The organism is Sphingopyxis sp. C-1 (assembly GCF_001047015.1).
GTDB lineage: Bacteria > Pseudomonadota > Alphaproteobacteria > Sphingomonadales > Sphingomonadaceae > Sphingopyxis.
In genome coordinates this window covers 1,277,950-1,391,129 of record NZ_BBRO01000001.1, presented here as the reverse complement: position 1 = coordinate 1,391,129, position 113,180 = coordinate 1,277,950, and the positions used below count along the sequence as shown (strand labels likewise).

General features: G+C 64.1%; 111 protein-coding genes, 2 tRNA genes and 1 pseudogene (2 of these 114 only partly in view). 51 read left to right on the top strand and 63 right to left on the bottom strand.

Features of this window, described 5'->3' with window-relative positions; translation table 11 throughout:
- Positions 1-896: the 5' portion of a subclass B3 metallo-beta-lactamase gene (gene bla / locus SC1_RS06365; RefSeq protein ID WP_062179070.1), read on the bottom strand. 22 nt of this gene lie to the left of the window's left edge; the window shows 896 of its 918 coding nt (coding positions 1-896); its start codon is at positions 894-896; its stop codon lies off the left edge, out of view.
- A 150-nt stretch (positions 897-1,046) separates the two neighbouring features.
- Between bla and SC1_RS06360 the strand changes: the two genes are divergently transcribed.
- Together SC1_RS06360 and SC1_RS06355 are read left to right on the top strand one after the other, a co-directional pair.
- Positions 1,047-1,919: a LysR family transcriptional regulator gene (locus tag SC1_RS06360; RefSeq protein WP_062179068.1), complete on the top strand. Its 873-nt coding sequence runs from the start codon at positions 1,047-1,049 to the stop codon at positions 1,917-1,919.
- 149 nt (positions 1,920-2,068) lie between these two features.
- A complete protein-coding gene (locus tag SC1_RS06355) occupies positions 2,069-2,524 on the top strand; it encodes a nuclear transport factor 2 family protein (protein ID WP_062179065.1) in 456 nt (151 codons plus the stop codon).
- A gap of 172 nt (positions 2,525-2,696) precedes the next feature.
- Here the strand turns inward: SC1_RS06355 and SC1_RS06350 are convergent, their stop codons facing one another.
- From SC1_RS06350 to serB, 3 genes are read right to left on the bottom strand one after another with little or no spacing between them, the layout of a single operon-like run.
- Complete coding sequence (locus SC1_RS06350) at positions 2,697-3,047, bottom strand: DUF2200 domain-containing protein (protein WP_062179062.1); 351 nt, start codon at positions 3,045-3,047, stop codon at positions 2,697-2,699.
- Between the two features lie 43 nt (positions 3,048-3,090).
- The gene (locus SC1_RS06345; RefSeq protein WP_062183701.1) at positions 3,091-3,426 is read right to left on the bottom strand and encodes a low molecular weight protein tyrosine phosphatase family protein; all 336 of its coding nucleotides are present in this window, start codon (positions 3,424-3,426) and stop codon (positions 3,091-3,093) included.
- 11 nt (positions 3,427-3,437) lie between these two features.
- Positions 3,438-4,322 (bottom strand): phosphoserine phosphatase SerB, encoded by an 885-nt coding sequence (gene serB, locus SC1_RS06340; protein WP_062179060.1) that lies wholly within the window; start codon positions 4,320-4,322, stop codon positions 3,438-3,440.
- Between serB and miaA the strand changes: the two genes are divergently transcribed.
- The 8 genes from miaA (at position 4,321) to SC1_RS06300 (ending at position 12,674) form a co-directional block, all read left to right on the top strand.
- On the top strand, positions 4,321-5,295 hold the full coding sequence (gene miaA, locus SC1_RS06335) for a tRNA (adenosine(37)-N6)-dimethylallyltransferase MiaA (protein ID WP_062179057.1): 975 nt from the start codon (positions 4,321-4,323) through the stop codon (positions 5,293-5,295). The genes serB and miaA overlap by 2 nt on opposite strands.
- A gap of 74 nt (positions 5,296-5,369) precedes the next feature.
- Complete coding sequence (ilvB, locus tag SC1_RS06330; RefSeq protein WP_062179054.1) at positions 5,370-7,124, top strand: biosynthetic-type acetolactate synthase large subunit; 1,755 nt, start codon at positions 5,370-5,372, stop codon at positions 7,122-7,124.
- A 4-nt stretch (positions 7,125-7,128) separates the two neighbouring features.
- A complete protein-coding gene (gene ilvN, locus SC1_RS06325) occupies positions 7,129-7,647 on the top strand; it encodes an acetolactate synthase small subunit (RefSeq protein WP_062179052.1) in 519 nt (172 codons plus the stop codon).
- A 126-nt stretch (positions 7,648-7,773) separates the two neighbouring features.
- Positions 7,774-8,808, top strand: coding sequence for a ketol-acid reductoisomerase (gene ilvC / locus SC1_RS06320; RefSeq protein ID WP_062179049.1), 1,035 nt, complete (start codon positions 7,774-7,776; stop codon positions 8,806-8,808).
- A 40-nt stretch (positions 8,809-8,848) separates the two neighbouring features.
- A complete protein-coding gene (locus SC1_RS06315; protein WP_062179046.1) occupies positions 8,849-9,460 on the top strand; it encodes a DUF6151 family protein in 612 nt (203 codons plus the stop codon).
- Between the two features lie 114 nt (positions 9,461-9,574).
- Positions 9,575-10,711 carry an 8-amino-7-oxononanoate synthase gene (locus SC1_RS06310; protein WP_152682310.1) on the top strand — a complete coding sequence of 379 codons (1,137 nt, stop codon included), beginning with the start codon at positions 9,575-9,577 and terminating at the stop codon, positions 10,709-10,711.
- Complete coding sequence (gene bioD, locus SC1_RS06305; protein WP_062179040.1) at positions 10,708-11,316, top strand: dethiobiotin synthase; 609 nt, start codon at positions 10,708-10,710, stop codon at positions 11,314-11,316. The genes SC1_RS06310 and bioD overlap by 4 nt, the downstream gene beginning before the upstream one ends.
- Positions 11,317-11,420: 104 nt before the next feature.
- The gene (locus SC1_RS06300) at positions 11,421-12,674 is read left to right on the top strand and encodes an adenosylmethionine--8-amino-7-oxononanoate transaminase (RefSeq protein WP_062179037.1); all 1,254 of its coding nucleotides are present in this window, start codon (positions 11,421-11,423) and stop codon (positions 12,672-12,674) included.
- 164 nt (positions 12,675-12,838) lie between these two features.
- On the opposite strand, the gene SC1_RS06295 is transcribed toward SC1_RS06300, so the two are convergent.
- On the bottom strand, positions 12,839-13,639 hold the full coding sequence (locus tag SC1_RS06295) for a transporter (protein WP_062179034.1): 801 nt from the start codon (positions 13,637-13,639) through the stop codon (positions 12,839-12,841).
- 116 nt (positions 13,640-13,755) lie between these two features.
- Between SC1_RS06295 and mtgA the strand changes: the two genes are divergently transcribed.
- Complete coding sequence (gene mtgA / locus SC1_RS06290) at positions 13,756-14,436, top strand: monofunctional biosynthetic peptidoglycan transglycosylase (protein ID WP_062179031.1); 681 nt, start codon at positions 13,756-13,758, stop codon at positions 14,434-14,436.
- Positions 14,437-15,008: 572 nt separating this feature from the next.
- Here mtgA and SC1_RS06285 read toward each other — a convergent pair.
- The 7 genes from SC1_RS06285 to SC1_RS22105 form a co-directional block, all read right to left on the bottom strand.
- Positions 15,009-15,545, bottom strand: a complete 537-nt coding sequence (locus SC1_RS06285; RefSeq protein WP_062183700.1) for a J domain-containing protein — start codon at positions 15,543-15,545, stop codon at positions 15,009-15,011.
- Between the two features lie 225 nt (positions 15,546-15,770).
- Entirely contained in the window at positions 15,771-16,556 is a 786-nt protein-coding gene (locus tag SC1_RS06280; protein ID WP_062183698.1) for a polyphosphate kinase 2 family protein, read from the bottom strand.
- Between the two features lie 83 nt (positions 16,557-16,639).
- The gene (locus SC1_RS06275) at positions 16,640-17,578 is read right to left on the bottom strand and encodes a hypothetical protein (protein WP_062179028.1); all 939 of its coding nucleotides are present in this window, start codon (positions 17,576-17,578) and stop codon (positions 16,640-16,642) included.
- Between the two features lie 66 nt (positions 17,579-17,644).
- Positions 17,645-18,517, bottom strand: coding sequence for an alpha/beta fold hydrolase (locus SC1_RS06270; RefSeq protein WP_062179026.1), 873 nt, complete (start codon positions 18,515-18,517; stop codon positions 17,645-17,647).
- A gap of 3 nt (positions 18,518-18,520) precedes the next feature.
- Positions 18,521-20,311, bottom strand: coding sequence for an aspartate--tRNA ligase (aspS, locus tag SC1_RS06265; RefSeq protein WP_062179023.1), 1,791 nt, complete (start codon positions 20,309-20,311; stop codon positions 18,521-18,523).
- 105 nt (positions 20,312-20,416) lie between these two features.
- Complete coding sequence (locus SC1_RS06260) at positions 20,417-21,928, bottom strand: FAD-binding protein (RefSeq protein WP_062179020.1); 1,512 nt, start codon at positions 21,926-21,928, stop codon at positions 20,417-20,419.
- The gene (locus SC1_RS22105; RefSeq protein WP_062179017.1) at positions 21,928-22,257 is read right to left on the bottom strand and encodes a hypothetical protein; all 330 of its coding nucleotides are present in this window, start codon (positions 22,255-22,257) and stop codon (positions 21,928-21,930) included. The genes SC1_RS06260 and SC1_RS22105 overlap by 1 nt, the downstream gene beginning before the upstream one ends.
- Positions 22,258-22,366: 109 nt before the next feature.
- Here SC1_RS22105 and rnd point away from each other — a divergent pair, with 109 nt between their 5' ends.
- A complete protein-coding gene (gene rnd, locus SC1_RS06250; protein WP_062179014.1) occupies positions 22,367-23,554 on the top strand; it encodes a ribonuclease D in 1,188 nt (395 codons plus the stop codon).
- On the opposite strand, the gene SC1_RS06245 is transcribed toward rnd, so the two are convergent.
- The 4 genes from SC1_RS06245 to SC1_RS06230 are packed head-to-tail and all read right to left on the bottom strand — an operon-like array spanning position 23,551 to position 29,135.
- A complete protein-coding gene (locus SC1_RS06245) occupies positions 23,551-25,062 on the bottom strand; it encodes a Ppx/GppA family phosphatase (RefSeq protein ID WP_193749117.1) in 1,512 nt (503 codons plus the stop codon). The two genes, rnd and SC1_RS06245, sit on opposite strands and share 4 nt — an antisense overlap.
- Complete coding sequence (locus SC1_RS06240; RefSeq protein WP_062179008.1) at positions 25,046-27,220, bottom strand: RNA degradosome polyphosphate kinase; 2,175 nt, start codon at positions 27,218-27,220, stop codon at positions 25,046-25,048. The genes SC1_RS06245 and SC1_RS06240 overlap by 17 nt, the downstream gene beginning before the upstream one ends.
- Complete coding sequence (locus SC1_RS06235; protein ID WP_062179005.1) at positions 27,211-27,864, bottom strand: chromosomal replication initiator DnaA; 654 nt, start codon at positions 27,862-27,864, stop codon at positions 27,211-27,213. The genes SC1_RS06240 and SC1_RS06235 overlap by 10 nt, the downstream gene beginning before the upstream one ends.
- On the bottom strand, positions 27,864-29,135 hold the full coding sequence (locus tag SC1_RS06230) for a hypothetical protein (RefSeq protein WP_062179002.1): 1,272 nt from the start codon (positions 29,133-29,135) through the stop codon (positions 27,864-27,866). The genes SC1_RS06235 and SC1_RS06230 overlap by 1 nt, the downstream gene beginning before the upstream one ends.
- An 85-nt stretch (positions 29,136-29,220) precedes the next feature.
- Here SC1_RS06230 and purM point away from each other — a divergent pair, with 85 nt between their 5' ends.
- The 3 genes from purM (at position 29,221) to SC1_RS06215 (ending at position 32,221) form a co-directional block, all read left to right on the top strand.
- Complete coding sequence (gene purM, locus SC1_RS06225; protein ID WP_062178999.1) at positions 29,221-30,327, top strand: phosphoribosylformylglycinamidine cyclo-ligase; 1,107 nt, start codon at positions 29,221-29,223, stop codon at positions 30,325-30,327.
- A gap of 112 nt (positions 30,328-30,439) precedes the next feature.
- On the top strand, positions 30,440-31,390 hold the full coding sequence (purN, locus tag SC1_RS06220) for a phosphoribosylglycinamide formyltransferase (RefSeq protein ID WP_062178997.1): 951 nt from the start codon (positions 30,440-30,442) through the stop codon (positions 31,388-31,390).
- Positions 31,391-31,408: 18 nt separating this feature from the next.
- The gene (locus SC1_RS06215; protein ID WP_062178994.1) at positions 31,409-32,221 is read left to right on the top strand and encodes a hypothetical protein; all 813 of its coding nucleotides are present in this window, start codon (positions 31,409-31,411) and stop codon (positions 32,219-32,221) included.
- Between the two features lie 70 nt (positions 32,222-32,291).
- Here the strand turns inward: SC1_RS06215 and ndk are convergent, their stop codons facing one another.
- The 3 genes from ndk to SC1_RS06200 form a co-directional block, all read right to left on the bottom strand.
- Positions 32,292-32,714, bottom strand: coding sequence for a nucleoside-diphosphate kinase (gene ndk / locus SC1_RS06210; RefSeq protein WP_062178991.1), 423 nt, complete (start codon positions 32,712-32,714; stop codon positions 32,292-32,294).
- Between the two features lie 87 nt (positions 32,715-32,801).
- Complete coding sequence (locus tag SC1_RS06205; protein ID WP_062178988.1) at positions 32,802-33,251, bottom strand: DNA polymerase III subunit chi; 450 nt, start codon at positions 33,249-33,251, stop codon at positions 32,802-32,804.
- A gap of 34 nt (positions 33,252-33,285) precedes the next feature.
- On the bottom strand, positions 33,286-34,731 hold the full coding sequence (locus SC1_RS06200; protein ID WP_062178984.1) for a leucyl aminopeptidase: 1,446 nt from the start codon (positions 34,729-34,731) through the stop codon (positions 33,286-33,288).
- A gap of 132 nt (positions 34,732-34,863) precedes the next feature.
- Here SC1_RS06200 and SC1_RS06195 point away from each other — a divergent pair, with 132 nt between their 5' ends.
- On the top strand, positions 34,864-37,167 hold the full coding sequence (locus SC1_RS06195; RefSeq protein ID WP_062178981.1) for an LPS-assembly protein LptD: 2,304 nt from the start codon (positions 34,864-34,866) through the stop codon (positions 37,165-37,167).
- Positions 37,168-37,523: 356 nt separating this feature from the next.
- Here SC1_RS06195 and SC1_RS06190 read toward each other — a convergent pair whose 3' ends face one another.
- Positions 37,524-39,635, bottom strand: a complete 2,112-nt coding sequence (locus SC1_RS06190; RefSeq protein WP_062178979.1) for a TonB-dependent siderophore receptor — start codon at positions 39,633-39,635, stop codon at positions 37,524-37,526.
- 305 nt (positions 39,636-39,940) lie between these two features.
- Here SC1_RS06190 and leuA point away from each other — a divergent pair, with 305 nt between their 5' ends.
- The 3 genes from leuA (at position 39,941) to SC1_RS06170 (ending at position 43,395) form a co-directional block, all read left to right on the top strand.
- A complete protein-coding gene (gene leuA, locus SC1_RS06180; RefSeq protein WP_062178973.1) occupies positions 39,941-41,605 on the top strand; it encodes a 2-isopropylmalate synthase in 1,665 nt (554 codons plus the stop codon).
- Between the two features lie 469 nt (positions 41,606-42,074).
- Entirely contained in the window at positions 42,075-42,374 is a 300-nt protein-coding gene (locus SC1_RS06175) for a helix-turn-helix domain-containing protein (protein ID WP_238586593.1), read from the top strand.
- Positions 42,355-43,395 carry a reverse transcriptase family protein gene (locus tag SC1_RS06170; RefSeq protein WP_062178967.1) on the top strand — a complete coding sequence of 347 codons (1,041 nt, stop codon included), beginning with the start codon at positions 42,355-42,357 and terminating at the stop codon, positions 43,393-43,395. The genes SC1_RS06175 and SC1_RS06170 overlap by 20 nt, the downstream gene beginning before the upstream one ends.
- Here the strand turns inward: SC1_RS06170 and SC1_RS21800 are convergent.
- The gene (locus tag SC1_RS21800) at positions 43,326-43,883 is read right to left on the bottom strand and encodes an N-carbamoyl-L-amino acid amidohydrolase (RefSeq protein WP_152682309.1); all 558 of its coding nucleotides are present in this window, start codon (positions 43,881-43,883) and stop codon (positions 43,326-43,328) included. The two genes, SC1_RS06170 and SC1_RS21800, sit on opposite strands and share 70 nt — an antisense overlap.
- A gap of 118 nt (positions 43,884-44,001) precedes the next feature.
- On the opposite strand from SC1_RS21800, the gene SC1_RS06165 reads away from it, so the two are divergent.
- The 8 genes from SC1_RS06165 (at position 44,002) to SC1_RS06135 (ending at position 47,312) form a co-directional block, all read left to right on the top strand.
- Positions 44,002-44,988: a hypothetical protein gene (locus SC1_RS06165; protein WP_062178965.1), complete on the top strand. Its 987-nt coding sequence runs from the start codon at positions 44,002-44,004 to the stop codon at positions 44,986-44,988.
- Between the two features lie 317 nt (positions 44,989-45,305).
- Positions 45,306-45,611 carry a hypothetical protein gene (locus SC1_RS06160; protein ID WP_062178963.1) on the top strand — a complete coding sequence of 102 codons (306 nt, stop codon included), beginning with the start codon at positions 45,306-45,308 and terminating at the stop codon, positions 45,609-45,611.
- On the top strand, positions 45,608-45,826 hold the full coding sequence (locus SC1_RS06155) for a hypothetical protein (RefSeq protein ID WP_062178960.1): 219 nt from the start codon (positions 45,608-45,610) through the stop codon (positions 45,824-45,826). Before SC1_RS06160 ends, SC1_RS06155 begins: the two co-directional genes overlap by 4 nt.
- Positions 45,827-46,129: 303 nt before the next feature.
- Positions 46,130-46,336 (top strand): cold-shock protein, encoded by a 207-nt coding sequence (locus SC1_RS06150; RefSeq protein WP_062178958.1) that lies wholly within the window; start codon positions 46,130-46,132, stop codon positions 46,334-46,336.
- A gap of 3 nt (positions 46,337-46,339) precedes the next feature.
- Entirely contained in the window at positions 46,340-46,597 is a 258-nt protein-coding gene (infA, locus tag SC1_RS06145; RefSeq protein ID WP_062178955.1) for a translation initiation factor IF-1, read from the top strand.
- 71 nt (positions 46,598-46,668) lie between these two features.
- A complete protein-coding gene (locus tag SC1_RS22100) occupies positions 46,669-46,821 on the top strand; it encodes a hypothetical protein (protein ID WP_193749116.1) in 153 nt (50 codons plus the stop codon).
- A 22-nt stretch (positions 46,822-46,843) separates the two neighbouring features.
- Positions 46,844-47,065 (top strand): hypothetical protein, encoded by a 222-nt coding sequence (locus tag SC1_RS06140; protein WP_062183695.1) that lies wholly within the window; start codon positions 46,844-46,846, stop codon positions 47,063-47,065.
- 58 nt (positions 47,066-47,123) lie between these two features.
- On the top strand, positions 47,124-47,312 hold the full coding sequence (locus tag SC1_RS06135) for a hypothetical protein (protein WP_062178953.1): 189 nt from the start codon (positions 47,124-47,126) through the stop codon (positions 47,310-47,312).
- Between the two features lie 13 nt (positions 47,313-47,325).
- Here SC1_RS06135 and SC1_RS06130 read toward each other — a convergent pair whose 3' ends face one another.
- Complete coding sequence (locus tag SC1_RS06130) at positions 47,326-48,231, bottom strand: AraC family transcriptional regulator (protein WP_062183692.1); 906 nt, start codon at positions 48,229-48,231, stop codon at positions 47,326-47,328.
- Positions 48,232-48,407: 176 nt separating this feature from the next.
- Here SC1_RS06130 and SC1_RS06125 point away from each other — a divergent pair, with 176 nt between their 5' ends.
- On the top strand, positions 48,408-49,370 hold the full coding sequence (locus tag SC1_RS06125; RefSeq protein ID WP_062178950.1) for an SDR family NAD(P)-dependent oxidoreductase: 963 nt from the start codon (positions 48,408-48,410) through the stop codon (positions 49,368-49,370).
- 35 nt (positions 49,371-49,405) lie between these two features.
- On the opposite strand, the gene SC1_RS06120 is transcribed toward SC1_RS06125, so the two are convergent.
- The 5 genes and pseudogenes from SC1_RS06120 to SC1_RS06100 all read right to left on the bottom strand — a co-directional run bounded on the left by SC1_RS06120 (position 49,406) and on the right by SC1_RS06100 (position 54,153).
- The gene (locus SC1_RS06120; protein ID WP_083435704.1) at positions 49,406-50,479 is read right to left on the bottom strand and encodes a choice-of-anchor A family protein; all 1,074 of its coding nucleotides are present in this window, start codon (positions 50,477-50,479) and stop codon (positions 49,406-49,408) included.
- A 153-nt stretch (positions 50,480-50,632) separates the two neighbouring features.
- Entirely contained in the window at positions 50,633-51,304 is a 672-nt protein-coding gene (locus SC1_RS06115; RefSeq protein WP_062178935.1) for a DUF6445 family protein, read from the bottom strand.
- A complete protein-coding gene (locus SC1_RS06110) occupies positions 51,301-52,563 on the bottom strand; it encodes an RNA polymerase sigma factor (RefSeq protein ID WP_062183686.1) in 1,263 nt (420 codons plus the stop codon). The genes SC1_RS06115 and SC1_RS06110 overlap by 4 nt, the downstream gene beginning before the upstream one ends.
- A 135-nt stretch (positions 52,564-52,698) precedes the next feature.
- Positions 52,699-53,049 (bottom strand): annotated as a pseudogene (locus SC1_RS06105) (YciI family protein); the annotation flags it as partial.
- Between the two features lie 90 nt (positions 53,050-53,139).
- A complete protein-coding gene (locus SC1_RS06100) occupies positions 53,140-54,153 on the bottom strand; it encodes a GlxA family transcriptional regulator (protein WP_062183684.1) in 1,014 nt (337 codons plus the stop codon).
- A gap of 126 nt (positions 54,154-54,279) precedes the next feature.
- Between SC1_RS06100 and SC1_RS06095 the strand changes: the two genes are divergently transcribed.
- Together SC1_RS06095 and SC1_RS06090 are read left to right on the top strand one after the other, a co-directional pair.
- The gene (locus tag SC1_RS06095) at positions 54,280-55,107 is read left to right on the top strand and encodes an alpha/beta fold hydrolase (RefSeq protein ID WP_062178929.1); all 828 of its coding nucleotides are present in this window, start codon (positions 54,280-54,282) and stop codon (positions 55,105-55,107) included.
- A 56-nt stretch (positions 55,108-55,163) separates the two neighbouring features.
- Positions 55,164-55,658 (top strand): hypothetical protein, encoded by a 495-nt coding sequence (locus SC1_RS06090; RefSeq protein WP_062178925.1) that lies wholly within the window; start codon positions 55,164-55,166, stop codon positions 55,656-55,658.
- Positions 55,659-55,708: 50 nt separating this feature from the next.
- On the opposite strand, the gene SC1_RS06085 is transcribed toward SC1_RS06090, so the two are convergent.
- Entirely contained in the window at positions 55,709-56,449 is a 741-nt protein-coding gene (locus tag SC1_RS06085) for a CPBP family intramembrane glutamic endopeptidase (protein WP_202966784.1), read from the bottom strand.
- Positions 56,450-57,015: 566 nt separating this feature from the next.
- Positions 57,016-57,714 (bottom strand): AraC family transcriptional regulator, encoded by a 699-nt coding sequence (locus SC1_RS06080; protein ID WP_062178917.1) that lies wholly within the window; start codon positions 57,712-57,714, stop codon positions 57,016-57,018.
- 155 nt (positions 57,715-57,869) lie between these two features.
- Here SC1_RS06080 and SC1_RS06075 point away from each other — a divergent pair, with 155 nt between their 5' ends.
- The gene (locus SC1_RS06075; RefSeq protein ID WP_062178914.1) at positions 57,870-58,286 is read left to right on the top strand and encodes a VOC family protein; all 417 of its coding nucleotides are present in this window, start codon (positions 57,870-57,872) and stop codon (positions 58,284-58,286) included.
- 65 nt (positions 58,287-58,351) lie between these two features.
- Entirely contained in the window at positions 58,352-59,323 is a 972-nt protein-coding gene (locus SC1_RS06070; protein ID WP_062178911.1) for a nitronate monooxygenase family protein, read from the top strand.
- Positions 59,324-59,538: 215 nt separating this feature from the next.
- Here the strand turns inward: SC1_RS06070 and SC1_RS06065 are convergent, their stop codons facing one another.
- The 11 genes from SC1_RS06065 to SC1_RS06015 all read right to left on the bottom strand — a co-directional run bounded on the left by SC1_RS06065 (position 59,539) and on the right by SC1_RS06015 (position 68,543).
- Positions 59,539-61,500: a potassium transporter Kup gene (locus tag SC1_RS06065; protein ID WP_062178909.1), complete on the bottom strand. Its 1,962-nt coding sequence runs from the start codon at positions 61,498-61,500 to the stop codon at positions 59,539-59,541.
- 39 nt (positions 61,501-61,539) lie between these two features.
- Positions 61,540-62,211 (bottom strand): cytochrome c biogenesis factor, encoded by a 672-nt coding sequence (locus SC1_RS06060; RefSeq protein ID WP_062178907.1) that lies wholly within the window; start codon positions 62,209-62,211, stop codon positions 61,540-61,542.
- Positions 62,208-62,642: a cytochrome c-type biogenesis protein gene (locus SC1_RS06055; protein ID WP_062178904.1), complete on the bottom strand. Its 435-nt coding sequence runs from the start codon at positions 62,640-62,642 to the stop codon at positions 62,208-62,210. The genes SC1_RS06060 and SC1_RS06055 overlap by 4 nt, the downstream gene beginning before the upstream one ends.
- Positions 62,639-63,169, bottom strand: coding sequence for a DsbE family thiol:disulfide interchange protein (locus tag SC1_RS06050; RefSeq protein WP_083435703.1), 531 nt, complete (start codon positions 63,167-63,169; stop codon positions 62,639-62,641). Before SC1_RS06050 ends, SC1_RS06055 begins: the two co-directional genes overlap by 4 nt.
- Positions 63,166-65,133: a heme lyase CcmF/NrfE family subunit gene (locus SC1_RS06045; RefSeq protein ID WP_062178901.1), complete on the bottom strand. Its 1,968-nt coding sequence runs from the start codon at positions 65,131-65,133 to the stop codon at positions 63,166-63,168. Before SC1_RS06045 ends, SC1_RS06050 begins: the two co-directional genes overlap by 4 nt.
- On the bottom strand, positions 65,130-65,567 hold the full coding sequence (ccmE, locus tag SC1_RS06040; protein WP_062178898.1) for a cytochrome c maturation protein CcmE: 438 nt from the start codon (positions 65,565-65,567) through the stop codon (positions 65,130-65,132). Before ccmE ends, SC1_RS06045 begins: the two co-directional genes overlap by 4 nt.
- Positions 65,564-65,749 carry a hypothetical protein gene (locus SC1_RS06035; protein WP_062178895.1) on the bottom strand — a complete coding sequence of 62 codons (186 nt, stop codon included), beginning with the start codon at positions 65,747-65,749 and terminating at the stop codon, positions 65,564-65,566. Before SC1_RS06035 ends, ccmE begins: the two co-directional genes overlap by 4 nt.
- A gap of 3 nt (positions 65,750-65,752) precedes the next feature.
- Positions 65,753-66,487: a heme ABC transporter permease CcmC gene (ccmC, locus tag SC1_RS06030; protein ID WP_062178892.1), complete on the bottom strand. Its 735-nt coding sequence runs from the start codon at positions 66,485-66,487 to the stop codon at positions 65,753-65,755.
- 322 nt (positions 66,488-66,809) lie between these two features.
- Positions 66,810-67,163, bottom strand: coding sequence for a YbaN family protein (locus SC1_RS06025; protein WP_062178889.1), 354 nt, complete (start codon positions 67,161-67,163; stop codon positions 66,810-66,812).
- A gap of 138 nt (positions 67,164-67,301) precedes the next feature.
- Entirely contained in the window at positions 67,302-68,354 is a 1,053-nt protein-coding gene (locus tag SC1_RS06020) for a Glu/Leu/Phe/Val dehydrogenase (protein ID WP_062178886.1), read from the bottom strand.
- Between the two features lie 112 nt (positions 68,355-68,466).
- A tRNA-His gene (locus SC1_RS06015) sits at positions 68,467-68,543 on the bottom strand.
- Positions 68,544-68,657: 114 nt separating this feature from the next.
- On the opposite strand from SC1_RS06015, the gene SC1_RS06010 reads away from it, so the two are divergent.
- On the top strand, positions 68,658-69,338 hold the full coding sequence (locus SC1_RS06010) for a 2OG-Fe(II) oxygenase (protein WP_238586592.1): 681 nt from the start codon (positions 68,658-68,660) through the stop codon (positions 69,336-69,338).
- Positions 69,339-69,446: 108 nt separating this feature from the next.
- On the opposite strand, the gene SC1_RS06005 is transcribed toward SC1_RS06010, so the two are convergent.
- Positions 69,447-70,193 (bottom strand): SIMPL domain-containing protein, encoded by a 747-nt coding sequence (locus tag SC1_RS06005; RefSeq protein ID WP_062178884.1) that lies wholly within the window; start codon positions 70,191-70,193, stop codon positions 69,447-69,449.
- A 134-nt stretch (positions 70,194-70,327) separates the two neighbouring features.
- Here SC1_RS06005 and SC1_RS06000 point away from each other — a divergent pair, with 134 nt between their 5' ends.
- On the top strand, positions 70,328-72,103 hold the full coding sequence (locus SC1_RS06000) for an ABC-F family ATP-binding cassette domain-containing protein (protein WP_062183675.1): 1,776 nt from the start codon (positions 70,328-70,330) through the stop codon (positions 72,101-72,103).
- A 220-nt stretch (positions 72,104-72,323) separates the two neighbouring features.
- Here the strand turns inward: SC1_RS06000 and SC1_RS05995 are convergent, their stop codons facing one another.
- On the bottom strand, positions 72,324-72,806 hold the full coding sequence (locus SC1_RS05995) for a DUF6456 domain-containing protein (protein WP_152682308.1): 483 nt from the start codon (positions 72,804-72,806) through the stop codon (positions 72,324-72,326).
- An 87-nt stretch (positions 72,807-72,893) separates the two neighbouring features.
- Between SC1_RS05995 and SC1_RS05990 the strand changes: the two genes are divergently transcribed.
- The gene (locus tag SC1_RS05990) at positions 72,894-73,454 is read left to right on the top strand and encodes a helix-turn-helix domain-containing protein (RefSeq protein WP_062183669.1); all 561 of its coding nucleotides are present in this window, start codon (positions 72,894-72,896) and stop codon (positions 73,452-73,454) included.
- Positions 73,455-73,559: 105 nt separating this feature from the next.
- Positions 73,560-74,729 carry a glycosyltransferase gene (locus SC1_RS05985; protein WP_062178881.1) on the top strand — a complete coding sequence of 390 codons (1,170 nt, stop codon included), beginning with the start codon at positions 73,560-73,562 and terminating at the stop codon, positions 74,727-74,729.
- 66 nt (positions 74,730-74,795) lie between these two features.
- Here SC1_RS05985 and secF read toward each other — a convergent pair whose 3' ends face one another.
- Genes secF through yajC form a run of 3 tightly spaced genes read right to left on the bottom strand, consistent with a single transcriptional unit; the run spans position 74,796 to position 77,787 of the window.
- Positions 74,796-75,776, bottom strand: coding sequence for a protein translocase subunit SecF (gene secF / locus SC1_RS05980; protein ID WP_062178878.1), 981 nt, complete (start codon positions 75,774-75,776; stop codon positions 74,796-74,798).
- A 12-nt stretch (positions 75,777-75,788) separates the two neighbouring features.
- Positions 75,789-77,402 carry a protein translocase subunit SecD gene (secD, locus tag SC1_RS05975; RefSeq protein WP_062178876.1) on the bottom strand — a complete coding sequence of 538 codons (1,614 nt, stop codon included), beginning with the start codon at positions 77,400-77,402 and terminating at the stop codon, positions 75,789-75,791.
- A gap of 55 nt (positions 77,403-77,457) precedes the next feature.
- Positions 77,458-77,787: a preprotein translocase subunit YajC gene (yajC, locus tag SC1_RS05970; protein WP_052182143.1), complete on the bottom strand. Its 330-nt coding sequence runs from the start codon at positions 77,785-77,787 to the stop codon at positions 77,458-77,460.
- A 259-nt stretch (positions 77,788-78,046) separates the two neighbouring features.
- On the opposite strand from yajC, the gene SC1_RS05965 reads away from it, so the two are divergent.
- From SC1_RS05965 to SC1_RS05950, 4 genes are all read left to right on the top strand, one after another.
- Positions 78,047-78,123 (top strand) — tRNA-Pro (locus tag SC1_RS05965).
- A gap of 117 nt (positions 78,124-78,240) precedes the next feature.
- The gene (locus SC1_RS05960) at positions 78,241-78,984 is read left to right on the top strand and encodes a sulfite exporter TauE/SafE family protein (protein ID WP_152682307.1); all 744 of its coding nucleotides are present in this window, start codon (positions 78,241-78,243) and stop codon (positions 78,982-78,984) included.
- Positions 78,985-79,011: 27 nt separating this feature from the next.
- Entirely contained in the window at positions 79,012-80,067 is a 1,056-nt protein-coding gene (locus tag SC1_RS05955; RefSeq protein ID WP_062178870.1) for a proline racemase family protein, read from the top strand.
- A gap of 78 nt (positions 80,068-80,145) precedes the next feature.
- Entirely contained in the window at positions 80,146-80,919 is a 774-nt protein-coding gene (locus SC1_RS05950; protein WP_062178867.1) for a TSUP family transporter, read from the top strand.
- Here the strand turns inward: SC1_RS05950 and SC1_RS05945 are convergent.
- Together SC1_RS05945 and SC1_RS05940 are read right to left on the bottom strand one after the other, a co-directional pair.
- Positions 80,916-81,242: an EF-hand domain-containing protein gene (locus SC1_RS05945; RefSeq protein ID WP_062178864.1), complete on the bottom strand. Its 327-nt coding sequence runs from the start codon at positions 81,240-81,242 to the stop codon at positions 80,916-80,918. The genes SC1_RS05950 and SC1_RS05945 overlap by 4 nt on opposite strands.
- Before the next feature lie 97 nt (positions 81,243-81,339).
- The gene (locus tag SC1_RS05940; RefSeq protein ID WP_062178861.1) at positions 81,340-82,317 is read right to left on the bottom strand and encodes an NADPH:quinone oxidoreductase family protein; all 978 of its coding nucleotides are present in this window, start codon (positions 82,315-82,317) and stop codon (positions 81,340-81,342) included.
- Positions 82,318-82,390: 73 nt separating this feature from the next.
- Here SC1_RS05940 and SC1_RS05935 point away from each other — a divergent pair, with 73 nt between their 5' ends.
- Positions 82,391-82,960 carry a glycoside hydrolase family 108 protein gene (locus SC1_RS05935; RefSeq protein ID WP_062183664.1) on the top strand — a complete coding sequence of 190 codons (570 nt, stop codon included), beginning with the start codon at positions 82,391-82,393 and terminating at the stop codon, positions 82,958-82,960.
- A gap of 61 nt (positions 82,961-83,021) precedes the next feature.
- Positions 83,022-83,435, top strand: coding sequence for a holin family protein (locus tag SC1_RS05930; RefSeq protein ID WP_062178858.1), 414 nt, complete (start codon positions 83,022-83,024; stop codon positions 83,433-83,435).
- Positions 83,436-83,712: 277 nt separating this feature from the next.
- Here SC1_RS05930 and SC1_RS05925 read toward each other — a convergent pair whose 3' ends face one another.
- The 13 genes from SC1_RS05925 to dapA all read right to left on the bottom strand — a co-directional run bounded on the left by SC1_RS05925 (position 83,713) and on the right by dapA (position 98,163).
- Positions 83,713-84,186 carry an SRPBCC family protein gene (locus tag SC1_RS05925; RefSeq protein ID WP_062178855.1) on the bottom strand — a complete coding sequence of 158 codons (474 nt, stop codon included), beginning with the start codon at positions 84,184-84,186 and terminating at the stop codon, positions 83,713-83,715.
- Positions 84,183-86,840, bottom strand: coding sequence for an alanine--tRNA ligase (gene alaS / locus SC1_RS05920; protein WP_062178852.1), 2,658 nt, complete (start codon positions 86,838-86,840; stop codon positions 84,183-84,185). Before alaS ends, SC1_RS05925 begins: the two co-directional genes overlap by 4 nt.
- A gap of 63 nt (positions 86,841-86,903) precedes the next feature.
- Positions 86,904-87,644 carry a hypothetical protein gene (locus tag SC1_RS05915; RefSeq protein ID WP_062178849.1) on the bottom strand — a complete coding sequence of 247 codons (741 nt, stop codon included), beginning with the start codon at positions 87,642-87,644 and terminating at the stop codon, positions 86,904-86,906.
- Between the two features lie 128 nt (positions 87,645-87,772).
- Positions 87,773-88,366, bottom strand: a complete 594-nt coding sequence (locus tag SC1_RS05910) for a hypothetical protein (RefSeq protein WP_062178846.1) — start codon at positions 88,364-88,366, stop codon at positions 87,773-87,775.
- A complete protein-coding gene (locus SC1_RS05905; RefSeq protein WP_062178843.1) occupies positions 88,356-88,982 on the bottom strand; it encodes a glutathione S-transferase family protein in 627 nt (208 codons plus the stop codon). The genes SC1_RS05910 and SC1_RS05905 overlap by 11 nt, the downstream gene beginning before the upstream one ends.
- Before the next feature lie 18 nt (positions 88,983-89,000).
- Positions 89,001-89,846, bottom strand: a complete 846-nt coding sequence (speB, locus tag SC1_RS05900; RefSeq protein ID WP_238586591.1) for an agmatinase — start codon at positions 89,844-89,846, stop codon at positions 89,001-89,003.
- Between the two features lie 152 nt (positions 89,847-89,998).
- Positions 89,999-91,078, bottom strand: a complete 1,080-nt coding sequence (gene recA, locus SC1_RS05895) for a recombinase RecA (RefSeq protein WP_062178841.1) — start codon at positions 91,076-91,078, stop codon at positions 89,999-90,001.
- Positions 91,079-91,199: 121 nt separating this feature from the next.
- Positions 91,200-91,553 carry a response regulator gene (locus tag SC1_RS05890; protein WP_062178838.1) on the bottom strand — a complete coding sequence of 118 codons (354 nt, stop codon included), beginning with the start codon at positions 91,551-91,553 and terminating at the stop codon, positions 91,200-91,202.
- Complete coding sequence (locus SC1_RS05885; protein WP_062178835.1) at positions 91,543-93,927, bottom strand: response regulator; 2,385 nt, start codon at positions 93,925-93,927, stop codon at positions 91,543-91,545. Before SC1_RS05885 ends, SC1_RS05890 begins: the two co-directional genes overlap by 11 nt.
- A gap of 89 nt (positions 93,928-94,016) precedes the next feature.
- The gene (locus tag SC1_RS05880) at positions 94,017-96,071 is read right to left on the bottom strand and encodes a M13 family metallopeptidase (protein ID WP_062178832.1); all 2,055 of its coding nucleotides are present in this window, start codon (positions 96,069-96,071) and stop codon (positions 94,017-94,019) included.
- A 96-nt stretch (positions 96,072-96,167) separates the two neighbouring features.
- Complete coding sequence (locus SC1_RS05875; RefSeq protein ID WP_152682306.1) at positions 96,168-96,797, bottom strand: DUF2062 domain-containing protein; 630 nt, start codon at positions 96,795-96,797, stop codon at positions 96,168-96,170.
- Positions 96,794-97,279, bottom strand: a complete 486-nt coding sequence (gene smpB, locus SC1_RS05870) for an SsrA-binding protein SmpB (RefSeq protein ID WP_062178829.1) — start codon at positions 97,277-97,279, stop codon at positions 96,794-96,796. The genes SC1_RS05875 and smpB overlap by 4 nt, the downstream gene beginning before the upstream one ends.
- A gap of 8 nt (positions 97,280-97,287) precedes the next feature.
- Positions 97,288-98,163: a 4-hydroxy-tetrahydrodipicolinate synthase gene (dapA, locus tag SC1_RS05865; protein ID WP_062178826.1), complete on the bottom strand. Its 876-nt coding sequence runs from the start codon at positions 98,161-98,163 to the stop codon at positions 97,288-97,290.
- Between the two features lie 100 nt (positions 98,164-98,263).
- Here dapA and SC1_RS05860 point away from each other — a divergent pair, with 100 nt between their 5' ends.
- The 5 genes from SC1_RS05860 to rsmA all read left to right on the top strand — a co-directional run bounded on the left by SC1_RS05860 (position 98,264) and on the right by rsmA (position 104,500).
- Complete coding sequence (locus tag SC1_RS05860) at positions 98,264-100,294, top strand: lytic transglycosylase domain-containing protein (RefSeq protein WP_062178823.1); 2,031 nt, start codon at positions 98,264-98,266, stop codon at positions 100,292-100,294.
- 6 nt (positions 100,295-100,300) lie between these two features.
- The gene (greB, locus tag SC1_RS05855; protein WP_062178820.1) at positions 100,301-100,789 is read left to right on the top strand and encodes a transcription elongation factor GreB; all 489 of its coding nucleotides are present in this window, start codon (positions 100,301-100,303) and stop codon (positions 100,787-100,789) included.
- Between the two features lie 515 nt (positions 100,790-101,304).
- Entirely contained in the window at positions 101,305-102,645 is a 1,341-nt protein-coding gene (locus tag SC1_RS05850) for a peptidylprolyl isomerase (protein ID WP_062178817.1), read from the top strand.
- On the top strand, positions 102,645-103,664 hold the full coding sequence (pdxA, locus tag SC1_RS05845; protein ID WP_062178814.1) for a 4-hydroxythreonine-4-phosphate dehydrogenase PdxA: 1,020 nt from the start codon (positions 102,645-102,647) through the stop codon (positions 103,662-103,664). The genes SC1_RS05850 and pdxA overlap by 1 nt, the downstream gene beginning before the upstream one ends.
- Positions 103,665-103,684: 20 nt before the next feature.
- A complete protein-coding gene (gene rsmA, locus SC1_RS05840; RefSeq protein WP_062183656.1) occupies positions 103,685-104,500 on the top strand; it encodes a 16S rRNA (adenine(1518)-N(6)/adenine(1519)-N(6))-dimethyltransferase RsmA in 816 nt (271 codons plus the stop codon).
- 609 nt (positions 104,501-105,109) lie between these two features.
- Here the strand turns inward: rsmA and SC1_RS05835 are convergent.
- From SC1_RS05835 to guaB, 3 genes are all read right to left on the bottom strand, one after another.
- Positions 105,110-105,661 carry a tetratricopeptide repeat protein gene (locus SC1_RS05835; RefSeq protein ID WP_238586588.1) on the bottom strand — a complete coding sequence of 184 codons (552 nt, stop codon included), beginning with the start codon at positions 105,659-105,661 and terminating at the stop codon, positions 105,110-105,112.
- 11 nt (positions 105,662-105,672) lie between these two features.
- Positions 105,673-106,863: an RsmB/NOP family class I SAM-dependent RNA methyltransferase gene (locus tag SC1_RS05830; protein WP_062178812.1), complete on the bottom strand. Its 1,191-nt coding sequence runs from the start codon at positions 106,861-106,863 to the stop codon at positions 105,673-105,675.
- A 111-nt stretch (positions 106,864-106,974) separates the two neighbouring features.
- The gene (guaB, locus tag SC1_RS05825) at positions 106,975-108,432 is read right to left on the bottom strand and encodes an IMP dehydrogenase (RefSeq protein WP_062178809.1); all 1,458 of its coding nucleotides are present in this window, start codon (positions 108,430-108,432) and stop codon (positions 106,975-106,977) included.
- Between the two features lie 259 nt (positions 108,433-108,691).
- Here guaB and SC1_RS05820 point away from each other — a divergent pair, with 259 nt between their 5' ends.
- From SC1_RS05820 to SC1_RS05805, 4 genes are all read left to right on the top strand, one after another.
- Complete coding sequence (locus SC1_RS05820) at positions 108,692-110,056, top strand: MFS transporter (RefSeq protein ID WP_238586587.1); 1,365 nt, start codon at positions 108,692-108,694, stop codon at positions 110,054-110,056.
- Positions 110,057-110,078: 22 nt separating this feature from the next.
- Complete coding sequence (locus tag SC1_RS05815; protein ID WP_062178806.1) at positions 110,079-111,161, top strand: ABC transporter ATP-binding protein; 1,083 nt, start codon at positions 110,079-110,081, stop codon at positions 111,159-111,161.
- Positions 111,162-111,278: 117 nt separating this feature from the next.
- Positions 111,279-112,298 carry a LacI family DNA-binding transcriptional regulator gene (locus SC1_RS05810; RefSeq protein ID WP_062178803.1) on the top strand — a complete coding sequence of 340 codons (1,020 nt, stop codon included), beginning with the start codon at positions 111,279-111,281 and terminating at the stop codon, positions 112,296-112,298.
- Between the two features lie 37 nt (positions 112,299-112,335).
- Positions 112,336-113,180, top strand: partial view of an extracellular solute-binding protein gene (locus SC1_RS05805; protein WP_238586586.1) — the 5' portion only. It continues 403 nt past the right edge of the window; the window shows 845 of its 1,248 coding nt (coding positions 1-845); the start codon lies at positions 112,336-112,338; its stop codon lies off the right edge, out of view.

Genomic DNA, 113,180 nt, shown 5'->3' with positions numbered 1-113,180 from the left:
TCGGCGAGCCGCTTTGCCAGCAACTTGCGTGAGCGGTCGGCGTAGGTGCGACATGCGCCCGGCTGGTCATTGTACCGCCCCGGCCCTGCATTGTCGGGGTGCGCCGAAATCAATATGTCGCACGCCGTCGCATCCATCTTGCGATAGCTTTCCTCGAACCCCGCGACGATCGGCGCGCTCGCGGCCGCCGTATAGCGATAGCCATCGGCCGACACCGGATTGAGGCTCGATGCGAAGACAATTGTCTTGCAAGACCTACCCTCGCATGCCTGCCAGCGCCAGCTCATGCTGCCCATCGTGTGCCCCGGCGTCGCGACCGCGGCAATCGCGGTCTTGCCAAGCTTCAACACCTCGCCATCACCGATCACGCGCAGCCGCGTCACCGCGGGCCAACTCCCGCCATAGGCCAGCTGCGGGTCGTCCTTCGCATGTCTCCCGGAGCGCAGCCCTTGGGCGCCGCGCGCGCTCGCGACCACCGTCGCGCCGGTATCGCGCGCAAGCGCGGCGAGCCCGCCAGCATGGTCGAAATGCGGCTCGGTGCTCAGAATAAATTTGATGTCTTTAGGGTCGAAACCGAGCTTGCGGACATTGGCGAGTATCCCAGGCGCGCCCTGTGGCAGCGCCCCGTCGATCAGCACCAATCCGTCGCCCGTATCGATCAGCGCAACGCTCATCCCCCCGAATCCGACAAGGTAGCTCGTCCCGAAAATCTTCTCCGGATCGGCCGGCGCCAGCCATTCCTTGGCCCGCTCGACCGCCATCGGCCGCGTCAGCGGGTCATCCGTCTCCGGCGCCACTCCGCCCGCGGCCATTTGCGCATTCGCCTCGTCAACCAGCGGCAGCGGCACATGATTCACCCCGGCCAGCCAGACGGCGATTGTCATCATTGCGATCATTTTCGTCTCCCTTCCCCACCGGGATGCCGCGACACGGCGGCGCTCACAAAGCATCATTTCTCGACAAAGCCATGAGAATTTCTCATATATTTCGTCGTCCCGAATTTGATCCGGGGTGACCGGGCCAGAGAGGTAATAGAAGCAAGACCCATGGACCGCGCCCAGCTCCCCTTGAACGCCCTTCGCGCCTTCGAGGCCGCGGCCCGCCACCTCAATTTCACCCGCGCCGCGATCGAACTCTGCGTCAGCCAAGGCGCGGTCAGTCATCAAGTGGCTCAGCTCGAGCGCCGCCTCGGCACCCGCCTTTTCCACCGCCTGCCGCGCGGGCTCGCGCTCACTGACGAGGGGCATGCGCTTGTCCCTGTCGTCGCCGAGGCATTCGACCGCGTCGCCGCGACGCTCGATCAATATGCCGACGGCCGCTTCCGCGAGGCGCTCAAGGTCGGCGTCGTCGGTACGTTCGCCACCGGCTGGCTGCTCCCGCGCCTCGGCGCCTTCGCACGCGCGCATCCGACGATCGACCTGCGCATCTCGACCAACAACAACCGCGTCGACCTCGCAGGCGAAGCGCTCGACTATGCGATCCGCTTCGGCGACGGAGCCTGGCACGGCACCCACGCCGAGCCCTTGCTCGCCGCGCCCATGGCGCCGATCTGCGCCCCCACGATCGCCGCGCGCCTCAAAAGCCCTGCCGACCTGGTTCACGAACATCTGCTCCGCTCGTATCGCGCCGACGAATGGGCGCTATGGTTCGCCGCCGCAGGCGTCCCCGTCCCTGTGCTCCGCGGCCCCGTCTTCGACAGTTCGGCGCTGATGGCCACCGCCGCCGCCGCAGGCCAAGGCGTCGCGCTCGCACCCCCCGCGATGTTCACGCGCGAGCTCGCCGCAGAGTTGCTCGTCCAGCCTTTCGCGGTCACGATCGACGCCGGCCGCTATTGGCTCACCCGCCTGATGTCACGCCCCGAAAGCGACGCGATGCTGCGCTTTCGGCGCTGGCTGAGCGAAGAGATAGAGACTCCATAAACCACTGATAATAAATCAGAAGAACCCTAAGCTTCGTCATCCCGGACTTGATCCAGGATCCATTCTTCACGGACAGTGTTGACATTGTAAACATAAATCCCATCTGAGCGCTCCCAATGTTAACGATGTAAACACGGAAGGAGTTCAGCATGTATCACGCCATCGTCCGCCATCAGGTGCGCAAGATTTTCGACGGCCTCAGCCGCGGCGACTGGGAGTCCGCGCTCGCCGGCATGGCCGACCGCTTCGAGCATATCTTCCCTGGCGACCATGCCCTCGGCGGCACGCGCCACACCAAGGTGGGCCTGCGCGCATGGTTCCAGCGCCTCTTCGCCGTCCATCCCGTCCTGAAATTCGAGATCAAGCATATCGCATCGAGCGGCATGCCGTGGGACACGACCGCGGTGATCGAATGGCGCGACCGCGCGGTGATGGCCGACGGCGATACCAGCTACGTCAACGACGGCGTCCACATCATCCGCCTGCGCTGGGGCAAGATCGTCAGTCTCCACCCCTATCTCGACACAGCCAAATATGCCGCCGCGCTGAAGCGGCTTGCGGATACGGGTTACGCCGAGGCCGGTGCCGCGCCGATCGAGGATTGAGGGCAGCATTGGAGTGGGGAGCGGGCGTCGCTTCCTTGGTTCTTCGTCATCCCGGACTTGATCCGTGATCCCGCTTTTTGAAGGCACCGGCCCGCTTCACGAAATAGCGGGACCCCGGATCAAGTCCGGGGTGACGATAATGGAGAGGGTAGGTTCCGGTCGCCGCCCGCCGTCACCCACGCAAGATCTTCTCCATTTTCTTGCCCTTCGCGAGTTCGTCGATCAGCTTGTCCATATAGCGCAGCTCGCGCATCAGCGGCTCTTCGATATTTTCGACCCTGATGCCGCAAATCACGCCGGTAATCAGCTCTCGCGCCGGGTTCAGCTTCGGCGCCCGCGCAAAGAAATCCTCGAAAGTCGCACCCTTCGCCAACTCAGCCTCGAGCGCCGCCTGACTATAGCCCGTCAGCCAGCGAATAATCTCGTCCACCTCGGCCTTCGTCCGCCCCTTTTTCTCGGCCTTGGTGATATAGTGCGGATAAACGCTCGCGACGCTGATCGAATAGATGCGGTGCTTCGTCATGAGGACCTCCACATTTCGCCTCGGTCGAGGCGCGTCGCGAAACCTAAATCGGCAGATAGCGGGGCACCTTGGCCTCCAAAAGCTGGACAAGCGCTTCATCCATGAATTCATAATCGTCCGGGATGTCGAGACAGATGACGCGCGCATCTTTCAGCGCCGCCCGGTATCGCTTCTGCAGCTTGTTCCGATGCGTCTTTTCCATCACGAAGATCATATCCGCCCAACGCACAAGCTCTGACGTCAGCGGGTTCTCTGCATCATTATTGGTTCCCGCCGAGTCCGTTTCGATTCCCGGATGGCCTGCGAATATCTGCTCGGCGGTTGGGCTACGCAGCTTGTTCTGGCTGCACACAAACAGGATGTTGGTTACCTTCGCCAAATGGCCCAGCCCTACCCCATCACCCACTGCCGCCGCGAATAGCCCTGCGCCCACAACAGCGCCGTCAGATCATGATGCCGGATCACCGCCGCCGCCGCTTCGCCCGCCGCAGGGTGCGGGTAATAGCCAACCCCCAGACCCGCGCTCGTGATCATCGGTATATCGTTCGCGCCGTCGCCGACCGCCAGCGTCTCGGCGAGCGGAAGCCCATGCTTCGCCGCCTCGGCCTTCAGCGTCTCGAGCTTCGTCGCGCTGTCGACGATCGGCTCGCGCACCTTGCCCGTAAGCTTGCCGCCCGCAATCTCCAGCTCGTTCGCGATCACCTTGTCAAACCCGATCGCCTCGCCCACCGGCCCGGCAAAGGCGGTGAACCCGCCCGAAATCAAGATCGAGTGCGCCCCATGCGCCTTCATCGTCTGCACCAGCGTCCGCGCGCCGCGCGTCAGCTTCACCCGCTCCATCCGGCAATCGACGAGTGTTGTCTCGGGCATCCCCGCGAGCAATCCGACGCGCTCCTCCAGCGCCGCACGGAAATCGAGTTCCCCGCGCATCGCGCGCTCGGTAATCGCCGAGATCTGCGGTTTCAGGCCCGCATAATCGGCGAGTTCGTCAATGCATTCGACGGTGATCATCGTCGAATCCATGTCGGCGATGATCAGCTTCTTCGTCCGATCGCCCAGCGGCTGCACGACGATGTCGAGCGCGCCATGGTCCATCAGCGCCAGTTCCTTGCGCGCGCTGACCAGGCTGCCGTGAAAAACGATATCCGCCGCGTCATGCTCGTCCAGCCAGTGCGGGGCGCCAACATCGTGCCCCGTCGCCGCGAGCCGGTCGATCCCTTCGCGAACCACCTCGTCGGTCAGCTTTCCTGCTGCTATCAGCGTCGCGACGAACATGGCATCTCCTCTTATCTCGACCGCCAGTGCACGGCTGCCCGTAGCACTTATCGCCGGACCCACCGCCAGCGGCAAGAGCGCTTTGGCGGTCGCGCTCGCAAAATCTCTTTCCGAGACAGGCCGCGACGCAATCGTCGTCAATGCCGACGCGAGTCAGGTCTATGCCGACCTTAAGATCCTCTCGGCGAGGCCGACCGACGCGGAGATGGATGGCATCGCCCACCGCCTCTTCGGCCACATCGACGCGGCGGAGGCGCACAACGCCGTGCGCTGGGCGGAAGAGGCGCGCGCGGTGATCGCGGAGGCGCACGCCGCAAAGCGAATTCCGATCCTCGTCGGCGGCACCGGCCTCCACATGCGCACTTTGCTCTCTGGCATCGCGCCCGTGCCCGAGATTGATCCCGATATCCGCGAGGCCGTCCGCGCACTCCCCGTCGCCGACGCCCACGCCGCGCTCACCGCCGCCGATCCCGACGCCGCTGCGCGCCTGAACGCCGCCGACACCACCCGCGTCGCGCGCGCGCTTGAAGTCGTGCGCTCGACCGGCCGCACCCTCGCCGACTGGCAACGGGCGATCGCGGGCGGCATCGCCGACCACATCGCCCTCGCCCCGCTGATCCTGCTGCCCCCGCGCGATTGGCTGCGCGATCGCTGCGACGCGCGCCTCGTTCAGATGTTCGAAAGCGGCGCGGTCGAAGAGGCGGAAGCTCTGCTCGCGCGCAATCTCGACCCCGATCTGCCTGCGATGCGCGCGATCGGCGTCCCCCAGATCGCAAGCCACATCCGCGGCGAAATCAGCCGCGCCGAAGCGCTCGAACAGACGCAGGCCGCCACCCGCCAATATGCGAAGCGCCAATATACGTGGTTCCGCAACCAGCCCCCCGCCGACTGGCCGCGCCACACAGAGTCATTAAACATCGATTATACCAGTGAATTAGCAATAATATTACGTGATAAGCTGTTGACAGGATAGAATCATACACCTATTGCCCGCTCCCTGTTGCAGCGCACAAGCGCTGCCTTTTTATATTCGGAAGGAGTTTCGTCGTGACGGAAATGAGTGGTGCCGACATGGTGGTTCAGGCGCTGGTCGACCTCGGCGTCGATACAGTGTTCGGCTATCCGGGCGGCGCGGTCCTTCCCATTTATGACGCGCTCTACAAGCATCCGACGATCAAGCATATTCTCGTCCGCCACGAACAGGCGGCGACGCACGCGGCAGAGGGCTATGCGCGCTCGACCGGCAAGCCCGGCGTCGTGCTCGTCACCTCGGGCCCCGGCGCAACCAACGCCGTCACCGGCATCACCGACGCGCTGCTCGACAGCATTCCGATGGTCGTGCTGACGGGACAGGTGTCGACCGCGCTGATCGGCACCGATGCATTTCAGGAATGCGACACCGTCGGCATCACGCGCCACTGCACCAAGCATAATTATCTCGTGATGGATCCCGACCGTCTTGGCCCCATCCTCCACGAAGCTTTCCATATCGCAACGCATGGCCGCCCCGGCCCGGTGGTGATCGACATTCCAAAGAATGTGCAGGTCGCAACGGGCGATTATGTCGTGCCCGAAAAGATTCTGCACAACAGCTACCGCCCGCAGGTCGAACCCGACGCCAGCGCGATCGCGGCGGCAGTCGAGATGATCGCCGCGGCCGAACGCCCGGTCTTCTACACCGGCGGCGGCGTGATCAACGCTGGCCCCAACGCGAGCGCAGCTCTGCGCCAGCTCGTCGCGCTCACCGGCGCGCCGGTCACCTCGACGTTGATGGGCCTTGGCGCCTTCCCTTCGGACGACGACAAGTGGCTCGGCATGCTCGGCATGCACGGCACCTATGAATCGAACATGGCGATGAACCGCGCCGATCTGGTCATCGCGGTCGGTGCGCGCTTCGACGACCGGGTCACCGGCCGCCTCGACGCCTTCTCGCCGGACTCGAAGAAGATCCACATCGATATCGACCGCAGTTCGATCAACAAGATCGTCCCCGTCGATCTCGCGATCGTCGGCGACGCCGGCCGCGCGCTCGATGCGCTCGTCGCCACTTGGCAGGACAAGGGCCATAAGGCGCGCGACCTTGGCGAATGGTGGCGCCGCGTCGACGGCTGGCGTGCGACGCGCTGCCTCGACTTCCCCGAAAAGAAGGACGCCGACGCCGAAATCATGCCGCAGCGCGCGGTGAAGGCGCTGTTCGACGCGACCCGCGGCATGGACCCGATCATCACGACCGAGGTCGGCCAGCATCAGATGTGGGCGGCGCAGCATTTCGGTTTCGCCGCGCCCAATCGCTGGCTCACCTCGGGCGGGCTCGGCACGATGGGCTATGGTTTCCCCGCCGCGGTCGGTGCGCAGATCGCTAACCCGGACCGTCTCGTCATCTGCATCGCGGGCGAAGCCAGCCTGCAGATGAATATCCAGGAAATGGGCACGGTCGCGCAGTACCGCCTGCCGGTGAAAATCTTCATCCTCAACAATGAATGGATGGGGATGGTCCGCCAGTGGCAGGAACTCACCTATGAAAGCCGCTATTCGAACAGCTATTCGGACAGCCTGCCCGATTTCGTGAAGCTCGCCGACGCTTACGGGTGGACGGGCCTGCGCATCGACACGCTCGGCGAGCTCGAGGACGGCATCAGGACGATGATCGAGACGCCGGGTCCGGTGATCGTCGACTGCCGCGTCGCCAAACTCGCCAACTGCTTCCCGATGATCCCATCGGGCGCAGCGCACACCGACATGATCCTCCAGCCGAGCGACGTCACCGGCACGATGGACGACGAAGCCAAGGCACTGGTGTAATCCCATGAAAATCAAGACCGAAGCCGGCGAGCGCCATGTGCTCGCCATCACCGTCGACAACGAAGCCGGGGTGCTCGCAAAGATCACCGGGCTGTTCACCGCGCGCGGCTATAATATCGAAAGCCTGACGGTGGCCGATATCACCGCCGACCACGCGCTGTCGCGCATCACCATCGTCACCTCGGGCCCGCCGCCGATCATCGACCAGATTATCGCGCAGCTCGACCGCCTCGTCCCCGTGCACAAGGTCGTCGACCTCAACGATGCGGGCGAAGCGCATGTCGAACGCGAGATCGCGCTGGTGAAGGTCGCGGGCACCGGCGACAAGCGCATCGAGGCGCTGCGCATGGCCGACGTCTTCCGCGCCAAGGTCGTCGACACGACGCTGACCAGCTTCATCTTCGAGATTACCGGGACGAGCGACAAGGTCGACCGCTTCATCGCGCTGATGCGCGAATGCGGGCTGGTCGAGGTCGGCCGCACCGGCGTTGTCGCCATCGCCCGCGGGTCGGAGGCGCTTTAGAGTTTAGAGGAATAAAGGTCCAACGATCGTCACCCCGGACTTGATCCGGGGTCCCGCTTTCCACCGTCGTTTAGCGGGACCCCGGGTCAAGCCCGGGGTGACGGAAGAGAAATAGGGAAGAAGACTATGCAGGTTTATTACGATCGCGACGCCGACCAGGATCTGATCAAGGGCAAAAAGGTCGCCATCGTCGGCTATGGCAGCCAGGGCCATGCGCACGCACAGAACCTCCGCGACAGCGGCGTGCGCGACGTCGCGATCGCGCTGCGCCCCGGCTCGGCGACGGCGAAAAAGGCCGAAGGCGCGGGCTTCAAGGTGCTTTCGAACAAGGAAGCCGCCGAGTGGGCCGACGTCATCATGGTCGCCGCGCCCGACGAGCATCAGGCGAAAATCTATGCCGATGACCTTGGCCCGAACATGAAGCCCGGCGCCGCACTCGCCTTTGCGCACGGCCTCAACATCCACTTCGGCCTGATCGAGGCGCGCGCCGACATCGACGTCTTCATGGTCGCGCCCAAGGGCCCCGGCCACACGGTGCGCAGCGAATATCAGCGCGGCGGCGGCGTCCCGTGCCTGATCGCGGTCGCACAGGAAGCCAGCGGCAATGCCGGCAACGGCCACGCCAAGGCGCTCGCCCTCTCCTACGCTTCGGCCGTCGGCGGCGGCCGCAGCGGCATCATCGAGACGACCTTCAAGGAAGAGTGCGAAACCGACCTCTTCGGCGAACAGGCCGTGCTCTGCGGCGGCGTCACCCACCTTATCCAGGCGGGTTTCGAAACGCTGGTCGAGGCGGGCTACGCTCCCGAAATGGCCTATTTCGAGTGCCTCCACGAAACCAAGTTGATCGTCGACCTTCTCTATGAAGGCGGCATCGCGAACATGCGCTATTCGATCTCGAACACCGCCGAATATGGCGACATCAAGACGGGCCCGCGCATCATCACCGACGAGACGAAGGCCGAGATGAAGCGCGTTCTCGCCGACATCACCTCGGGCCGCTTCGTGAAGGACTTCGTACTCGACAATCAGGCCGGCCAGCCCGAACTGAAGGCAAGCCGCAAGGCGGCTGCCGCGCATCCGATCGAAAAGACCGGAGCCGAACTCCGCGCGATGATGCCGTGGATCGCGAAGAACAAGCTGGTCGACAAGAACGTCAACTGACGGACTTTCGCAATCGCGGGCGAGGAGCTAGGGCCGGGCCATGGCAACCGACCTCTCCTTCGCCTGCGATTGCGCCACCGTTACCGGAGCGATGCGCGTCGCTTCGGGCGAAGGCGACTATGTCGTCTGCCACTGCACCGACTGCCAGAACCTCACACGCCATCTGGACCACGAGCAGTTGCTCGACGCGCACGGCGGCACCGCACTTTATCAGACGCGATGCGCGCGCATGCGGATCGATACCGGCCGCGATCAGCTAGCCTGTCTCCACCTCACCGACGCGCCGACGCTGCGCTGGTATGCCGCCTGCTGCCGCACACCGCTGTTCAACACGTTCAAGAACGGCAAGCTCCCCTTCATCACGATCCTGACCGCCGCCTGCGATCCGGCACGGCGCGCGGAGGCGTTCGGCCCGCCGCGCGGCCATCTTTTCACGCAGGACGCGATCGGCGACGCCAGCGGCCTGCCCAAATTGGGCACGCCGACCCTGATGCGCCGCTTTTTCATCCGCGCGATCAAGGATCTCGTTTCGGGCGATCGGCGCCGATCGCCGCTTTTCGACGCAAAGACGCTGGAGCCAATCGCCACGCCGCACCGCCTGACCGCCGAAGAACGGCAGGCGTTGACGGGGGGTCGAACCCAACCCCAATGACCGTCCCAGGCATAACAAACTCCGTCATTGCGAGCGGAGCGAAGCAATCCAGTGTGGCCTTGCGCTGCTCTGGATTGCTTCGCTTCGCTCGCAATGACGAATAAGGAAACAAAGATGGCGACCTCTCCCTTCTCCGCCCACCGCGCCGATCTCGCGGCGCTCGCGCATGACAGCCGTCGCCGCACCCTTGCGCCGCGCGCGGGCCGCGACTTTGCCTCGAACGACTATCTCGGCCTCGCCGATAGCGAAGCGCTGCGCGACGCGCTCGCCGCGGGCATCGAACGCGGCCTTCCTGCGGGCTCGGGCGGCTCGCGCCTGCTGCGCGGCAATCACGCCGAGCATGAAGCGCTCGAAACACACGCCGCGCGCCATTATGGCAGCGAGGCCGCGCTCTTCTTCGCGACAGGCTTCGCCGCCAACGCCGCGCTCTTCGCCACGCTTCCGCAGCGCGGCGACCTCGTCGTCCACGACGAACTCATCCACGCGAGCGCCCATGACGGGATGAAGCTCGGCCGCGCCGGCCATGTCGCAGCCACGCACAATGACGCGCAGGCCTTCGCCGACATCATCGCCCGTTGGCGCGCGGGGGGCGGCGCGGGCACGCCGTGGATCGCGGTCGAAAGCCTCTACAGCATGGATGGCGACCGCGCCCCGCTCGTCGATCTCGCCGCGGTCGCCGACCGCTACGACGCGGTGCTCGTCGTCGACGAAGCGCACGCAACCGGCGTGTTCGGCCCCGGCGGCGCTGGCCTCGCGCACAGCCTCGCACGCCGCGACAATCTGATCACGCTCCACACCTGCGGCAAGGCGCTCGGCGCCGAGGGCGCGTTGCTCTGTGCCCCCGCAATCGCGTGCGACTTCCTCGTCAACCGCGGTCGCCCGTTCATCTTCTCGACCGCGCCGTCGCCGCTGATGGCCTGGCTCGTCCGTCAGGCGATAGAGATTGTCGCGAACGAGCCCGAGCGCCAGGCGCGCCTCCACGCTCTCGTCCGCCACGCCGCAGAGCGCTTGGTCCCGCTCGGCATCCCCGCCAGCGGCACGCAGATCCTGCCCGTCATCATCGGCGACAACGACCGCACGATGCGCATCGCAGGCAGCCTGCGGGACGCGGGCTTCGATGTCCGCGGCATCCGTCCGCCCACCGTGGCGCAGGGAACCGCGCGCTTGCGCATCGCAATCACGCTCAATGTTGACGAAGCTAACATTGACGCGATGACCGACGCACTTGCCTCGGCGATGGCAGCGGCATGACGCGCTTCGTCGTTACCGGCACAGATACCGGCATCGGAAAAACCATCTTTTCCGCCGCTTTGGCGCAGGCCACCGCTACGCCATACTGGAAACCGATCCAGTCGGGCCTTGAAGAGGAGACGGACAGCGAAGTCGTCGCGCGCCTCGCCGGCGTGCGGGTTCATCCGGAAGCCTACCCCCTCAACACCCCCGCCTCGCCGCATCTGGCCGCCGAAATTGACAATGTTAACATAGTCGTCGAAACGCTCGCGCCGCCGCCCGGCGACCTCATTGTTGAAGGCGCCGGCGGCGCGCTCGTCCCCGTGACGCGCTCGATCCTCTACGCCGACCTCTTCGCGAAATGGCAGGTCCCGGTCATCGTCTGCGCGCGTACCAGCCTCGGCACGATCAACCACAGCCTGCTCACGATCGAGGCCCTGCGCGCGCGCGGCGTCCCTATCCACGGCCTCGCCTTCCTCGGCGACGCGGTGGAGGACAGCGAAGCGATCATCGCGCAGATCAGCGGCGTCCGCCGCCTGGGCCGCTTGCCGATCATCGATCCGCTGACGCCGGAAACGCTGGCCGAAGCGTTCGTCGCGAACTTCGACCTCACCGACTTCGCCTAACCCGATACCGTTCGCCCTGAGCTTGTCGAAGGGCCGTCCTTCTCTTATCCGCCGCCAAGAAAGAGCGGTGCTTCGACAAGCTCAGCACGAACGGATATCTGGATATGACCCATAGCTCCCCCGTCTGGCACCCCTTCACCCAGCACGGCCTCGGCGACCACATCCCGCTGATCGACCATGCCAAAGGCGCCAAACTCTATGCCGCCGACGGTCAAAGCTGGATCGACGCCATCTCGAGCTGGTGGGTCACCACCCACGGCCACGCGCACCCGCACATCATGGCCGCGATCCGCGCCCAGTCCGAAAAGCTCGACCAACTCATCTTCGCCGGCTGGACGCACGAGCCTGCCGAAAACCTCGCCGCCGAACTGATCCGCATCACCCCCGATCCGCTCACCCGCGTCTTCTTCTCGGACTCGGGCTCGACCAGCGTCGAGGTGGCGCTCAAGATGGCGCTCGGCTACTGGTACAACATCGGCGAGCCGCGCAGCCGCATCCTCGTCCTCGAACACAGCTATCACGGCGACACGATCGGCACGATGTCGGTCGGCGAGCGCGGCGTCTACAACCGCGCCTGGCAGCCCTTGCTCTTCGACGTCGACACCATCCCCTTCCCGCACGAAGGCATGGAACAGGCCACGCTCGACGCGCTCGAAGCCGCCTGCGCTCAAAAGCCCGCCGCCTTCATCGTCGAACCGCTGATCCTCGGCGCGGGCGGCATGCTCATCTATCCCGCGTGGGTGCTCGCCGAGATGCGCGCCATCTGTGCGCGTCACAACGTCCTTTTCATCGCCGATGAGGTGATGACCGGCTGGGGCCGCACCGGCACGCGCTTCGCCTGCGATCAGGCGGGGGTGATCCCCGACATCGTTTGCCTGTCGAAGGGTCTGACCGGCGGCTCCCTCCCGCTAGCGGTCACGCTCTGCATCGAGCCGATTTTCGAAGCGCATTATTCGGCCGACCGCGCCAAGACCTTCTATCATTCGAGTAGCTACACCGCGAACCCGATCGCCTGCGCCGCTGCAAATGCGAACCTTGAAATCTGGCGCGACGAGCCGGTTCAGCAGCGCATCGACACCCTGGCCGACGCACAGGCCGCGCATCTGTCGCTGCTCAGCCACGACCCGCGCGTCGCCAATCCCCGCCGCCTCGGCACCATCGCCGCGCTCGACATCGCTGTGACGGACGCAGGCTATCTCTCGAACCTCGCCCCCCGCCTGATCGCCTTTTACCGCGACCACGGCGTCCTCCTCCGCCCTCTCGGCAACACGCTCTACGTCATGCCGCCCTATTGCATCACCGCCGACGAGCTGGCGCAGGTTTGGAACGCAATCGGCGCATCGCTCGAGGCCGTGTAAGCAACGGCGGGAAACGTCCGGAGCTGCGGCCTACGCCGGGATGGCGGAAGAGAATGCATCCGGTATCGGAACCTTCATATCATCGTCACCCCGGACTTGATCCGGGGTCCCGCTCCTTCGTGAAGCGTGCCCGCGCGCTCCGCGCCGAAACCAAGACCCGGCATTCAGAAACGGCGCGCGTAACCGAAATAAAGTTCAACATCCGGGCTGTCCCGATTGAGGCCGATGTTCGCCCCCAAATCCCACTGGCTGTCCGCATCGGGTTGCCATCCGGCCGAGAGCCCCGCCAGCGCCTCGGTCGTGTGATCGTCGGGGTCGCGGTCGCGGGTCAGCGACACTTCGGCCGCCATCGAGACTTCGTCGGACAGGTCGAACCCCACCCCGGCAACCGAGCCATAGGCCGTATGCCGACCATTGCCGTCGCTATCGACCGCGGCATCGACATGCGGCGTGAAACCGAGCGACAGATCGCCGAGTTCGAAGCTGACCGGCACGATCATCCCCGCACCCCAATCGCCCGCACCGACGCCCTCGCCGCCCAGCGGCAGCGTGGCATAGGGCATCAGCGCGATCGAAAAGCCCGACCCGTCGGGATTACGCAAATTCTGCCGCAGCGCGATCGTCACGTCGCCGGTCCGTGTCCGGCGGGTCACCTCGCCCGTCGCCCGGTCGCGTTCGCGCGCATGGCCGAGCATCGTCCAGCCAAGCTGCACCTCCAGCGACGGGGTCAGTCCCGCGCGCAGCAGGGCGTCGCCAAAAGTCCAGCTATCGCTCCGGCTGTCGGCGGTGCGATCGAGTGTCCAGTCGGCCAGTCCGATCTCGAACAGCAGCGCTCCCGGCTCGACCGTGCAGGCAGGCGTTCCGAGCCCCGGTCGGTCAGGGCAAAGCTCGCGGCGATCCTCGTCCGCAAAGGCCGGCGTAGCGGCGGTCGCGGCGACCAGCAGCAATAGAGATCGAAGCGACATTCAAATCTTCCTCCGCCGGAGTGCATTGTTTTTCGTCCCGCCAGATCAAGCCCGCTTGCCTCGAAATCGCAAGCGGCTAATTTGCCCGCATGGCAACTCCTCCCCGCGCGAAAAAGATGCGCAAACTCCCATGGTATCTTCGGCCTTTCAAATGGCTGCTCTGGTTCATCCTCGCCTCGGTGCTTTGGGTGCTCATCTATGCGGTCGTCCCGCCGCCGGTGACCTTCACCATGCTGGCCGACAGCAACGGGATCACCAAGGATTGGACCAGCCTGTCGGATATCGACCGCAATATGGTGCGCGCGGTCATCGCTGCGGAGGACGGCAAATTCTGTAGCCACGACGGCTTCGACCGCGACGCGATCGAACAGGCGATCGAACGCAATGCCAAGGGCAAACGCATGCGCGGCGGATCGACGGTCAGCCAGCAGACCGCGAAGAATGTCTTTCTGTGGCAAGGCAGCGGCTGGACGCGTTACGTCCGCAAGGTACCCGAAGTCTGGTTCACATTCCTGATCGAAAAGATCTGGGGCAAGCGGCGGATCATGGAAGTTTATCTCAACGTCGCCGAGACCGGTATCGGCACCTATGGCGTGGAGGCGGGCGCACAGCGCTATTTCAACCATGGCGCGGGCAAATTGACGCCAAAGGAAGCCGCCCGCATCGCCGCAATCCTGCCGCTCCCGAAAAAGCGCGAGGCGGTGAGCCCGTCCGGCTTCACCCGCCGCTATGGCAACACGATCTCAGCGCGCATCGGGCAAGTACGCCGCGACGGACTGGACGGCTGCGTCTACTGAGCGGGGCGGTTATGGGGTGGGGAGCGGGCGTTTGCGGTTCCTACGTGCACCCCGGCGAAAGCCGGGGCCCAGTGCGGAAAAGCGCAAAGTTAGCGTTGGAATTCTGGGCCCCGGCTTTCGCCGGGTGCACATCTCTATCGGCATTTTCCTACCTTCGTCATCCCGGGCTTGACCCGGGATCCCGCTTTTCCTGCGCATCGACCAGCTTGGACCTCAAGCGGGACCCCGGATCAAGTCCGGGGTGACGAGGATGTGGAGGTCTGCAACCGGTCGGTTCCGGTCATTACGCCCGGATCAGTGCCCAAAGGCTGGAATGAGGTGGAGAGCGGGCGTTTCATTGCCAAGGCCCCTCCTCTTCAGGTGAGGGGCTATGTTCGAGCTAGGGCAGCAAGCGTCGTTCCCCGCCTTATCGTCATCCCGGGCTTGACCCGGGATCCCGCTTCTTGAGGCGCCCACTGGCTTCGACCTCAAGCGGGACCCCGGATCAAGTCCGGGGTGACGATGATGGAAAGGTCCGCAACCGGTCGAAACCAGCCAAAACCATACCCAGGCCCTGACGCCACGGCGCTACCCTACGCCGGCTTCCAGCTCTTCCGTTCTTCGGCCTGCTTCAGAACTTCGAACGCGGCCTGCCCTGCCGCAAAGCGCTTCGCCGCTTCGGCATCGCCGGGCTTCACATCGGGGTGGCATTCCTTGGCGAGGTTGCGCCAGGCCTTTTTCGTCGCCTCAAAGTCGGCGTCGGGTTCCAGGTCGAGTACCTCCAGCGCGCGCATTTCGTCGGCGCTGCGGCTGCCATCGCCCGATCCGCCCCAGGCATAATGCTGCGCGCGGGCATAGCTGCGTGCGCCCTGTTCCTCTTCGGCGGCACGCGCCGCGGCATCTTCGGCGGAAAGGCCGGCGAAATAGTCCCAGCCGCGATTATATTCGGCGGCATGCGTTTCGCAGAAATACCAGCGTTCGGGGCTGTTCGGCGACTTGGGCGCAGGACAATTGCCCGGGTTCGTGCAGCCGTGGCGATCGCAAAGACGAACCTTCTGCGTCTCGCGCGACGAGCCATAGGGGCGCCAGCGGGGAAAACCCCAGTCATCGGATCTCTTGGCGCGGCTCATCGATCCCATGTAGCGACTGACGGACGAATTGGCTAGGCGGCCGGCCGAAAAAGCCGCGCAAAAATAGCCTTTCCTACATTATCGCGCCGTGCCAGCTATGTGCTTCGGCTCTTTGCAATCGTAATTTCTTCCCGCAACTTTCCGCACGATGAGGCCCTTCGCATAAAGCGACAAAGGACACAGCTTCGAGCTGAACGTCCGTATATTTTGTCGCTTTAAGCTCGATCAGTCCTTCGGCTTGTAACCGAACGCCTTGCTCGCAAGCTTGACCACCGCGGGGTCGCGCTCGGACGGGGTCATCGGCACCGCGGCTTCCAGCGTCTCGATGATATGCGTCAGCGCGGCGATACGCGCGGCCTTCTTGTTATTGCCGTCGATCACTTTCCACGGCGCCCAGCGGGTGTTCGTCTGTGCGAACATCTCTTCCATCGCGGCGAGATATTCCTTGCGCTTCGACCGGTTGCGATAATCCTCGGTACCGGTCTTCCAGCGTTTCCAAGGATCGTCGAGGCGCGCGGCGAAGCGCTCGTCCTGCTCTTGCTGCGTGATATGGATGAAGAGTTTGACGAGGTTCGTGCGGCTGCCGGTCAGCTGCGCTTCGAACTCGTTGATCTCATCATATCCCTTGCGCCACTCGGCCTCGGTCGCAAAGCCCTCGACGCGCTCGACAAGGACGCGGCCGTACCAGCTACGGTCAAAGATCGAGATTTCGCGATTGCCCGGCAGCCGTTTCCAGAAGCGCCAGAGGAAGTGGCGCGATCTTTCCTCTTCATTGGGCGCACTGATCGGCCATACCTCGAAATAGCGGGGATCGAGCGACGCGGTCAGCCGCTGGATGATGCCGCCCTTCCCCGCCGCATCCCAGCCCTCGAACATGACGATGCTGCGCTGCCCGTGGATGATATGCGCGGCCTGCAGCCGTTCGAGACGATCTTCCAGCGCGGCGAGGTCGTCGGAATAGTCGCCGTCATATTTGGCGCCGGTTTCATAGTCGGACAGGGAAATGCTCATATGCTCTCCGTAGCGCATGCGGCGCGATCCTACCAAGCATCATCCATCGATGTCATGTTCCGGGACAGGCGCGGCGCGCTTCCTTACTCGCGCCCGATCAGGCGCTTGCGCGCTTCCCAATCGGCCAGCGCGCGGCGGTTGCCTTCGACGCGCTCCAGCGCTTCGGGGATCGCGCTGCCACGCAATCCCTGTCGCTGCGCCTCGCCATACCAGTCGACCGCCGCATCGAAATCGCGCTGCATCTCGGCGCAAAGGCCAAGGTTGAAAGCAAGCGCAGCGGTCGGCTCGGCGTCGCGGGTCAGCGCGGTCCATGCCGCGCAGGCGGCCGGCTGGTCACTCTTGGTCAGGCGGACGGCATTTTTGAATGCTGCCTGCGCGGGTTTCGCCAGTCCCTTGGTGCCCTCCTCGACACGGACGTCGAGGACATAGTCCCGGGGCGCAAGGTCGCGGCGGATCGCCTTGACGTGATCGCGCTGAACGTCCTCGATATAATCGTCGACCGATCGCGATGCCGCGCGGTCGGGGCAATAGGTGATCTGGTCGCGGGCATTCAGCGGGCGCGTATAACGGATCGAGCCGTCGGCGATCGCGACAAGCCGCGCGGTGGTTGCGACGGTGACTGTCCGGCGGCGGCAGCGGATATCGACCTCGGCCTCCTTCAGGCATTTCTTCTTGTCGGCGGGATCGGGTTCGACGCAGCGCTTGCGCTTTTCGGTAACGGGCGTCTCATCGACGCTGGCGCGCGTCGTGCCGGTGACGAGACCATCGGTCGGTGCCCCCGATTCGGGAGCGATCATGCGATACCAGGGGCGGCCGCCGAACTGAGCGCCGCCAAGTTCAGCCTCAAGCTGCTGCGCAAGCGCCGCACCATCCTCGCCCTCGAAGCGCTCGACCGACAGGCGAAGCAGGTCATTGACGTTCGCGCCGGCCGGTTCGCTGCCAGCGATGGTCAACGTCTCGGCCGCAGCGGGCGTCGCAAAGCAAAGAAGAGCGGCGGCCAGCGCCAATCGCGTGTCGAACATCTCACCCCCGACAACTATCCCTGACCGGGGCTATCGCAGCCACCGGTGCCTGTCAAAGCGGGAAGGTCAGAGCAGGTCGGCGAGCAATCCGGCGACGCGGGCGGGCGCTTCCATCGGGATGAAATGGCTATGCTCGGCCCATAATTCGTCGCGTTCGGCGCCGATCGCGGCGCCAAGGCCGGTCCAAGTCGGGCTCAGCGAGAAATCCAGCGGACCGCCGCGCTCGCCGGTGGGCGCGCGGATCACTGTCGAGGGCAGCGCAAGATAATGGAGCCACTCGTGCGGACTGGTGCGCAGCGCATTCTGGTACACCGAGGCTTCCAGCGCCGGCGGACAGGCAAGCTCCAGCCCCTCGCCATTCGAGGCAGGCAGCAGGCCATATGTGCAATAGTCGGCCAACACCTGCGGATCCCAGTTCGCATAGGGTGGTCGATCGGCGAAGCGCGCGCGCATCTCTTCGGCGCTCGTCCATGCGTTGCGGCGGCGTGCGACGGGATGCTCGGCGGGGTCGGGAATCGGCTCAGCGGCCTCGCCTTCGTAAAATGCAGGCTCCATGATGACCGGGTCGATCAGCACGAGATGGCGGAACGCCGCCGGCCGCTGCGACGCGAGCCGGGTCAGGATATAGGCGCCCATGCTGTGGCCGCAGCCGACGATCGGGTGTCCGCCCAGCCCGTCGAGCAATGGCAGCAGCACATCGGCGGTCGCCGCCCAATTGGCGAGCGTCGTGGGACGGAAACTGCGCCCATGGCCGCGATGGTCGGGGGCGATGACATGCGCCCCGGCCGGCAGCGCCGCGACCACCTGGTCCCAAAGCCGGGCATGAAAGCCCGTGGCATGGAGCAGCAGCAGCGAAGCGCCCGCACCGCGCTCTCCCCATTCGAACCAGCAGATGTCGCCTTCCGGCGTTTCCAGCCGGTGCTCCCGGGGTTCGTTCACGCCTTAGCTCTTCGGGCCGTCGACGAGCCGGATGCTCAGCTCCTTGAGCTGCTTTTCGCTGACCGGCGCCGGGGCGCCCATCATCAGGTCCTCGGCCTTCTGCGTCATCGGGAAAACGATCACTTCACGGATGTTCGGCTCGTCGGCGAGCAGCATCACGATGCGGTCCACGCCCGGTGCCGAACCGCCGTGCGGCGGCGCGCCGAACTTGAACGCGTTGATCATGCCCGCGAAGTTCGTGTCGACATCCTGCTGGCTGTAACCGGCGATCTCGAACGCCTTGTACATGATGTCGGGGCGGTGATTCCGGATCGCGCCCGACGACAATTCGACGCCGTTGCACACGATGTCGTACTGATAGGCCAGGATATCCAGCGGATCCTTGCTCGTCAGCGCGTCCATCTCGCCCTGCGGCATCGAGAAGGGGTTGTGGCTGAAATCGATCTTGCCGGTGTCCTCGTCGGCCTCGAACATCGGGAAATCGACGATCCAGCAGAATTCGAAGCGGCTCTTGTCGATGAGGTCGAGCTGATCGGCAACGCGAGTGCGAGCAAGGCCCGCGAGCTTTGCCGCCTTCGCCTCGACGCCCGCGGCAAAGAAGATGCCGTCGTTCGGGCCGAGGCCCATCGCGTCGGCGATCGCCTTCATGCCTTCCTGGCCATGATTATTGGCGATCGGGCCGCCAAACACCCCGTCCTTCTGGGTTGCGTAGCCGAGGCCCGGGAAACCTTCCGACTGTGCCCAATTGTTCATCTCGTCGAAGAATTTGCGGCTCTTCTCGTGCGTTTCCGGCGCGGCGACGGCGCGGACGACCTGGCCTTCCTCGACCATCGTCGCAAAGCGGCCAAAGCCCGATCCCTTGAAGAAATCGCCGACGTCATGGACCAGCAGCGGATTGCGCAGGTCGGGCTTGTCGCTGCCATATTTCAGCATCGATTCGCGGTACGGAATGCGCTTGAACGGCAGCGGCGAGACGGTCCGGCCCTTGCCGTCAAAGTCCGCGAACTCCTCGAACACGCCGTGCAGCACGGGTTCGATCGCGTTGAAGACATCATCCTGCGTGACGAAGCTCATCTCGAAATCGAGCTGATAGAATTCGCCCGGCGACCGGTCGGCGCGCGCGTCTTCGTCGCGGAAGCAGGGTGCGATCTGGAAATAGCGGTCGAAGCCCGCGACCATCAGCAATTGCTTGAACATCTGCGGAGCCTGCGGCAGCGCATAGAATTTGCCGGGATGGACACGGCTGGGCACCAGATAGTCGCGCGCGCCTTCGGGGCTGCTCGCGGTCAGGATCGGCGTCTGGAATTCGGTGAACCCCTGGTCGATCATCCGGCGGCGCAGCGACGAAATCACGTTCGAACGCAGCACGATATTCTTGTGCAGGCGCTCGCGGCGCAGATCGAGGAAGCGGTTCGTGAGGCGGATTTCCTCGGGATATTCGGTTTCGCCGAAAACGGGCAGCGGCAGGCGGTCCGCGGCCGACTGTACGGTCACCGCGCTCGGATAGATTTCGATCTCGCCGGTCGCCAGCTTGGGGTTGAGCGTCTCGGGCGAGCGCGCGGCAACCTTGCCGGTGAAGGTCAGAACGGATTCGGGGCCCAAGGCGTTGACCGTGGGATAAAGGTCCGACCCGGTCTCCACGACGATCTGGGTAATCCCATAATGGTCGCGAAGATCGACGAACAGAACATTCGCATGCTCGCGCGTGCGATGCACCCAGCCCGAAAGACGGACTTCCTCACCGACGTTGGCGGCGCGAAGGTCTGCGCATGTGTGGGTGCGATAGGCGTGCATTATGTTCGTCTTTCAAATGTCCGGGAAGGCGCGCGGGAAAACGCGCCGATATGGCCGCGCCTAAGGCAATGCGCAGCGCCATTTGTCAAGGGTTGAGGGCGCGAATCAACGGGTCAGGCCAAGGTTATCGAGCACCTCGCTGCCGAACAGCGCGCGGTGCGCCGGATCGGGAAGCAGCCGGTCGCGCGCGGCACGCCAACGCCGGAAATCCTCGCCATAGTCGGCGGCGACGCGCGCGGCGTCGAGGTGACAGCTTTTTGCCCAATGGCGGGTAAAGCCGATCCCCTCGGCATCAAGACATTCGACAACGCGGGCGTAAGCGTCGGCGGTGCGCTGGCTGCGCGGGCCGTCGAAATCGATCACCGCATTATGCGCAAAACGGGCCGGGGCGAGCAGGCCCTGTGCGCGCTCCATGAAACGTACCGTGACGACCGTAGAGCCGCCATATTTGGCATAGACTGCGCAGATGCGTTCAAAAGCGCGTGCAAGATCGGCGCGATCGATGGTGACCGACGCGTTGAAAAGGTCGGCGAGCGGCCGATGCGTGTCGAGCCCCTCCCCCCAACTGCCATATACCGGCGGGTCATCGACGTCGGGCCCGCTGGCATAGCCTTGCTTCATTGCGAATTGCAGCAAGGGTCCGCGCGCCCACGGATAATCGTTGAGCAATCGGCCGAGCAGACTGAGTGCATCGTAACCTGCGCCGAGTTGCCCGGGCGTGGCGCGTGGATAATCGTCGCGCCATGGCTCGCGGTAAAGGAAGCGCAGCATCGCCGGCCGCTTGAACGGCTTATAGGGATTGACGATCATCTGGACGAAATCAGGATCCTGATCGAGCGCGTAGGTCTTGGAAAATCGGCGGAAATCGCCAGCGGTCAGCCAATCGAGCGCGGCGCAATCGACCTTGCGCAGATTCTGGATCGGACGGACGAGGAATTTCGGGACGCTATCGACGACGAGCGCGGTAACGATCCCGAGCGATCCCACGGGAAGCTGCACCGCGGCGAAAAGCTCATCGTCGCGCACCGCCGTCGAACCCGTCGCGGCGATGAAGGCGTCGTTCATCACTCCGGCGGCGGGCTCGATCCAGTGGATGCCGCCGGGTGTGACAATCTGTACCGCACGGATATGGTCCTGAATGCCGCCGCGCGCGATCATCGAACCGTGCGTGCCCGTGGCGGCCGCGCCGGCAAACGTCTGCCCATTGCCTGCGCCGCTGGTCCACAGCGAACGGCCCTGATCCTCGAACTTGTCCGAAACCTCGTCGACGAGCGCGCCCGCTTCGATGAGCATCAGCGAACCCGCGTCGATACCGGAACGGACATCGCTGGCGCCGATCCGGAAGCAGCGGTTGAAACGGCGCGTGTGGAGCAACCAGCTTTGCGAGCTGATATTGACGTTCGACGGCGACCAGCCCGCACCGAGCGGGCGGACGCGGCGCTTGGCCATTTCAGCCTGAGCGAGCCAGTCCTGCACCGACTTCGCGGCAATCGCGATCTCGTCGCGCCCGCGCTCCGCATCGCCGCTGCGCAGCGCAAAGCGCGTCGCCGCCTCAGAGGTCCCCGTGCCGTGATAATTTGTCCAGCGGCCCTCGTCGCCCAGTCTGACGATCGGCATCAGGCCTCTCCCAGCGGCAGAATGCCGGCATGCGCGCGCCAGGCGACGGTCACCGGGCGCAGGAAGCCGAAGGTTGCGATCGCGACGAGCATCTGGCGTCGCGTGGCGAACACCCGCACATCGCAGAGCCCGTGATCGGATTCGGGGGTTACAAAGGGCTGCGCCGCCTGACTGGCGAACCCCCAACCCTTCAGCGTCACCACCATCGATTCCTCGTCGAGCGGTCGCGGATTGGAGATCGACAGAAAAATATCCGCCTGCCCCGCGGCATATTGACCGAAAAGCAACGCAAAACCGAGCGCCGCGAGCACCCAACCGAGCCACATCATGCCCAAAATCCCTTCGTCTTTTTCCCCGGCCGGTGTTCCGGCTCCGCAACCCGAAGAGCGCGGGCAATTTTTCCTGCCCGTTCCTCTCAACTAGCTGTATAGGCGCGCTATGCAAGTCCATCCGTTGATCGAAACCAACGCCGCGCTCGTCGAATTCTGCGACCTCATTCGGAACAGCGATTTCATCGCGGTCGATACCGAATTCATGCGGGAAAATACTTTCTGGCCAGAGCTTTGCCTGATCCAGGTGGCGGACCGCGACCATGCCGCGGCAATCGATCCGATGGCGCCCGGCATCGATCTGGGGCCCCTGCTCAACCTGCTCGTCGACAATGAGGATATGCTCAAGGTCTTTCATGCGGGCGGACAGGATGTCGAAATCATCTTCAATCTGACCGGCAAGACGCCGCATCCGATCTTTGACACACAGATCGGCCAGATGGCGCTCGGTCAGGCCGAACAGGTCGGATATTCGAACCTGGTCGAAGCATGGATCGGGCTTCAGCTCGACAAGGGTGCACGCTTTACCGACTGGAGCCGCCGTCCGCTCGACAAGCGCCAGATCGACTATGCCGTCGGCGATGTGACACATCTCGCCAAGATTTTCCCGATGATGCTCGACAAGCTGATCAAGACCGGCCGCGGCCATTGGCTTGACGAGGAGATGGAAAAGCTCGCCGATCCCGCCAATTACAGCGTCGATCCCGAAAAGGCGTGGCAGCGAATCAAGGTGCCGACACGCAAGCCCGACGTTCTCGGCCGGCTTCAGGCGCTCGCCGCATGGCGCGAACGCGAAGCGCGGACAAAGAATTTGCCGCGGGGGCGGATCGTCAAGGATGAGACGCTGGCCGATCTCGCCGCGCATCCGCCGAAAGATCAGGACGGGCTGGGCCGTGTGCGCGGGCTGTCGGCAACCTGGCGGACCAACGACATCGGCGGGCGGCTGATGGACGCGATCGCAGGCGCCAAACCGATGTCGAAGGACGACATGCCCGATCGCGCACCGCGCGGCCCCGGCCTCGGCAAGGAAGGCACTTTGGTCGCCGACCTCCTGAAACTGTTGCTGAAAATCCGGGCGCGTGAACTCAATGTCGCGGCACGGTTGATCGCGCGCAGCGACGATCTAGAGGCGCTTGCTGCGGGCGCGCGTGAGGGCATCCAGATGATGCAGGGCTGGCGCTACGACGTGTTCGGCCACGCCGCGCTCGACCTTGTCGAAGGACGGATGGGCTTTGCCGTGAAGAACGGCAAGCTGGTGATGAGCGAGATCGACGCCGCGACCGCGGCCGAGGTTTAAAGCAGCACGAGTTCGGGTTTGGCGTCGAGCGCCTGCGCGAGGACGCGCAAGCGGCGTTCGACCGATTCGCCGGCCAGATGATGCCAGCCGGCATCGAGGCAAAGCTTCAGCTTGCCGTCGACCAACGCAATTCCGCTCGCCTTGAGCGGCGCCTCGACCCCGCCCGTCAGGCGCTGTGCGAGGCGGATCGCGAGCCCCCATTGCCGCGCGCGCGCCAAGCGTTCCGCCGAAACAAGGCTGCCCATGGCAGGGAATTCGGCGTCGGCGCCGCCGAAGCCTGCATAAAGCGCCCGCGCGAGCAGGATACGGCCCGGAATGTCGATGCTGCGCCAATTGCCGTGCAGGCCGATTTCGGTGCCGCGCTCGGCCCGGAAATCGGGATTCGCCGACCAGGCGACGTCGCTGAGCAGGCTTGCGGCGAGACGAACGCGGCTATCGGCCGGGACCTCGTCAGCAAACAACGGCGCGATCCATTCGGCGATCGCGCGGCCGTGCGGTGCGAATCGCGCGAGGCGGCGTCCTTCGAATTCGGCGGCGACGATCAACGGGTCCTGCGCGCGCGTGTCGGCATCAAGCGCCTGATAGAGCAGCCCTTCGCGAAGGCCTGACGACGACACCGTCATTTCTGGAACGTCGAGAATATTGACGAGCGCAGCGAGGAGCGCCGCCGCATCGGGCAGTGCCGCGGCGCGGTTCGATGCCATTCCGGGGATCTCGCGCAACTCTTCAAAGGTCAGGCGCTTCGACGCCCGAATCAGGCGGCGGAGCGCGCTTCGCGGGAGTGTATGCTGGTCGAGCACCGCCAGCGGATCGCGCGTGAGTTCGAGATCGAGGCGCGACAGCGCGCGCCACGAACCACCGACGAGATAAAGCGGCTGCCCGGTCAGGCCGTCGGGCCAGCCGGCGGCGCGAAGCATCTTGCGAACGGCGCGCTCGAATGCCTGCTCGCCATCCTTGCGCAGCGCGGGCAAGCGCAGCACGCCGAGTGGGAAGGACGCGCGGCGGCCGACCTGACCGTTCGACACCTCGGCAAGTTCAAGGCTGCCGCCGCCAAGATCGACGGCGATGCCATGTGCGTCGGGGATCGCCGCCAGCACGCCGTGCCCCGCCGCCTCGGCCTCTTCCTCGCCGGAAAGCAGCCGGATCGCGAGCCCCGCCTCGGCAGCAGCCTTGATAAACTCCGGACCATTGACCGCGTCGCGTACCGCGGCCGTGGCGACGCATTGGACGTCCTTCACATCCATATGCTTTGCGAGCAGCGCATAGCGACGGAGCGCGACGAGGCCGCGTTCGGCGTCTTCGGGCGCGATGCGCCCATCGACGGCGAGGCCGCGGCCAAGACCCGCTGCGACCTTTTCGTTGAAGATCACCGCGGGCGCGCGCGCCGGTCCCTCATAGACGACGATGCGTACCGAGTTGGAACCGATATCGATGACCGCAGAGCGGTGGACCGCCTGTTTGGATGTACGCAGCAAGCCCAAGTCTATTTTCTCAATCTTCGCGCACATTGAAAGCAAGTGTCGGGACGTCCTGGCGCTTGTGAAGCGCCGTTCCGCGGCCCGACAACGACGGGTTGTTCATGAAATAATGATGAAGGTTGAAGGGCTTGTCGCCCGGCGTCACGCGCACCGAGGTGCCGTCGGGCTGCAGGATCCAGCTCTGTTCATTGTCGATGAGGTTCGCCACCAGAACCTGGTCCAATATCTGGTCGTGCACGGTCGGATTTTCGATCGGGATCATATATTCGACGCGGCGGTCGAAGTTGCGCGGCATCCAGTCGGCGCTGCTGATGTAGAGCCTTGCCCCGCGATGCGGCAGCGGCGCGCCGTTCGCGAAGGCCCATACGCGGCTGTGCTCGAGAAAACGGCCCACCACCGATTTGACCCGGATCGTTTCGGAAAGTCCCGGTACGCCGGGGCGCAGGCAACAGATGCCGCGCACGATCAGTTCGATCGGGACGCCGGCCGCGCTCGCCTGATACAGTTTGTCGATGATGTCGGGGTCGACGAGGCTGTTCATCTTGGCCCACACGCCCGACGGCAGGCCCGCCTTCGCCGCCGCCGTCTCGGCGTCGATCAGCTCGGACAGGTGCGCGCGCATGTTGAGCGGCGACATGGTGATCAGGTCGAGCCGTTCGGGTTCGACATAGCCGGTGATGTAATTGAACAACTGCGCCGCATCGCGCCCCGCGCGCGGATCGGCAGTGAAGAAGCTGAGGTCGGTATAGATACGCGCGGTCACCGGGTGATAATTGCCCGTGCCGAAGTGGCAGTAGGTCCGATACCCCTGCCCCTCACGGCGCACGACCATCGAAATCTTGGCGTGCGTCTTCCACTCGATGAAGCCGTAGACGACCTGCACACCGGCGCGTTCCAACTGGTTCGCCCAGAGAAGATTCTGTTCCTCGTCAAAGCGCGCCTTGAGCTCGACGACCGCGGTCACCGATTTCCCCGCTTCCGCCGCCTCGATCAGCGCACGGATGACCGGCGACTGGTTACCCGCGCGATAAAGCGTCTGCTTGATCGCGACGACGTCGGGATCGGCCGCCGCCTGTCGCAGGAAAGACAGGACGACGTCAAAGCTTTCATAAGGGTGATGGACGACGATGTCCTTCGAGCGGATCGCCGCGAAACAATCGCCGCCATGTTCGCGAATCCGTTCGGGGAAACGCGCCGAGTAAGCGGGGAATTTGAGGTCGGGGCGGTCGACGTCGACCAGTGCGGAAAGCGCCGCGAGCCCAATGAAGCCGCCGATCTTGGCGACGATCGCCTCGTGCCCCTGGATATCGGCGTTGAGCACCTCGGCGATTTCGCCGGGCATATCGGCTTCGAGTTCGAGCAGGATCACACGGCCGCGGCGGCGGCGGCGGATCGCGGTACGGAACAGGCGGACAAGATCCTCGGCCTCTTCCTCAAGCTCGATATCGCTGTCGCGGATGATGCGGAACACGCCCAATGAGCGGATGGTGAAACCCGGGAACAGCAAATCGCCGAAAATCTCGATCAGATACTCGATCGGTACGAAGGCGCCCGGCTGCCCCGGAACCGGCACGAAGCGCGCCAGCGACGCGGGGATCATCACCAGTTCGCGGATCGTCTCGCCCGTCGCCTTGCGCTGCAAATCGAAAATGACGCCAAGCCCGCGGTTCGGGATGAAGGGAAACGGATGCGCCGGGTCGAGCACCTGCGGCGTCAGGATCGGGAAAATCTGGTCGATGAAATATTGGCGGAGCGCGCTACGCAGCGCTTCCTTGTCCGACCCCGTGCCGTGGACGACGATGCCCTGTTCGCCCAGCAGCTTGTGAAGCAATTGCCATTCGCTCTGCTGTTGGTCGACGAGGCGGTTCACCTCGGCCTCGATCTCGGCGAGTTGCTGCCCCGGTGAGCGGCCGTCGGCCGACGGATCGTCGATTCCCTGAAGCTGCTGGCCTTTGAGCCCCGCAACGCGAACCATGAAGAATTCGTCGAGGTTGCTGCCCGAAATCGACAGAAACCGAAGACGTTCGAGCAAAGGATGCGCGGGATTGCGTGCCTCCTCCATCACCCGCCGGTTGAAGGCGAGCCAGGAGAGTTCGCGGTTGAAGAAGCGTTCTGGACCAAAGCTGGGCGGCGTCGCCGCCGTGTCGGCATCATTGTCTGCGCGTAGGGGGCCGCCGGCTATCGACATGTCGCGTCATCCTGTCTTTCGAGCAAATCGGGATCGATGAGCCCCTGTGACAGTAATGTTTCACGAGTAAGACGAATGCTAATGCCGCCCCCTTTTTCCAGCGAAGCAGCATCGAGCGCCGCGACGACACGGTGGATCGCTGCGTAACTGCGCTCCATCCGCGGGACGATATAGGAAGCAACTCCGGGCGCGAGCACGATGCCACGCTGCGCGAACAGCGCCTCGATCAGGTCGCGCGCGAGGCAGTCGTCGGGATCGCCGATCGTCAGCACCGGCACGGCGGCAAGACGCGACCGAAGGTCGGGCAATGCCACGTTCCAAGCGGGCGGCGGCGCATCGGCGATGATCAGCAACGGCGCGCCGCTGTTCTGGGCCGCATTCCACGCGTGGAAAATCTCTTCCTCGGGCACGCTGTCATGCCCGTCGATAACGCGACCGCCGGTTTCACCGGCGAAGAGGCGCCCCATCAGGCTGCGTCCCGACCCGCGCGGTCCGGCCAGCACCGCGGTGCGCACGGGCCAGGTCGCCGGGTGGCGCAGATAGCGCACGGCATCCGCGTTACTGGTGCCGACGATCAGCGGACCGTCATTGCTGCCCCCCGCGCTCCAGTCGAGCGGGAGTGCGATCTGGGATCCGCGCGCCATCAGCGGCTGATCCTGAGCTGGCCGCCGCCTTCCTGCACCTTGAACCCGCGCGCAGCGAGCGCGGCCTTCAGCGCGGCAATATCGCCCCGGAAGCTGACGCGCATCACCGACGTGCCACCAAGCGCAAGGCTGGTCGTCGACGCCGACTGGACCCCTGCGGCGCCCGCCACCGCGCGTTCGGTCGCGGTGACCGAATCGACGTCCGGCGAGCTGTACTGGACGGTGAAGCTCTGCACACCCACGGCCGCCGTCGTTGGCACGCTCGCGTCGGTTTCGCTCGGCAGCACATCTTCGTCGGTCGCGGCCTCTTCGGGCAGATCTTCCTTCTCGACCGGCTTTTCGAGGACGAGATAGGTGTCGGTGCGCAGCACGCCCGATGCCAGCGCATCGATATAGATGCGGTCCATGCGCGCCACGGCCTTCTCCATCATGTCGGGCAGTGCGGCGGGGCTCGGACCGGTCATCGTAAAGCTGGAGATCAGCTTGCTGTCGGGGCCGAAGCGTGCGGTGAAATAGCCTTTGATCGGGCCGCCGGGATAGGAATATTCGACGCGCGCGATCGGCGTCAGCACGTCGGCAGCGCCGTATTGATCGAGGATCACGCGCCACCATACGCGGCCGCGGCGGCCGGTCTGTCCCGCGTTGATCAACAGCGTGTCGGCGCCCGTACCCGCCGTGCGGACATAGTCGATCGCGCTCTGCCCCGTATTATATTCGGCCCATGCACGCTGCCAGGCGCTGCGCTGTTCGAACACCTGCGGAATGCCGTCGATCGAATAGACCGGGATGACAAGCAGCGGCGGCGAACGCAGCGTCCGCCCGCTGACCCCCAGGATCTGACCGGCACGGACGCGGTCGAACTGGACGCCGAGCTTGGCGACATAGCGGCGCGGACCGATCTGCTCTTCCTCGACGACGATCGCGGTGACGATGCCGTCGAGTACCGAATCGGTAAGCGCCGGGCCGTCGCTGCCGTTCAATTTACGATAAAGCTGGGTCCAGCCCTTGCGCTGCGCCTCGCGCCAGCCCTTGGTTCGCGCATCGTCGGCGTTGTCGCCGGTCACGTCCACCATGATGCCGCTCGCCAGGAAATCACCGCTGCTGTTGATCGGCGTGATGCCGCGATCGCCGCGGCTGATCTGTCCTTCGACAACGCCGACGAGCAGAATCGCGAAGAAAATGCCGAAAAGCGCGGCCCAGCGCCAGTCGCGCGGGCGAATGGCATCAAGGATCAGGTGGGGCGCGAGGCGGGGGAAAGCAGCCGAAATCATATCTTCTCTATGCTTTGCCCAAAAGCGTGTCGCCGGACAAGGAAATCATGGCATTTCGTGGCCAGACTCGTTAGTCGCGCTGGCCATGGATTCCAAGCACAACCAACCCGCCTCCTACACTTATGCAGAGGCCGGCGTATCGATCGAGACCGGCAACGCGCTGGTCCGTGCCATTGCCCCGCTCGCCCGTGCGACGCGTCGCCCCGGCGCCGACGCCGACCTGGGCGGCTTTGGCGGCTTCTTCGACCTGAAGGCGGCGGGGTTCAACGATCCCTTGCTCGTCGCGGCGAACGACGGCGTCGGCACCAAGCTGAAACTCGCCATCGAATCGGGCAAACATGACGGGGTCGGCATCGATCTGGTCGCAATGTGCGCGAACGACTTGATCGTTCAGGGTGCCGAGCCGCTGTTTTTCCTCGACTATTATGCCACTGGCAAGCTCGACAATGATGTCGCGACCGAAGTCGTCGCGAGCATTGCCGAGGGGTGCAAGCAGGCCGGATGCGCGCTGATCGGCGGGGAGACCGCCGAAATGCCGGGCATGTACTCGGACGGCGACTATGACCTCGCGGGCTTTTGCGTCGGCGCGGTCGAGCGCGACCAGGTGCTGACAGCCGACAAGGTCGCGGCGGGAGACGTCATTCTGGGCCTCGCCTCGTCGGGAGTACATTCGAACGGCTTTTCGCTCGTGCGCCGTCTTGCCGCGGACAAGGGGTGGAAGCTCGATCGCCCTGCCCTGTTCGACCAGACGATTCTGCTGATCGATGCGCTGATGGCGCCGACGCGCATCTATGTGAAGAGCCTGCTGCCGCTGGTGAAGACCGGCAAGATCCATGCCCTCGCGCATATCACGGGCGGCGGATTGCTCGAAAATATCCCGCGCATCCTGCCCAAGACGCTGCACGCGCATGTCGATGCCGACGCATGGGAACAGCCGCGGCTGATGGCGTTCCTGCAGGCGCAAGGGAATATCGAGCCCGAGGAAATGGCGCGCACCTTCAACTGCGGGATCGGCATGGCGGTCGTTGTCGCCGAGGGCGAGGTCGCCGACGTGACCGCGGCACTCGAAGCGGCGGGCGAGACTGTGTTCCGCATCGGCCATGTCGCCGAGGGAGAAAAGGGCTGCACCGTGACGGGCAGCGCCGAAACATGGAGCGCGATGGGCGCGTGGAGCGCCACGCACAACGGGTAAGCCCGAAACCGTTCGCCCTGAGCTTGTCGAAGGGTCGTCCTTCCTTTTGAGGTTGAAAGGCAAGAACAGTGCTTCGACAAGCTCAGCACGAACGGATTGAAAGGGTGGCGCCGTGACGAAAGCCAAAGTCGCGGTCCTTATCTCAGGCGCCGGCACCAATATGGCAGCGCTGCTCTATGCGGCGAAAGCCGCCGACTGCCCCTATGAGTTGGTCTTCGTTGGCAGCAACGATCCCGATGCGCTGGGTCTAAAGATCGCGGAGGCAGAAGGCATCGCGACGTGGAGCCTGTCGCACAAAGGCATGAACCGCGATGCGTTCGACGCGCTGGTCGACGAGCAATTGCGCAGCGCCGATACCGAATTCGTCGCGCTCGCGGGCTATATGCGCATCCTGTCGGACGAGTTCGTCGGACGCTGGGCGGGCAAGATGGTCAACATCCACCCCAGCCTGCTGCCGCTCTACAAGGGTCTGAATACCCACCAGCAAGCGATCGAGGCCGGCGACAAATTCGGCGGGTGCAGCGTCCATATCGTGACGTCCGGCGTCGACGACGGCCCGGTGCTTGCGCAGACGCCGGTCGCGATCCTGCCGGACGACACCGTTGAAACGCTGGCGCGGCGGGTCCAGTTCGCCGAACACCAACTCTATCCCGCGACGCTCGCCGCCTTTGTGACACGCGAACGGTCGCCCGACTATCTGCGCGGCCGCGTCCGCGAACTGGCGATGGAGCTGCCCGAGGCCGACGAAGTGATGTCGCACGGCATGCCTTGCTTCGGGATCGTGAAGGGCAAGAAATTCGCCTATTTCACCGAGGATCATCATGGCGACGGCAAGATCGCGCTGCTCGTCAAGATCAGCGGCGGCGACGAACAGGCGGCGCTGATCGAACTCGACGAAGATCGCTATTATCGCCCTGCCTATTTCGGCGACGGCTGGGTCGGCATCCGCCTGGATCTCGGCGACACCGACTGGGACGCAATCGGCGAATGGCTGCGCAAAAGCTGGCTGGCGGTCGCTCCGAAGAAGCTGGCGGGATTGATGGGCGTCGCGGAGGATTTCTAGCTATCGGGGGGAACATCGATGGATGCGGATTATCGGGAAGCAACGGATCGACTGATCGCCATCGCGCGCGATTCGGTCAGCGATGCCAACGCGATCGAGTTCGACATGGAATCTCTCGACGATGAGGCGCTCGACAACAGCCGAACAAAATTGCTGCTAGAACGGCTTTGCGACCAACTCGACAAAATTCATCGCATTCTTGTGGACGATCCGGAGAGCGACACGCGCGGCCTGATCGGACGCTTCTCTCGTTGGTCGGGGTTGGTCAGAACCGATTTCCGCAATCTCGACGAAAGCGAACGGCAACGGATCGCGGACGAGATTCTCAGCATAGAACGCGACAGCCTGTCCAAGCTGGGAATACGCTTCAAATGGGTCGAGAAGCTTGTCGCCGAGATGCGTGACCAGCTCGCCGCTCACAAAACTCTGTCCATGACCGACGAACTGCTGACGACAGTTTCCCGGGACATCGAAGCGCTGCGCCGCCACGTTTGTAACGCCGAACACAAACCTCGACGCAGCCGATTGACGCTGATCCTCGAAGGCGTCCACGGGACGGTGAAGATCGTCGCCGACATAGGAAAGTTTGCGGTCGACCCCACCCTCGTGCTGGCATTGAGCGGGGTTTATTCGGTATATGCGGGCGGAAAGATGCTCAGCGGTGCCGTCAAGGAATTGAACGCCGAGGAAGAGCGCGAGAAAGCATCGCAGGCGCCGCAGACTTCCCGTCTACCCCTCCCTCCGGTGCCGTCCCAATTCAAGCTCGGCCGGCGCGCAATTGACCTCGGCGACGATGAGACGAACGACTCCTCCGATGACGGAAAAGGGTGACAGGCTTCATTCACGAAAAAGGCCGCCGGATCGCTCCGGCGGCCCTTCGCTGCCCTAGGGCAAATGTCGTTTAGCCGACGATTTCTTCGGGCTTGAAGAAATAAGCGATTTCGATCGCCGCATTTTCGTCGCTGTCCGAACCGTGCACGGTGTTCGCTTCGATGCTCTCGGCCAGTTCCTTGCGGATCGTGCCGGGCTCGGCGTTCGCCGGGTTGGTCGCGCCCATGATGTCGCGGTTCGCCTGCATGGCATTTTCGCCTTCGAGGACCTGCACGACGACGGGGCCGCTGATCATGAAATCGACGAGTTCGCCAAAGAAGGGGCGTTCCTTATGGACCGCGTAGAAGCCTTCGGCCTGTTCGCGGGTCATGTGGATGCGCTTCGACGCGACGACGCGGAGGCCGGCTTCTTCGAGCATCTTGGTGACGGCGCCGGTGATGTTGCGACGCGTGGCGTCGGGCTTGATGATCGAAAAGGTGCGAGTGACCGCCATGGGGGAAGCTCCTATGTTGTTATTGTCTGCGATGCGCGCGCCTCTAGCCGCGCTTTTGCTGCACTGCAAGGATTGAGCGCCGCGGCGCTAGGGCCCTTCGGACCAGCGGCCGTTTTCGTCTTGCTTCCAAAAGCGGTTGTCGACGTCCTCGCGCGCGGCAAGCGTACGCCAGAGCGCGCGGGCGTCGTCGATGCGGCTGTTGTCGAAAAGCAGGAAAGTGCGTTCGAACCCCAGTGCCTCCTCGCGCCATTCGCCGTCGGCGAGCGCCAGATGGCTGGCGCGGTTGGGCGGCGATGGATCGAGCGCGCCCGAAATCAGGATCGGCTCGATTTCCTCGTCGGCTGACCCCGCGTGGCCATGCGGCAGGAAGCTCGCCGGGGTCAGCGTCCACAGCGCCTCGTCGATCGCCTGCCGCTGCATCGCGGGCGCGGCGACCACCAGCAGGCGGTCGCCGTTCGCCAATATACGCGTCGCGAGCGCGGGGAGCACCCGTTCGACCGGATCGCGGGTCAGCCGGTAAAAGTCGACGCGCGCCATGCTCCCCTGCCCCCTATCCTGCTTTCTGGCTCGCTCAACCTTCGTGGTTGGCGGCGATGTAGCGGTCGAGCAGGCGCACGCCGTAACCCGTCGCGCCCTTCGCCCACACCGGACCGTCCTTGTCGGCCCACGCCATGCCCGCGATGTCGAGGTGCGCCCAGGCGACGCCGTCGCCGACGAAGCGCTTCAGGAATTGCGCCGCGGTGATCGAGCCGCCTTCGCGCGGACCGATATTCTTCATGTCGGCGATCGGGCTGTCGATCAGCTTGTCGTAGGCGGGCGACAGCGGGAAACGCCACAGCTTGTTGTTGCTGACCTCGCCCGCGGCGATCAGGTCGGCGGCCAGCGTCTCGTCATTGGCGAAGATGCCAGCATATTCGTGGCCGAGCGAGATAACCATCGCGCCGGTCAAGGTCGCGAGGTCGACGATCACCTTGGGATCATAGGCGCTCTGCGCCCAACTGATCGCGTCGCAAAGGACAAGGCGGCCCTCGGCGTCGGTGTTGAGCACTTCGACCGTCTGGCCCGACATGGTGCTGACGACGTCGCCGGGGCGCATCGCATTGCCGTCGGGCATATTTTCGACGAGGCCGACTACGCCGACGACATTCGCCTTCGCCTTGCGACCCGCGATCGCCTTGATCGCGCCCGCGACGGCGCCCGCGCCGCCCATGTCCCACTTCATCATGTCCATGCCCGCGGCGGGTTTGATGCTGATGCCGCCGGTGTCGAAGGTCACGCCCTTGCCGATGAACACGACGGGCGCCTCGCCCGGATTGCCGCCATTCCAGCGCATGGCCAGCAGGCGCGGCGGGCGGGTCGAGCCCTGCGCGACGCCGAGCAGCGCGCCCATGCCGAGCGCCTTCATCTGGCGTTCGTCCAGCACCTCGATTTCGACGCCAAGGTCGGCGAGATGTTGGCAGCGTTCGACAAAGGTCTCGGGATAAAGAATGTTCGGCGGCTCGGCGACCAGCGTCTGGGTCAGCGCGACGCCAGCGGCAATCGCTTCATTCTCGGCCCAGCGGCTGGACAGGTCGCCGTGCGGAGAAGCGATGGTCACGGTCCGAAGGCTCGGCTTCGCCTTGTCGGCAAGGCGCGTGCGATAGGTGTCGAGCCGCCAGTTGCGCAGGCGCGCGCCCATCGCAAAGGCGAGCACGTCATCGGCGTCGCTCTGCCCCGTGCTTGCGAAATCGACATATACGTGCGTCTCGCCGCTGGTCTGCAACTTGGCCGTCAGCGCCGCGCCGCCGCGTTCGAGATCCTGCTCGCTTCCCTCGCCGATGCCGACGAGCAGCAGGCGCTTCGCCTGTTCGCCGTCGATTGCCGCGGTTTCGGCGATCGTCCCCGCCGCGCCGTCGAAGCGCGCCTGCGCCGCGGCGGCACCAAGCAGCGCGCCGAGCGCGCCGGCCTCGCCCTTGCGGACCGGAAACGCGACAACGTCGGCAGACGCATCGATTTGCGCGACAAACTGAATGTCCATGCCTTAACTTTCTTATGCGATGATTGATTGGAACGTGCCGGACCGATAGGGGTTTCGCCTGCGAGTTGCAAAAACAAAGCAGCCGGTCCAATCCGGGTGGACGCTAGATAAGGTGTGGGACAAAGATATCAAATGAGCTGGGCTTTGTTCCAACAAACGGCGCGCGCGCGGCCGTTCTGGCTGGCGACCGCGAGCGGTGTCGCGCTCGCCGCCTGCCCGGTAATGGCCCAGACCAGCGAGGAATCGACCCGGACCGAAGACGTCGCGCCGGCACCCGACCTCCAGACGCCCGACGTCGCCCCGACGACATCCGACGCCCCCGCCGTAAAGGGTGAGGAACAGATCGGCTTTGCCGCCGACAACCTCAATTACGACGGCGACAGCGAAGTCGTCGTGGCCGAGGGCAATGTCCAGATGAACCGCGAAGCGATCGAAATGCGCGCGGACAAGGTCACTTGGAACCGGCAGACGGGCAAGGTTTTCGCCGAGGGTAATGTCACGATCAAAAATCCCGAGGGCGACACCGCCTATGGCGACAAGATCGAACTGACCGACACGCTGCGCGACGGCGTCGTCGAGAATCTGCTTGTCGTACTCGACAATGGATCGCGCCTTGCGGCGGTGAAGGGCACGCGGTTCGACAACGGCAATATCGAGCTGGAGAATGCCGCCTACACACCCTGTCCGGTCGAGGATGATGCGGGCTGCCCCAAGAATCCGAGCTGGCAGATTCGCGCGGTCAAGGTGATGTACGACCGGACGAAGAACAAGATCCGGTACAAGGGCGCGCGCGTCGAGATTTTCGGCCTGCCGCTAATTCCGCTGCCGGGGCTCAGTCATCCGGCCAACAGCGAGGCGGGAAGCGGCATCCTGGTTCCCGAAATCCGCCTCGACCGCAGCAACGGGTTCGAGATCGCGGTGCCCTATTATCTGCGGCTGGCGCCCGATCGCGACATCACCATCACCCCGCATCTCTATACCAGCGCGGCGCCGATGATGGAGGGCGAGTTCCGCGCGCTCACCGATATCGGCTCGTTCCGCATCAACGGCTATGCGACCTATGGCTCCCTCGTCCCCCTGCTCGGCGACGCCCCCGAATCGCGCAAGAGATTCCGCGGCTATCTGGAAAGCGCGGGCAAGTTCCAGTTCGATCCGCGCTGGAGCCTGACCTATTCCGGCCGCATCGCGACCGACCGCACGTTCATGCGCAGATACGACATCAGCCGTGACGACCGACTGCGCTCGACCTTCGAACTCGAGCGGATCGGTGGTAACAGCTACCTTTCGATCGCGGGCTGGGCGACGCAGACGCTGCGCCGCAACGACGAGCAGGGGCAGCAGCCGATCGCCCTGCCGATCATCGATTATCGCCAGCGCTTCGCCGACCCCGTGCTCGGCGGCCAGTTCGAGCTACAGCTCAACACGCTGGCGATCGGTCGTACCGCGGGACAGGATACGCAGCGGGCCTTCGCCGGCGCGCGCTGGGATCTGCGTGGCCTGACCGGGCTGGGTCAGGAAGTCACGCTGACCGCGATGGTGCGCGGCGACGTTTATCACAGCGACGAAAATCTGCTGACCGCCATCCCGGGCTATCGCGGCAAATCGGGCTGGCAGGCACGCGGGATCGCCGCGATCGCCGCCGATATGCGCTGGCCCTTCATCGGCGAATTCGCGGGCGGTACGCAGACGCTGACCCCGCGAATCCAGCTTGTCGCGACGCCGCCGATCAAGAACATCGACATCCCGAACGAGGATTCGCGCGCTTTCGACCTCGAAGACAGCAATTTGTTCGCGATCAACCGTTTCAACGGCCACGACCGGTTCGAGGACGGTGCGCGCGTCACCTATGGCGTCGAATGGAATTACAGCCGGCCCGGTTTCAACATCAACAGCGTCGTCGGCCAAAGCTATCGCCTGTCGGACAAGCCCGCGCTGTTCCCCGATGGCACGGGGCTGACCGACCGAACGTCGGACATCGTCGGACGCACGACGATAGCCTATCGCGACTTCCTGCGCCTGACCCACCGCTACCGGCTCGACAAGGATAATCTGGCGATCCGCCGCAACGAATTCGACGCGACGATCGGCAGCCGCTCGACCTATGCCGTGCTCGGCTATTCGCGCCTGAACCGCGACATCCTCCTGCTCGGCGAAGATCTGCAGGACCGCGAAGAAGCGCGCGTCGGCGGGCGCGTCGCGGTCGCCAAAAACTGGTCGGTGTTCGGCTCGGCAATCGTCGACCTGACCAAGCAGAGCGACGATCCGCTGAGCGGCGCCGACGGGTTGGAGCCGATTCGTCACCGGCTGGGCGTCGCCTATGACGATGAATGCCTGTCGATCGCGCTGACCTGGCGGCGCGACTATGCCGACACGGGCGACGCGCGACGCGGCAACAGCTTCTCCTTCCGCATCGCCTTCCGCAATCTGGGATTCTAACCGCAGTTTTCGGCCGGAAGTTGCCATCCCCACATTTTGTTATTCCGGCGAAAGCGGGAACCCAGTGACAGCGCCGGCTCGCTGGGTTCCCGCTTTCGCGGGAATGACGAATCTGGAGTAGGAACTGTCGGCTAAGGACCGGAAGCGGGCCTCCCGATATCGTCACCCCGGACTTGATCCGGGGTCCCGCTTGATTTCGAAGGCCGGTCGATGCGCGTAAAAGCGGGATCCCGGGTCAAGCCCGGGATGAAGAAAGTGGGCGATGGACCGTGCGCCCCCCCCCCCAAAAAAAACTGCCGATCCAAAGCGCCGCTTCATCGCAGGGGAGCATATGCCCTCGCGATCGAGCCTCTCGCCTACCAGCCTATCTTGACGCCGAACGCGCCGTTGATCGCCTCGCCCATCGCACCGTGGGTCCAGTATTTCTTGTTCAAGACGTTATTGACGTTGCCCGTGAAGGTCACTGCGCGTCCACCAATCGTCGTTGCATACTGAATCCCGGCGTTTGCGAGCGTCCGCGCCGGAATGAAGAGCAGGTTGCTGTCGTCGGTCGGCGCCTTGCCGAAGTAACGAACATTGCCATGCACGCTGAGCCCCTCGACCGCAGGCACCGCATATTCTGCGTTGACGAGTAATTGCCATCGCGCGGCCTGCGCTGGGATATTGCCGCGTAGCGCTTCATTGCCCACCGATACATCGCGCAAACTCGGGTCGAGATGCACCACGCCGGCCCCTAATTTGAGCCGTGGCGCCGCTCGATACGCGAGGATCGCTTCGACGCCCTTGTACAGCGTCATTCCGTCCTGGGTCAGCGTGGGTTTGTCGGCTCCGTCCGGCAACTGGTCGATCGCCGCGGCGCGTTCGACCCGAAAGGCCGCCAGCGTGAAGTCTAGCCCGTCCTTGGCATATTTCGCGCCGACCTCATATTGGCGGCTGAGGGTCGGCTTCAATATGTCGCCCGCATTCGCATAATCGTCGCTGACGCGCCCGCCACCCTCCATCGATTCGACATAGCTGCCGTAAAGCGAAACATAAGGCGCTGGCTTATAGATCAGCGCGAGGGTGGGCGTCGCAGCGGTGTTGAGATAGCCCGAAGCGACCTGCGGATCGCCGTCGACGTCGAGCAATTTGTAGCGCGTATAGCGCACCCCCGCGATCGCCTGGACATACTCGCCCAAATGCAGCGTATCGCTGATGAACGCAGCATATTGGCGGTCCTTATACGGGCCGCCCTTGGTCGAGAAATCGATGTCGCGCGTCACCAGAAAGGATTGTCGGCGATAGATATTTCCGTTGAAATCATTATTGTAATGGCTGTTCGCGCCATAATCATTCGCGGTGTCCATAAAGGAAAGCCCCGCGACGATCTCATGCTCGATTGGGCCGGTCGCGAACCGGCCCTGCAACATCAGCTGCGCGAAATGATATTGGTCGAGCTCGGCAAAATTGAAGGCATAGCCCCGGTAATCGCCGGCCTCGTTCAGGATTTCGGTGAACATCTTGTTCGACCGGTGGAGCTTGCGTGTATAGCCATAATCGAGGTCGAGCTTCCAGTTCGGCGCGACCTGCCAGCCGAGCCCCGTCGATGTGGCAAGCATGTCGGTCTTATAGAAACTGTTATCGACATGAAGATTGTCATAGTCATAGGTCGGGCGCGGCAGTTTCTTACCCGTATAGCGGCGCCAATAAATCTGGAATGGCTCATGCTCCAGATTGCTCTGCTCAAAGGTCGCGCGCGCGTACCATTGCACATCGGGGCTGATATCATATTCCAGCGCGAGCGCGCTTAGCCAGCGATTGACCCCGGCCTTGTTATACGCAGTGCCCTTTTCCCCAGCGATATTGGCGCGATAGCGGAGCCGTCCGTCGCCCGTCAGCGGCCCGCCGGCGTCGAGATGGCCATAAAGGACGCTTTCGGAGCGATAACCCAAGCTGGTGGTCAGCATTGGCTCGGCGGTCGGCCGTTTCGACCGATAGCTGATCACCCCGCCCGGCTCTCCAAAACCATACATGAAGCCCGACAACCCCTTGAGCGCCTCGACGCTCTCGACCGCCTCCAGCGGATAGTCGCCACCCCAATAAAGCAGCAACGGCACCTTATCGACGTAGTAATTGCGCACGCCGATCCCACGGATCTGCGTGCCCCACCAGTTGGTCGTGCCCGCGGTGGCAAAGGAAGACACCGACGGGTCGTTGATGAATATCTGCCCGATCGTCGTCGCCTGCCGCTTCGCGATATCCTCGGCGTCTATCACCGTCACCGAATAGGGGGTGTCGATGACCGCCTTGCTGCCTAAAGCGCCGCTGCTGCTTTCGCTCTGCATCAGCGTGCCGGTGACGACGATGGTGCTCGAATCCGAATTCCCTGCATCGCCCTCTATTTCGGCGGCCATCGCTGACGCCGGCAGTGCCGGGACCAGCGCTACCAGCGTCGAAACGACGATAAGCGGCGAAATTCTTCTTTGCATTTCATTATCCTGCCAGCGACCCGTTATCGCCAGCTAGGTTTGATGCTATTGCATGTCAATCGCAATTAATTGCTCTCCAAAAAGCGGGAACATTCGCGTCGACAGCTTCCGCGACGCAATTTTCGCATTCCCCCCTTGCATCGCGCGACATTTTGCATCACTAGGGCGCCCATGCGCGGCAACGCCCTTCTTCTTCTGCGACTTACACGCCCTTGGGCGTGACACTGGCTGCGCGCTAGTCGCGGCCACCCGCTCAAGGGTCCGATCGACAAGCACCGCAACCACCCAGAAGAAGCTATCCAACCATGACCATGCTCCGCGATCCGTCCGCGAAATATTCCGCTTTCCCGCAGGTTCCCTTGGCGAACCGCGAATGGCCCACCCGCGTCACGACCAAGGCGCCGATCTGGCTCTCGACCGACCTTCGCGACGGCAACCAGTCGCTGATCGACCCGATGGATGCAGAGAAAAAGACGCGCTTCTTCGACCTGCTCGTCAAATGCGGGTTCAAGGAGATCGAGGTCGGCTTCCCCGCCAGCGGCGCGACCGACTTCGACTATATCCAGGGCCTCGTCCGCAACGGCCGCATCCCTGCCGACGTCACGCCGCAGGTGCTGACGCAGAGCCGCGCCGACCTGATCCGCACCAGCTTCGACAGCCTGGAGGGCGCGAAAACCGCGATCGTCCACGTCTATAACGCGGTCAGCCCCGCGTGGCGCAAGATCGTCTTCGGCATGGAGATGGACGAGATCAAGGGCATCGCGATCGAGGGCGCAAAGCAGCTCCGCGACAATGCCGCGCGCCTGCCCGGCACCGACTGGCGTTTCGAATATAGCCCCGAAACCTTCTCGACCGCCGAACTCGATTTCAGCATCGCCTGCTGCGAGGCGGTGATGGACATATTGCAGCCGACGACCGACAAGCCGATCATCCTCAACCTCCCCGCGACGGTCGAGGCATCGACGGCGAACATCTACGCCGACCAGATCGAATATTTCTGCAAGAATCTGCCCAATCGCGACCGCGCGATCATCAGCCTGCACACCCACAACGACCGCGGCACCGGCGTCGCGGCGGCTGAACTTGGCCTGCTCGCGGGCGCCGACCGCGTCGAGGGCTGCCTGTTCGGCAATGGCGAGCGCACCGGCAACACCTGCCTCGTCACCATCGCGCTCAACATGTACACGCAGGGCGTCGATCCAGAGCTCGACTTCTCGAACATCGACGAGGTCATCCAGACGGTCGAATATTGCAACCGCCTGCCCGTCCACCCGCGCCACCCCTATGGCGGCGAGCTCGTCTACACGGCGTTTTCGGGCAGCCATCAGGATGCAATCAAGAAAGGCTTCGCCGCGCGCGAACGCCAGAATGACCAGAAGTGGGAAGTCCCCTACCTCCCCATCGACCCCGCCGACTTGGGCCGCAGCTATGAAGCGGTGATCCGCGTCAACAGCCAGTCGGGCAAGGGCGGCGTCGCCTGGGTGCTCGAACAGGACAAGGGCCTGAAGCTGCCCAAGAAGATGCAGGCAAGCTTCAGCCACGTCGTCCAGGCGCTCGCCGACGAAACCAGCCGCGAACTCGGCGCCGAGGATATCTGGGGCGCGTTCGACCACGCCTATCTGGTCACGACAGGCAAGCGCTTCCAGCTCGTCGACTGGTCGGAGAGCCATGCGGGCACCGACCGCATCTTCGCCGGCAAGCTCACCATCGACGGCACCCCGCGCAGCGTCAGCGGCCGCGGCAACGGCCTGATGAGCAGCGTCATCGCCGCGCTCGCGGAGTCCGGCGGCCCGATCATGGACATCGTCGACTATAGCGAGCACGCCATCGGCCAGGGCAGCAATGTGCAGGCCGCGGCGTACGTCGAATGCCGCACGGCGGACGGGAGGAGCCTGTTTGGGTGCGGGCTGGATACCGACGTTGCGACGGCGAGTGTGCGGGCGATTTTGTCGGCGGCGAATGGGGCTTAAACGCTAATCGCGATGAAATATCGCCGGTTGCGATATTTCATCTTGCATTGTTGCCTCGCCCGTGCTTGAACGGTCCGGCGATGGTAGCTCATGATGAACCCGTCAGAAGCAGGGGCCTTTGGCCCTGTGGGAGGATTATCCTCCCGACTACCACCTGCGTCTCGGCCGGGGGTGGCTGCGCGCCGCGCCCGCCCGGGACCGGGCGCGGCACACCCGAGGTACAAACGTTCCGGAACATCGCTTTCAAACTGGCCTACGGGCGCCGACAAATTCGTGTCGGTGTGGCCGAAAGGAAAGCAACCAATGAGCTCCGACCCTCGCACGCAGCGGCATCGGCCGCCCGAACCCTCGCGATGGCTCCTTCTTATGAAGGTAATTATTGCGGTGGGTCAGGTGGTTTCGTTCGTGAAACATCTCTTCCACGAATGATGGATGACCTCGGGACAGCCGTACAATGACGAAGCGGCCTATGATAAATGAAGCACTCAGGCTTCTCCGCCTCTATTGTGGATTCTCACAAGCCGAGATGGCGAAGCGTCTTTCAGTGACCCAGTCCCTGATTTCAGACATCGAGGGCGGACGTAAGAACGTTACTATGGATTTGCTGCAATCATATAGCGACACAGTTGATGTTCGTATGTCGCAGCTGCTCTTTTTTGCCGAAGAGATCGAAGGCCAGCCAATCGCGCGACGTGGGCAACTGATTGTGGCTGATAAAGTCCTCAAGCTCCTTGAAAAGCTCAAGCCGAATGACCGTGAAGCGGCATAAGCAAAATAAGTATGAGCGCTATCCGTTCGAGAATTCACCTTGGACGCAGGATCTAACGCAACGCGATCTCGCAGAACTTCTAGGTTGGAAAAAGCAGCAATTAGAGGCGCTAGTTCGAGACAAGGATCGCTATATTAAACGAGGCCCAAAGCTCATCGGAACGAAGACGAGGGAACTTGCCGTTCCTACGGGTAAGTTACGCACGATCCACGAACGCATAAAAATTCATCTAAACAAGATCAAGCAACCCGAGTACTTGTTCAGCCCCCGCAAAGGTCGCGCACAACGAGATAATGCTGAACATCACGTTGGCCAAAATCAGATTCTTAGCCTAGATATCAAACAGTTTTACCCCTCGACGACCGACGAGCATATCTTTCGCTGGGCGTATCACGTGGCAGGTCTACGGGCAGATGTAGCGGGCCTTTTTACCAAGCTAGTCGCCGTTGACGGCAAGATGCCTTTCGGATCGCCTGTCAGCCCCGTCCTGACCACTCTCGTTCATCGGCAGATGTTCGATGCAATCTCGGATATCTGTAAAGAGCAAGATCTCAAGATGTCACTATGGGTCGATGATCTTGTGATTTCTGGATCGTTCGTCCGAGGCAAAGTCATGGAAGACGTTCGCGCCGCAATTCGCCGCTTCGGATTTCAGACTCATAAGATACAGTTTCGCTCAACTGCCCGCCCGGTCCCGATTACAGGCGTACCCGTGACAAAAACAAGCATTGGCGCACCGCTCTCGCTGCACCGCCGCATCCAGTCGGGATATGCCGAATTGCGACAACGTTTGACCGACGCTCAGCGCACACAGGCGACTGACAAGCTGCTGGCCGCTTTAGGCACCTATCGATATCATTTGGGCGCATCGTCCGAACAAGGCAGACTTGCCGCAAATCGAATGAACGCCCTTCGAATGAGACGAGCGCGTCTCAAACCAAGGTACGTCACTTATCCTGTCGGCTCTACTCCGGACGAAACCTCTACAGAGATCGATGACGGCACTCCCCCTTGGGAATGACTATCGTTGCGTAGGTAATGCTGAAGCACCGCACCTAAGGCAACGCCAAGCAAAGTCATCCCAGCAACGACAAGCTGCGTCCACCACTTGCCAGCCTTTTGCTGTTCCAAGGCTCGATCATGCAACCTAATCGCCACGCTGACCAATTCTGTAACCTCCGAGGGCGTCAAAGGCCGACGACTAATTCGACTTTCCTTTGTTTCATCAATACCGTCGTCGGGCAGATACTCCGGTTCTGCATCAACGTCGAAATTGCGAGGGAACTGTCTCCGCCAGACCAATGAAATCTTATCAGCCTCAGAGGCCGCCCGAAAAAATTCCGGATGCTCCCGAAATACTATGCGCCATTTCTCGACCTCGTTTGTTGATCCTGAGATTCTTGCGGCCCATTTTTCGGTCGATAGTTTGTAGAACTTATATGTTCCTAGGACAGTAATAGCCGCGATAACGTCATTCAAGCGCCCATCAGACAGATACGGATTTGCCATTTCGCTCCCCCCTCCCGGACGAATTGCAAGAGAATCAACCTATAGGCAATAAGCTCTTTCCTACATTTCACCCATATGGTTCATTCTATCGGTTTCACCTAACCGAAAGGAAGAATCAATGGACGACACTACATATAATCCCGCCCATATCCCCGCCCCCACCAGCTATCATTGGACGCCCAAACTCCAGCGCGACTTTCTCGAGGCTTTCGCCACCAACGGTTCGGTGAAGATTTCCTCGGCAAAGGTCGGCATGTCGCCGTCCGCCGTCTATCAGCTCAAGCAACGTCCCGAGGGTGCGGCGTTCAAGCTCGGCTGCGCCGCGGCGCTGCTGATCGCGCGCGGGCGGCTGGTCGATGAGCTGCTCGACCGCGCGATCTGGGGGCATGACGAGACCGTCGAGCTGCAGCGCGAAGACGGCCGCAGCTTTGCCAAGCGCCGCCGTATCGACTCCCGCCTGGGCCTCGCGATGCTCGCACGGCTCGACAAGATGGTCGAAACGCGCGCCCGCGCCGGCGAGGAGATGCTGACACAGGTCATCGCCGCCGACTGGCCGGGCTTCCTGTCGCTCTTCGACGCCGCCGAAGCCGCGGCGCCCGCGAACGCCGAGGCTGAGACCGCAAAGGACGCCGGGGATGAAATCGCGCCGCCGTCCGAAGGCCTCGCCGCCGCGCTCGCGCTCTGGCTCGCCGCGCGCGACAACCGCGCCAACCCGCTCGGTGCGCTCTGGAAAAATACCCCGATCGCGAATGAAGTTGCGCAGATTTCCGCCAATCCCGCTCCCCCGCGCTTCGTCGCCCCGACCCCCGACGAACACGCCGCCCGCATGACCGTCTGGACCGATCACGAAACCGGCCGCCGGCGCACCGATTTCCCGCCGCCCGAAAATTTCATCGGCATCGAAGTCGGGAAATTCGGCGATTACAACTATGAACGCACGATGGACCCCGATGAGGAAGACGCGCTCGAAGCCGTTCGCGAAGCCGAACTTGCGCCGCTCCGCGTCGCGGCAGAGATCGCCCGCCGCGCCTTTTTGGGCCTGCTCGCCCCCGCAAATGACCCCGAGCCGCAGGGCAAAAATGCACGCAAAAGCGCGAGCGGCTGAGCCTCCCCGCCCCTGCGACCAAGCCATGGCGCGTTGACGGCCCGAAGGATTGGCGGAGGCCCCGACCGCATTAGCGGCGCGGCCCCTCCACCGTCGCCTGCTGCGCCCAACGGAAAGCAACGCGCCCCGCGCGCGCTGCCTCCCCATGTCCTGCGGGCAATGGGAAGACGTCCTGCGGACGGCAGGAGGCTCGATTTTCCATGCCTTACAATCCCCCGCGCGCGTCCCCATATAGGGGTTATCGCGGCACATACTTTCTGTAGGCCGCCGCGGCTGAGAGACCGCGCGCTCCCGCTTACGCAAGAGGAGGCGCCCGCATGAGTTCCGACACCCCGACCACCGGCCCCGAAACCCCCGCCGCCGCGCCCGCCCCGGGCCGGGCGCGTGCAGGCTTTGCGTTTCGCAGGCAGCGCAGCCCGCTATCGCGCGAAGAGGCGCGGCGTCAGGGCGATATCAGCCAGCTCGCCTTTCTCAACATGGGCGGGCGCGATCCGGCGATCGCCTTCCTCAACGCCGACGACGCCGAACTCGGCGGCCGCCCGCTCGCGCTTGCGACCGCCAGCGATGCGGGGTTCGTCCGTGTCGCCGACGCGATCCGGGCGCGCGCCGCGAACGACGCATGAGCCGCGCGATCAACCTCAGCCTGACCGAAAGCGAGGTGAACGCGATCTGCCACGCCGCGGGGATCGCGATCAGCGCGATCGAACCGCTGCGCTCGGGCGGAACGCGCCTCGTCTGCACGACGGGCGCCGGGGCGGATGAGATCCGGCTGCGGCTGGGTGGGCATATCATTGCGGGCGCGGTCGATCGCTATCGCTTCTATCGCCCGCCGCAGTAACAAGGGCCGACACGCCATAATAATCGCACCCAATTGGCTCATTTGGGGGAAATAAATGCGGGCTTTTCGATAGCAATTTCGGGTGTTCCGCCACGGAAAAATCCGCCGCATCGGCCGCGTGCAATTTTGCGATAATTTGGCTTGACCTTGACTTTTCACGGACAATCGCCCATATGGGCCGGGCTAACGTCGCATGCGACGGAAATTGACGGCCTTCCGGGGCACTATCTTCCCTTCACACGCTACCAGCTCCGCCGGTGCTTTTGCCGGTGGATTCCCGTTTCTCGTGAAAGGAAACACCTCATGGCCATCGGCACCGTAAAATTCTTCAATACCGACAAGGGCTACGGCTTCATCGAGAATGAAGACGGCTCGGGCGACAGCTTCGTCCACATCACCGCAGTCCAGGCCGCCGGCATGGACACGCTGAACAAGGACCAGCGCGTTTCGTACGAACTCGAACGCGGCCAGAACGGCAAGGTCTCGGCGATCAACCTCCAGTCGGCCTGATTATTGGCCAAAGAGGAGCTCATGACCTTCGAGGGGCAGATCGATGAGATTCTGCCCGATGGACGCTTCGGCGTCGTACTCGAAAATGGTCATCGGGTAATCGTCTACACGGCCGGCCGGATGCGGCGTTTCCGCATCCGGTCGGTCGTCGGCGACGCCGTGCGCGTCGAGATGACACCCTATGACCTGACCAAGGGCCGCCTCGTCTACCGCGAACGCGGGGGCGGGCCGGTGGTACCGGGGCAGCGCAAACGGCGCTGATCCCCACCATCGGGACCACATGAATTGATGGGTCCCCAACAACCAGAACACTCAAATCAAAGATAAAGATGATGACTATGTTTCAGAACAATAATTCGATTTTCCCCGCCCTGCCTGCGCTGTCGCTGGCCGGAAAGGCGCTGACGGCGAACTTGCCGCGCCGCCGCCGCCCGACGCTCTCGCGCCGCGAACTCCGGCGCCTCATCGCCGATATGGTCGATTGACCGAAAACGAGGAAATATGCGCATGTCGGCCAATCTGGATTTCTATCTTTCGCAGGCCGAAAAATGCAGGGTGGAGGCCGAGGCTTCGGCCCTGACACAGGTCCGCGACCGCAATATGCGCGCCGCGGCCGCCTGGCAGGCGATGGCCGACAAGCTCGCCCGCGCCGAAACTGCGCGTGCCGAACGAACCGCAACCGCGACCGCGCCTGCCAACGACGTCGCCGAAAAACTGCCGGAGAATTGACGCGGCCGCCAGCCGCGACCGCAAGCCGAACGAAATCACGCCATCCCGGAGAAAGCCCATGGATATGAACCAGCTCTTCTACCATCACCAGATGGCGTTGATCGAAAAGGCGGCGGTGCGGCGCAATGGTCTCCGCGCCCTCAATTTCGACCTGCCCGCCCATTATGCAAAGCGGATCGAGGCTTATCGGGCTCGCCGCGGCATGACGGCCTATTTTCCCGACGTCCCGGCCCTCTGCCAGAAATAAGGTTGGCGGCCCTTTAAACCGCAGCGCCCACCTGCACCATGCCGCGCAGCCGTTCGGCATCGCGCGAGGGCGGCAGGCCAAAGGCGCGGGCATATTCGCGGCTGAACTGCGACGCGCTTTCATAACCGACCGAATAGGCCGCGCGGCTCGCCTCGCTGCCACCCGCAAGCAAGCGCCGGGCCGCATGCAGCCGCAGCGTCTTCTGGAACTGCAGCGGGCTCATTGCGGTCGCCGCCTTGAAATGCCGGTGAAAGGATGCGGTGCTCATCCCCGCAATTTCCGCCAGCTTGGCGGTGGGAAGCAGCGTGTCGAAATGCTCATGCATCCAAAGGATCGCGCGCCGCACCCGCGACAAGCGGCTGTCCTCCTGGGCAATGGCACAAAGCTGCCCGCCGAGCGGCCCCTGCAACAGGCGATAGAGGATCTCTCGCTCGCGCATCGGCGCCAGCATCGCGACATCGTCCGGCCGGTCGAGCAGACCCAGCAGCCCCGCCCAGGCTTCGACCAGTTCCTCGGTCACCGACGCGACGGCGAAACCCGCAAGGTCGCCCGGCGGCGCATGGCCGATCGTCGCCGGATCCATGCTGGCGATCAGGTCGGCCAGCACCGCGCGGTCGATGCGCAGCGCCGCAGCGACATAGGGTTTGTCGGGAGTAGCCTCGACCACCCGGCCGACCGCGGGCAGGTCGAGCGAGGCGACAAAATAGCTCGACGCGTCGTATCGCAGCACCTGATCGCCGATCACGACCTGCTTCGTTCCTTGCAGGATCAGGCAGGTCACGGGTTCATAGACGGTCGCGACCCCGCTCGTCGGCGCGCATTGCGTTGCGACGACAAGCCGCGGCACTGGCGCCTCATAATAGGGAGAAACCGCGTGCCGCAGCACCTGTTCGCATATCGAGTCGAGCCGGTCTTGCATGCTCCCAACATCGGACGCCCCGCGCCCGCGCGCAAGGAGCGTCCCGCACACCATCTCCGCTTTGAGAGGATCAGGCAAGCAGATGCCATGATCGGGCAGCGAGGCCGTGAACACTGCGCCTATCTTGCCGGGGTCAGGGCACTCCCCTCCGCCCTGCCCTATCCAAGGAGTTCATCATGACACGGTTCAATGCCAAATCGACCACCGACGACGTGCTTTCGGGCGTCGACCTTTCGGGCAAGCGCTTCCTCGTCACCGGCGTCTCCGCCGGGCTCGGCGTCGAGACCGCCCGCGCCCTTGTCGCCCATGGCGCCGATGTGGTCGGCGCAGCGCGCGACCTCGCCAAGGCGGAAAGCGCGACCGGAGCCGTCCGCGATGCGGCAAAGGCCGGCGGCGGCAGCTTCGAGCTGATCCAGCTCGACCTCGCCTCGCTCGCCAGTGTCCGCGCCGCCGCCGATGCGCTCGTCGCCGACGGCCGTCCGTTCGACGTCGTCATCGCCAATGCCGGCGTGATGGCTGCCCCCTTCGGCAAGACCGCCGACGGCTTCGAAACGCAGTTCGGCACCAACCATTTGGGTCACTTCACCTTCGTCAATCGCATCGCGTCGTTGATCAAGGATGGCGGCCGCTTCGTCAGCCTGGCTTCGTCGGGGCACCGCTTCTCCGACGTCAACCTGGAGGACCCGAACTTCGACCGCGGCGACTATGAGCCTTGGGCCGCCTACGGCCGTTCCAAGACCGCAAACATCCTCTTCGCGTTAGAATTCGACCGCCGTCACAAGGATCGCGGCGTGCGCGGCATCGCGCTTCACCCAGGCGGCATCCACACCGAACTGGGCCGCCACCTCGACGAAGGCGCTCTCGAGGCGCTTGTCGAACAGATCAACGCCTCTGCCCGCGAAGCGGGCGGCGAAGCGTTCGAGTTCAAATCGATCCCGCAAGGTGCAGCTACCTCGGTCTGGGCCGCTGCGGTCGCCGATCCGGCGGAGGTCGGCGGTCGCTATCTCGAGGATTGCCACGTCGCCGAGCTTGCCGACGACGACGGACTGCGCGCTGGCGTTCGCGCTTATGCGATCGATCCCGACAACGCCAAGGCGCTGTGGGTGAAGAGCGAAGAGCTGGTCGGCGAGCGCTTCTGAGCCCGCCCCGGGGGGCGGCCCGTTCGCGGGTCGCCCTATTCGGCGGTCCGCTTCGCCCGTCGGCGGCGCCACAGGATCAGACCGCCGACACCAAGCCCGAACAGTCCGGCCATTCCGGGCTCGGGCACGGGCGTCGCACCGCCGCCGGTCGAGCTGTCGCCGCCGCTCGATCCGCCCGGGGGCGACGTCGTATAGCCGCCCTTGAAGGTGCCGATGTGCATCTCGCCATTCTGCTTGAGATTGCCGAATACCGCCGATCCCTGGATATAATTGCGCGTCTCGGCATCGGCCAGCGGCGCGAGCACCGACCCGCCCCATGCGGTGGTCAGCTTCAAATCCTCCGCCTCGGGGAAGTTCCAGATCACCCGCTCGCCCAGATTGTTCGTACCGCCCAGGAAATTGTCGTTGAGGTTGATCGACCGGCCGCTGACGTTGACGATCGCGGTGTCGGCGCCGTTCAGGTTGAACTGGATCTCACCGATCTTGTCGAGGTCGGCAGCGGTGATGTTGAACACGGCAAGCCCCTGTGCATTGGGCTGCGCGGTAAAGGTGCCGCGATTGCCCTGCACCGTAAGCTGACTGTTCGATTTAAGCGTGCCCATCTCGAACGACAGGCTGCTCATGCTGCCTTTGAGTTCGGTTTTCTGCTGTTGCAGCCCCAACCCAAATCCCGGATTGCTCGCGTCGAGGTTCGAAATCACGCTATTCTGGTTGACGTTGGTGTTGCTGATCGTCCCGCCGACCTTCACCGTCTGGTTCGGGCCGTTAAGGTTGAAGCCGCTCGACACATTGCCGCCGACCACCGCACCCGATCCGTTGTTGAGGTTCTTGTGGCTACCCGTGACATTGCCGACGACGGTCAGTCCCGGCTGGCCATTCGGCGAGGTCGTGGCGCGGATGCCGTAATTCGACGAATTGCCGCTGAGGTTGCCGCCGACGAAAGTGCGCCCCTCGACTTCGGACGAGGATTCAAGGTTCCCGAGTACCACCAGGTTCCATTCGCGCAGCGCGTCAACGCCGGTGATCGCCTTGCTTTGAGCAAGACCGGGCAGCGTCAAAGCGGTCGCTATGATCGCGGCGGGAAACAGGGAGCGGGTCGAGAAGGCCACGGGTTTATCGTCCAGTTTTCAATGAGAAGGCGCGGGCGCCCATAGGGCGTTCGTCGCTGCGTTTACACCGAAGTGCGACGGGCCGTTGTCCCGTTCCGAAACAGCAGCTCAAAACCGTCGCGCAGCCGTGCCAAAATCGCGGCGGACGCGACGTCAGCCGATGGAAAAGAACCCGGTGACCGTCAAACGCCCGCGCCCGGGGTCGGCGGCCAGTCCGTTTTCCGGCGAAATCGCCCCGCTATGGAGGTTCCAGCTACGATAGAGCAGCGCGCGATTATAGCGCGCCGGTTCGGTGCGAATGCATTCGAACAGCGGCGTATCGCCCAATATATATTCGGGCGGTGGGACGCCTCCATGGCGCAATTCGATGTCGAGGTGCCGAAAGAACAGGTCCCGCTTCGCTTCATCCACCGTTTCGAAACCCGTCGAGCGGTGGCGGAAGAAAGCGGTCCCATCGCCGCCCGCCGGCGACAGATAATGGACCAGCGCAATACGATCCTCGGTGAAGGCATCGATATGCGGCAGGCGCTGCGGGACAGAGAGCGCGCTCGGCGGCGTCGAGACGATCGAGAAGCTCGCGTCGACGACCTGCACCGGCCCCGCCCGCCCGAAAGCTTTGGCAGCCGCGTCCGCGATGATGGGAAGCTGTGTCGCAAGATAATCGGCGGGAAGCGCCGCACGCACCCCCGGGAAATGGTTGAGCGCCGGGGTAAAATCGGCCGTCTGCGCAAAGCTCCGCAAGACATCGGCATCGGGCGCGAAATCGTCGAGGACGACAAGCGGCTGCGCCTCCGCCCCGATCGTCTCGATACGCACCGTCGTCATTCGGCGCACGCCCCGGCGCGCGCCAACAGGAAATCGCGTTCGCGCTCGTTGCTCGACAGCGCCGCTGCCGCCTCGAATTCTCTCTTCGCTTCACCCAGTCGCCCGGCGCGAAACAGGAAGTCGCCGCGCGCGGCGGGTAGTGGCGCATAATATCGGAGCGCAGCCGCCTGGGCAATCTCATCGACCAGCCGTAATCCAGCCTCCGGCCCGAACGCCATGCTATGCGCGACCGCGCGGTTGAGTTCGACCACCGGCGACGGCATCACCTGTCCCAGCCGGTCGTAGAGCGCAGCAATGCGAACCCAGTCAGTGTCCCCGGCCGAGCGCGCCCGGGCATGGCAGGCCGCAAGCGCCGCCTGCAAAGCATAGGGCCCGTCGGCACCGCCCAGCGCCTCGGCGCGCGCCAGCGCATTCAGTCCGCGACGGATCAGCAACTGGTCCCACCGCGCCCGGTTCTGCTCGGTCAGCGGTACGAACCGCCCGTCGGGTCCAGCCCTCGCCGCGAGCCGCGACGCCTGAATTTCCATCAGCGCGAGCAGGCCCGACACCTCGGGCTGTTCGGGCATCAGCCCGGCAAGGATGCGCCCCAGCCGCTGCGCCTCGGCACAGAGCGGCGGACGAACCAGCGACGGCCCCGTAGTCGCGGCATAGCCTTCGTTGAAGATGAGATAGACGACCTCCAGCACCGATCCGAGCCGCGCTTGAAGCTCCGCGCCGCGCGGCACTTCGAACGCCACCCCCGCCTTCGCTATCGCCTTTTTCGCCCGCGTAATCCGCGCCGCAATCGCGGCTTCGTTCGACAGGAACGCGCGCGCGATTTCTTCGACCGTCAGCCCACCGACCAGCCGCAGCGTCAGCGCCGCGCGCCCCTCGGGCGAAATGACGGGATGACAGGCGGCGAAGATCAGCCCGAGCAATTCGTCGCCCAGCGGGTCGTCGAGCGCCGCCTCGACCGCCTCCGCGCTCATGTCGCGCTCCTCGTCCAGTTCGCGGGCGATTTCGGCATGTTTTCGCTCCCGCATCGCATGGTGCCGCACCCCGTCGATCAGGCGCCGTTTCGCCGCAGCGGTCAGCCAGGCGCCCGGATTGCCCGGCACCCCCGACTTCGGCCATTCGGTCAGCGCGATCAGCAGCGCCTCCTGCGCCAGTTCCTCGGCCCGGTCGACGTCGCGCGTCGTCCGGGCGAGCGCGGCGATCAGCCGCGCTCGCTCGATCCGGAACACCGCCTCGATCGCTCGGTGGGTTTCATCGGCCGCCATGCCTGCCTTCTCGGGCACCGAAGCGTCAGAGGCAAGCATGGCAGCGGGCGCGACCTATTCGCCGCTCAGCTTCTCGCGCAGCTTCTGTTCCTGCTCGGCGAGTTCGGGCGTCAACGCCTCGCCGAAATCCTCCATCTCGTAAAAGGGACGGATTTCGAGATCGCTCGGCCCAGGCATCGGGTTCGGACAACGCTTCGCCCAGGCGACCGCCTCGTCCATGTCCTTGACCTCCCAGACCCAATAGCCCGCGACGAGTTCGCGCGTTTCGGCAAAGGGCCCGTCGATCACCGTCCGGCTCGCGCCGTCGAACGCGATCCGCTTGCCGAACGACGAGGGCTTCAGCCCGTCGCCGTCGACCATCACGCCGGCATTGACCAGTTCCTCGTTATACTTGCCCATCGCCTCGAACATCGCGGTCATGTCCTCGGTCGGCGGCAGGCCCTTTTCGCTGTCTTCGGTCGCTTTCACGAAAACCATCACACGCATTTTCCATCTCCTTTTAGACGGGCCAACAGCGGCTCCTGCCAACACGACGAACGAGCCGCCGCCAAATCGACACGAGCTGAGAAAAAAATTTCAGGCTACCTCGGCCAGCGACTGCGGGGTCGAGAAACGCTGGCGATATTCATTCGGCGACAGCCCGATCAGACGGTGGAACAATTTGCGGAACGCCGCCGCATCCTCATACCCCACGCCCCAAGCGATCTGGTCGACGGTGCGCTTCGTGAACTCCAGCAGTTCGCGCGCCTTGCCGACGCGGATATGCTGGACATATTCGACCGGGGTCATCCCCGTCGCCGCCTTGAAGCGCCGTTGGAAGGTCCGCTCCTCCATTCCCGCCTCGCCGGCCATATCCGCGACCGCGACCGGTCCCGCCCCCCGCGCCTGCAGCCAATGCTGCACCTTCAATACCGCCTCGTCCCCATGCGTCAGCTTCGGCGCAAAGCTCGCATAATGTTTCTGCTCGCGTCCCGACGGGTCGATCAGCAGGAAGCGGGCCGTCTCCATCATCACCGTCGGCCCCAGCAGCCGCTCGACGATCCGCAGCCCCAGGTCGGTCCACGCCATCAGCCCGCCCGCGGTGACGATATCGCCATCGTCGACCACCATCCGGTCGGCCTCCATCCGCACGTCGGGAAAGCGGCTCCGGAACTCCTCGGCAAAGAACCAATGCGTCGTCGCGGGCCGTCCCGCGAGCAATCCCGTCGCCGCCAGCGCAAACGCCCCGCCGCAATTCGAGGCAAGCACCGTGCCCTGCGCATGTCGATCGAGCAGCCAGCGCGCATAAGGCTCGACCTCGCCCGGTTCGAGCAATTTGTGCAAGCTGCCCGGCGCGATCAGCACCGCGGGCGAATTGACCGCCGCTTCGCCCGGATGGCTGTCGTACCAGCGCGCAAAGCCGCCTTCATCCTGCAACCGCCAGTGACTGACGCGAAGCGGCCGCCGATCATGGTCCACCGCAAAGCGCCCGGCAACGTCGAACAGGTCGGTGATCCCGTGGACCATACCCATCTGGCAGTCGGGGTAGGTCATCATCCCGACCTCGACCAGCGGCACAGGGGCGGCGTCCGGCACCTTCAACTTGGGCATGTCGGCTCCTTTGTCGGAATCGGCCCGGATAATGTCGCGTCCGCCAATCCCGATCAAGCGCGCATCGCCGTATCTGTTGTTTCACCGGACGGACACCCCGCCCTTCAAGTCGAAAGGAACCATATCATGACCACCATCACCACCAAGGACGGCACCAACATCTTCTTCAAGGATTGGGGCCCGAAGGACGCCCAGCCCATCGTCTTCTCGCACGGCTGGCCGCTCAGCGCCGACGCCTGGGACGCGCAGATGGTCTTCTTCGCCAATCAGGGCTTCCGCACCATCGCCCATGACCGCCGCAGCCACGGCCGTTCGGATCAGGTCTGGGACAACAACAATATGGACCAATACGCCGACGACCTCGCCGAACTGATCGAACAGCTCGACCTGAAAGACGTCATCCTCGTCGGCCACTCGACCGGCGGCGGCGAAGTCACCCGCTATATCGGCCGTCACGGAACGAGCCGCGTCGCCAAGGTCGCGCTGATCGGCGCCGTCCCCCCGCTGATGCTCAAGACCGAAGCCAACCCCGGCGGCCTGCCGCTGGACGTCTTCGACGGTATCCGCAAGGGCACGTTCGACAACCGTCCCCAGTTCTTCAAGGATCTGACCCTGCCCTTCTACGGCTATAACCGCGACGGCGCGGTGGTCAGCGAAGCGGTGCGCGACGACTTCGTGCGGCAGGGCATGAACGGCGGCCTCAAGGGCCTGCTCGACAGCATCCGCGCCTTTTCGGAAAGCGACTTCAACGAGGACCTCAAGAAATTCGACAAGCCGACGCTCGTCCTCCACGGCGATGACGACCAGATCGTGCCGATCGGCGCCGCGGCGCTCTCGACTGTCAAGATCGTTAAGCAGGCGGTGCTCAAGGTCTACAAGGGCGGCAGCCACGGCCTGACGATCACCGAACAGGATCGCTTCAACGCCGATCTTCTCGAATTCATCAACAGCTGATAACGAAGAGGCGCGGGCCCCCGACCGCGCCTCCTCACTTATAAAGGAGACGTGTCATGATCCTCGGTTTGACCATCCCGCAATTCACCGCGCTGCATGTCTTGATCAGTTTCGTCGGCATCGGCGCGGGCCTCATCGCCCTTCCCGCTTTCGCCCGCGGCCGTATCCTGCCCCGCACCAACGCAATCTTCCTGTGGTTCACCCTGCTCACCAGCCTCACCGGCTTCCTCTTCCCGATCATCGCCTTCACCCCGGCGCTCGGCACGGGAATCCTCTCGACGCTGATCCTCGTCGCAGCCTTCTGGGCCTGGTACGGCCGCAAGCTCGCCGGCCGCGCCCCCACCGTCTATGCGGTCAGTGCCACCGCCGCGCTCTACCTCAACCTTTTCGTGCTGGTCGTGCAGTCTTTCCTCAAGGTTCCGGCGCTCAACGCGCTGGCGCCGAACGGCACCGAACCGCCGTTTGCCGCAGCGCAGGGCGCGCTGCTCCTCGCCGCAATCCTCTTCGGATATTTCGCAGTCAAAGCGAGCCGGCGTCCGACTGCGGCCTGATTGCAACGCCAATCCTACCCAAGGGCGGCCCCACGGCCGCCCTTTTTGCATCACGCCCACAGCGCGTTGAGCGCAATCACGATCGCGACTTCGGTGAAATTGCCGAGCCCGTGCGCGACGATCGGAGCGAGCAGGCTGCGCGACCGCTCCATCAGCCAGACATAGGTAAGCCCCCATGCAAAGGCATAGATCTGCTGCGCCATTGCCTGGTGAAAGGGATTGACGGTGAACGACTCCCAGTGCGCCAGCCCGAACATCAACGCGACCAGATAGGCGGCGACGGGCAGATCGAGCGATCCGATCCGCAGCCGTCCGGGCACGAGCACGACGAGCATCCCGACCAGCAGCCCGCGAAAGATCGTCTCCTCCGCCAGTCCCGTCGTAATCATCCCGAGCAGATAACCCGCGGAATCGAGCGGTGCTTTCGAATAGCTCATGTCGGGCGCCGTCTGCGCTGCGAGTGCGGGCCAGTAATCGGCGACCAGCATCACAAGGCCCATCCCGACCCCGATCAGCGCCGCGACACCCGCATAACTCGCGCCCGGCGGCCAGCGCAGATGCGGATCGGCAGCGGGCAGCAATCGGCGCATGACGAGGACTGCGGCTAGACCGAGCAGCGCCTGAAAGGCGATCGCAAGAAGCAGAAAGACCGACACATAACCATCCCACAGCGGCGTCCCCGCACGATAGATTTCTCGCGCGGGAATACGGCCGAGTTCGAGAATGACCTGCATCAGCACCGCCGCCAGCACGATCGGCCAGAAGCGGAAACGAAAACCGGAAAGCGCCACCAAGGGGCGCGGCGAAGCGGGGGATGGATTTGTCATGCACCGAGTCTAGGCTGGAAGGGCCCGGCGCTTCTTGAACTAATGTGATGCTTAGTAGCGGGTTTCGACCGATCGCTGCCCTCCACATCCTCGTCACCCCGGACTTGATCCGGGGTCCCGCCTGATACCGAAGCCAATGGGTGCGTCGAAAAAGCGGGATCCCGGGTCAAGCCCGGGATGACGAATGGTGGGTATCGACCAGAAGCCCCCTATCTTTCTTCGTCATCCCGGACTTGATCCGGGATCCATAGCCGCACCATCGTCATGGACCCCGGATCAAGTTCGGCGTGACGAGGGTGACGATTGAATGGCAGCGTCCCACCCCAACACCGACATCAACCACGCGCAAAAAAACGCTGTCCTACATTCCCCCGCCGTGCCAGCCTCCGCTCAGCTCTTTGAAATCGTCGACTTCCGCAGCCGCTCCTGAACGACAAGAGAATTTTTTCGGCGCGCACCGGCTTATCGTTTCTCGCCCTAAGTTCACTAAGGACACAATTTCGATGCACGCATGCGGGGCTTTTGTGGCTTTAGGCCTCTGCTGCAGCCGCTGTTCGTTCACCGAACGCACACCGCCATCGCCGCGGCGACATCCCGGTCAGCTTCGTCACCGCTCGCGTCATATGCGCCTGATCGGCATAGCCCGCCTCCACCGCGACCCCGGCGAGGCAATCATCGCCCGCAACGATCATCCGCCAGGCCCGCTTCGCCCGGCAATCGGCGCGATAGGCGGCGGGCGACACGCCGTAGAGCTTCTCAAAGCTGCGCGAAACATGTTCGCGCGATTGTCCATGCGCCGCGGCCCATTCGCCGATCCGCGGCGATACCGACGTGCGCAGCGCCTTCGACAAACGGTCGGGCAGATCGCCGTCGTTGGCAGCTGTCGCCGGAGCAAGTCCATCAAGCAATGCGACAACCGCCTCGACGGGGTCGCGTTCGGCCAGCCGTATGATGTGGTCGGGATCGGCAATATATGCGCGGGCCGGCCAGTCGCGTCCGTCGAATGGCAGCGGGAGGTCGAGCACGACCGTCCGCTGGGCCGAGATACGGTCGCGGTGCGCCGAAAAAGGGCCATGAAGCAATATTTCGCCTTCGCATGCCGCGATACGCCCGGCATCGCCCGCTTCCTCATAAGCGCCCGCCAGCACCAGTGTCGCATAGGGTTCGCGATGGTGGTGGCGCGCAATATCCGCCGCGGCGGGCAACAGACTGGGCTGGAGCAACTGCATCGCGACACCCTGTCGCGCCCGGCGGCGGACCGCAATCGCCACCGGACGAACATCGTCTGCGCGTCGATGGACAACAGCGGCACACGCCGATTAGACATTGCCAAACCGCCGGGCTTCCCCGTCCGGCTCCGCGTTTTCTTTCAGGAGCGACAGCCATGCATCCCCCCTTTGCCCTTCGCGCGATCGACCATGTCGTGCTTCGGGTCGTCGATATCGACCGCATGGCCGGATTTTACCGCGAGGTTCTCGGCTGCACTGACGAGCGCACCCAATCGGAAATCGGCCTTTATCAGCTCCGCGCGGGCAGTTCGCTGATCGATCTCGTCACCATCGACGGCAAGCTTGGCGCGATGGGCGGGGCAGCGCCGGGGGCGGAAGGCCGCAACGTCGATCATTTCGCCATCGCGGTCGCCCCGTTCGATGAGGTCGCCATCCGTGCGCATCTCGACCGGCACGGCATCCGCGTCGAACAGTCCGGCCCGCGCTACGGCGCCGAAGGCGAAGGACCTTCAATCTATATCAGCGACCCGGAGGGCAATATCGTGGAACTGAAGGGCCCCGCCTTCGACTGAGCATCTTGCACTGCCTTCCGTTTACGTTAAGGTCAGTTGCAAACAGCAACCGGAGAGACTGATTCATGGCCCTTCCCCCGATTTTCGACCGCCTGCGCCTGCCGGTTATCGGTTCGCCCCTGTTTATCGTATCGGGCCCCGAACTCGTCATCGCGCAGTGCAAGGCCGGCGTCGTCGGCAGCTTCCCCGCACTTAACGCCCGCCCGCAATCCTTGCTCGATGAATGGCTGCACCAGATCACCGAAGAGCTTGCGGCCTGGGACCGCGACAATCCCGACCGGCTCTCGGCGCCTTATGCCGTCAACCAGATCGTCCACAAATCGAACGATCGGCTCGAACAGGACATCGCGACCTGCGCCAAGTGGAAGGTGCCGATCACGATCACCTCGCTCGGCGCGCGCGAGGAGCTTAATCAAGCGGTGCACGGCTGGGGCGGCATCACCCTCCACGACGTCATCGACGACCGCTTCGCACGCAAGGCGGTCGAGAAGGGCGCCGACGGCCTGATCCCCGTCGCCGCGGGCGCGGGCGGCCATGCCGGCCGGCAATCGCCCTTCGCGCTCGTGCAGGAAATCCGCGAATGGTTCGACGGCCCCGTCGCGCTGTCGGGCGCGATCGGCCACGGCCGCTCGATCCTCGCCGCGCAGGCATGCGGCGCCGACCTTGCCTATATCGGCAGCGCCTTCATCGCGACCGCCGAAGCCAATGCCGATCAGGGCTATAAGGACGGCATCGTCGAAGGACGCGCGGCCGACATCGTCTATTCGAACCTGTTCACCGGGGTCCACGGCAACTATCTTCGCCAGTCGATCGTCTCGGCCGGAATGGATCCCGACAATCTGCCCGAAGGCGACCTCAAGACGATGAACTTCGGCTCGGGGGGCAATACCAAGGCCAAGGCGTGGAAGGATATCTGGGGCTCGGGCCAGGGCATCGGCCCCGTGACCGCGGTGCGCCCGGTCGCCGAATTCGTCGCCGAACTCGAAACCCAATATCTCGCCGCGCGCCGCGAACTAGAAGCGAAGGTGCGGCTTTAAGCCGCGCCTTCCAACGCTGGCCGGGCCAATCGGCAATGCCTGCTTTGGGCGGGAAGCTGACGTTCGGTCACCCACTTCCGTCATCCCGGCGCAGGCCGGGATCCCATCTTCTCGGAATGACGCGCGGCCTTTGTTGGGTCGCCCCTGCATCGCAAGACCGTCCCCGATATTCAAACCCTCATTGCCACATGTCGCAAAGCTAAGCTTCGGCCGCCTCAGATCGCGACCTGACTCCCCAGTTCGACCACGCGATTGGTGGGCAGGCGAAAATATTCCATCGCACTTTCCGAATTGCGCAGCATCCACGCGAACAGCTTTTCACGCCAGATCGGCATACCCGGCTTGCTCGCCGCAATCAGCGTCTGGCGCGACAGGAAAAAGCTCGTTTCCAGCATTTTGAACTCGCCGCCGCAGCTCGTGACGCGGGTTAGCGCCTCGGGCACGTCGATCGGCTGCATGAAGCCATAATTGAGGACGAGCCGGTGGAACCCCTGCCCCAGATCCTCGAGCAGGCAGAATTTTTCCTCGGGGACGAAGGGCACGTCGGCGATCTTGATCGTCAGCAGGATGATCCGGGCGTGCAGCACCTTATTGTGTTTAAGGTTATGAAGCAGCGCGTGCGGCACGCCGTCGCTGCTCGACGTCATGAACACCGCAGTCCCCGGCACGCGCGTTGCACTGTTCGCCGCGGACTTCACAAACACCGGGATCGGCATCGCGCCCTCGGCCATCTCCTGCTGCATCAGCTTGCGTCCGCGCGACCAGGTCGTCAGCATCGTGAAGATGGTGAGACCGATCGCCAGCGGCACCCAGCCGCCGTCGGGCACCTTGATCAGGTTCGCGCCGAAATAGGCGATATCGACGATGAAGAAGACGGCGAGCACAGGCAGCGCTTTCCACGCCGGCCACTTCCACAGCGTGAACAGCACGACGCTCATCAAACAGGTGTCGATGAACATCGCCCCCGTCACCGCGATGCCATAGGCCGCGGCAAGGTTGCTCGACGATCCGAAGAAGAGGACGAGGATGATCACCATCACCATCAGGCCCCAGTTGACCATCGGAATATAGATCTGCCCCGCAGCGGAAGCACTCGTATGCTCGACGCGCAGGCGCGGCATGAAGCCCAGTTGGATCGCCTGCTGCGTCAGCGAAAAAGCGCCCGAGATCACGGCCTGGCTTGCGATAATCGTCGCAAGGATCGCAAGGATGACGACCGGCACCTGCCAGGCCTCGGGCATCATCTGGAAAAAGGGGTCGGCGATCAGGTCGGCGCGCGGACCCATCTCGGCCTCGAGCACCATCGCACCCTGGCCCATATAGTTCAGCATCAGCGCGGGCAGGACAAAGGTCAGCCAGCTAAGCCCGATCGGCCCGCGCCCGAAATGCCCCATGTCGGCATAGAGCGCCTCCGCCCCCGTCACCGCCAGCACGACCGCGCCAAGCGCGATAAACGCGGTGAAACCGTCGACGTAAAAGAAACGGAGCGCGTTCAGCGGGTTCAGCGTTTCGAGGATGATCCCCGGATGATCGACGATGTGGATCATACCAAGGATCGCGAGCATCGTGAAATAAGCGAGCATGATCGGCCCGAACAGCATCCCGACCTTTGCGGTCCCGCGCGACTGGATCGCGAACAGGCCGATCAGGATGGCGAGCGCGATCGGCACGATATACGGCTCGAAGCCCTTGTTGACATAGCTCAGGCCCTCGGTCGCCGACAGCACCGACATCGCCGGGGTGATCATGCTGTCGCCATAGAAAAGCGCCGTCGCGAACACGCCGAGCAGGATGATCGGCCACGTCCAGCGCTTCTCGCCCGACGAACGGCTGATCAACGCGAGCAGCGCAAGACTACCCCCTTCGCCCTTGTTGTCGGCCTTCATGATCGTCAGCACATATTTGAAGGTGACGACGAGCATCATCGACCAGAAGACGAGGCTCAGCACGCCATAGATGTGTAGCCGGTCGGGCTCGATCGGATGGTGGCCGGCAAAAGTCTCGCGGAACGCATAAAGCGGACTGGTACCGATATCGCCAAACACGACACCGATTGCGCCGACGGCAAGCTTCAGCTTGCCATCGCCATGATGTCCGTGGCCGTAATGGGCCGTTTCGGCGGCAGCAGTTGCAGCGCGTGGAGCGCCGCCCGCCGCCTGTTGCGACTCAGCAGTCATCGCGCGCCTTTAGACGAGCCCGAGCCTTTGTAATAGGTTTCAATTTGGGACGTCCGCGGGCGGAGGCCCCGCCGGAGCCTCGGCGGGCAGCTCAGGGCCCAGCGCCTGCCGCAACTGCGCCAGCCGCATTTCGAGGTCGGGGCGCCAGGGCGCATCGGCGGGGCTGCGCGCAAGGAGCTGGGTCCACACCGCATCGGCGCCTTTCAGGTCGCCGCCCTGCGCCAGCGCCAGTCCCGCAAAGAAGGGGGGCGCCGGATGCGATGGATCGCGTTTCGCCGCCTCGTCGAACGCCAGCGCCGCCGCCGGCGACATCATGCCCCCGCCGTGCGCTGCAAGCGCGTTGCCGAGCCCGACCCACAGGTCGACATTGTCGGGATATTTCTCCAGCCCTTTTTCGAGCGTCTTCGCGGCAAGTTCGGTCTTGCCGGTGCGCGCAAAACCGTCGGACATGCCGAGCCACTGCGCCGCAGGGCCGAAACGTTCGGACATCCCCTGCCGCTGGTCGGTCAGCGCCTCGCCGAAACCCTCGGGCTCCTCGGGTGCTGCAACGGGCTTGCCGGGCAGCGATGGATGGCCTTGCAATGCATAACCCGCGAGGCCCAGCATCACCGCCGCCCCGGCCAGCGGCCGCGCCGCGGCGGGCAGCTTGCCAAGCCAGAAGATGCCCACGATCGTCAGCAGAGCGACGAGCATGACCCAGAGCCAGATCATGCCGCCTCGTCCTCTTCATCGTTCGCACCGCGGCGGAAACGGCCAAAGGCCAGCCATCCGCCCAGCGCGAGGAAGAGCAGCGGCCCCAGCCAGAGCAGCGCCGTGGCGCCGTCGAACGGCGGATCATAGCTGACCCAATTGCCATAACGCGCGACGAGCCATGCCTTGATCTCGGCCGGGCTCTCGCCCGCCGCGATCTTGCTGCGCACTTCGTGGCGCATATCGCCCGCCAGCGGCGCGTCGCTGTCGGCGATCGACTGCCCTTGGCAGACCAGACAGCGCAGCTCCTCCATCAGCGCCTTGGCGCGTGCTTCCTCAGCGGGATCCTTGAGTTGCTGATAGGCATAGGGCGCGGGCGGCAGCCGGTCCTGCGCGGCAAGCGGCAGCGCAAGCGCGCCTAACAGGAACAAGAGGACGAACCGGAGGCTCATTTCATCGCCTCGAGCTTGGCGACGATTTCGGGCACCTGATCGGCAAGGATCACGCCCTGGATTTGCTCGCGAATAATACCCTTGCCGTCGATCAGGAAGGTTTCGGGGACGCCCGACGACCCGAGCGCGATCTGGACGCTGCTCTGCATGTCCGAACCGATGCGGTCGAAGGGGTTGCCAAATTCGCGCAGGAACATCGCGACATCCTCGGGCCGGTCGCGGATCGCGATGCCATCGATCGGTACGCCAGCGGCCTTCAATGCCTCAAGCTGCGGCGCCTCCGCGCGGCACGGGATGCACCAGCTCGCGAAAACATTCACCAACCGCGGCCGTCCGTCGGCGAGTTGGCTGCTCTTCAATCCTTCGACGCCAGCAGTGGCGGGGGGCAGGTCGAACAACGGCATCGGTTTGTCGATCCACTGCGACTGGATCAGCGTCTCGGCGGGCGTCACCAACCGATAGACGAAGGCGCCGAACAACAATCCCATGATCGCGAGCGGCACAAACAGGACCCAGCGGTTCTTCACGCGAAACGTTCCTCAGCCTTGCGGGCGCGGCGGGCGCGCCAGATGTTCAGCAATTGCGCACGCCCGAGCAGCGACAGCGCTGCGCCGATCGCGATCAGCGCACCGCCGAGCCAGATCCACCACACCAGCGGCTTCCACCACAGGCGGATCTGGTAACGGTCGGCGCTGCCGTCGTCGCTCGTCACCGGATGGCCGAGCACGGCATAGAGCTGGCCGCCTGGCCGCGTCAGCAACGCGGCTTCGTTCGTTTCGGTCGGCGCCGTGCCCATGAGCCCCGGGAATGTCCTCGCCTCGGGCTTCATCGTAAAGCTGCCGCCCGACGATGTCGTCGCGACCAGCGTGCCTTCGATCGCGGTATAATTCGGCCCTGCGATCGGCTTCACGCCGACGAACTTCACCTTGAAATCGCCGACCTTCACTACTTCGCCCGGCGCCGCGGCAACCAACCGCTCCTTGATAAAGGCGCTTTCGGCGCCCATCCCGGCAAGGCACACCGCGACACCGAAATGCGCGATCACCATGCCCCATGTCGGCAGCGGCGTACGGCGCAGGTTGCGGCCCCACAGCGGCGCCAGGCTCGCGACCGCTACAATCCCCGCGACGGTCATGCCGAGCAGCGGCAAAATACCGACCTTGCCGCCGAACAGGATCAGCGCAAAAAGCACCGCTGCCCCGGCCAGGATCGCGGCGGGAAGCCGCGACCACAGCCGGGTGCCGTCATCCTTGCGCCAGCTAAGCAGCGGCCCTGCCACCATCACGAGACAGAGGATCAGCGCAAGCGGCCCGGCGACCTTGTTATAATAGGGCGGCCCGACCGAGATCTTCTCGCCCATCGCCTCGGCGACGATTGGATAAAGCGTGCCAAGAAGGACCAGCGCGAGGATCGTCGTCAGCAGCAGATTGTTGATTACCAGCGAGCCTTCGCGGCTGAGCAGCGCGAATTTCTTGCCCTCCGCGACGCTTCCCGCGCGCAGAGCGAAAAGGGTCAGCGCCCCGCCGATATAGATCGCCATCAGCGCAAGCAGGAAAGTCCCGCGCTCGGGGTCGACCGCAAAGCTGTGAACGCTGGTCAACAGACCCGACCGGACGATGAACGTCCCCACCATCGACATCGAAAAGCCGACGACCGCGAGCATCACCGTCCAGGCGCGCAGCGCGTTACGCGTCGCGGTGACAGCAACCGAATGAAGCAGCGCCGCCCCGGCGAGCCAGGGTACGAGCGAGACATTCTCGACCGGATCCCAGAACCACCAGCCGCCCCAGCCGAGCTCATAATAGGCCCAATAGCTGCCCGCGGTGATACCGAGCGTCAGGAAAATCCAGCTTCCGAGCACCCACGGCCGCATCGCGCGGGCAAAAGCCGGACCGATTTCGCGCGTGATCAGCGCGCCGACGGCAAAGCTGAACGCGACCGACAGGCCGACATAGCCGACGTAAAGCGTCGGGGGATGGAAGGCGAGCCCGATGTCCTGAAGCAGCGGGTTCAGCCCTTGACCGTCAGGAGGCGCGATCGGAAGCCGCTTGAACGGGTTCGACGAGAACAGCAGAAAGGCAAAGAAACCGAGGCTCAACGCCGCTTGCGCCGCGAGCGTCGCGACCAGCGTATCCTCGCGCAGCCGCTTTTCGAATATCGCGATCAACCCGCCCGACAGCGACAGGATCATCAGCCATAGCAGCATCGATCCTTCGTGATTTCCCCACGTTCCCGCGACCTTGAAGATCATCGGTTTCAAACTGTTGCTGTTGCGCGCGACCAACTCGACCGACATGTCGGAGCGCACGAACAGCGCAATGAGCAGCCCGAATGCGACCGCGGTCAGAACGCCCTGCGCAACGCTCGCCGGCCGCACAAGCGCCGCCAGATCCTTTGAACCGCCGCGCAGGAACAAAGTCCCCGCGACGAGCGACAGACATGCGAGCGCGGCCGCGATCCACAGCAGGGCCAGACCGAGTTCAGCGATCATGTCGTTGCCGGCGCCTTCATATTCTTCGGCATATCGCCCATCTGCGGCGGCATATAGCGCTCGTCATGCTTGGCCAGGATACGGTCGGCGACGAAAATCCCGTCGGCGCGCATCCGGCCGTCGGCGACCATTCCGCTCTCTTCGCCGAACAGGTCGGGGACGATGCCCTTATATTCGACCGGCACGGACGCCTTACCGTCGGTCGCGACGAAACGGATCGTCAGGCCATCGGCTTGCCGCTCGATGCTGCCCTTGGCGACCATCCCGCCCAGCCGCATGGGCTCGCCGACCGAGGCCTTGCCACCCTGAATTTCGACCGGCGTACGGAAATAGGCCGCCTCGTCGCGAAGCGCGCTCGCTGCAAGCACCCCCGCACCGCCGACGCCGCACAGCGCGACCAGCGCCAGAATCAGCCGTTGATGCTTGGCCTTCATTTACGATCTCCGCGCGGCGCCCCGCCGCGCCTGCTATCGGCGCGCAGCGCATCGCTGCGCTTCTCGGCCTTTTTCATCGCACGCCAGCTCGTCCAGAGCACCGCGCCGGTCAGTATGACCGTAAGGCCATAGGCCGCGGCGACAAACGCCCATTGCCCGCCCCCGCTGATTACCCCCGTCACGCGTCAGGTCCCTTCGTCGTCGGCCAGTCGCCGCAGCCGCGCCGCGACGCGATTGTCGGCGATGATCCGCCGCATTCGCATCAGCACGATGGCGCCGAATAGCAGCGAAAAGCCGAGCACGGTCAAGCCCAGCGGCCACAGCAGGGCGCCGTCGATGCTCGATCCGCCAAGCGTGATGCTCGGCCCCTGATGCAGGCTGTTCCACCAGACGACGCTGCGGTTGATGATCGGGATGTTGATCGCGCCGACCAGCGCATAGATCGCCGCGCCGCGTGATAGCGAACCGCCCTGCCTTTGCCCGTCGTCACCGCTCGTCAGCGCGATAAAGCCCGCGTAGAGAAACAGCAGGACGAGCATCGAAGTCATCCGGCCGTCCCATTCCCACCAGGTTCCCCAGGTCGGGCGCCCCCAGATCGATCCGGTCGCGAGGCACAGCGCGGTAAACAGCATTCCCGGTACCGCGATCGCGCGCGCCGCGATGCCCGATATCGGATGGCGCCACACAAGTTGGATCAACCCCGCAATCGCCAGTGACGTCCAGCCACCCATGCCAAGCCAGGCCGACGGAACATGGACGTAGAGGATGCGTGCGGTTTCGCCCTGCTTATAGTCACCTGGAACCAGCGCGAGCCCAGCCCAGGCACCACCGAGCACGAGCAACAGCCCAACGCCCAACAGCCACGGCGTCAGCGGCTTGGCAATCGCAAGAAAGCGCGTGGGATTAGCATAGGCGTGCATCGGGTCGCGTCGTCCTTAGGCGAGCCGGGGAAAGTGGTCCAGCAATTTGCCCGGCGCGACCCCGGTCATGGTTGTGTCGCCCGTGCCCGGTGGCAGGTCAACCCCTCGGCGATCTCCTCTCCGCAAGTCCCATCCCGATCGACGAATGGCAAGTAACCACCAAAAGCGGCCCTCTCCATCATCGTCACCCCCGACTTGATCCGGGGTCTCGCTTGGGGTTTAGCCAAGTATAATGCATCAAAAAGGGGGATTCCGCGTCAAGCGCGGGATGACGGAAGTGGAACAGGGCAACGCCCGCTCCCCACACCAAACCAAACAGAACTCACGCCTCCGGGCGCGTCCATATCCAGCTTCCGGTCACCGCCGCTGCGATCACGGGCACCATCACCCACGGCCAAGGCGAAAATATCGCAGCCAGCACGATACTGAACGCAAAAGCCGCGGTTGCGGCAATCTTGCCTTTCCGGCTGATCGCGCCCTTCTCGCGCCACGCGGTTATATGGTGCCCGAAATGCGGGTGCATCAGCAGCCAGTTTTCGAGCCGCGGCGATGAGCGGGCAAAGCAAAATGCGGCAAGAATGACGAACGGTACGGTCGGCAACAGCGGCAGGAATGCGCCAATCGCGCCAAGCCCCAACGACGCCCAGCCCGCGACCAGATAAAAATGCCGTTTCATCAAGGGCAGGCTTAGCGGAATCCAAGCTCGGCGCCACCCCCTACCCTGTTTCCCGGCGAAGGCCGGGGTCCAGAGCGTTCGAAGCAAGAGTCTGTTGGACAAACGCTACGCCCCGGATTTCGCCGGGGAGTAGTAAAATCAACCGCGCCCGATCAGCTTCTGCGCCATCCGGTCGGCGACGACCGACGCCGGCGTACCGCTCGCCTTGCTCTCGGCCCAGATCTCCGCGAGGCGGCCGGGTATCTGGTGAATGCGGCTCTCGACCTCTTCGCGGCTGCCCTGCCCCAGATATTCCAGCGCGACGTTGATGATGCCGCCCGCGTTGATCACATAATCGGGGGCGTAGACGATGCCGCGATCGTGGACGCGCTTACCGTCAGCCGCCGTCGCAAGCTGGTTGTTCGCACCACCGGCGATGATCGGCACGCGCAGCTTTTCGATGCTCGCCTCGGTCAGGATTGCACCAAGCGCGTTGGGGCTCAGCACGTCGGCCTCGATCTCCATGATCGCAGCCGAATCGGCCAGCTCGGCGCCGAGCTCTTCCGCCAGCGCCTTCGCGCGCGCCAGATTGACGTCGGCGAGAGTCAGCTTCGCACCCTCGGCCGCCAGCCGCCGCGCGACGCCGCCGCCGACGCTGCCGACCCCCTGGATCGCGATCCGCACATCTTTCGCGCTGTCGGTATTAAGCCCTTCGCGAATCGCAGCCTTGATGCCCAGATAGACGCCGAGCGCGGTGAACGGGCCCGGATCGCCACCCGCATCGGCACCGCTCGCAACGGGAAGCCCGCTGACATGCTTCGTCTGCTTGGAAATTTCGACCATGTCGGAATCGGTGATCCCGACATCCTCGGCGGTTACATAGGCGCCGCCGAGCGAATCGACCGCGCGGCCGAACGCCGCGAGCAGTTCGGGCGTCTTCGTGCCATTCTCGTCGGCGAGGATCACGCCCTTGCCGCCGCCCATGGGCAGGCCCGCCATCGCATTTTTATAGCTCATGCCGCGCGAAAGGCGCAGCGCGTCGGTGATCGCCGCCGCGCGCTGCGGATAATGCCAATATCGCACGCCGCCGGCGCCGGGGCCGAGGTGGGTCGAGTGGACAGCGATGACCGCCGTCAGCCCGCTGGCACGATCGCGGAACATATGGACATGTTCATGATCGTCAAAATCAGCAAAATCCCAGACAGCGGACATGGCAGCTTCCCTCTTCACGAAATTGACGCACAAGAAAATTACGTGATGGCGCAATAATGCAACGGGCGCAGCGAGTCACCCCAAAAGCGTCTATTCGCGATAATAGAAGAAATGGGGCGACCAACGGGGCTCGAACCCGCGACCTCCGGTACCACAAACCGGCGCTCTAACCAACTGAGCTATGGTCGCCACATAAGCGACGAGCGGCGCGCAAAGCGCCCTCGACAGCGCGCGGCGAATAGGCGCGCATCCCCCCGCTCGTCAAGCATTGTTCGCACGCGCTTCCCTGCTAAATAGCGCGCCATGGCTGTGAACGAACATGTCGACATGGCGACCTCGGGCGCCGACCGCACTGCCGAGCGGCTCGCCGCCGTTCCCGGCATCCGCCGCGCGCCGACGCCAAAGCTGCAACAGTTCATGCTGTCCGGCTTTCTCGACGCCGACACCTGCGCCGCGCTGATCGCACAGATCGACCGCGACGTACGACCCTCGACGATCGCCGATCCGAACGGAGACGACGCGTTTCGTACCAGCACGACCTGCGACCTCGACCATCGCGACCCGATCGTCATCGCGGTCAACGACCGCCTCCACGACCTCACCGGCATCCCGCGCGAATATGGTGAACCGATGCAGGGCCAGCGCTACGACGTCGGGCAGGAGTTCAAGGCGCACACCGATTATTTTGATCCGCACGGCGCCGACTGGGAAACCTATTGCACGGTGCCCGGCCAGCGCAGTTGGACGTTGATGATCTACCTCAACGAACCCGGTGCGGGGGGCGCGACGCGCTTTCTTGCCACGGCCAAGATGCACCAGCCTGAAACGGGCAAATTGCTCGCGTGGAACAATGTGCGGCCCGACGGCACCGTCAATCCCGAAACGCTCCACCACGGGATGAAGGTTCGTAAGGGCCGTAAATATATCATCACCAAATGGTTTCGCGAGCGCCCCTGGCCTTGGGCCGAGGGGGAGCTGGCGTAACGCGGCAACAAAAAACCGTTCGCATCGAGCGAAGTCGAGATGCCCATCGGCATCTTACACCTTCACGGTGTCTCGACTTCGCTCGACACGAACGGGATAGGTCAGTTCTTACTTAACCAACCGGTACTGGAAATTCAGCGTCAGCGTGTTGGCGACCCGGCCGGGTTCGACGGGGGTTGCCTTCGCCGAACCGGCGTCCATCGCCATGCGCACCATCGGCATCTGCGGCTGCGGCCCGAAGCTGCCGCCTTCGCTGATCGACACCAACTCGACGCCGCGGAAACCGGCGAGACGCGCATAATCCTGCGCTTTTGCTTCGGCCGACTTGATCGCGGTGCCGCGTGCGCCGACCAACTGCGCATCGGGATCCTTCATGCCAAACCACGGACCGTCGACATTGGTGCCGCCGGCGGCGACCAGCGCGTCGAGCAACGGCCCGATATCTTCGATCTTCGACGTCGTCGCGCGCACGCTGTTCGACACCTGATAGCCCAGGAAACGCGGCGACTGACCGTCGCTGCGATTGTTATAATCATATTGCGGCGACAGGTTGATGCCGCTGGTCTGGATATCCTCGGCCTTGATCCCACGCGCTTTCGCCGCGGCAATCAGCTTGTCCATCGCGGCCGCATTCTGACGCATCGCCTCTACCGCGGTCGGTGCGGTGGTCGTCACGCCGGCGCCAACGGTCGCCTGATCGGGGCGCGAACGCACTTCCTCGCTGATGGCGAAGGTCAGGATCGGCCCCTGGGTCGTTGCTGCTGTCACCGTCGAACCTCCCTGCTGCGCAAGCGCGGGCGTTGCCGCCATCAGCGCCAGTCCGGTTGCCATAACGGCGAACATTTGCTTCGTCATTTCATTCTCCTGTGAACCGGGCTTTCGGTCATCTGTGATGTCCGCCCCGTAACGCAGACGGAGCAGACCCGTTCCGGCCTTTGTGCTGAGCGCGCTTGCATGATGCTGAACGTATCGGTAGCGCGCCGTTCATCATGGCAGCACCGATCTTATCTTATGAAGGCCTCGGCCTTGTGCAGGGCAGCGGCTGGCTGTTCCAGGACCTCGACATTTACGTCGGCGAACGCGACCGCCTTGCGCTGATCGGCCGCAACGGCGCGGGCAAGACGACGTTGCTCAAGCTGCTCGCCGGACAGATCGACGCCGACAAGGGCAAGCGCGTGATCGTGCCGGGCACGCATGTCGTCATGCTTGAACAGGAACCCGATTTTTCGGGCTTTTCGACGCTGATGGATTTCGCCGTGGCCGCGCCCAACGCGCCCGAGGAGCATGAGGTCGCCGCGATCGCCGACCAGCTTGGCATCGACATGTCGCGTACCGCAGCCAGCGCCTCGGGCGGCGAGCGCCGCCGTGCCGCGCTAGCTCGCGCCCTCGCACAAAATCCCGACGTGCTATTGCTCGACGAGCCGACCAACCATCTCGACCTCGCCGCGATCGACTGGCTCGAAAGCTGGCTTGCTCGCTACACCGGCGCTTTCGTCGCGATCAGCCATGACCGTACGTTCCTCACGCGCCTGACGCGTCAGACCCTCTGGCTCGACCGCGGCAGCATCCGCCGCAAGGAAATCGGCTTCGGCGGCTTTGAGGAATGGAGCGATGCCGTCGCGGCCGAAGAAGCACGCGCCGCCCAGCGCCTTGATTCGAAACTCCGGCTCGAGGCGCATTGGCTCGAACGCGGCGTCACCGCGCGCCGCAAGCGCAATCAGGGCCGCCTAGAAAAGCTCAAGGAAATGCGCGCCACCCGCGCCGCGATGATCGGCGGGCCCGGCGTCGCCAAGCTCGGCCTCGCCAATGACGACGTCCGTTCGAAATCGGTAATCGTCGCCGAGGGTGTCTCGAAAAGCTTCGGCGACCGCACGATCATCAAGAATTTCGATTTCCGCGTCCAGCGCGGCGACCGCATCGGCATCGTCGGCGCGAACGGCGCGGGCAAGTCGACTTTGCTCAAGCTTCTCACGGGCGAAATTCAGCCCGACGAGGGCAGCATCACCCTCGCCCCGACGCTCGACGGCATCATTATCGACCAGCAGCGCAGCCTGCTTTCGCCGGAAAAGACCGTCCGCGACATCCTCTCGGACGGCGGTGACTGGATCGAGGTGCGCGGCGTCAAAAAGCATATCCAGGGCTATTTGAAAGAATTCCTCTTCGATCCCGGCGTGATCGAGGCCAGCGTTGGCGCGCTGTCGGGCGGCGAACGTTCGCGCCTCCTTCTCGCGCGCGAATTCGCGCGCGAATCGAACCTGCTGGTACTCGACGAGCCCACGAACGACCTCGACCTCGAAACGCTCGACCTGTTGCAGGAAGTCATCGCCGATTATGCCGGCACCGTGCTGCTCGTCAGCCACGACCGCGACTTCCTCGACCGTACGGTCACCGTGACGCTCGGCCTCGATGGATCGGGCAAAGTCGACATCGTTGCGGGCGGCTATGCCGACTGGGAAGCGAAGCGGGTCAAGCCGAACGCCGCCAAAGCCAGGGCGGCCGCCGCGGCGCCGCCGCCGCCACCCACCGCGCGCAAGAAATTGAGCTACAAGGACCAGCGCGACTATGATCTCCTCCCTGCCCGGATCGAGGAAATCGAAAAGGAAATGGCGGCGATCGAGACCGAACTCTCCGACGGCAATCTTTTCGTGCGCGACAATGCGCGGTTCAATGCCCTGACGGGCAAGCTCGACAAGCTGCGCGATGAAAAAGCGGCGGCGGAGGACCGCTGGCTCGCGTTGGCCGAAGAGGTTGAAGGCCTCCAATAGCCGACCTCTAGAGAGCGATCCGCTGCCCCGTCGTGCAACGTCGATATAGGTCAGCTACTCTCCCTCTCGTCACCCCCGGACTTGACCCGGGGTCCCGCTTAATCTTGAAACCAATCGAGGCGCAAAAGCGGGATCCCGGGTCAAGCTCGGGATGACGGACGTGGGAGTCGGGACGCCCGCTCACCACCCAAAACCAACCTCTCCGCTTACGCCCTCATCCTCACCCCGTCCCGTAAAAGCGCGCCAGCCGGTCGAGCGCCAGTCCCAGCACCAGCTTGCCCGACCGCGCCGGCCACCCGAGCGCCTTTTCCGCATCCCCAATTCCCTCGCCCGCGCAGATCACGCGCCAGCAGATGTCGGCGAGACCCGGCCCTGCGGCATCGATCGCCGCGTGAAAACGCCGATGTGCATCGATCCGCGCAAGCGAGGCGTCCGAAGCGCGTGCGCCGCCGCGGTTCTTTCCCGGCGGCGCGGCATCCCAGCGCATCGTCACGTGGGCCGACAGCCCCGCGCGCTCATAGTCGCCCCGCAATCGCTCGCCCGCGCCGAGCTGCTCCGCCGTGAGCAACCCGCGCGATGCGAGCCAGGCGACCGGGCTTTCGGCGACATTGACCGTTACATGCCGCATCATCTGCCGCCCTCTCTTCACCGGATCGATGCGGTCGTCGGGGTGGACGCGGGTCTCGAGGCGCTGTGCGGTCATGCGATTCTCCTGTGCTGCACAGCGGGCTTGACACTGGAATATTTTGTAGGAAAGAAGAAACCGATTTGGTTATTTGAGGGTTTTGCGATGATCAACAGCATCCGCTCGGTCCGCCGCGCCAAGGGTCTGACGCTCGAAGAGGTCGGCCAGCGCTGCGTTCCGCCGACCACCGCCCAGACTATCGGCCGCCTCGAAACGGGCACCCGCACGCTGTCGCTCGGCTGGATGAACCGTATCGCCGCAGCGCTTGGCGTCGATGCTGCAGAGCTCGTCCAGTTGCCGCAGGATGCGCAGCTTACGATCACGGCGCTTCTCGGCGCAGAGGGCGCGCTGGCGCCCACCCGCGTCGAACAGGCGCTGACCGCGCGCCCGGGTGAGGATATGGTCGCAGTCCGCGTCACCTCGTCGATAGGCGACTATCGCGCGGGAGACGAAATCTGGTGTCGCCGGATCGAGGGGGACTGGGGCAGCATGCTCAACCGCGACCTTCTCGTCCCCCGCCCCGCCGGCCGCTTCTTCTTCGCGCGCCTGCTCAACGTCGACGGCGAAAAACTCCACCTGCTTCCGCTCGGCACCGGCCAGCGGCAGCAGGTCGTCAACAACCCACCTTGGGCCGCGGTCGCCGTCCGGTTGCTGCGCACACTCTAACTCAATTCCGTTCGCCCTGAGCTTGTCGAAGGGCCGTCCTTTTCTTTTCCCAAGAGGAAGAACAGTGCTTCGACAAGCTCAGCACGAACGGAAAGGAGGTTGCGCATGACGGCCCCCCTGCGCGTCCTGTCGATCGCCACGCTCTTTCCCGACGCGGCACGGCCGAACTTCGGCCTGTTCGTCGAGAAGAGCCTCCGCGCGCTCGCGGCGCAGCCGGGGATCGACCTCACCATCGTCGCCCCCGTCGGCCTGCCGCCCTTCCCGCTTTCGCTCCACAAGCGCTATCGCGCGCTGCGCAGCCTTCCGCGCTCCGAACAGTGGAACGGTCTCTCCGTCGTGCGTCCACGCTTCACCCTGATTCCGCGCTACGGCGCGCGCCGTAATCCGGCGAAGGTCGCCCGCGCGGTCCTTTCTGCCGTGCGAGGGCAACAGTTCGACGTTGCCGATGCCCAATTCTTCTACCCCGACGGTCCCGCCGCGATGCAGGTCGCCGAAGCGCTGGGCATTCCCTTTTCGGCGAAGGCCCGCGGCGCCGATATCAGCCACTTCGGCCATGATCCTGCCACCCGGTCGCAGGTGATCGAAGCGGGCACGAAGGCGGCCGGACTACTCGCGGTATCCGAAGCGATGCGCGACGACATGGCCGCGATCGGCATCGATACGGCAAGAACCACGGTCCACTACACCGGCATCGACACCGCGCGCTTTCACCCCGGCGACCGCGCCACCGCGCGCGCCGCGATCAGCATGGGCGACGCCCCCGCCATTCTTACCGTTGGCGCGCTGATCCCGCGTAAGGGCCAATCGCTCGTGATCGAGGCCCTACCCGCGCTGCCCGGCGTCCACTATTGGCTCGCCGGCGCCGGCGAAGAGGAAAGCCGTTACCGCGCGCTCGCGCAGAAGCTGGGCGTCGAAGGGCGCGTATATTTCATGGGCCCCGTAGCGAACGCCGACCTCCCCCGGCTCTATCGCGCCGCCGATGCCGTCGTCATGCCGTCGGCGAGCGAAGGCCTCGCAAATGCCTGGGTGGAAGCTCTCGCGTGTGGAACCCCCATCGTGATCAGCAACGCGGGCGGCGCCGCCGAACTGGTCACATCGCCCGTCGCGGGCCGCATTGTCGACCGCACCCCCGAAGCGATTGCCGAAGCGGTGCGCGCGATCCTCGCAAACCCGCCCCAGCCGTCCGAGGTCGCAGCCACCCTCGATGGCCGCTTCGACTGGGATCGCAACGGTTGCGAACTCGCTGCGCATCTCCGCCGCTGCGCGCGTCTCTAGATACGGCAACGCCGGCCCGCTCTTTGGAGCGGACCGGCGCCGTTTCATCTACAAAATCGCAAGAATTCAGACGACCGCGCCGTCGTCCTTGCGTTCGACGCGTTCGCCGCCTTCGATGCCAGCGGTCGTGCGCGGCACGAAGCTGTGCGGGCCGACCTTCAGCCACACCAGCACCGGCGTCGACATCAGCACCGAGGAATAGCCGCCGATGAACACCCCGAACAGCATCGCAGCGGTAAAGCCGAAAATCACGTCGGGGCCGAAAAGCAACAACATCCCAAGCGCCAACACCATCGCAACCGTCGTCATCACCGTGCGCGACAGCGTTTCGTTGATGCTGAGATTGAGAAGCGGAACAATCTCCATCTTGCGGTATTTTTTCAGATTCTCGCGAATACGGTCGTACACGACGATCGTGTCGTTGAGCGAATAGCCGACGATGGTCAGCAACGCCGCGACGCTGTTCAGGTCGAACTGCATCTGCGTCACGGCGAACAGGCCGAATGTCAGCGATACCTCATGGAACAGGCGGCCAAGCGCGCCGACGCCGAACTGCCATTCAAAGCGGATCCAGATATAAATGGAGATACCGAGAATCGCGAGACCAAGGCTGATCGCACCGGTGCGGATCAACTCCCCCGAAACCTTGCCCGACACGGTTTCGACCGAACCGGTCTTCGCGGTCGGGAAGGCCTTATGAATGCCCGAGACCAATTGCTGCCCCGCGCGTTCGGCCGCGTCCTTGTCGCCTTCCGGCAGCGCGGTACGGATCGACACGGCTTTGTCCGATCCGAACTGCTGGATCGTCGCTTCGCCAAGGCCAATATCGCCCACCTTTTCGCGGATTTCGTCGATCGGCGGCATGGCCTGCGTGAATTCCACGCGGACCGATTGGCCGCCGACGAAGTCGACGCCAAGGTTCAGACCCTTCACGGCGACCAGCGCGATCGACACGGCCACGAGGAAAAAGCTCATGAACGAGGCGAGCTTTCGCCAGCGCAGGAAATCGATGTTGGTGTCGTCAGGAACGAGTTTTAGCAAGCGCATCGTTTCGCTCCCTTAAATATTGATCGACGTCGGGCGCTTGGTCCGCAGCCAATGGGCTACGAACATGCGCGTGACGGTAACGGCAGTGAAAACGCTGGTTACGATACCGATGGTCAAGACCACCGCAAAGCCCTTGATCGGGCCCGACCCGAACCAGAACATCAACGCGGCGGCGATGACGTTGGTGACGTTCGCATCGAAAATCGCGCGGCTGGCTTCCGAATAGCCGAGTTCGATGGCCTGGAACACCTTTCGCCCGCGTTTCAGTTCCTCCCGTATGCGTTCGTTGATCAGCACGTTCGCATCGACCGCGGCGCCGATCGTCAGCACGAAGCCCGCAATACCGGGCAACGTCAGCGTCGCATTGAACGCCGCCATGACCGCGATGATCAGGAACACGTTAAAGACCAGCGCGACGCAGGCATAGACGCCGAAACGCCCATAGACGACGAGCATCAGTACCAGCACCGACACCGTGGCAATGATTCCGGCGATCGCGCCCTTGCGGATCGAGTCGGCGCCGAGTTCGGGCGTCACCGTCCGCTCCTCAACGACGGTCATCTTCACCGGCAGCGCACCCGAACGCAGCGAAATCGCCAGCGCATTGGCGCTCGCAACGCTGAAGCTGCCCGAAATCTGCGCGCTGCCGCCAAGGATCGGCTCGTTGATCGACGGCGCCGACAGCACCTTGCCGTCAAGCACCATCGCGAACCGCTTGCCGACGCTCTGCGCGGTAACCTTGGCAAAGGTGTTCGAACCGCCCGAATCGAACCGGATCGAAACGACCGGCTGGTTGTTCTGCGGATCATAGCTCTGCTTGGCGTCGATCAGCTGCTCGCCGCTGATCATCACCTGACGGCGCAGCACTTCGAACGCCGCGCCGTTGCCCTCGCCCACGGCATAGGGAACGATTTCGCTGCCCACGGGCACGCGGCCCGCGGCCGCCTCGGCGGGGTCCGCATTGGCGTCGACCATGCGGAATTCAAGCCGCGCGGTCTTGCCGATCAATTCCTTCAGCGCCGCCGGATCCTGCAGACCGGGGACCTGCACCACGACGCGGTCGGTGCCTTCGCGGATGATCGTCGGTTCGCGCGTACCGAGCGCGTTGACGCGCTTGTCGATGATGTCGCGCGCGGTATCCATCGCGTTCGCGACCGCCTGCGCCTGTCCGGCGCCGGTCGGAGTCATCTCGATCCGCGTTGAATTGACGACCGTGACCGTCCAATCGCGCTGACCCGTCAGCTGCGCACCGCGCGTCTCGTTGAACAAGCGTTCGCGCGCTTCGTCGAGCTTCGAAAGGTCGCGGACAAGGAAGCTGATCTTGCCGCCCGCGGTCGACAGTTCGCCGATCGCGATGTCATCGTCCGGGCCGGTTTCGCCACGCATCGCTGCGCGCACGGTCTTTTCCATGTTCGCGAGCTGCGTCTTGCGGAGGTCGTTGATGTCGGCCTCGAGCAGCAAATGGCTGCCGCCGGCAAGGTCGAGGCCCAGGTTGACCTTCGCCTGCAGGAAGGACGGCAGGCTATTGACCGTCTTTTCGGGAAGAAAACTGGGGATGGAAAAGAGGATACCAAGCAGCAGGATGATGCTGATGCCGATGGTCTTCCAGCGCGGGAAATCGAGCATGGTCTATTGATCCGATAGCTGGAGCGGGCCCGCGAAGGACGCGGGCGCCGCCGCGTCAGTCGTTGGCGGGCTTGCCACCGGGCTGCAGAACGTCGGCCAGGGTCGACTTCACGACCTTGATCTTCACGCCCTGTGCGATTTCGACATCGACGAAATCATCGTCGACGCGCGTGATCTTGCCGACGATGCCGCCGCCCGTCACGACCTGATCGCGCGGCTTTACCGCTGCAACCTTGGCGCGATGTTCCTTGGCGCGAACCTGCTGCGGGCGGATCAGGAAGAACCAGAAAACCGCGAAGATCAGCAGATAGGGAACCAGCATCAGGAAACCGGCAGCCCCGCCGCCCGATCCGGCCGCCTGGGTCAGAAGCAATTGCGTCGACATGAGTGAAAAACTTTCCGTTCGTAAGCAGCGCCCATTCCCCTCCGGAACCGGCACGCAAATATGGCGCGGCGCCTATCACGCAGGGGCCTTGCGCGCAACCGGTCGTGCGCGCCCCTCCCCCTTGGCAAGCGCGGCCGAAATGGGAATGATGCCCGCCATATCAAGCCCGCCAGGCCGATCGTCGCAATAACCGCCCATCGCCGCTTGCATCGCCCGCCAACCCGCGCTAGGGGCCTCGCCTGCCCTTACGGGGGCCGGTCGGGACGTAGCGCAGCCTGGTAGCGCATCACACTGGGGGTGTGGGGGTCGGAGGTTCGAATCCTCTCGTCCCGACCAATTTAACTGACAATTTGACAGCGTCCTGCCAGGATAGCACGCCTATCGGGGCGGGCGCGATGCATCGGCGTCGCCCCTATCCACGTGCGATATCGCGCCGACCGGAAAGCGAAGGATATGCAGGCAGGCCTTTTGATCGTCGCCGCCGCATTTCTGACTTCCATTCTTTCGGGCATTTTCGGCATGGCGGGCGGGCTCGTCTTCATGGGCGTGCTCGCGTGGATACTGCCCGTCACGACGGCCCTCGCCCTTCACGGCGTCATCCAATTCGCATCGAACGCCTGGCGCGTCGTGCTGCACCGCGCGCATGTTGCATGGCCGGTGCTGATCTGGTTTGGCATCGGGGCGGCGGCCTCGATCGGCTTTTTCTCGCTGGTGATCTTCACGCCGACCAAATTTTACGTTTTCCTCGGGCTCGGCCTGATGCCGATCCTCGTCTGGCTGCCCGAACGCTGGCTGGCGCTCGACGCGACCAATCGCTGGCACGCACTCGGCGGCGGCTTCGTCTCGACCGGGCTCGCGCTCGTCTCGGGCGTGTCGGGCCCGGTTACCGACCTTCTGTTCATCCATACCAGGCTGGGCCGGCATCAGGTCGTCGCGACAAAGGCGGTCATGCAGGCGATCGGGCACGCATCGAAAATCCTTGTCTATGGCGCGCTGTTGCTCAGCGCTTCGGCGCGCGAAATCATGCCGCTGTCCGTAACCGCCGTCGCCGTTCTTGCGTCGATGGCGGGAATCATGGTCGGCGGCGCCATCCTCGACCGCATCAGCGACGCGCATTTTCGTGCCAGCCGCCGCTGGATCGTCACGATCATCGGCGCCACCTTTTTGTATCACGCGATCCAGATCGCGCTTGCCTGAAACCCCATGCACGCCCGAGATACGGATATGACATCGAATCGCGAAGCCACCACCATCCGCATCGTCGACATGCACACTGCCGGCGAACCCGTCCGCATCGTCGAGGCCGGCTATCCCCCGCTCGCCGGCAACACGATTCTTGAAAAGCGCCGCGATGCGCTGGAACGGTTCGACCATCTGCGGACGATGCTGATGCTCGAACCGCGCGGGCATGACGGGATGTACGGCGTGATTCCGACCGATCCCTCAGCGCCGGGCGCCGACCTTGCTGTGCTGTTCACGCATCAGGAGGGATACAGCACGATGTGCGGCCATGCGACGATCGCGATCGGCCGCTGGGCGGTCGACACGGGACGCGTCGCGCTCATCGACGGCAAGGCCAGCTTCGGGCTCGAAGCCCCGTGCGGCGTCATCCAGGTCGAGGTCGAGACGGACGAAGACGGCGCCGCCCGCGTCGCGTTCGAAAGCGTCCAGTCTTTCGCGAATGCCCTCGATCGAACCGTCGAAGTCCCCGGTCTCGGCGCCGTGCGCGTCGACATCGCATTCGGCGGCGCTTTCTACGCGATCCTGCCCGCAAGCCGCATCGGCCTGTCGCTGCTGGAAACGCCGCTGACCGAGTTGGTGCGGGCGGCGACCGCGATCACCGAAACGATCCGCGCCGGTGCCCCGATCGTCCATCCGACCGAGTCGGACCTGGGCTTCCTCTACGGCACGATCCTGACCGACGACGTCGCACTCGGCGCGCGTGGCGGCCGGCCGAGCTATAATCTCTGCATCTTCGCCGACGGACAGATCGACCGTTCGCCGACCGGCAGCGGGGTGACCGCACGGATCGCGCTTGCGGCGGCAAAGGGAGAGATGACGGTCGGCGATAGCTGCGAAATCCGCGGTGTATCGGGCGAAGGCTTCACGGGAACGCTCGCCGTCACGACCGGAAGCGGGCTCGACGCCGTTTCGCGTGTCCGGGTCAGCGGCCAAGCATGGTATTCGGGGCGCAGCGAGATGATCGCCGAACCCGGCGATCGTTTCAGCGCCGGCTTCACGCTCCCGCGCCGCCTGTCCGACCTCGACACGCCGGTGTGACGCCGCCCGCCGGCCGCACTGCTATGCGGCGCGGCACCACGCTGGCGAAGACGGCCGATCGCGACTAGGAGCGCCGGCATGGAATTCGCGCCCGAAATCTTCGCCTTCCTGATCGGCGTCGCCTTTCTCGCCGGAACGATTGACGCGATGGCGGGCGGCGGCGGCCTGCTCAGCATCCCCGCGTTGATGGCAGCAGGAGTTCCGCCGGTTTCCGCGCTTGCAACGAACAAGCTGCAAAGCACCCTCGGCACGGCATCGGCCTTCCTGACCTTCTGGCGCGAGGGGCATGTCGACCTCCGCCGTTTTGCCTGGCCCGCGGCGGGCGCCTTCGCCGGATCGGTGCTCGGCGCGACCGTAGTCCAATATGTCCGCGCCGACTTCCTCGCCGCGCTCGTCCCGCTGCTCCTGATCGCAATGGGCCTTTATTTCCTGCTCGCGCCGCCGATGAGCAGCATCGATCGCCACGCACGCGTTGGCCCACTCGGGCTGACGCTCATCGTGACGGCGCTCGGCTTCTATGACGGCTTCTTCGGCCCCGGCACCGGATCGTTCCTGACGCTGACGCTCGTCGCGCTCGGCGGCCTCGGCCTGGTGCGCGCGATCGGAAATACGAAGTTCCTCAACCTCGCGACGAACATTGCGGGCCTGCTCGCGATGATCGTCGGCGGCCATGTCCTCTGGCTGCTCGGTCTGTCGATGGCCGCCGCCAATGTCGCGGGCAACCAGCTCGGCGCGCGGCTCGCGATCCGTTTCGGCGGACGCGGGGTGCGGCCCTTGCTCGTCGTCATTTCCTTTGCGCTCACCGCAAAGCTGCTCGCCGACCCCGCGAATCCGCTCTGGACGCTTTTTTAGGGCTGTCCTTCCTCTGCGGGCGGCGGCGGTTCCGCCCGCGCCTTTTGCTTCGCGGCGAGTTCCGCCTTGTCGACCACGCCGTCGCCATTGGCATCGAGGAACTTGATAAAGGCATCGACCCTTTCCGGCGACGCCTTGGCCGGATCGCCCTGCTGCTGGGCGCGCATTTCAGCCATCTTGGTGATTTCGGCCTTGTCGAGCTTGCCGTCGCCGTTGGCGTCGATCATCGCGAACATGCGGCCGCCATCCTGCGGCGGCTGGGCGGCGCACACGGCCGGAACCGCGAGCCCGAAGCTTGCGGCAATCATCGTCAATTTCTTCATTCCATGTCCTTCGGTCATATCGGCAATTGTGCCGGGACGCCCCGAAGCGGACATGGCAGTTCGCGTGTCGCAAAACTATGGCAGCGGCTTCGGCTCGTCACGGTTTCAGCACGACCTTGCCCACTACCTCCCGTCGTTCGAGCATCGCAAAGCCCTCGCGCCAGTCGGCAAGGTCGAGCGACGCGTGGACATGCGGCCGGATTTTCCCTGCCGCCGCCAGCGCATCGATCGCCGCCACATTTTCCGCGCCGCGATCGGGAAAGCGGCGGCCATATTCCCCCGCGCGCACGCCGACGACCGAAAAACCCTTGATCAGCGGCATGTTCACCGACACCTCCGGAATCCGGCCCGAGGTAAAGCCGATAACGAGCAGACGTCCGCCAAATGCGATGCAGCGCGTCGATTCGTCGAATATGTCTCCGCCGACCGGATCGAAAATCACATCGGCCCCCTTGCCTCCGGTCAACGCCTTCACCTCGTCGCGAAACCCCGGCTCGGCCGATATCACAGCGTCGGGCGCGTAAAGCCGCGCGATCGCATCGCGCTTTTCTGCGCTGCTCGCCGCCGCGATCACGCGCGCGCCCAGCGCTTTCGCCAGATCGACCGTCGCCAGCCCGACCCCGCCCGCTGCGCCATGCACCAGCACCCACTCGCCCGGTTCGACCCGCGCGCAGCGGACGAGCGCGACATAGGCGGTCAGATAGGCGACCGGATAAGCCGCCGCCTCGTCCCAGCTTAACGCATCGGGCTTACGGCGCAGCGCACCCGGCGGAACGACGGCATATTCGGCCATCGCGCCGAAGCGGTTGCCGCCGACGACAGCATCGCCGGCTGCCCATTCGGAAACACCCTCGCCCACCGCGTCCACTTCACCCGAAAACTCCAGCCCCGACACGAAAGGCAGATCGGGCTTCAACTGATAGCCGCCACCCGTCATCAACAGATCGGGGAAATTGATCGCCGCCGAGCGCACCCGCACCCGCACTTCGCCGGGTCCGGGCTCCGGCATCGGCAGATCCGTCAGCGAAGCGCCGGCATGGGCGGGAAGTAGTTCGCGAACCTCGATTGCCCGCATCGGCAAAAACCCTTTCCTACATTATTCCAATATGGTTCGTTTCATCGGTTCAACCAACCAGAAGGAACGAATCATGCCACGACCAGACCCATCGACATGCGCCGTTGACGCATTGATCGATGCCGTCATCGACCGCGAGGGTCGATATGTAAACCACCCCGCCGATCGCGGCGGCCCGACCTGCTGGGGAATTACCGAAGCTGTCGCGCGGGCGCAGGGCTATGCCGGCGCGATGCGTGACTTGCCGCGCGGCGAGGCCGCAAGCATCTATCGCCGCCTCTACTGGCTCCGCCCCGGATTCGACAAGGTCGCGCTGCGGGCAGCAAAAATCGCTGCCGAACTGTTCGATACAGGCGTCAACATGGGCACCGGAACGGCCGCCGCCTTCCTCCAACGCTCGCTCAATGCCCTGAACCGCGCTGCGCGCGACTACCCCGACATCCCGGTCGACCGCGAAATCGGCCCGCGCACGCTGTCGGCGCTCGACGGCTTTCTCAAAGCGCGCGGCAAAAGCGGAGAGACCGTCCTTCTGCGTGCAATGGAGGCGTTGCAGGGCGAACGCTACATCGCGCTCGCCGAACGCCGTCCGAGTCAGGAGGCCTTTATTTATGGCTGGCTCGCCAATCGCATCGGCCCGGGCTGACCCGGCGGACGTCACTGCAAGGCTGAACTTCACTGAACTTTGACGACAAAGGAGTATCGGAATGAGCATCATCGAAGGCCTGATCGGCCCCATTGCCAAGCTGATCGACAAGATCATCCCCGACCCCGAAGCACGCGACCGCGCCAAGCTGGAACTGCTGAAGATGGAGGGCAGTCAGGAAATGGAAGCGATCCGCACGCGGATGACCGCGATCGTCGCCGAAGCGAACAGCGCCGATCCCTGGACCAGCCGTGCACGACCAAGCTTCCTCTATGTCATGTATGCGCTGCTGCTCTGGGCGATCCCCATGGGCCTGATCGCCGCCGCGCGGCCCGAAATGGCCAAAGGCATCGCCGACGGCATGAACGCCTATCTCACGGGAATCCCGGAATCGCTCTACGCGCTCTTTGGGACCGGCTACCTAGGCTACACTGCCGCAAGGGCGTGGGGCAAAGCGAAGGGGGTGGAGGGCTAGGGCGCGATAACATCGAATGCACTCGTCATTGCGAGCGGCGAAGCCGCGCGGCAATCCAGAGCGTGCGCAAACCGCTCTGGATTGGTTGACCTTCGGTCGCCTGCGGCCCGCTCCGCTCGCAATGACGAAGTGGGGCAGTTGAAAGTCATCAGGCTCGAAATCGCTTTGAAAGGCTCACGCGGAGACGCGGAGGAAAGAAAATAGGGTGGCAAAGCCGCCAATCGAATTTCTCAGCGTCTCCGCGCGAACAAAAAACTCCGCATTCTCTGCGCGATTCCTATTCGATCACTCTCGCCAAATTCGCCAGCGATGAATTCAACCCCGCCTCATGATCCTTTGCCGAAATCCCCGGCGGCACATGATGCGCATCGATCGTGACCAGCGTGCCGCCGCTCTGCCGCGACAAATACCAATGCATGTCCATCGTTCCCGAAAAGCGCGGATCGTCGGACTCGAATTCGACCTGCCACACCACCAGCCGCCCGTCGTCGAGTGTCGGAATATAGACTTCCACGACGTCGCTATCGTCGTCGCTCTTCGTCTCGACGTCGGCGTCGTCAAAGGTCAGCCGCATCAAAAAGCCGCCGCCTGCGCGCAGGTCGACATGCTCGAACGTTCCCGTCGCCCCCTCGGGCGGCAACCATTGCGCAAGCTTCGTCGCGCTCGTGAAGGCCGAAAAGACATCGACCAGCGGCGCAGCGATCAGCCGCTCGGCATGATCGGTGCGCCGCGTCTTCTTGGTCGGTTTCAAACGAGCGCCGCTTTGACCGCGGCCACCGCGTCGTTCGCCGCGCCGCCGTCGGGGCCGCCACCCTGCGCCATGTCGGGACGGCCGCCGCCGCCCTGCCCGCCAAGCGCCGCGACCGCCGCCTTGACGAGATCGACCGCGCTATGTTTCGGCGCGACGTCATCGGTCACCCCGACCGCGACCGAAGCGCGACCGTCGTTCACCGCGACGAGCATCGCAACGCCGCTGCCGACCTGCTTCTTAAGGCCGTCGACGGTGCCGCGCAGTTCCTTGGGATCAAGTCCGTCGACCACCTGCGCGAGGAAGGAGGTGTCGCCCACCTGCTCGACCGCCGGTCCGGCGGCCGAACCGCCACCGCCGCTCCCGGAACCGCCAAGCGCCAGCGCCTTCTTGGCGTCGGCGAGTTCGCGCTCGGCTTTTTTCAGCTGCTCGGCAAGCGCGGCGACGCGCGCCGGCACGTCGTCGGGCGACGTCTTGAGCGCCGCCGCCGCCGCTTTCAGCGCATCGTCGCGGCCATTGAGCCAAATACGCGCCGCCTCGCCGGTCAAAGCCTCGATGCGCCGCACACCCGAAGAAACCGCACTTTCGCCGACGATCTTGAACAGTGCGATGTCGCCCAGCGCGCGGACGTGCGTGCCGCCACAAAGTTCGACCGAATAATGATGGTCGTCGGCCGCCCCCATGCTGAGGACGCGGACCTCGTCGCCATATTTCTCGCCGAACAGCGCCAGCGCGCCCGCCGCCACGGCATCGTCGGGCGTCATCAGCCGCGTCGAAACCGTCTCATTGCCGCGAATCTGCGCATTCACATCGGCCTCGATCTGCGCAATTTCTTCCGCAGTCAGTGCCTTGGGATGCGAGAAGTCGAACCGGAAGCGGTCCTCGGCGACCAGGCTGCCCTTCTGCGTCACATGCCCGCCAAGTCGATTGCGGAGCGCCGCGTGCAGCAGGTGCGTCGCGCTGTGGTTGGCGCGGATGCGGTCGCGGCGTTCGGCGTCGACGACGAGTTGCACCGTATCGCCGACCTTCAGCGTCCCCGCCTCCAGCTTCGCCTGATGCGTGTGCAGACGGCCGAGCGGCTTGCCCGTGTCGCTGACGAACGCCTTCGCACCTTCCAGCGTCGCGATCGTCCCTGCGTCGCCCATCTGGCCGCCGCTTTCGCCATAAAAGGGCGTCTGATTGGTCAGCACGGTGACTTCGTCGCCCGCCTTCGCTTCGTCGACCGGCTTGCCGTCCTTGACGAGGCCGATGATGGTCGCCTCGCCCGCGGTCGAGCTATAGCCGGTGAATTCGGTGCTGCCGTTGGTTTCGGCCAGGTCGAACCAGATTTCGTCCGATGCCTTCTCGCCGCTGCCCTTCCACGCCGCGCGCGCTGCCGCCTTCTGCTGTGCCATCGCCGCATCGAACCCGGCGCGGTCGACACTGATGTCATTCGCGCGCAGAGCGTCTTCGGTCAGGTCATAGGGGAAGCCAAAGGTATCGTAGAGCTTGAACGCAACCTCACCCGACAGCGTATCGCCTTTGCCCATGCCGACCGTCGCCTCGTCGAGCAGACGAAGGCCCTTGTCGAGCGTCTGGCGGAATTTGGTTTCCTCGCGCTCCAGCGTTTCGGCGATGAGCGGCTGCGCGCGGATCAGTTCGGGATAGGCGGCGCCCATCTCGGCGGTCAGCGACGGCAGCAGCCGGTGCATCAGCGGATCCTTGGCGCCCAGCAGATGCGCGTGACGCATCGCACGGCGCATGATCCGGCGCAGCACATAGCCGCGGCCTTCGTTCGACGGCAGCACGCCGTCGGCAACAAGGAAGCTCGATGCACGAAGATGGTCGGCGATCACGCGGTGGCTGGCCTGCGTCGCGCCTTCGGCGGGAACCCCGGTCAGGTCGACCGATGCGGCGATCAGCGCCTTGAACGTGTCGGTATCATAATTGTCGTGGACGCCCTGCAGCACGGCCGCAACGCGCTCCAGCCCCATACCCGTGTCGATGCTCGGCCGTGGCAGGTCGACGCGCTCGCCGCCCGGCATCTGCTCATATTGCATGAACACCAGGTTCCAGATCTCGACGAAGCGGTCGCCGTCCTCCTCGGGCGATCCCGGCGGGCCGCCCCAGATATGGTCGCCATGGTCATAGAAGATTTCGCTACACGGCCCGCACGGCCCAGTGTCGCCCATCGACCAGAAATTGTCGCTCGTCGCGATGCGGATGATGCGCTCGTCGGGCAGACCAGCGATCTTTTTCCACAGGTCGAACGCTTCGTCGTCGGTGTGATAGACGGTCGCGGTCAGCTTTTCGGGCGCCAGGCCCCACGTCTTGGTAATCAGCGTCCACGCATGCTCGATCGCCTGTTCCTTGAAATAGTCGCCAAAGGAAAAATTCCCCAGCATTTCGAAGAAAGTGTGGTGGCGCGCCGTATAGCCGACATTGTCGAGGTCATTGTGCTTGCCGCCCGCGCGGACGCACTTCTGCGAAGAGGCGGCGCGGCTGTACGGCCGCTTCTCCAGCCCCGTGAAGACATTCTTGAACGGCACCATGCCCGCATTGACGAACATCAGCGTCGGGTCGTTGTACGGCACCAGCGGCGCCGACGGCTCGATATGATGCTGTGCCTCCCCGAAATAGTCGAGGAAAGAGCGGCGAATGTCGTTGGTCGATGTCATGCGCGCGATCTAGTGCGGAACGGCGCGTTTCTCAAGCGTGATGCACGCCGCCCCGCCCATCGCCTAGCGGCGGCACAGGCGATCGAGTTCCTCGTCGCTCATCCCTTCTTCGTCGATCAGCCGCTGCGAGATATATCGCACGTCATATTGCGCGATCTGATATTTGCTCTCGTTGACGCGATAGAGCAGCACGCCGCCGCATGTACCGGCAATTCCTGGGTGCGAGCTGAGAACCGCGAAATAGGCATAGGCGCCGGGATAGCTTGCATCGGGGGGATTGTTGAGCCAGCCGTCCAGCCGCGGCGTGAATTTGCCTGTGCCCGTCTGGTGCATCTTTGCCTCGCCGCTGAACCGGTTCATTTCTGCGGTCGTCGCTTCGAGTTGCGGGTCCATCATCGCCGCCAGCGCGCGCCCGTTGCCGGCGTCGAGATTGTCGAGGAAGCGCGTCACATATTGCGTTGCAGCCGTAGTGTCGGCGGCGCTCGCCTTCCAGTCGGCGGGCACCGGCTTATAAGGATCGGTCGCGGGGTCGATGCAGGAAAAGGCCTGACGAAAATCCTTGATCACCGTCACGCCGCGTTCGACGTCGATCTGGTTGTCGAAGAAATAACGCCCGAACCGGACCTTCAGCCGTCCGCACCGTTCCGTCGCCATCACCTTTATCCGCTCGATGACCGGATTATACTGATTCTCGTCGATGAGCGGGGTCGTCGCCGCATAGCCGCGGCCCGGCACCGCCTCGATCTTGATTTCAGGTGTCGTCGATGCCGCTGCCAGCAAGGCAGCCACGAATATCGTCGCCATAGTCTGTTCCCCACCACTTGCGCAGTGCCCCCCGGCCCTGCGTTTTCGCGCCGCGATTCGGTCCCGGCGCCCCACATATGATCGTGCTCAGACGGGTGGTAACTGACAAGCCAAAATTTCGCGTTGGATCAAATGTCTGTCGCGATCCCCTTGCCCAGATAACAGGGCAATTGCCGAAGCACGTCCACTTTGGGCACGCCATCCTCGATCAGGTCCGCCGGCACCTCGGACGTATCGGTACGTACCACGGTCCAACCGTCAGCAGGGGTCGCGCGGTGAACGACGACATAGCCGCAGTCCATCGTCCCGTCCTTGCGATCCCCGCGGAAATCGAACGCAGCATAAAGGCCCGCCGGCTGTCCGGCGGGATCAAGATACCAGCTGAGGCGAAGCGGTCGTATTTGCCCGTCAGCCCACAGCGTCGGCCGCTTCCGCAGGTTCATTTCCCATTCCAGCCGCGGGTTCGACGCCTGGAACGACAGCCTCAGCATCGCATAGGCGGCGGCGAAATCGCGCCGTTCGAGCGCGAGCGTATATTCGGCGAACCGGTCTATCGCGCCTTCCTCATCGGACGGCGACGGCTTGAACGTGCGGCCTTCGGGCGCGACAATCTCGCGTTCGACTTCGGGTGCGAGCGTCGGGGGCGCTGCGATCGCCCCCGACGTGCCGGCAATCAGGGCCACGCCGAAAAGGAAGGCACGGCCCCGAAAATCAATAGCCATAATAAGCGCCGCCCTTTTCTCGCGCTCGGCGCCATGCCGCCCGATCGTGGCACGCGTTCACAAAGGCCGCGAGCTTGGGATAGCGCGGCGCCATCCCTTGCATGATCGCTATCTCCGCTGGGAAGCTCAGCATGATGTCGGCCGCCGAAAGGCTGTCGCCGATGAAGTGGCCATTCTCCCCGACGCGGCTTTCCATATAGGCGAAGTGCGAATCGAGCTGCTGCCCAATGCGCGGCTCGATCGGCGCCGCGGCTTCGCCAAGGCGCGCGGTATAGATGCGCAGCAGGATCGGCGTCATCGCGGACCCTTCGGCGAAATGCAGCCATTCGAGGTGGCTGATATGATCGTCGGTCCCGCGTTCGGGAACCAGATGGCCGCCGCCGTGCCGCTCGCACAGATATTCGGTGATCGCGCCCGATTCGGTGACGACCCTGCCATTGTCTTCGATCACCGGCGACTTGCCGAGCGGATGGACCGCGAGCAGTTCGGGCGGCGCGAGGTTGGTCACCGGGTCGCGATCATAATATTTGATCTCGTACGGCGCGCCGATTTCCTCGAGCAACCAAAGAATGCGCTGCGAACGGCTGTTGTTCAGATGATGGACGATCAGGCTCATGGCATGTTCCTTTGGACGTCAGGGTTGATACGGCCCGTTGCGGTCGATCAGCGCCGCAAGTTCGCGCACCAGCTTGGCACCGAGAATTGCGGTGACGTCGCCGATATCGCGGCCGGGATGGAGTTCGACTATGTCTGCACCGACGATCGGCGCGGTCTGTTTGTGCAGCACGGCGAGCATTTCGCGCACCGTCAGGCCACCAGGCTCGGGATGCGCGACGCCCGGCGCGGCGGACGGATCGAGACCGTCGAGATCGATCGAAATATAGAGCGGCCCTTCGAGCACTGGCACCATGTCGGGCGTAAAGTCCGCCATCGGCACGATCTCCACCCCGAACCGGACGGCCTGTTCGCGGCAATGCGCGTTGAGCGTGCGAATCCCGACCTTCACCAGCCTCTTGGCATGACCCGCCTCACAGATGCGGGCGAAGGGCGAAGCATGGCTGCGCGGATTTCCGGAGAAGTCATCGTAGAGATCGGGATGCGCGTCGAAATGAAGGATCGTCACCGGCCCGTGGCAGGTCGCCGCAGCTTCGACGAGGGGAAAGGTCACGGCATGGTCGCCGCCGAGCGCGAGCGGAATTTCGCCATCTTCGCGAACATAGGCAATGTGCCGCCGGATCGCGGCGTCGTCCTGCACGGTGTCTTCGGTCAGCGCTAGGTCACCATCGTCGGTGAGCGCGATGTCGGTGCCGATTTCAGGGCCGAGCTCGCTCGCCATATTGCCGCGGTCGCTCCACAGCGCGGCGCGGATCGCGCCGGGACCGGCGGCGGCACCGCGTTCGAAGCTGCTGTTGATGTCGGTGGGCAAGCCGAAAAGGCGGATCGCGGGCATGCGCCGCTTGTAGCCGCTGCCAAGGTCCACGCAAGCCGCAACGGCGGCGAGAAGATCAACGGCGGGCGGGCCTACCTGCAGGGGAGAGGGAATGCAGGCGCCCCAAAGGGGCAAAGAGGGGGCTGGAAGCCCGCCGCCGTTAGCCGGCCGATCCACGCAAGGGCGAACCGGCCGGATGGCTATTACAGGTCGTCGTCACCCTCGTCGTCGGGGCCGGCCATCATTTCTTCGGCCACCGCGTCGGTCCGGCCGCGGATCGCGGCTTCGAGCCGTTCGCGCAATTCGGGGTTCTCGTTCAGGAAATTCTTCGCATTTTCGCGGCCCTGCCCGATGCGGATCGAGTCATAGCTGAACCATGCACCCGATTTCTCGACAAGCCCGGCCTTGACGCCGATGTCGAGGATTTCGCCGATTTTCGAAATGCCCTGCCCGTACATGATGTCGAATTCGACCTGCTTGAACGGCGGCGCGACCTTGTTCTTCACCACCTTCACGCGCGTGGTGTTGCCGACGATTTCGTCGCCATTCTTGATCTGGCCGGTGCGTCGGATGTCGAGGCGGACCGAGGCATAGAATTTGAGCGCATTGCCGCCGGTCGTGGTTTCGGGGTTGCCGTACATCACACCGATCTTCATGCGCAGCTGGTTGATGAAGATCACCATGCAACGCGAGCGGCTGATCGAGCCAGTAAGCTTGCGCAGCGACTGCGACATCAGGCGCGCCTGCAGGCCGACGTGACTGTCGCCCATCTCACCTTCGATTTCGGCGCGCGGAACCAGCGCTGCGACCGAGTCGACGACGAGCACGTCGATCGCGTTCGAACGCACGAGCGTATCGACGATTTCAAGCGCCTGCTCGCCCGTGTCGGGCTGCGACACGATGAGTTCGTCGATGTTCACGCCAAGCTTGCGGGCATAGACGGGGTCGAGTGCATGTTCGGCGTCGACGAAAGCGACGGTGCCGCCGGTCTTCTGTGCTTCGGCGAGCGTGTGCAGCGCTAGCGTCGTCTTGCCCGAGCTTTCGGGGCCATAGATTTCAATGACGCGGCCGCGCGGCAAGCCGCCGACGCCGAGCGCGATATCGAGGCCGAGCGAGCCGGTCGAGATCGCCTCGACCTGCATGGCTTCCTTCGAACCCAATTTCATTACCGAGCCCTTGCCGAACGCGCGATCGATCTGCGCGAGCGCGGCGTCGAGCGCCTTCTGCCTGTCCGTGTTGTTCACTGATTTCCCCGATTCGACGAGTGACAATTGTCCGGCCATGGCCGTCCCTTTCCAGCTCTAGAGCGACAGCAGAAGCATCGCAACGCCGGAACTATGTGCCACATTTGTTCTCACGGAACAAGTGAAGAACAAAATTAAATCCACCTGGACGAAAGGCTCGCTATTCTGCCGAAAACTCCTCGAGCGCCGCTTCAATGTCGCTGATCCGGAACGGCTTGGTGATCAGCCTGCGATGCGCGTGAGCTGGCGGAATGACGTCGCCCCCGCCCGAGGTGAAGGCAAAGGGGATGCCGCGTTCGGCAAGCGCGTCCGCAACCGGCCAGCCCTTTTCGTCGCCAAGGTTGATATCGACCAGTGCGCCGCTGAGTGGCTGGGCTGCGATAAGCGCGAGCGCCTCCTCGTTGGTGGTCGCCTGCGCGGGTTCGGGAAGGTCGAGTGCGTCGAACATGTCAGCAAGCATCATGCCGATCAGCACATCGTCTTCGACGAGCAGGATGGGATGATTACTGGCCATTCGACACCCGGTGCGCGGCATCGTCGAGTGCCGCCGAAGTCGCCTCGGCAAGCTGTGCGACCGAGAAGGGCTTCGGCAGGAAGGCGACATTGTCGATGTCAATCGACTGGCGCAACTGCTCCTCGGCATAGCCCGACATGAACAGAACGGGCAGGTCCGGCCGCTTCGCGCGCATCGCACGCACCATCGCCGGCCCATCCATCGTCGGCATCACAACATCGCTGATGATCAAATCGATCTTCTCCATTTGCGTGAAGCGTTCGAGCCCCTCTTCACCCTGCGCGGCGGTAACGACGCTATAACCCGCACGAGTCAGCGCGCGTTCCGCAACGGCGCGGACCATATCCTCATCCTCGACGAGCAGGATCGTGCCGGTGCCCCACTGACTCTTCTTCGGCTTGACCGGCGGCGGCACGACCACGGGCGCCTCGCCTTCGGCACGGTGAACGGGCAGATAGATCGAAAAGCTTGTCCCCTGCCCCGGCTTGCTGTCGGCAAAGATGAAACCCGCCGACTGTTTGATGATCCCGTAAACGGTCGAGAGCCCGAGTCCCGTACCTTTGCCGACATCCTTGGTCGTGAAGAAGGGTTCGAAAATCTTGGGCAACACATCGGCGGGAATACCGATGCCGGTATCGCTGACCTTCAGGGCGCAATAATCAGCGGGCGGCATGAATTCATTGCCCATCTGGCGCACATCGGCCGCCGATACGGGGAAGGTCTCCATTGTCAACGTCCCGCCGCCCGGCATCGCATCGCGCGCATTAACGGCGAGGTTGATGATTACCTGTTCGAGTTGGCCCGGGTCGGCGCGGACCGCACCAAGGCCGCGACCGTGATGCACCGACAACTGAACCGTCTCGCCGATCAGGCGCTTCAGGAGGTGCGACACCTCCGAAATCACGTCGGGTAGCTGGAGTATCTGCGGACGCAGCGTCTGTTGCCGCGAAAAGGCGAGCAATTGCCGCGTCAGGCTGGCGGCGCGGTTGGCGTTGCTGCGAATCTGCTGGATATCGTCATAGTCGCTGTCGCCCGGCGTATGACGCATCAGCATCAGGTCGCACGCCCCCAGAACGGCGGTCAGGATATTGTTGAAGTCGTGTGCGACGCCGCCCGCAAGCTGCCCGACCGCCTGCATTTTCGACGCCTGCGCGACCTGCCGCTTGAGCCGCGATTCCTCGCTCGAATCCTTGAGGCTGAGCAGCACCGCGGCCTCACCCAGCCCGCGCACGCCGACCACGCGCATCGACACCGGTTCGTTGCTTTGCCCCGCGAGGCGGATCGAGAGATCGCCCCCGACCTGCTGCCCGCTGCTGTGACGGCGGATCATGTCGGACAGCGGGCCTTTATCCTCGCCGACGACGATGTCGCCGGGGTAGCGCGGCATCTTGCCCTCGGGCAGGCTCGCGGCGCGGACGAAGGCGCGGTTCATATAAAGGAAGCGCCCGTCGCGATCGACCATCGCGAGCCCGAAGGGCAGCAGCGACAGCAGCGTTTCGACATAGGTTTGCGCGGTACCGCGATCGGTCGGCCCCATTTCCTCGTCGAGCATCGCGAGCAACATCGGCGTGTTGGTGTCGGCGGGCGCGAGCGGTATCTGGATCAGTCGCACCGGGGTCGCACGATCGCCCTCGCGCGCGAAATATAGCGCCCCGGCATCGTCGAGCCGGATCATCGGCGCCACGTCGCGGCCAGCATAATGGAGTGCGTCATCCTCGCCCAGCGCGCGGAGCAGAAAGGCCTGATTGGCGACTCGCAGCCGTCCTTCGGCGCTGACGAGGGCGGCCATCACCCCGGCGTGACCGAGCGTGCGTCCTGCGGGACCGTCCAGATTACGGACGATCTCGGCCACCAGGTCGAGCCGTTCGACAGCCGAGAAGCGCCAGACGAGATAATCGTCCGACTGCCCCGTGCGTGTCACCTGCGCACGCAACTGCAGCGGTCCGACACCAAGATCGTCGGCATAGCCCTCGCCGTCGCGCCACGCGATGCGGCCGGCATTTTTCAGCACTTCGGCACCGCGGCCCTCGAGCGGAAGGCCGGGCGGCGTCACGAAGCCGTTGAACCAGGTTCCAAACAGATCGTTGGCGCAGACCATCCGCCCGCCGCGATCGGTAACGGCAATCGCAACATCGTCGTGATTGACTGCCTGCCGCAGCATCGTCCAGTCGGGCGCGACCGCTTCGCCCGTCACCGCCGCCGGAAACAACCGGCGCGCGAGGAGCACCCCACCAGCAGCGACGGCGAGCCCGGCGAGGAAACCGCTCGCCAGCACCATATCGCGCGTCGCCCAGAACAGCAGGGCGCCGGACAGCAAAGCCAACCCGCCGAGCACCGCCTTGTCGACCTGCGACAGACCCGCCGGGGCCGACAAAGGCCCGGCGGGCCCCGCCCCCCTGATGAAATCACCATCAGCGGAGGGCAGGCTTTGCACGGTCAATGATCGGCTTTCCAGTTGGTGCATCACCAGATGCGAACGCGGTCCTTCGGTGCCAGATAGAGCTTCTGACCCTGCTTGATCTGATAGGCCTTATACCAAGGGTCAAGATTGCGCGAGACCCAAGTCCGCTGGATCGAGGGCGAATGCGGATCGGTCGTGATGCGCTGCGACAGATTCTGCTCGCGATAGTTGCGCCGCCACACCTGTGCCCAGCCGAGGAAGAAGCGCTGGTCGCCGGTAAGACCGTCGATCACCGGAGCTTCCTTGCCGCCGAGCGACGCCTTGTAGGCGTCATAAGCGACGGTCAGGCCGGCAAGGTCGCCGATATTCTCGCCCAGCGTGAATTTGCCGTCGATATGTTCGCCGGGCAGAATCTCGTAAGCGTTATACTGCGCGATAAGGGCCTGACCCGCGGCCTCGAATGCCTTCACATCTTCCGGCGTCCACCAGTCGGCAAGCTTGCCCGTCTCGTCATATTTCGCGCCTTGATCGTCGAAATGATGGCTGACTTCGTGACCGATGACGGCGCCGATGCCCCCATAGTTCACCGCCGCGTCGGCGTGCGGATCGAAGAAGGGCGGCTGCAGGATCGCGGCGGGGAAAACGATCTCGTTCATGCCGAAATTGGCATAGGCGTTGATCGTCATCGGCGTCATGAACCATTCCCAGCGGCGGATCGGCCCGCCGAGATGGCCGATATTGTCGTCATGGGCGAACTGGTTCGACCGCAGCGCGTTGCCGAACAGGTCGTCGGCGCGGATTTCCAGCTTGCTATAATCCTTCCACTGATCGGGATAGCCGATCTTGGTAGTGAAATTGGCAAGCTTCTTTCGTGCCTTGACCTTCGTCGCCGGCTGCATCCACGTCAGCCCGTCGATGCGGCGGCCCATCGCGCCAAGGACATTCTTCACCAGCGTGTCCATCGCCGCCTTGGTTTCAGGCGGGAAATATTTCGCGACATAATCCTTGCCGACAGCGTCGCCGAGATTGCCCGTCGTAAAATCGACTGCGCGCTTCCAGCGTTCTTCCATCTGCGGCGTACCTGAAAGCGCCGTGCTGTAGAAGGAGAAGGCTTCCTTCGCGACGGCGTCCGGCAGAGCGCCCGAGAAGCTGTCGAGGCTGCGCACGATCAGCAAATCCCGGATCACCGCGATCGGCGCGTCGGCGAGCAGCTTGGCCTCACCCGTGAACGCGCTCGGCTGCGACACGATCAGCGTGTCTTCCTTGACCCCGATACCGCGAATGAAGGTCGACCAGTCGAAACCGGGCGCGGCCTTGGCAAGTTCTGCGATCGTCATCTTGTTATAGGCTTTGGTCGCATCGCTGCTGTCGTTCTTGTCCCAATGGATCGTCGCGACCTGCTTTTCGAAATCATAGACCGCCTTGGCGCGTGCCGCGGCATTGGTTTCGCCCGCAAGCGTCAGGACATTTTCGAGATGCTTGAGGTAGGCCGCTTGCAGCGACGTGTTGCGCTCGTTTTCCTTCAGATAGAAGTCGCGGTCGGGCATGCCGATGCCGCCCTGAAAGATGATATAGGCATAGACGTCCGGATTCTTGTCGTCCTGCCCGACATAACCGCCGAAGAAATGCTGGACCCCGCTGCGGTCGGCTTCGGCGAGCAGCGCCGCGAGACCCGGCTTTTCGACGGCGCGAATCTTGTTCAGCCACGGCTGGATCGGCGCGAGGCCCTTGGCTTCGACCGTCGCCGAATCGAGGTAGGACGCATAGGCGCGGCCGATCATGCTGCTAGGGTCGCCCTTGGCGGCATCGAGGATCTCGCGCGTGCGCGTCTGCGACAGGTCGTTGAGGGCTGTGAACATCCCATAGTTCGACTTGTCGTCGGGAATATTCGTATTCTTTGCCCAGGTGCCGTTGGCGTAGGTGTAGAAATCGTCGCCCGGCTGGACGCTCTTGTCCATGCCCGAAAGGTCGAAGCCGAAATCGCCGATTTCAGGCTTGGCGGCGGTGGTCGCGGGCGTGGTGACGGGCTTTTCCTGAGCGACAGCCGGAACAGCGGCGAGCATCAGCGCGCCAAGCGCAGCGGTCGCCATCAGGCGCGAAGAAATATGCAGAGTCATGATATTCCCCAGTTTTCAATATGAAGCGAAAATCCACACCGCGCAGGGGCGGCAAAGATTAGCGATGGAACAGCTATACGCCTGCTGTTTGGGGGTTCAACCGGCGGCCGTGTCGCTGGTCGATGCCTCATGTCGTTGGTCGCGTGCGCGCGCGAGTTTCCGACGCCAGCGCAACCGGATCCAATTGTCCCAGAAAATCGAGGCAAGGATGTAACCAACGACCGCGGAAACGAGCGAAATAACGAACAGCCCCGCCAGCATTGCGGGCGCCGCGTCGGAAAAGACCCAGCGAACCCATTCCCCCGCCGAAGCGCCATGTTCGATCATCGCCGAGAAGGTCGCGCTATTGGCGTGAAGGCCGAACAGCCAGTCGCCGAGCCACACCGACGCGAGGATGATGAAGGGCGTCGTCACCGGGTTCGACAGGAAAGTCATCGCGGCGCCGATCGGAATATTCGCCCGGACCGGCAGCGCGAGCAGCGCCACGCCAAGGATCTGCACCCCGGGGATCAGGAAAAATATGCCAACGAACAGCCCAAGTGCGGTGCCGCGCGGTACCGAAGTACGGGTGAAACGCCACAAATGGCTGTGCGCGACCCGGTGTGCGAACGGCTTGACGAAACGGCTCGCGAGCAATTCCTCGCGCGTCGGCGAGTTACGGCGGATCCAGTTCATCACTGCCGCCTTGTCCTTGGTTCCCGGGTCGCGAGGCTTGCCCGCGCTCATCCGCGTTCCTTCATCAATCTTTGCTTGTCGCGCTTCCAATCGCGTTCCTTGATCGACTCCCGCTTGTCGTGCGCCTTCTTGCCCTTGGCGATCGCCAGTTCGACCTTGGCGCGGCCGCGGCTGTTGAAATAGATCGACAGCGGAACGAGCGTCATCCCCTGCCGCGCGACCGCAGCGTGCATCTTGTTGATCTCGCGGCCGCTGAGCAATAGTTTGCGCGGCCGCTTGGGTTCATGATTGTGCCGGTTGCCATGGCTGAACTCGGGAATATTGCTGTTCACCAGCCACACCTCGTGCCCCTTTACCTCGGCGTAACTCTCCGCAATCGTCCCTTCACCAAAGCGCAGCGACTTGACCTCGGTTCCTTGCAACGCAATCCCAGCCTCGAACACCTCGTCGATGGCAAAGTCGAACCGCGCGCGCCGGTTCTCGGCAACGATCTTCTTCTTGTCGAATTCGGCGGCGGACTGCGGACGGGCCATTACGAAACCTAGATTACTCCAGCCGCGGACAGTGCGGCATCGACGGCGGCGCGCGACGCATCGTTCGCCGGGATAATAGGTAGGCGCACTTCGGGCGAAAACCAGTCATGGACACGCGACAATGCATATTTGACCGGTCCCGGCGAGGTGTCGGAGAACATCGCATTATGCAAATCGAACAAGCGCTCGTGCAGCGTCCGCGCGCGCGCCCAGTCGTCCGCGGCACAGGCCGCGGCGAAATCGGCGCAGAGGCGCGGCGCGACATTGGCGGTGACCGAGATACAGCCTGCGCCGCCCATGACGGCATGAGCCAGCCAAAGGTCATCATTGCCCGAAAGCTGGCAGAAGTCCTTACCGGCGCCCGCGCGGTGCGCGGTCACGCGGGCCAGGTCGCCGCTCGCATCCTTGATCGCGACAATGCTCGGCATTTCGGCAAGCTTGCACAGGGTCTCGGCGCTGATGTCCGCGACGGTGCGGCCGGGAACATTATAGACGACGATCGGCAGGTCGCTGGCATCTGCCAACGCCTGAAAATGCGCGATCATTCCGGCCTGGCTCGGCCGGTTGTAATAGGGGGCGACGATCAGCGCCGCGGTCGCGCCGGCCGCCTGTGCGTGACGCATGTGGCGGATCGCCGTCGCGGTGTCGTTCGACCCACAGCCCGCGATCACGGGTACGCGACCGGCCGCGGCCTCGATGCAGGTATCGATCACCTGATAATGTTCGTCGAAGCCAAGCGTCGGGCTTTCGCCGGTCGTTCCGCACGGAACCAGCGCGCTGGTGCCTTCTTTGATCTGCCAATCGACAAGGCGCGCGAAGGTCGGGGCATCGAACGCCCCGTCGCGAAATGGCGTCACCAAAGCGGGAATCGAACCCGAAAACATGCTCCGCTCCTTTACAATTACCCGCTGTGACCGATAGAATCCGGCCAGCGCGCCGCTATTGGACGTCTATTCAGCGCCCCGCAAGGAGTTTGGCACTACTATGGCCGGTATGATTTCGCTGACCCGTATCTCCCGCCTCGCGCTCGCCGCGGCCCTCCTTCTCCCCACGGCTGTTCACGCCAGCGAACTCACCCCCGAACAAATGGCATGGTATCGCGCCCAGATGGGCCTCGCCGCCCAGTCGGGATCGCCGCCGTCGACCAATTCGGTGGGCGACGCGGTGCTCGAGTGGCGGCGGTTGACCGCAAATAGCGGCGCCTCTTTCGACCAGCTTTCGCGTTTCCTGATGGCGAACAAGGGCTGGCCCGACGGCGACACCATGCGCAAGCGCGCCGAAAAGGCGATCTCGCTCGACAGCTATGACCCCCAACGCACCCTCGCCTATTTCCAGGCCTACCCGCCACAGACCGCAAGCGGGCAGCTCCGCTATGCGCTCGCGCTCAATGCCACGGGCCGCCGCGAGGATGCCGCCGCCGCCGTGCGCCGCGCGTGGACGAGCGGCCCGCTCGACGATTATGAAACAAGCCGTGCGCTCAGCATGTTTCCTGGCGCTATCACGCCGGCCGACCATGATGCGCGGATGGACCGCCTGCTCTGGTCGGGCGCAACCGCGGCGGCGAGCCGCCAGCTCGCCTTCACCTCGCCCGACAAGCGCGCGGTGTTCGCGGCGCGCCTCGCGATGCGCAATGCGTCGGTCGACGCGGCTTTCCAGGCCTCGGCCGCCGAAAGCGCCAATCCGTCGCTGACCCGTACCGACGCCGGCTATATCACCGACAAGGCGACCTGGCTGCGCAAGGCCGGGCGCGTCGGCGAGGCTCGCGCGCTGCTTGCGGCGCCGCGATCGCTGGCAAAGGCGCCGACCGATCCCGAAGAATGGCTCGAAACCCTGCTCACCAACGCGCGGCAGGCTAGCGATGGCGGCGACAAGTCGACCGCCTATAATATCGCGCGCCAGCTCGACGACGCCTTCCCGGCCGGGACGGTCATCCGCGAGACACCGCTTGGCGTGCGCGACGATTATACCTCGCTCGCCTGGCTCGCCGGGCAGCTCGCCTATCGCGACCTGCGCCGTCCCGCCGAAGCGGTGCGGCTGTACCGCGCCTATGGCGAAGCCGCCCGCTCGGCGCAGACGCGCACCAAAGGCTTTTATTGGGCCGGCCGCGCCGCGCTTGCCGCCGGAGATTCGGGTACCGCGAACGCGCATTTCGCCGACGCCGCTCAACATTACGACCAATTCTACGGCCAGTTGGCGCTCGAGCGGCTGAACCGTCCGCAGCCGAAGCCGACACCGGACCCGACCATCCAGGTCAGCAACGACGACCGCCGCGAGTTCGAGGACGACCGGCTGGTACGCGCCGCACGGGCGCTCGGCGAAATCGGTGCATGGCGCGAACAGTCGCTGTTCCTGCGCGCGCTCGCGCAAAAGGCCACCTCGCCGGCCGACCATGTCCTCGCAGGCAGGCTCGCGTCGCAAATCGGGCGCCCCGACCTTGGCGTGATGATCGGCCGCAGCGCGCAGGCGAACAGCCTCGACGCGGTCGAGGTATCGGGCTTCCCGACCGTGCGCGTCCCTGCGGGTCATGAAAGCAACTGGACCTTCATCCATGCGATCACGCGGCAGGAAAGCCAGTTCGATCGGCAGGCGGTGAGCCACGCCGGCGCGCGCGGGATGATGCAGTTGATGCCCGGCACCGCACGCGAAGTCGCGGGCAAGCTCGGCATGAGCTACGACGCTGGCTCGCTGACCACCGACACCAATTACAACATGATGCTGGGCTCGACCTACTTCCAGCAGATGCTCCGTTATTTCGGCGGCAGCTATCCGCTCGCGGTCGCGGCGTACAACGCCGGTCCCGGCAATGTTAACAAATGGCTGCGCGCCAACGGCGATCCGCGCGGTGGCGGGATCGAGATGGTCGACTGGATCGAGGCGATCCCGATTTTCGAAACGCGCAACTATGTCCAGCGCGTGCTCGAAAATGCCGTTGTCTACGACACGCTGCGCGACGGCAGCGGATCGCGGCAGCAGGCGCCGCTGAGCTTCTATCTCGGCAAACGGACGCCCGGATAACGCTTCATGGCGGGGGAAAAGACGAACATCATCAGCCCGGCAGGCTATGCCGCGCTGCGCGCCGAATATAACGCGCTGCTGGGCGACGAGCGCCCGAAACTGGTCGAGGTGATCAGTTGGGCCGCGGGCAACGGCGACCGTAGCGAGAATGGCGACTATATCTACGGCCGCAAAAGGCTGCGCGAGATCGACCGCCGGCTGGGCTTCCTCGCCCGGCGGATGAAGGTCGCCCGCGTCGTCGATCCTGCCGAACAGCCCGACAAGAGCCGCATCTGGTTCGGCGCCACGGTCGAACTCGCCGACGATGACGACGCACGGCGCATCGTCACTCTGGTCGGCGACGACGAGGCCGAGGCAGGCGAAGGCCGGATCGGCTGGAACAGCCCCCTCGCCCGCGCGTTGCGCGGCGCCGCGGTCGGCGATTTGCGCACCGTGCAACTCCCTGCCGGGCCCAAGGAATGGGAAGTAATGGCGGTCAGCTATCCCGCGACCTGATATCGCCCGCCTCTCGCGCGTTCGCCGAAACATCACTCAACGGCGAATAACGAAAAGAAACCGATAGTTGCCCTCCCCATATCGTCACCCCGGGCTTGGCCCGGGATCCCGCTTAATGCCGAAGCCAATGAGCGCGTCAAAAAGCGGGATCCTGGATCAAGTCCGGGATGACGAAGGAATAAGGAAGCAACGACAGCTCCCACCCCCGAACCAGCCTGCCACCCATCTGCAAAAATCACTGTCCTACTTTATCGCGCCATGCCGGCTTCCGATCCGCTCTTTGAAATAGCTGGTTTCCGCAAACATCTCCAAAAGCCACAAAGGACGCAAAATCGATGCGCGTATGCGGGGCTTTTGCGGCTTTAAGCCCGATGTCCGCGCTCCCTTCGCTCAGCCTAGGTTCAGCGTTGTTGGCGTATCCGCAGGGCATCAAATGGCTCCAATGGCCGATTGCGCTGGACCATCGGGCATTTCCGCTGATACGGAGCGTCCGGACTTTCTCGAATAGGGTAAAGATGACCAAATTTTCGACCATGACCGGCCTGATCGCACTGGCCGCCGTCGGCGTGACGCCCGTGCTGGCGCAGACCGTCGCCGACAGCGAAGTGCCGACCACCAGCCTCAACATTCCCGGCAATGTACAGCTTTACGGGGATGCCAAGCCGAACGTCTATCGCCCGTCCGCTTCGGTGAACGGAGAGATTATTACCGCGACGGACATCGAACAGCGGATGGCGCTGATCCGTATCGCGAACAATAATGTCGAGCTGCCGCCCGAGGAAATCCAGCGGCTGCGTACGCAGGTGTTCAGCAACCTGATCGACGAGAAATTGCAGATCCAGGAAGCAAAGGCTGCCGAGATTTCGATCGACGAAAATGTCGTCGACGGCCAGTTCGCGCGCCTCGCGACGCGTTTCAAGCAGACGCCTGAACAATTTTCGAACTATCTCGTGTCGAAGGGGTCTTCGGCGGCGGCGGTGAAACAGCAGATTCGCGGCGAAATCGCGTGGGATCGCCTGCTCTCGCGCAATATTCAGTCGACGACGAATGTCTCGCCCGAAGAGGTCAAGATCGTCGCTGACCAGCTCATAAATTCCAAGGGCCAGGACGAGTTCCACCTTGGTGAAATCTATCTGTCGACGACACCCGAAACCGCCGCAGCGGTGTCCGAAAATGCCAAGAAGATCATTCAGGCGTTGCAGGCTGGCGGCAGCTTTGCCGCCTATGCGCGCCAGTTCTCCGAAGCATCGACTGCTGTCGTCGGCGGCGACCTCGGCTGGGTGAAGGCCGGGCAGTTGCCGGGTTCGATGGGCGAAGCCGCAACGCAAATGCAGCCGGGCCAGCTCGTCGGGCCGATCGAAGTGCCGGGCGGCATTTCGATCATGTTGATGATCGATCGCCGTCAGGTCCTGACCGCCGATCCACGCGACGCGATCCTCAGCCTCAAACAGATTTCACTCGATTTCCCGGCGGGTACGACGCAGGCGAAGGCGACGGAACTTGCAGGTCAGTTCGCCGAAAAGACCCGTAGCATTGCGGGTTGCGGTGCCGCCGATGCGGTGGCCCAGAGCCTCGGCGCCTCGGTGGTCTCGCGCGACAATATCGAAATGCGCGCGCTGCCCGGCCCGCTGCAGGCCACATTGGCGAGCCTGCAAATCGGTCAGACGACGCAGCCCTTCGGCGCAGCGAACGAAGGGGTCAGCGTCCTTGTACTGTGCGGTCGCGACATGCCGCAGACCGCGACCGCGCCGAATCTCGAGCAGATCGAGCAGAAATTGCTCGACGACAAGGTCAACAAGCGGGCCCAGCGCTATCTGCGCGACCTGCGCCGGGATGCCGTGATCGAATATAGCTGATGACGGTTCAAAATAATCGGCAGCCGATCGCGGTCACCATGGGTGACCCGGCCGGCGTCGGCCCCGAAGTCGCCGCCCGTGCGTGGGCCGCGCGCCGCGAACATGATCTGCCGCCTTTCGTTGCGATCGGCGATATCGCTGCGATCGAGGCCGTCTGGGACGGGCCGGTCGCACGCGTTGGCGACATGGACGAGGTCGTTCGCGCCTTTGGCGACGCGTTGCCCGTTTGGCACCTGGAGGAAAGCGGCCCACTGACCCCCGGCCAGCCCACTCCGGCGGGCGCGACCTGTGCGCTTCACGCGCTCGAAACTGGTATCGGACTCACCCGCAATCAGGCGAGTTCGGCGCTCGTTACCGGGTCGGTGTCGAAATATGCGCTGCACGGCATCGGTTATACCCATCCTGGGCAAACCGAGTTCATCGCCGAACGCTGCGGCGTCACCGCGACCAATGCGGTGATGATGCTCGCTGGCCCAAGCCTTCGCGTTGTGCCGTTGACCGTTCATATCCCGCTTGCCGACGTCCCCGATCGGCTGACGAGCGAATTGATCGTTGCCAAGGCGCGGATCGTCGCGCGGGGTCTGCGTCGCGATTTCGGGATCGAGACACCGCGCCTCGCGCTCGCAGGGCTCAATCCTCACGCCGGCGAAAGCGGGCAATTGGGCAGCGAAGAAGAGCGCATCATGGCACCCGCGGTTGCCCAGTTGGCCGAGGAAGGCATTTTCGTCGACGGCCCGTTAGCGGCCGACGCGCTCTTCGCGCCCGGCATCCGCGACCAATATGATGCGCTGCTGTGCGGCTATCACGATCAGGCGCTGGCACCGTTCAAGGCGCTGCATTTCCACGACGGCGTCAATCTCACGCTCGGGCTGCCGATCATCCGCACCTCGCCCGACCATGGTACTGCGTTCGATATCGCGGGCACCGGCCAGGCCGATCCCGGTCCGACGATTGCCGCGATCGCGATGGCCGCGCGCATGGCTGCGGCGCGCGAACGTAGCTGCGCGCCAGCGAAGTGAGCATCCAGCCGCAGACGCCGCTGCCCCCGCTGCGCGAGACCGTACGCACGCACGGGCTGCAGGCGAGCAAGGCGCTGGGGCAGAATTTCCTGTTCGACGAACAATTGCTCGACCGGATCGCGGCTATCCCCGGCGACCTCGATGGCGCCACGGTGTTCGAGGTGGGTCCGGGGCCCGGCGGGCTGACGCGCGCGCTGCTGCGCGCGGGGGCGAAGGTGATCGCGGTCGAACGCGACGACCGCTGCCTGCCGTTGCTTGCCGAACTCGGTGAAGCCTTTCCGGGCCAGCTTACGGTTATCGCCGACGATGCGATGGCGGTCGATGTCGACGCGCTGACCGGCGGCGCGCCTTATCATATCGTCGCCAACCTGCCCTATAATGTCGGCACCGCGCTGTTCACGCGCTGGCTGGAGCCTGCCGAGTGGCCGCCGCGCTGGCTGTCGCTGACGCTGATGTTCCAGCTCGAAGTCGCCGAGCGCATCGTCGCACCGGTCGGGACCGACGCCTATGGTCGGCTTGCAGTGCTCGCGCAGTGGCGTTCGACCGCGAAGATCGCAATGAAGGTGCATCGATCGGCCTTCACCCCGCCGCCCAAGGTCATGTCGGCGATCGTGTACGTAACGCCGGCCGTGCAACCGGAGGGCATCGTCCCCAAGCTGCTGTCGCGGCTGACCGAAAAGGGATTTGGCCAGCGCCGCAAGATGCTCCGACAGAGCCTGAAAGGTGTAGAGGGCGCAGTGTCGGCCGCCGAAGCGCTGGGGATCGAACCGACGCGGCGCGCTGAGACGGTCAGCGTCGCCGAATGGGTGGCACTGGCGCGCGCACTGGGTAGCTGACGCGCATCGTCTCGAATGTCAGACTAGGGGTGGTGAGCTGTCGTTGCTCTCTTTGGACATCGCCCGGGTGGATCCGGGAACGGCGCAAGGGCGGCGCAATATTCCAAAGTTCAGGAAAGTTCAGCCCTATGAGCGCCCCGATTTGCAAGTCGCAGAGTGCTGGATGTGCGCGGCACGTCCGATCATAGTCGCACCCGCAAGCAGGCAGCGACCGCTTTTGTTCACCGAATGAAAGAGCCGGATGAAGGCTGGCACGGCCGGATAATGTAGGAAAGACCTTTTTTAAGGCGATGTCGGTTTTGGCACGGTGAGTTGTCGTTCGTCCCGCATCTTCGTCACCCCGGACTTGATCCGGGGTCCATGACGATGGTGCGGCTATGGATCCCGGATCAAGTCCGGGATGACGAAGAAAGATAGGATAAGCCCCTGGTCGTTACCCGTCTTTCGTCATCCTGGGTTTGACCCGGGATCCCGCTTTTTTGGACGCGCTTACTGGCTTTGACCTCAAGCGGGACCCCGGATCAAGTCCGGGGTGACGAGGATGTGGAGGGCAGCAATCGGTCGTTGGCCGCCATTCTCGATTGCAACCCGGATAAGCGGGAGCGACGATCAATTTTTGTTGCTGGTCGTCCCGACCGTGGCGACCACCGGCTTCGGCACCAGCACTTCGGCGGCGACGACGCGCTTCGATGCACTCGATGCGATCGCCTTTTCGAGCGCCGCGACCTGCGGGCATTTGTCGCCGCACACGCGCTGCGCCTCGGCCAGCTTTTCGCGCGCGAGTTCGAGCGCACCCTTGTCGGCAAGCGCTTCGCCCTGCCCCGTCAGCGCGACGATGTCGTTGGGCTCAAGCACGAGCGCTTCGCGATAGAGGCCGATCGCCTTGCCCGGCAGGCCCTGAGCGCGGGCGACCTGCGCCAGCGCAATGATCGCCGAGCGGTTGCGCGGGTCGGCCGCGAGCGCCGATTCATAAAGGTCGATCGCCTGATCGAGTTCGCCGGCTTCCTGCGCCTTTTGCCCTTCGTGCTGAAGTGCGATCGAGCGCGGCAAAATGTCGTTATCGGCGCGTTGCGCATCGGATACCGTGGGCAGGCTGGCGAGGATCACACCCGCAGTTAGAGCCAAAAAGCCGACGCGCATCGCATTCTCCCATCGCTTCATTACAGGCGATGCTAACATGGCGCGGTCAGCCGTGCGAGAAAAAATCCGTCGCATCCGTCGCGCGCCGGAGTCAGCAGAAATCCGCTACCCGCAGCGCGGCCGATGCCGTCCGGAAGGATATCGGTATCGGCCGTCCAGCCGGGATGCCGGTTCAGAAAATCGTCCACCTGTGCCCGCCCCTCGCGCGTGATGATCGAGCAGACAGCATAAAGAAGTTTGCCGCCCGGCGCCACAAGATCGGCGCCGATGTCCATCAACTTGGCCTGTTCGGCGACGTGACGGTCAAGCCGAGCGGGGGTCGAGCGCCAGCGCAGTTCGGGGCTGCGCCGCCAGGTGCCGCTGCCCGAGCAAGGAGCGTCGACGATGACGCGATCGGCTTTGCCCATCCGGTCGGCGAGCATCGCGCGTTCCTGCGCTGGATTGAGCAGCAGCGTTTCGATCGTCGTTGCCCCGGCGCGGTCGGCGCGCGGCGGCAATTGCTGAAGCCGCGCGCGGTTGGTATCGCAGGCCAGGATCGCGGCTTCGTCAGCCGTCGCCGAAGCGATCGCGAGCGTCTTGCCGCCGGCACCGGCACAAAGATCGATGATCACCTGCCCGGCTTCGGCCTCGAGCGCGGCGGCGGCATATTGGCTCGCGGCGTCCTGCACCTCGAACTGACCCTCGGCATAGGACGCATGTTGGACCGCCGCAGTTTCGCCGGGCAGACGCCAGCCGTCCGCAAGGCCGGCGATCGCTTCGCCGTCCGGAAAGATCAGTGCGAGTTCATCGCGGCTGGAGCGCAATCGATTGGCGCGCAAGTCGAGCGGCGCGCGCGCCAGCATCGCCTCGCGCTCCGCCTTGCCGATCAGCGGGTCAAAGAGTTTCATCAGTGCGGTGGTGGCGATCCCGGTTTCGGCGCGCGGTTCATCGGCCGAAATGACTGCCGGGCCATAGGATGCGCCATTGAACAATGCGGCGAGTTCGGGGTCGGCATCGGCAAGCGCAAGCATCGCGGCGCGGCCTGAAGCCGGCACCGAACGCACGCCGCGGATCGCATCATAAACATGGTTGCGGATCGCGCGGCGATCCTTCGATCCAGCATAACGGCGCGCGCGCATCGCCTCGGCAAAGATCGCGTCGGCAGGTGCTCCACCGTCGCGCGCGGAGGTGGCGATGGCATCGAGGATTTCGATCGCAGTCTGGACGCGCGCAGCCGGGGTCATAAGTTCAACCTTTCTTCCCCGTCAATGCGAGGAGCGAAGCAACGACGCCGTCCAGTGCGGACTATCCGTTCTGGATTGTTTTCGATGCGCTCGCAATGACGACAGGGCGGATTACCCCGCCGGATAGTTCGGCGCCTCGCGCGTGATCGCGACGTCGTGAACATGGCTTTCACGCAGGCCCGCATTGGTGATGCGCACAAACTTCGCACGTTCGCGGAAATCGTTGAGCGTGCGGCTGCCGGTATAGCCCATCGCCGCCTTCACACCGCCGACCATCTGGTGGATCACGTCCTTGGCGGGACCCTTGAACGGGACCTGGCCCTCGATGCCTTCGGGAACCAGCTTCATCTGGTCCTTGATGTCCTGCTGGAAATAGCGGTCGGCCGAGCCGCGCGCCATCGCGCCGACGCTGCCCATGCCGCGATAGCTTTTATAGGTGCGGCCCTGATAGAGGAAGGTTTCGCCCGGCGCCTCGGCGGTGCCCGCGAGCATCGATCCGACCATCACGCTCGACGCGCCAGCCGCCAGCGCCTTGGCCACGTCGCCTGACGTACGGAGGCCGCCGTCGGCGATCACCGGAACGCCAAGCTTCGACGCCGCTTCGACGCTGTCGAGGATCGCGGTAAGCTGCGGCACGCCGACACCCGCGACGATGCGCGTCGTGCAGATCGAACCGGGGCCGATGCCGACCTTGACGCCGTCGGCGCCCGCATCGATCAGCGCACGCGTCGCGTCGCCCGTGGCGACATTGCCAGCGAGCACCTGGACGCGGTTCGACAATTTCTTGATCCGCTCGACGGTCGCGCCGACGCCCTTGCTGTGGCCATGCGCGGTGTCGACGACGATCAGGTCGCATTCGGCCTCGAGCAACGCCTCAGCGCGCTCGACGCCTGAATCGCCGGTGTTCGTGGCCGCGGCAACGCGCAGGCGGCCGCTGCCATCCTTGGTCGCGTCGGGGAAATTGACAGCCTTTTCCATATCCTTGACGGTGATCAGGCCGATGCAGCGATAATCGTTGTCGACGACGAGCAGCTTTTCGATGCGGCGCTGGTGGAGCAGCTTGCGCGCCTCGTCCTGCTGGACGCCGGGGCGAACCGTCGCGAGATTTTCGGCGGTCATCAGTTCGCGCACCGGCTGGCCGGGATTGTCGGCGAAGCGCACGTCGCGGTTGGTGAGGATGCCGACGAGCTTGCCGCCGGTTTCGACCACCGGAATGCCCGAAATCTTGTGCTGCGCCATCAGCGCCGTCGCATAGGAGAGCGGCGCGTCGGGCGTGATCGTGATCGGGTTGACGATCATGCCGCTTTCGAAGCGCTTCACCTGCCGCACCGCGGCCGCCTGTTCCTCGACGGTCAGGTTGCGATGAAGGACGCCGATGCCGCCGATCTGCGCCATCAGGATCGCCATGTCGGCCTCGGTCACCGTGTCCATCGCCGACGACAGGATCGGAATGTTGAGGCTGATCTCGCTCGTCAGCTGGGTCGACAGATTGGCATCCGACGGCAGGATATCCGACGCGCCGGGGACCAGCAGCACATCGTCGAATGTCAGGCCGGTGATGATTTCCATGGGTCGCCACTTTCTGGTGCGGGCGGCGCCTGCCCCGGATTGCGGGGCGACACGCGCGATTCGTTTGGTGGCGGCCCATGTAACCAGTCGCGCCCGCGCGCGCCAGTGGGTGACGAACGATTATTTCGTATAGCTTGGGGCACCGCTTCGGCGCGCCGGAAACCAACGCCGCACCCGGTGCAATGTAACCGGTTGCATTGCCTCCGGCCGCTCGTTAGACCGCTGCGCATAACATAGTTTCGGCGAAGAGGATATTCCGATGAACGAGCCCAGCCAGGCGACCACCCTTAGCGGAGGCCGGTCGAATGCCATGGCGGCCTTCGCGGCAGTGACCGTACTTTTCTTTGCCTGGGGCTTCATCACCTCGCTGATCGATCCGCTCGTCGCCGCGGTAAAAGGCATCTTCACGCTGAGCGACGCCGAAGCACAACTGTCGGCGTCGGCCTTCTTCATCGCCTATGGCCTGATGTCATTCCCCGCCGCAGCCCTGATCGCGCGTTTCCATTCGGTGCCGTCGATCCTGACGGCGCTATCGACGATGGTCGTCGGCTGCCTCGTCATGCTCGCGGCCGCGAACCTTGCGGTTTATCCGCTCGTGCTGGCGGGTCTCTTCATCCTCGCAAGCGGCATCACCATCCTGCAGGTCGCGGCCAACCCGCTCGCAGCGGCGCTTGGCGATCCTAAGCGCAGCCATTTTCGCCTGACCTTCAGCCAGACCTTCAACAGCTTCGGCACCTTCCTCGGCCCGCTCATCGGCGCGCACCTGTTCCTGGAGGGTGTCGAGGTCAAGGAAGGCACGGTGGTCACCGAAGCCGTGCGGGCCCAGGCGCTGGGCGGGATCGATTCGGCGTATTTCTGGATCTGCGGCCTGATCGTCGCCCTGCTGCTGTTCTTCTGGGTCAGCCGGCGGATCGTCAACGACGCGGTGCCCCCCGCGCCGATCGGCGAACGCGCCGGCATGGGCGAACTGATCCGCGAGGCTTTTTCGTCGCGCTGGGCGCTTCTCGGCGGGCTCGCGATCTTCCTTTACGTCGGCGCCGAAGTCGCAATCGGAACGCAGATGGCGCTGTTCCTCAACAGCGATGCGATCTGGGGCCAGTCGGACGCCGCCTTCGGCGTCTTTGGCTGGATCATGGGCAGCGACGGCGTTCCAGGGGTTTCGTTGCAGGAGGCCGGCAAGGCGGTGGCGCTCTATTGGGGCGGCGCGATGATCGGCCGCGCGATCGGTTCGGTGCTGCTCGCACGCTTCTCCGCATCGAAGATGCTGGCGACCTTTACCGCCATCGCCGCTCTGCTCTGTCTTTATGTCGCGGTCGTCGGCGGGGTGAATGCGGGCTTCGTCGCGCTGTCGATCGGCCTGTTCAACTCGATCATGTTCCCGGTGATCTTCACCCTGACGCTCGAACGCTCGACCGCGCGCGCCGAGGCGACGTCGGGGCTGCTCTGCACCGCGATCGTCGGCGGCGCGGTGATCCCCTATTTCATCGGCCTGCTGTCGGGTGCGGTCGGCTATGCTGCGGCGCTGGTTCTGCCCGCCGCCTGCTACGTCGCGCTATGCGTTTTTGCCATCGCGGCCGGGCGCGCCCCTGCGCGGCAGGCCGGCGCGGGCGTGACAGTCCACTGAGGGCGCCGGGACCGAGGGGACAATGGCCGGACTGTCGATCCGTGATGCACGCAAAAGCTTCGGCGCCACCGAAGTTCTGAAGGGCGTTTCGATCGACGTCGCCGATGGTGAATTCACCGTCATCGTCGGGCCGTCGGGGTGCGGCAAATCGACTCTGCTACGCTCGGTCGCAGGGCTTGAGGAGCTGACAGGCGGTAGCATCGTCATTGGCGACCGCGATGTGACGGCTCTTGCGCCGTCCGAACGCGGGATCGCGATGGTGTTCCAGTCCTATGCGCTTTATCCGCACCTGACGGTCTATGAGAATATGGCGTTCGGGCTGCGCATCGCAAAGGCGGACAAGAGCGCGATCGACGTCGCAGTACGCCGCGCCGCGGCCATATTGAACATCGAAGCGCTTCTCGAGCGCAAGCCCGCAGCGCTGTCGGGCGGGCAGCGGCAGCGCGTCGCGATCGGGCGCGCGATCGTGCGCCAGCCGCAGATATTCCTGTTCGACGAACCGCTATCGAATCTCGACGCCGATCTGCGGGTACGGATGCGCTACGAATTTGCGAGTCTGCACCGCCAACTCGGCACGACAACGCTGTACGTCACGCACGATCAGGTCGAGGCAATGACGCTCGCCGACCGGATCATCGTGCTGCGCGACGGCCGCATCGAACAGGTCGGCACGCCGCGCGAGCTTTACGCGCGGCCCGCGAATATATTCGTCGCGCAATTTCTGGGTACCCCGCGGATGAACATCTTGGCCGCAACGGTGTTGGAGAATGGCCGGGCGACGCTCGCTGACGGCCGCACCATCGCCCTACCCGTCCTTGCAAAGCCGCTCGCGGCCGGAACGCCGCTGTCGATCGGCATCCGGCCCGAGGATATTGCGATCGGCGATGCCCCCGATGGGCTGCCCTTCACGATCCGCTTTATCGAGCGGCTCGGAGGCCTTGCAACACTGCATCTGGGCGGACGCGATGGCGACGAAGCGATCGCTTGCCAGTTGCGCGACGACGGCAGCCTCGAAGAGGGCGACCTGATAGCCGCATCATTTGCGCCACAGCATCTACATCTATTCGACACCGAGGGCCAAGCGTTGGGAAAAGCGGGGGAATGACCTTGCATTTCGCCCGTGTAACCGGTTACCCTACCGGAGTTTCCGCACCCGGCAAGATGACGAGCACGGAGTCGCAACGGCGACCCGACGCGGTATGAGGGAAAGGGGCCCGACAATATGGCTACATTGAGGGACGTCGCCCGCGAAGCGGGGGTTTCGGTGGCGACGGCATCGCGGGCAATCAACGGGCTCGGCAATGTCACCGCACCGACGAAAGCCGCGGTAATGGCCGCAGTCAAAAAGCTGAATTTCGTCCCACACAGCGGCGCGCGCAGCCTGACGCGGCGCAAGACCGATACGGTGGGGGTGATCCTGCCCGACCTGTTCGGCGAATTCTTCTCCGAAATCATCCGCGGCATCGATCTGGTCGCGCATGAATCGGGTATGCACCTGCTCCTCGGCAACATGCACGGCAGCACGCACGAAACCGCCGCCGCGATCGCGGCGATGCGCGGGCGCGTCGACGGATTGCTCGTGATGCCGCCCGACTTGAAGCCCGAACTGCTGTCCGATTATCTCGACCCTGCGCTGCCGACGGTGCTGCTCAACTATGATGCGGGCTCGCTCGACCTGCCTTTCGTCGCGGTCGACAATTATCGCGGCGCCTATGCGATGACCGAGGCACTGCTCGCGCGCGGGGCGCGGCAGGTCGTTCATATCGCGGGGCCGAAGCATAATCGCGACGCGCGCGACCGGCAGCGCGGCTTCGTCGACGCGATGGCGAAAATCGGCGGCGTGCGAAATCCGGCGATCCTGCCCGGCGATTTTTCGGAAGAGAGCGGGCTGAAGGCCGCCGGGCTGCTTGTACAGGGGCAATTGCCCGCGGATGCGGTGTTCGCCGCAAACGACCAGATGGCTGTCGGTCTGATCGCAGGACTCGCCGAAGCGGGCAAGTCGGTGCCGGGCGACATCATGGTCGCGGGCTTCGACGATATCCCGCTCGCGCGACACCTCAATCCGTCGCTGTCGACGATGCAGGTCCATATCGACCGGTTGGGATCGACCGCGATGATGATGTTGCTGCGCATATTGCGCGGCGAGACGCTCGGCGCGGCAAGCGCAACGATCCTGACCCCTGCGCTGATCGCGCGCGGCACGACCGGCACCGTGGTTACGGCGCGCGGCGCACACGCATGACCCCTATGGGCGCCCGATGCAGTTAACGCGGCGCCAGATGACGGGCGCCCTGGCGGCGCTGCCCCTGCTCCCGATGCTCGGCGCATGCGAAGCACGGCACGGCGACGCATTGACGATCTGGGCAATGGGCAATGAAGGCGCGAACTTGCCTGCATTGCTGAAAGACCTTGCGCTGCCCGCGAGCATGCCGCCGATCAAGGTACAGCCGCTGCCATGGACCGCGGCGCACGAGAAATTGCTTACCGGCTTTGCCGGCGGCTCGCTGCCCGCAATCGGACAGGTCGGCAATAGCTGGATCGCCGAAATGGCCGCGATCGGCGCGATTGCGCCGGTGCCTGCGTCGGCCGAAGCGCTACTCGGCGACCAGTTCGCCGCGGTGGTCGACACCAATCGGATCGCGGGCAAAACCTGGGCGGTGCCCTGGTACGTCGACACGCGGCTGCAATTCTACCGCAAGGATCTGTTCGAGCGCGCGGGCTATGCCGCGCCACCGACGGGCTGGGACGCGTGGAAAGCGGCGCTACACAAGGTCAAGCAGCAAGCGGCCGACGGTAATTATGCCCTGCTTTATCCGCTCAACGAATATGAGCAGTTGACGACGCTCGCTCTGTCGGCGGGCGCGCGGATGCTGCGTGACGAGGGGTCGCGCGGCGCATTTTCTGACCCCGAATTCAAGGCAGCGCTGACTTTCTATAAGTCGCTGTTCGACGAAGGCCTCGCCCCTCGGGCATCGTCGGCGCAGATCGCGAACATCTGGAACGAGTTTGCACGCGGCTATTTCAGCGTCTTCCTGTCAGGCCCCTGGACGATCGGCGACCTCAACAATCGCCTGCCACCAGCGATGCGCGCGCGATGGGCCACAGCGCCCAACCCGGGGCCCGA

Bases quoted from the DNA above. Each gene is read 5' to 3' on its own strand.
- SC1_RS06260 (WP_062179020.1), bottom strand. From the start codon at position 21,928: ATGCCGATCGTCAGACTGGGCGACGAGGGCCGCTGGACAAATTATCAC.
- ndk (WP_062178991.1), bottom strand. From the start codon at position 32,714: ATGGCGGTCACTCGCACCTTTTCGATCATCAAGCCCGACGCCACGCGT.
- SC1_RS05850 (WP_062178817.1), top strand. From the start codon at position 101,305: ATGACCAAATTTTCGACCATGACCGGCCTGATCGCACTGGCCGCCGTC.
- SC1_RS06150 (WP_062178958.1), top strand. From the start codon at position 46,130: ATGGCCATCGGCACCGTAAAATTCTTCAATACCGACAAGGGCTACGGC.
- smpB (WP_062178829.1), bottom strand. From the start codon at position 97,279: ATGGCCCGTCCGCAGTCCGCCGCCGAATTCGACAAGAAGAAGATCGTT.
- SC1_RS05905 (WP_062178843.1), bottom strand. From the start codon at position 88,982: ATGAGCCTGATCGTCCATCATCTGAACAACAGCCGTTCGCAGCGCATT.
- SC1_RS06235 (WP_062179005.1), bottom strand. From the start codon at position 27,864: ATGGCGCGCGGATCCCAGATCGCACTCCCGCTCGACTGGAGCGCGGGG.
- SC1_RS06300 (WP_062179037.1), top strand. From the start codon at position 11,421: ATGACCCATAGCTCCCCCGTCTGGCACCCCTTCACCCAGCACGGCCTC.
- SC1_RS06315 (WP_062179046.1), top strand. From the start codon at position 8,849: ATGGCAACCGACCTCTCCTTCGCCTGCGATTGCGCCACCGTTACCGGA.
- SC1_RS06275 (WP_062179028.1), bottom strand. From the start codon at position 17,578: ATGTTCGACACGCGATTGGCGCTGGCCGCCGCTCTTCTTTGCTTTGCG.
- purM (WP_062178999.1), top strand. From the start codon at position 29,221: ATGGATTCCAAGCACAACCAACCCGCCTCCTACACTTATGCAGAGGCC.
- secF (WP_062178878.1), bottom strand. From the start codon at position 75,776: ATGCGCTTGCTAAAACTCGTTCCTGACGACACCAACATCGATTTCCTG.
- SC1_RS06025 (WP_062178889.1), bottom strand. From the start codon at position 67,163: ATGAAACGGCATTTTTATCTGGTCGCGGGCTGGGCGTCGTTGGGGCTT.
- SC1_RS06215 (WP_062178994.1), top strand. From the start codon at position 31,409: ATGGATGCGGATTATCGGGAAGCAACGGATCGACTGATCGCCATCGCG.
- yajC (WP_052182143.1), bottom strand. From the start codon at position 77,787: ATGTCGACGCAATTGCTTCTGACCCAGGCGGCCGGATCGGGCGGCGGG.
- miaA (WP_062179057.1), top strand. From the start codon at position 4,321: ATGGCATCTCCTCTTATCTCGACCGCCAGTGCACGGCTGCCCGTAGCA.
- SC1_RS06090 (WP_062178925.1), top strand. From the start codon at position 55,164: ATGATCCTCGGTTTGACCATCCCGCAATTCACCGCGCTGCATGTCTTG.
- ilvN (WP_062179052.1), top strand. From the start codon at position 7,129: ATGAAAATCAAGACCGAAGCCGGCGAGCGCCATGTGCTCGCCATCACC.
- SC1_RS06080 (WP_062178917.1), bottom strand. From the start codon at position 57,714: ATGCAGTTGCTCCAGCCCAGTCTGTTGCCCGCCGCGGCGGATATTGCG.
- guaB (WP_062178809.1), bottom strand. From the start codon at position 108,432: ATGGAAATCATCACCGGCCTGACATTCGACGATGTGCTGCTGGTCCCC.
- SC1_RS06110 (WP_062183686.1), bottom strand. From the start codon at position 52,563: ATGGCGGCCGATGAAACCCACCGAGCGATCGAGGCGGTGTTCCGGATC.
- SC1_RS06095 (WP_062178929.1), top strand. From the start codon at position 54,280: ATGACCACCATCACCACCAAGGACGGCACCAACATCTTCTTCAAGGAT.
- SC1_RS06280 (WP_062183698.1), bottom strand. From the start codon at position 16,556: ATGAGCATTTCCCTGTCCGACTATGAAACCGGCGCCAAATATGACGGC.
- serB (WP_062179060.1), bottom strand. From the start codon at position 4,322: ATGTTCGTCGCGACGCTGATAGCAGCAGGAAAGCTGACCGACGAGGTG.
- SC1_RS05915 (WP_062178849.1), bottom strand. From the start codon at position 87,644: ATGGCGACGATATTCGTGGCTGCCTTGCTGGCAGCGGCATCGACGACA.
- SC1_RS05835 (WP_238586588.1), bottom strand. From the start codon at position 105,661: ATGAAGCGATGGGAGAATGCGATGCGCGTCGGCTTTTTGGCTCTAACT.
- bioD (WP_062179040.1), top strand. From the start codon at position 10,708: ATGACGCGCTTCGTCGTTACCGGCACAGATACCGGCATCGGAAAAACC.
- SC1_RS06190 (WP_062178979.1), bottom strand. From the start codon at position 39,635: ATGCAAAGAAGAATTTCGCCGCTTATCGTCGTTTCGACGCTGGTAGCG.
- SC1_RS05955 (WP_062178870.1), top strand. From the start codon at position 79,012: ATGACATCGAATCGCGAAGCCACCACCATCCGCATCGTCGACATGCAC.
- SC1_RS05960 (WP_152682307.1), top strand. From the start codon at position 78,241: ATGCAGGCAGGCCTTTTGATCGTCGCCGCCGCATTTCTGACTTCCATT.
- SC1_RS06045 (WP_062178901.1), bottom strand. From the start codon at position 65,133: ATGATCGCTGAACTCGGTCTGGCCCTGCTGTGGATCGCGGCCGCGCTC.
- mtgA (WP_062179031.1), top strand. From the start codon at position 13,756: ATGCGCAAACTCCCATGGTATCTTCGGCCTTTCAAATGGCTGCTCTGG.
- SC1_RS06170 (WP_062178967.1), top strand. From the start codon at position 42,355: ATGACCGTGAAGCGGCATAAGCAAAATAAGTATGAGCGCTATCCGTTC.
- SC1_RS06295 (WP_062179034.1), bottom strand. From the start codon at position 13,639: ATGTCGCTTCGATCTCTATTGCTGCTGGTCGCCGCGACCGCCGCTACG.
- ilvC (WP_062179049.1), top strand. From the start codon at position 7,774: ATGCAGGTTTATTACGATCGCGACGCCGACCAGGATCTGATCAAGGGC.
- SC1_RS05995 (WP_152682308.1), bottom strand. From the start codon at position 72,806: ATGACCGCACAGCGCCTCGAGACCCGCGTCCACCCCGACGACCGCATC.
- SC1_RS22105 (WP_062179017.1), bottom strand. From the start codon at position 22,257: ATGATGTGGCTCGGTTGGGTGCTCGCGGCGCTCGGTTTTGCGTTGCTT.
- SC1_RS05985 (WP_062178881.1), top strand. From the start codon at position 73,560: ATGACGGCCCCCCTGCGCGTCCTGTCGATCGCCACGCTCTTTCCCGAC.
- SC1_RS06115 (WP_062178935.1), bottom strand. From the start codon at position 51,304: ATGACGACGGTGCGTATCGAGACGATCGGGGCGGAGGCGCAGCCGCTT.
- ccmC (WP_062178892.1), bottom strand. From the start codon at position 66,487: ATGCACGCCTATGCTAATCCCACGCGCTTTCTTGCGATTGCCAAGCCG.
- SC1_RS06360 (WP_062179068.1), top strand. From the start codon at position 1,047: ATGGACCGCGCCCAGCTCCCCTTGAACGCCCTTCGCGCCTTCGAGGCC.
- SC1_RS05815 (WP_062178806.1), top strand. From the start codon at position 110,079: ATGGCCGGACTGTCGATCCGTGATGCACGCAAAAGCTTCGGCGCCACC.
- SC1_RS06155 (WP_062178960.1), top strand. From the start codon at position 45,608: ATGAGCCGCGCGATCAACCTCAGCCTGACCGAAAGCGAGGTGAACGCG.
- SC1_RS06200 (WP_062178984.1), bottom strand. From the start codon at position 34,731: ATGGACATTCAGTTTGTCGCGCAAATCGATGCGTCTGCCGACGTTGTC.
- SC1_RS06125 (WP_062178950.1), top strand. From the start codon at position 48,408: ATGACACGGTTCAATGCCAAATCGACCACCGACGACGTGCTTTCGGGC.
- SC1_RS06230 (WP_062179002.1), bottom strand. From the start codon at position 29,135: ATGATTTCGGCTGCTTTCCCCCGCCTCGCGCCCCACCTGATCCTTGAT.
- SC1_RS06065 (WP_062178909.1), bottom strand. From the start codon at position 61,500: ATGACTGCTGAGTCGCAACAGGCGGCGGGCGGCGCTCCACGCGCTGCA.
- SC1_RS06350 (WP_062179062.1), bottom strand. From the start codon at position 3,047: ATGACGAAGCACCGCATCTATTCGATCAGCGTCGCGAGCGTTTATCCG.
- SC1_RS06310 (WP_152682310.1), top strand. From the start codon at position 9,575: ATGGCGACCTCTCCCTTCTCCGCCCACCGCGCCGATCTCGCGGCGCTC.
- SC1_RS22100 (WP_193749116.1), top strand. From the start codon at position 46,669: ATGACTATGTTTCAGAACAATAATTCGATTTTCCCCGCCCTGCCTGCG.
- SC1_RS21800 (WP_152682309.1), bottom strand. From the start codon at position 43,883: ATGGCAAATCCGTATCTGTCTGATGGGCGCTTGAATGACGTTATCGCG.
- SC1_RS06060 (WP_062178907.1), bottom strand. From the start codon at position 62,211: ATGATCTGGCTCTGGGTCATGCTCGTCGCTCTGCTGACGATCGTGGGC.
- SC1_RS06285 (WP_062183700.1), bottom strand. From the start codon at position 15,545: ATGAGCCGCGCCAAGAGATCCGATGACTGGGGTTTTCCCCGCTGGCGC.
- SC1_RS05875 (WP_152682306.1), bottom strand. From the start codon at position 96,797: ATGAGCGCGGGCAAGCCTCGCGACCCGGGAACCAAGGACAAGGCGGCA.
- SC1_RS06075 (WP_062178914.1), top strand. From the start codon at position 57,870: ATGCATCCCCCCTTTGCCCTTCGCGCGATCGACCATGTCGTGCTTCGG.
- SC1_RS06100 (WP_062183684.1), bottom strand. From the start codon at position 54,153: ATGCCCAAGTTGAAGGTGCCGGACGCCGCCCCTGTGCCGCTGGTCGAG.
- SC1_RS05860 (WP_062178823.1), top strand. From the start codon at position 98,264: ATGGCCGGTATGATTTCGCTGACCCGTATCTCCCGCCTCGCGCTCGCC.
- SC1_RS06010 (WP_238586592.1), top strand. From the start codon at position 68,658: ATGGCTGTGAACGAACATGTCGACATGGCGACCTCGGGCGCCGACCGC.
- leuA (WP_062178973.1), top strand. From the start codon at position 39,941: ATGACCATGCTCCGCGATCCGTCCGCGAAATATTCCGCTTTCCCGCAG.
- SC1_RS06195 (WP_062178981.1), top strand. From the start codon at position 34,864: ATGAGCTGGGCTTTGTTCCAACAAACGGCGCGCGCGCGGCCGTTCTGG.
- SC1_RS06140 (WP_062183695.1), top strand. From the start codon at position 46,844: ATGTCGGCCAATCTGGATTTCTATCTTTCGCAGGCCGAAAAATGCAGG.
- SC1_RS06055 (WP_062178904.1), bottom strand. From the start codon at position 62,642: ATGAGCCTCCGGTTCGTCCTCTTGTTCCTGTTAGGCGCGCTTGCGCTG.
- rnd (WP_062179014.1), top strand. From the start codon at position 22,367: ATGCAAGTCCATCCGTTGATCGAAACCAACGCCGCGCTCGTCGAATTC.
- secD (WP_062178876.1), bottom strand. From the start codon at position 77,402: ATGCTCGATTTCCCGCGCTGGAAGACCATCGGCATCAGCATCATCCTG.
- dapA (WP_062178826.1), bottom strand. From the start codon at position 98,163: ATGTTTTCGGGTTCGATTCCCGCTTTGGTGACGCCATTTCGCGACGGG.
- SC1_RS06355 (WP_062179065.1), top strand. From the start codon at position 2,069: ATGTATCACGCCATCGTCCGCCATCAGGTGCGCAAGATTTTCGACGGC.
- SC1_RS05830 (WP_062178812.1), bottom strand. From the start codon at position 106,863: ATGACCCCGGCTGCGCGCGTCCAGACTGCGATCGAAATCCTCGATGCC.
- SC1_RS06130 (WP_062183692.1), bottom strand. From the start codon at position 48,231: ATGCAAGACCGGCTCGACTCGATATGCGAACAGGTGCTGCGGCACGCG.
- SC1_RS05890 (WP_062178838.1), bottom strand. From the start codon at position 91,553: ATGGCCAGTAATCATCCCATCCTGCTCGTCGAAGACGATGTGCTGATC.
- aspS (WP_062179023.1), bottom strand. From the start codon at position 20,311: ATGCACGCCTATCGCACCCACACATGCGCAGACCTTCGCGCCGCCAAC.
- SC1_RS05940 (WP_062178861.1), bottom strand. From the start codon at position 82,317: ATGCGGGCAATCGAGGTTCGCGAACTACTTCCCGCCCATGCCGGCGCT.
- SC1_RS06070 (WP_062178911.1), top strand. From the start codon at position 58,352: ATGGCCCTTCCCCCGATTTTCGACCGCCTGCGCCTGCCGGTTATCGGT.
- SC1_RS05820 (WP_238586587.1), top strand. From the start codon at position 108,692: ATGAACGAGCCCAGCCAGGCGACCACCCTTAGCGGAGGCCGGTCGAAT.
- SC1_RS06175 (WP_238586593.1), top strand. From the start codon at position 42,075: ATGATAAATGAAGCACTCAGGCTTCTCCGCCTCTATTGTGGATTCTCA.
- SC1_RS06165 (WP_062178965.1), top strand. From the start codon at position 44,002: ATGGACGACACTACATATAATCCCGCCCATATCCCCGCCCCCACCAGC.
- SC1_RS05950 (WP_062178867.1), top strand. From the start codon at position 80,146: ATGGAATTCGCGCCCGAAATCTTCGCCTTCCTGATCGGCGTCGCCTTT.
- SC1_RS06245 (WP_193749117.1), bottom strand. From the start codon at position 25,062: ATGTGCGCGAAGATTGAGAAAATAGACTTGGGCTTGCTGCGTACATCC.
- SC1_RS05990 (WP_062183669.1), top strand. From the start codon at position 72,894: ATGATCAACAGCATCCGCTCGGTCCGCCGCGCCAAGGGTCTGACGCTC.
- SC1_RS06005 (WP_062178884.1), bottom strand. From the start codon at position 70,193: ATGACGAAGCAAATGTTCGCCGTTATGGCAACCGGACTGGCGCTGATG.
- SC1_RS06020 (WP_062178886.1), bottom strand. From the start codon at position 68,354: ATGTCCGCTGTCTGGGATTTTGCTGATTTTGACGATCATGAACATGTC.
- SC1_RS06160 (WP_062178963.1), top strand. From the start codon at position 45,306: ATGAGTTCCGACACCCCGACCACCGGCCCCGAAACCCCCGCCGCCGCG.
- SC1_RS05810 (WP_062178803.1), top strand. From the start codon at position 111,279: ATGGCTACATTGAGGGACGTCGCCCGCGAAGCGGGGGTTTCGGTGGCG.
- SC1_RS06205 (WP_062178988.1), bottom strand. From the start codon at position 33,251: ATGGCGCGCGTCGACTTTTACCGGCTGACCCGCGATCCGGTCGAACGG.
- ccmE (WP_062178898.1), bottom strand. From the start codon at position 65,567: ATGAAGGCCAAGCATCAACGGCTGATTCTGGCGCTGGTCGCGCTGTGC.
- recA (WP_062178841.1), bottom strand. From the start codon at position 91,078: ATGGCCGGACAATTGTCACTCGTCGAATCGGGGAAATCAGTGAACAAC.
- alaS (WP_062178852.1), bottom strand. From the start codon at position 86,840: ATGACATCGACCAACGACATTCGCCGCTCTTTCCTCGACTATTTCGGG.
- SC1_RS05945 (WP_062178864.1), bottom strand. From the start codon at position 81,242: ATGAAGAAATTGACGATGATTGCCGCAAGCTTCGGGCTCGCGGTTCCG.
- SC1_RS05880 (WP_062178832.1), bottom strand. From the start codon at position 96,071: ATGACTCTGCATATTTCTTCGCGCCTGATGGCGACCGCTGCGCTTGGC.
- SC1_RS05930 (WP_062178858.1), top strand. From the start codon at position 83,022: ATGAGCATCATCGAAGGCCTGATCGGCCCCATTGCCAAGCTGATCGAC.
- SC1_RS06240 (WP_062179008.1), bottom strand. From the start codon at position 27,220: ATGTCGATAGCCGGCGGCCCCCTACGCGCAGACAATGATGCCGACACG.
- greB (WP_062178820.1), top strand. From the start codon at position 100,301: ATGGCGGGGGAAAAGACGAACATCATCAGCCCGGCAGGCTATGCCGCG.
- SC1_RS05910 (WP_062178846.1), bottom strand. From the start codon at position 88,366: ATGGCTATTGATTTTCGGGGCCGTGCCTTCCTTTTCGGCGTGGCCCTG.
- pdxA (WP_062178814.1), top strand. From the start codon at position 102,645: ATGACGGTTCAAAATAATCGGCAGCCGATCGCGGTCACCATGGGTGAC.
- SC1_RS05935 (WP_062183664.1), top strand. From the start codon at position 82,391: ATGCCACGACCAGACCCATCGACATGCGCCGTTGACGCATTGATCGAT.
- SC1_RS06135 (WP_062178953.1), top strand. From the start codon at position 47,124: ATGGATATGAACCAGCTCTTCTACCATCACCAGATGGCGTTGATCGAA.
- SC1_RS06000 (WP_062183675.1), top strand. From the start codon at position 70,328: ATGGCAGCACCGATCTTATCTTATGAAGGCCTCGGCCTTGTGCAGGGC.